This window comes from Roseobacter sp. SK209-2-6, from assembly GCF_000169455.1.
Taxonomy (GTDB): domain Bacteria; phylum Pseudomonadota; class Alphaproteobacteria; order Rhodobacterales; family Rhodobacteraceae; genus Pseudophaeobacter.
Window position 1 is genome coordinate 547432 of sequence record NZ_AAYC01000001.1, and the last position, 102300, is coordinate 649731.

Consider the following 102300-nt stretch of genomic DNA (forward strand, 5'->3'; position numbering starts at 1 on the left):
GCAGGATCCGGGCCTGCCGGGGGATGTGGAAATGGATCTGGGCCAGATGTTCCCGATCAATCCCCAAATCAAAGGTGCTCTGAAATCACTGGAAGGGGTGATGGAGGTGGAGGAGATTTGACGCCGAAGGAGGCGTTGGCAGGTGTCAGCCCGGGCGGGAGCGGAACGCGCCCGCCGTGGGGCGGGCAGGCGCGTGACAATTGCTTGCGCAATTGCCGTGGAAACTCTGCTATTGGAATTACCCCGGCTTTGGTACCGGCATTTTGGCGACCTCTTTGCCCAATTTGATCGCATCCTTGATTTCCTTCTTCAGCGCTTTCCATACGCTTTTCAGGAGTTGTTTTGCCCGCTTGAGAGTGTTCAACACCACTGCAACCTCAGCAATCCAGCGAAAGATGATTTGCAGGACCCCCCGGAAGGTGTCGAGGATCATCAGGGCGCGGTTCAGTATATCCAGTTCACGCCAGATCTCATTCACCCAGCCAAAGACCTTACGCATGGCCTGAACATATTTGCGAATGACGGTTTTGAGGGTTCGCACCAGTTTGGTCTTGTCCGCCTCTTTCTTGATCGTGTTCAGGATGCGTTTGCCCAAGAGAAACATGGTTTTCAGCAATGCCTCTACCCGATCAAACAGATCCAAGAGTTTGGTCGCAGCTTTGACCAGCGTATCCACCGCCTTCTTGCCAACCGTGGCGACGATTTTCTTCACGACCTTGAGGATCTTTTTCAAGAAGTTGCGCAGCGGTGCCAGCAACCCGCGCACCCGTTTCCAGACGGTTTTCAGATAGTAAGTGATCCGCTTGTGCAGAGTTTCAACGTCTTTTGCGACCCGTTTGACGGGATCGTTTTTATCACCGGAGGGGGCCATTGGGGCTGCTCCTTTTCTGGTTCAAATCAATGAAATTGCCCCTGTGGTTAGGGCGAAAAAACTATCCAAGCAGTCTGGGGCAAGGGGTGCAAGCCGATCAAGGGGAAAAAATTCCTGCCTGTAGGTCCCTCGTTGGTACTCTGTAAGCCACCCGCTACCTCATGAAAAAGCCCCGCTCAAAGAGCAGGGCTTTGCAGAGTTTTGGCAGTAGAGAAGGGGCTCAGCCGCGTCCACGATAGGGCGGGACGCCCTGATCCGGGATCCAGACCCCTGCGGGCATCTCGCCGGTTTGCCAGAAGACATCGATCGGGATGCCGCCGCGCGGATACCAGTAACCGCCAATGCGCAGCCACTTGGGCTCCAGGAACTCAGCCAGACGGCGGGCGATGGAGATGGTGCAATCCTCATGGAAGGCGCCGTGATTGCGGAATGAGGTCAGGAAGAGCTTCAGCGATTTGCTTTCCACCAGCCAGTCACCCGGTACATAGTCGATAACCAGATGGGCAAAATCCGGCTGGCCGGTCATCGGGCAGAGCGAGGTGAACTCAGGCGCGGTGAAGCGCACATTATATAGCACATCGCTTTGCGGGTTCTCTACCCGCTCCAGCTCGGCTTCTTCGGGGTTTTGGGGAACGATGGTATCGCCGCCCAACTGTTTCAGATTGCTGTAGATACTGTCGGACATGACGGATCTCCTGTTGAATGCGGGGCGTCAGACGCCGCGTTTGTTGCCCCAGACCAGCACATGCAGCTGCGGCAAGACGCGTGGGGTATACCATTGATCAGCGGTCACTTTTTCGATCAGCCACAACAGGCGATCAGTAGCCTGATTGAGGTCAACCGGCAGCTCCGGGTCCACCTCCGGGTTGCCAGGCTGCAGGTAAAGAGGCAGATCGGGATAGCGCGCCGAAGCCTCCTTGGCCCAGGCATAGTCGGCATCATCAAAAATGACGATCTTCATCACAACCTGTTCACAGGCCTCGGCTGCCTTGAGGCAGGCGTCAAAGGAGGACCAGTCTGTGTCCTCTCCTGACGAGGGCGGTTTCGGGCTGAGTACCAGGGTATCGAGATCTCCAAACCAGGGTTTGGCAATAGATCCTTGGGTTTCGCAGGCAAAACCATAGCCCGCCGCATGACCCAGGCGGATCAACGGGGCGAAATCCTGGATGGCCGGATTGCCGCCCGAGATCGAGACGGTCAGCGGCTTGCCGCCCGAGAGGCGGCAGACCTCGTCAAAGACTTCATCCGCGCTCATCTTGGCCCAGTCATGGCGGTTTTCACTGTCAACCGCATGCAGGCTGTCGCACCAGGAACAGCGGTAGTCGCAGCCACCGGCGCGGACAAAGACCGTAGGCTCTCCGATCAAGGCGCCTTCGCCCTGGATGGTGGGCCCGAAGATTTCAGCGATGCGCAGGGTCATGGGCGGACCTCCGGGCGGTATTCGGCCCAGGTCTTGGGGGTCTCAGAGACCTTGACCGCTGTGACTTCGGGCCAGCGGGCATGGCTCCAGTCATAAAAATGCTTTGCCATGTTTTCCGCCGTCGAAGGCCCCTCAAGCACATCGTTCAGATGCCGGTGGTCGAAGGTGCCGTCGATATAGTCCTTCAGCGGCTTCAGCTCATGATAGTCGCGCACAAAGCCATCCGTGTTCAGCTCTCTGGCGGCGAGTTCGATCATCACGATGTAGTTGTGCCCATGCATCCGCGCGCATTGGTGATCTGCGGGCAGATGGGTCAGCTGATGCGAGGCGGAGAAATGAAACTCCTTGGTAATCCGGAACATCAGGCGCCATCCTTGCCGGCCACGGCGGCTTTCCAGAAATCTGGGTCCTCATAGGTGGTCGGGTCTTCGACGCCCGCCAGATGGAAGGCCTCGCGCCGCTCGACGCAGGTGCCGCAACGGCCGCATTGATGCTCGCCGCCTTTGTAGCAGGACCAGGTCTCGGCAAAGGGGGTGTTGTGCTTGGCGCCCGCCGTCACGATGTCCGCCTTGGAGCGATGCACGAAGGGCGTATAGAGCTGCACATCGGCATAGCCATCCAGGGCTGCGCGCTGCATGGCATCAAAGGCCTCGGTGAACTCCGGCCGGCAATCGGGGTAGATAAAGTGATCACCGCCATGCACGGCGGTGGCTACGGCCTCATCCCCATTGGCGGCTGCAATGCCGTAGGCAATAGTCAGCATGATGGCATTGCGGTTCGGGACCACGGTGACCTTCATGCTTTCTTCTTCGTAGTGCCCGTCCGGCACATCGATATCATCAGTGAGGGCTGAACCCGTCAGCGAAGCCCCGATGGAGCGCATATCGATGATGTCATGGGGCACGCCCAGCCGTTCAGCGGCGGCGGCGGCATAGTCGAGCTCTTTGCGATGCCGCTGGCCATAGTCGAAAGAGACAAGACGGGTCAGCTGATGTTCTTCAGCGACCATATGGGCAAGCGAAACAGAATCCAGCCCGCCTGAGCAGATAACGATAGTCTTCATGGTATAACCCTTGTTTTGATGACCGGGTAGGCTGCGACCGGTTGGGCGCGTCTAGCAGCCTGATGTGATCATCGCAAGGGGTTTGGCCGTATTACGACCAGAGGGCGAGCCGGGGAATTGGCGGCAGAGCTGCGCTCACAACAGAGTGCAGGGGTAGGTTTACCCAGGTGGCTCTAGTAATGCGGTGGGCGCTCATCCGAATAGACATGACCACCGCCCCCGGCCTGGTCACGCTCTGCCTCGCGCTGAACCAGTTTCTGCACCCAGGTGGCCAGGCTGGTGATCTCCTTTTGCTGCTCGGCGACCACATCGCTCAGCTCATCCACGGTTTTGGTCAGATGGGCGATCTTTTCTTCCAGCTCTAGCATCACATTCTCCTTGGGCTGCGCAACGTCATAAGCCCGGAAGCCTTGCCCGTCCATGGGCCTGCGCGTCAGTGTTGGGAAAACGGGCGTTCTTGGGCGTTCCATGCCCCGGCCCAGGCACAACCACCACTGAGGAGGGAAGCAATGGGCGATTTGATCGAGAAGGGACAGTCAGACGATACGCTTGTGCGGCAGGAGACGGCGGATGGGGTGACCACCATCACCATCTGCCGCCCCGCCAGGCGCAATGCGGTGGATCCTGTCACGGCCAAGGCGCTTTATGCGGCTTTCCTGTGTTTTGAAGCAAACAAAGAGGCCCAAGCGGCGGTCCTGACCGGGGAAGGGGGCTTTTTCTGCTCGGGGTTTGATCTGAAGTCGGCGGGCTCCGGCGCCTCGGATGAGTGGCTTGCCGGGCTTGAGATTGAAGCGGATTGGCGCGACCCGGTAACGGATCCACGTCCGGGTCCAATGGGGCCGACGCGCCTGATGCTGTCAAAGCCAGTTATCGCAGCCATTGAAGGACCGGCAGTGGCGGGCGGCATGGAGCTTGCCGCCTGGTGCGACATGCGCGTGATGGCCGAAGATGCACTGGCCGGTGTCTATTGCCGCCGCTGGGGCGTGCCTCTGATCGATGGCGGAACCGTGCGTTTGCCGCAGATCCTGGGGCAGGGCCGTGCCAATGATCTGATCCTGACCGGGCGTAGCCTGCCTGCAGAGGAGGCCTATCGGATCGGCTTTGCCGACCGTTTATGCCCTTCGGGAGAGGCGCTGGAAATGGCCCAGGCCATTGCGCATGAGTTGACGCGCTTCCCGCAGGGGTGCCTGCGGGCAGATCACCTCTCGGCACGTATGCCATCCATGGAGCTCTCCGCAGCGCTGAGACGGGAATGGAGATCTGCCAAGACTTTTATCGCAGAGGGGCGTGCCGGGGCGAAACGTTTTGCGGATGGATTGGGTCGCTCGGGCGATTTCAGCCGCATCTGATATCCCATTCACCTATCCTTCGCCCTATCATTCTCCTGTCATGATTACGGATTAGGCAGCGCCGCATCCGGGTAGGCCCCGGGTGCCGCCAGCTCTTCTGTCGCCTTGCTCATGAGGGCGGCTTGGGCTAGACCGCGCGGCGAGTGAATGACCAAAACCCACCCGTGAGGAGGCCTTTTGATGGCCAAGATCAAGAAACAGCCCCGTCCAAAGGCGATAACGCCCAAAGGATTTCGTGACTATTTCGGCGAAGAGGTGACCCAGCGTTCCGAAATGCTGCGCACCATCGCGGGTGTTTATCATCATTACGGGTTCGAGGCGCTGGAAAGCTCTGCGGTGGAAACCGTTGAGGCGCTGGGCAAGTTCCTGCCCGATGTCGATCGCCCCAATGCAGGCGTCTTTGCCTGGCAGGAAGCGGATGAGCACGACCCCGAAGGCAAGCCGGGTGACTGGATGGCGCTGCGCTATGACCTGACGGCCCCTCTGGCGCGGGTCTATGCCCAGCACCGCAACGAGCTGCCCAGCCCCTATCGGCGCTATGCCATGGGGCCGGTCTGGCGCAACGAAAAGCCGGGGCCGGGCCGGTTCCGCCAGTTCTACCAGTGTGATGCTGATACCGTCGGCACGGCTTCAATGGCAGCGGATGCGGAGATCTGCATGATGCTCAGCGACACGCTGGAGCGCGTCGGCATTCCGCGCGGCGATTATCTGGTGCGGGTCAATAACCGCAAGGTTCTGAACGGCATTCTCGAAGCCATGGGCCTGGCCGAAGATGACCCCAAGCGCGATGACGTTCTGCGCACCATCGATAAGTTCGACAAGGTCGGCGAAGCGGGCGTGCGCGAGCTGCTCACCAAGGGCCGACTGGATGCATCCGGCGCCTATATCGATGGCGTCGGCCTGGGCGATGCGCAGGCAGATCCGGTTCTCGCTTTCTTGACCTCGCGGGCAGATGATGTTGCGGGCACCATGCAGAACCTGCGCGCCGCTGTCGGCGACAGCAAGACCGGCCTCGAAGGCATCGGCGAGCTGGAGCAGATCGGTGAATTGCTTGCCGCAGGCGGCTACGGTCAGGACCAGATCCTGATCGACCCCTCCATCGTGCGCGGACTTGGCTATTACACCGGCCCGGTGTTCGAGGCCGAGCTGACCTTTGAGATCTTTGACGAAAAGGGCCGCAAACGTCAGTTCGGGTCGGTTGCTGGCGGCGGTCGCTATGACGGTCTGGTCAAGCGTTTCACCGGTCAGGAAGTTCCGGCTGTTGGCCTGTCGATTGGTGTGGACCGTCTGCTGGCCGCCCTGCGCGAGAAGGGTCGTCTCGATGCGACCCCAAAGGGCCCCGTTGTGGTGACGGTCATGGACCGGGCGCGTATGGCGGACTACCAGAGCATGGTAGCAGAGCTTCGCAATGCAGGCATCCGGGCGGAGGTTTACCTCGGCAATCCAAAGAATTTCGGCAATCAGCTGAAATACGCAGATAAACGGAACTCTCCGATTGCGGTAATCGAGGGGGGCGACGAGAAAGAGAAGGGCGTCATCCAGATCAAGGATCTGATCCTGGGCGCCAAGATCGCCGAGAGCGCAACACTGGAAGAATGGAAAGAACGCCCTAGCCAGTTTGAAGTGCCCCGTGGTGACCTGATCGCCAAAGTGCGTGAGATCCTTGCCAGCCAGGACGAACCCGATGAGTGACCGCTCCATGACCCTGGCCCGGGCCACCCGGATCCGGATGAACTTTGAAGCCGCAGGCGCCCAGGTGGTGGATCCGCCCTACCTGCAGCCTGCGGGCACCCTGCTGGACCTCTATGGTGAGGATATCCGCGCGCGCGCCTATGTGACCTCTGATGCGGTACGGGGTGAGCAGATGCTGCGCCCGGATTTCACCGTGCCCGTGGTTGAGATGCATATGCGCCACGGTGCCGAGCCCGCCCGTTATACCTATGCAGGCGAAGTTTTTCGTCGACAAGAACAGGACCCGGAGCGTGCCAGCGAGTATTTGCAGGTGGGTTATGAGGTTTTTGACCGCAGCGATTCCGCGGGTGCGGATGCAGAGGTTTTTGCGCTCTTTGCGCTGCAGCTAAGGGGCTTGCCACTGCGGGCTGCAACAGGGGATATCGGGATCCTCATGGCTGCGGTTCAGGGGCTGGAGACAACTGAAGTGCGCAAAGCGGCCCTGATGCGCCACATCTGGCGCCCGCGCCGGTTTCGCGCCCTGCTGGATCGATTTGCCGGACGTACTCCACCACCAGAAAGCCGTCGCAAGCTGTTGGAAACCGAAGGAACTCTGACAGGATCCGCTGTTGAGGTCGGCAAACGCCGTGCCCATGAGATCCAAGCCCGCGTGGATCTTCTGCGTGAGGATGCCAAGGCGCCTCCAATTGCCGAGCATGAGCTTTTGGCGCTGGAAGCCTTGATGATGGTGCGCGAAACCCTGCCTTTTGCCACGGAGCAGCTGCGCGATATCGCGGTGGATCTGCCACAGATCAACCCCGCGCTGGATCGGCTCGACGCCCGCGCGGCAGCGCTGAAAGCTCGTGGTATCGACATCGATAACCTCGATTTTGAGGCCTCTTACGGGCGCACCTCGATGGAATATTACGATGGCTTTGTCTTTGGCTTCTATGCTGAAGCGCGCCCGGACCTGCCGCCGATTGCCAGTGGTGGCCGCTATGACGCCCTGACCCGTCAATTGGGGCAGGGAGCTGAAATCCCTGCGGTCGGAGGTGTGTTGCGTCCGGATCTAATGCTGGAACTCGAGGAGGGCCAGTCATGAGCCTCAAACTTGGGGTGCCCTCCAAAGGGCGCTTGATGGAAAAGACCTTTGACTGGTTCGCCAAACGCGGTGTGACCCTGTCACGCACCGGCTCGGATCGGGAATATGCCGGTGCCATCGAGGGCGTCGAGGGCATGGAGCTGGTGCTGCTCTCTGCCGGTGAAGTGCCGCGTGAACTGGCTGCTGGGCGGATCCATCTGGGGGTGACCGGCACAGATCTGATCCAGGAGAAGTTGCCGCTTTGGGAGCAGCAGCTGGAAGAGTTGCGCCCCTTGGGCTTTGGTCATGCGGATCTTATTTTGGCTGTGCCGCAGTGCTGGGTCGATGTGGATTTGCTGGATGATCTCGATGCGGTGGCCGCCTCTTTCCGGCAGGGCCATGGGCACCGTCTGCGCATTGCGACCAAATACCACCGGTTGGTGCGGGAGTTCCTGACCAATGCCGGAGTTGCGGATTATCAGCTGGTGGACAGCCAGGGAGCGACGGAGGGCACGGTTAAGAATGAAACCGCCGAAATCGTCGCCGATATAACCTCAACCGGGGAGACGCTACGCGCCAATCACCTAAAGCTGTTGAGTGACGGCTTGGTGCTGAGATCCCAGGCCACCCTCTGGCGTAGTCGCGTCGCAAAATACAGTGACGCAGAGAAAGCGGCTCTGAAGCAGCTCCTCGATCTCCTGGGAAGCTGAGCGCCCGCGCGTCAGCGCGGGCCCGGCCCAACCCTGGCTGAGCATCTATGATGCTCCGTGAAGGGGCGGGAGAGCTTCCGCTATCATTCAAATGCACCCAGAGAGACACGTGACGGGGAGGCTCCCGCCCGTCGTCGACCCCTTTGGGTTGCTCCTCCCGTTGGGCCGAGCGCCGGACAAAGTCCGGCGCTGATGCGCCGAAAGTGATGATGGCTAGAGGACGCCAATGTCCGCTAACGCTTGGGAAAGCTCCTCTGGCAAAGCATCCTCTTGTTCGCGACCTGGCGTCAGATCCGGGGGGCTATCTTCCGGTTTGAGGTAGCGCCAGCCTTGAAAGGGGCGTTTGGGGGCGGTAGTCGTGCGGTGAATTTCCGGATCCAAAATGATGGCACAACGGCGAATGCCATCCTCGCCTATGACTTCGTCGAGTCTCAACACTCTTTGACGGCATTGGATCAACCCTTTGATGACCCAGAAGATCGAACCGCCCTGCAGGATTTCATCTTCTCGCTTTGGCCACATGCGCGTCACATGCCGCGGCAATGCTTCAGGCAGTTCCGCGCGCCGCATCTCTTGCCAGGCTATCAGCCCTTCGACGCTCTCTGTTCCAACCGAGAGCTTCACCAAATTGGTATATTTCTGCACAGTTCCCCCAAGAGTGTCGTCTAGAACCGCACCACCATATCGCAGTTTGAGCTGCAAAGTCAGCATGGCTTTGGGGTTCGGGAGGTTCAAATCTCACTAAGGCAATCACGTTTCATGGAGGAAACACCGGTGTGGTTGGGTGCAACTAGACCGTCGTAGCTTATCAAAGGGATCTGAGACCGGTTTTGCCCACAAGATATCCACAGAGTCGCCCCCTGTGCAGTGTCCATATAGTGGCAGGTGGGGTTTTTCCAGCAATATCTTGTGCCTTGCTGGTAATAATTTCTCAAGGATTCGCGATTTTACGCGTTGAGAAATTCCATAAGCCTGTAGTATCGAGGCCGCCACTCTCGACGCCACAGGACTCAAAGGATTCGCCAAATGAGCCGTTTTGCTGCCCCCATCGCCGAACAGATCTGGGATATGAAATACCGCTTCAAACAGGCGGATGGGACGCCGATTGATGTCACTGTCGAAGACAGCTGGCGTCGGATTGCCCGCGACCTTGCCCGCGCAGAGCAAGATCCGGAGGCCTGGGAAGGTAAATTCTATGAGGCTCTGGAAGATTTTAAATATCTGCCAGCAGGTCGGATTACAGCAGGTGCAGGCACCGCACGCCAGGTGACCCTGTTCAATTGCTTTGTCATGGGCACTGTCCCAGACAGCATGGGCGGTATCTTTGACATGCTCAAGGAAGCGGCGTTGACCATGCAGCAGGGCGGCGGCATCGGCTATGACTTCTCCACCATTCGCCCACGCGGGGCAGATGTGAAGGGCGTAGCGGCGGATGCCTCTGGACCTCTTTCCTTTATGGATGTCTGGGATGCTATGTGCCGTACCATCATGTCGGCGGGCAGCCGTCGCGGCGCGATGATGGCGACCATGCGATGTGATCACCCGGACATTGAGCAGTTCATTACCGCCAAATCCGATCCGGCGCGGTTGCGCATGTTCAACATGTCGGTGCTGGTCACAGATGACTTTATGGAAGCGGTGAAGGCGGATGGCTCTTGGGAGCTGCAGTTCGGCGGCAAGGTTTATCACACTGTTGAAGCCCGTGATCTTTGGAACAAGATCATGCAGGCGACCTATGATTTTGCTGAGCCGGGTGTGATCTTCATTGATCGTATCAACAAAGCCAATAACCTAAGCTACGTGGAAGATATCTGCGCCACAAACCCCTGCGGTGAGCAGCCCCTACCGCCCTATGGCGCTTGCCTCCTTGGTTCGATCAACATGGCGCGGCTTGTGTCCAATCCCTTTGAGAAGAACGCCGGATTGAACCAGGAAGCGATGCAGGAACTGGTCGCAACTGCCGTTCGGATGATGGACAATGTTGTTGATGTCTCCAAGTTTCCGCTGGAGGCGCAGGCCCAGGAAGCCCAGAACAAACGCCGGATTGGCCTGGGTGTGACGGGTCTGGCGGATGCGCTTTTGATGCTGGGCCTGGAATATGGCTCCGACGAAGCGGCGCGTCAGACCGATGAGTGGTTGCACGGTATCGCCCGCGCCGCCTATCTGGCTTCGGTGGAATTGGCCAAGGAGAAAGGCGCTTTCCCCCTGTTTGATGCCGATGCCTATCTGGCCTCAGGCAACATGCTGAACATGGATGAAGACGTGCGCGAAGCGATCCGCACCCATGGTATTCGCAACGCGCTGCTGACTTCCATCGCGCCCACCGGCACCATTTCCTTGTATGCAGGGAACGTGTCTTCGGGGATCGAACCGGTCTTTGCCTATGCCTATACCCGCAAGGTACTGCAGAAGGACGGCAGCCGCACCGAGGAGGAAGTGGTCGACTATGCGGTGCAGATGTACCGTGAGAAGTTCGGCGCCGATGCCAAGCTGCCCGGTTTCTTTGTCAACGCCCAGACACTCTCGCCTGCAGCCCACGTCAAAATGCAGGCGGCGGCGCAGAAATGGATCGACTCTTCGATCTCCAAGACCATCAACTGCCCGGAAGACATCTCCTTTGACGATTTCAAAGATGTCTACATGCAGGCCTGGGATCAGGGCTGCAAAGGCTGCACGACCTACCGTCCAAATGATGTGACTGGCTCGGTTCTGACCGTAAGTGAGAACGCTGACACCGCCCCTGGTGAAACCGCACAGGCTCCACATGACAGTGGTTCGGATGCCAATGGCGCCGAGGTCGTCTATATGTCCGAACCGCTGGATCGCCCGCAGAGCCTGGAAGGCCATACCTACAAGCTGAAGTGGCCAGACAGCGAGCACGCGATCTACCTCACCATCAATGACATCATCATCAACGGCCACCGCCGCCCGTTTGAGGTCTTCATCAACTCCAAGAATATGGAGCATTATGCCTGGACTTTGGCGCTGACCCGGATGATCTCAGCGGTGTTCCGTCGCGGCGGTGATGTTTCTTTTGTGGTGGAAGAGCTGAAAGCTGTGTTTGACCCGCGCGGCGGTGCCTGGGTGCAGGGGAAATATATCCCTTCGATCCTGGCGGCGATTGGCGGAGTGATCGAGACCCATATGGTCAAGACCGGCTTCCTGGAAGGCGAGGGCATGGGGCTGAAGTCCGATCCGCAGGCTGAAGTGGTGAACCTCAACGCGCCTCGGGGGAAACCCTGCCCAAGCTGCGGCCAGTATGATCTGCAAATGGTCGAAGGTTGCATGACCTGCCGCAGCTGCGGCCATTCGAAGTGCGGGTAGCAGCATAGGTCTTTGGGTGTTGTTGTGAAAACCAACAACAGTTTGCAATTTGACCAACTTAAGTTGCAATTCTGACCACTAAAGATTTGCCATCGCCCCTATCGGGCGGTGGCAAATACCTTTCTAGGAGTGAAGCAAGACCGATCAGGTGTTTGGCCATTATTTCCGTTCTGACGGTTGCATTTAGTGAAACGGTCCGTCGCCGCCAAGCACCAGGATTTTAGAACGCTGCGGGGCAACTCGCCATTGCGGTCATTGGTTGGAATCCACTTGGCATTTCGACAGCAGAGAATGCAGGACTGCCGTGGTGTATTTCGGGGCGTGACAGCACAACTAACAATCTTGGCATCGAACACCTTGGGGCCTATGGTGATCCCAACAAGCTACCGAAGTGTTGTAAGATATTTGATTTGAAGAGAGTAAGACTGCGTTGAAGCAACGCGGATCGTTGTCGATCTGGTTTGACCCGGAGATGGTCTGGGTGCCGCCGCCGAGCGGCAAGCGTGGGCGCCAGTGCCAGTTCAGCGACGCTGCGATCCAGGCAAGTGCTGTTCGGTATGCCATTGCGACAAACGACCGGCTTCGTGGAGAGCCTTTTGCGGTTGGCCAAGCTGGACTGGGCCGTTGGACTGGGCCGTGCCAGACTACAGCACCCTGTGCCGCCGCCAGAGAACGCTGAACGTGAGCCTTCCGTATCGCGGCGGCACGGGCCCGCTGAACCTGCTCATCGACAGCACCGGCATCAAGGCCGAGAGTGAAGGTGAGTGGAACGCCCGCAAGCATGGCGGGCCGAAACGCCGGATATGGCGCAAGATACAGATAGGGATCGACGAGGAAACACTGGAGGTTCGAGCTGTTGAGGTTACTATCAGCAAGGTTGGCGATGCTCCCATGCTGCCCGAGTTGCTGAACCAAGTCCCGCCCGATCAGAACATTGGCTCAGTCACAGCCGATGGTGCCTATGATACCCTCAAATGCCACGACGCGATTGCCGCCCGTGGCGCTCATGCCGTCATCCCGCCCCGAAAAATGCCAAGCCGTGGAAGCCCACGAGCGCCGGGACCATCGCCAGAAACGCAGCGATCAATGCTTCGCGATACCTGGGCAGTGCCCTGTGGCGACAATGGAGCGTATAGCACCGCCGAAGCCGTGTCGAAACGAAGATGCATTGCGTGAAACTGATGGGGCAGAGCCTCATGGCGAGGGGCTTCAATCGGCAGGTCGCGGAAATCCAGGTCCGCATCGCCGTGCTCAACCGCTACACAGCACTTGGCATTCCCGTCCCCGGCATCGGGCTTCAAGATTGGCCAACGGTGCCCCGATGCAAGATCTGGATGGCGTGGCTCCGATTCTGGAGCACCGTACTCGTCTCGGATCTGGTCTATGAGATTGAGACAGCGGGCGACAAGAGAATCCTAGCCTCCTCTGGCCGTCATCGCCAGGAGCTTTCGACACAACTCGGTCGCTACAACGGGAACGATATTGTAGGCACCTGCCAATCTTCGGAGGGAACGCGCTGAGAGACAACGCTTTCGATCGCTTGCCGACCCACGTATGAGTGCCCGGTTTTCGTGGTGAAACCGATCAGCATCAGTCAACCGTCCACGCCAGGGTCTTCGGCAATTGCGCTTTCTAACGAGCCAAGCTGCTTCGTTGTCGGCCCATCCTTCAGGAGGTCCTGGACATAGGCGCGAACCGCTGAGAGCTCCGAGATTAGGCCACCCAATTCGCGTTGCCAATGCCATCCGTCGTATAACTCGCTGTCGGGAGCGCCGCTGACGGTCAAGTCAACAAAGCGGCGCGCGGCGGAGACGGTGCTGAAGCCGTTCTTTGATGCGCCATTGGTTCGAGCACAATGGGCGACGCGCTGAAACAGCGCGGTTCGCTATCAATTTCCATATCTCGTGGGCAACGTGACATTGCCCCGTCGTCGCCCATCCGCTATCACTCCCGCCAGCGAATTCCCCCATCATGGAGCAGTCACATGGCCGCCTATCAATATGTCTACCACATGCAGGGTGTCTCCAAGACCTACCCCGGTGGCAAGAAGTGCTTTGAAAACATCCACCTCTCCTTTCTGCCCGGCGTGAAGATCGGTGTGGTTGGCGTCAACGGAGCCGGTAAATCCACCCTGATGAAAATCATGGCCGGTCTGGATAAGGACTTCACCGGTGAGGCCTGGGCTGCCGAGGGCGCCAAGGTTGGCTACTTGCCACAGGAGCCGCAGCTGGATGAGAGCCTCTCTGTGCGCGAAAACGTCATGCTGGGCGTGGCGGAAAAGAAAGCCAAGGTCGATCGTTTCAACCAGATCGCGGTGGAGATGGCCGAGAACTACACTGATGAGCTGATGGAGGAGATGACCACCCTTCAGGACGCCATCGATGCTGAGAACCTCTGGGATCTGGACAGCCAGGTCGATGTCTCGATGGAGGCGCTGCGTTGCCCGCCGGATGATGCGCCGATCAAGGACCTCTCAGGTGGTGAGCGTCGCCGTGTAGCGCTGTGCAAACTGCTGCTCGAAGCACCCGACATGCTGCTGCTCGATGAGCCGACCAACCACCTCGATGCAGAAACAATCGCCTGGCTGCAGCAGCACCTGATCGACTACAAGGGCACCATCCTCTGCGTCACCCACGACCGTTACTTCCTGGATGACATCACCGGCTGGATCCTGGAACTCGACCGCGGCCGTGGCATTCCCTATGAGGGCAACTATTCTGCCTGGCTGGAGCAGAAAGCCAAGCGCCTGGAGCAGGAAGCCCGCGAAGACAAATCCAAGCAAAAGACGCTGGAGCGCGAGCTGGAATGGATGCGTCAGGGCCAGAAAGCCCGTCAGGCCAAATCCAAGGCCCGTATCGCTGCCTATAACGAGATGGCTGGCCAGTCCGAACGCGAAAAAGTCGGTCGCGCCCAGATCGTTATCCCCAATGGTCCGCGTCTGGGCTCCAAGGTGATCGAGGTCAGCGGCCTGTCCAAGCACTTTGGCGACAAGCAGCTCATTGAAAACCTGGAATTCTCACTGCCACCGGGTGGCATCGTCGGTGTGATCGGCCCGAACGGCGCCGGTAAATCCACCCTGTTCAAGATGCTGACCGGTCAGGAACAGCCCGATGAGGGCAGTGTGGAATATGGCGATACCGTCAAGCTCTCCTATGTGGATCAGTCTCGCGATGATCTGAACGACAAAGACACCGTCTGGGAGGCAATTTCAGGCGGCGCCGAGATTATCGAACTGGGTGACGCGCAGGTGAACTCCCGGGCCTATTGCTCCTCGTTCAACTTTAAGGGCGGCGACCAGCAAAAGCCGCTGAACCTGCTATCGGGTGGTGAGCGCAACCGTGTCCACATGGCGCGCCTCTTGAAAGAGGGCGGCAATGTGCTGCTGCTCGACGAACCGACCAACGACTTGGACGTCGAGACCCTGCGTGCGCTGGAAGACGCACTGGTGGATTTTGCCGGCTGCGCCGTTGTGATCTCCCACGACCGTTTCTTCCTCGACCGGATCTGTACCCACATGCTGGCCTTTGAAGGCGACGCCCATGTGGAATGGTTCGAAGGCAACTTTGAGGACTACGAGGAAGACAAGAAGCGCCGCCTCGGTGCCGACGCGCTGGAGCCCAAGCGCCTGAAGCACAAGAAGTTTGTGCGGTGACCCAATTAAGGCGGCCATCTGGCCGCCTTTCCTTTTTCTGCTGCTAGCTCCCACGAGCATAAGGTCCTCACCTGACCTTGGGAGGGCGCGAATGCGCCTTCCCCGGGGGAAGGTCAGGCGCGGGCCTGGCGGCCCAGGGGCAAGCCCGCAACCGTCACCTTCCAAAGCAGCCTGCGCTAGCGAGGGGCTCCGCCCGTCTACACTTCAAACAGTCGCCCGGACTGTTTGTCCCTGCGGGAACCAGTGTGAACTCCACGGGGGGAAGGTCAGGCGCGGGCCGGGCCACTGCGTGGCACGTCCCATGGGAAATGCTGCCAATGTTGCGCTTTGAATCGAACTTCTGGTTGCGATGGGCTCCGCCCGTCTACACTTTGCGGCAACGCGGGAAGCGACGTGAACTCCTCCATAGGGCAGGGGGGCTCCGCTTGGTCTGATAAGGTCCAGGGCCTTGCGCGACAGGTGATTGAACTCTCTGCGGGTTTATGTGCATCAAGGCTCCTATGACGTGCCATTTGCCAAATATTCCACGAGGCCTCCGCGTGGGGCTATTGGGGGGATCCTTTGATCCGCCGCACCAGGGGCATGTGGCGATCACCAAAGCAGCGCTGCAGCGTTTTGATCTGGACCAGATCTGGTGGATGATCTCGCCCGGTAACCCGCTAAAGGGCCATGCCCCGGCCAAAATGACCCGTCGCATCAAGGCGGCGCAAGAGATCATGCAGCACCCCAGAGTGCGCATCAGTGATGCTGAACTGCAATTGGGCACGCGCTACACGGCAGAAACACTTGCCGCTTTGACCCATCGCTACCCGGAGGTGCGCTTTACCTGGTTGATGGGTGCGGACAATCTCGCGCATTTCCATCGCTGGAAGGACTGGCAGGATATCATGGAGAGGGTGCCGGTGGGCGTGATCGCACGACCCGGCGACCGGATCGCCGCGCGGCTTTCTCCGGCGGCACGGATCTATCGCGGAGACATGCTGAAGGCAGGGCAGAGCCGCCTCCTTTCAGCAGCCACGGCCCCTGCCTGGTGCTTTATCAACCTTCCTATGGTGGACGAAAGCTCTAGCAGGATCCGGTCGGCCGGAAACTGGCCCTCGCAGGACTAGAGCGGAATTGAGGGGGCAGAGCGCGGGCAGGAGGCGATTGGCCAGAAATCGCGCCAGCCCTGCTGCATTCCTGCCGTGCTTTAGCCAGGGTTGCAGTCAAAAATCCCTGCCAATTCTCGCCTTTGAGGGGAGAATCTGGAGCAGGAGTTCTGTAATGGTGTATGAAACTGTAGAAAAAGCCGAGTTCAAGCGGGTTTGTTTGCCGTTTAGAAGCAATTTTATTAGATACTGACAGACATGATTTCGAGAAGAAACTTTATCGCTTCAGCCCTGGCCACTCTGGCGGCCACCCCTGGTCTGGCCAATGCGCCACGCGTCTCTCTGCGACCCATGGGGCGCAAAGGGATTGCCCTTTCGGTGCCAAGTGGTGGGCTCAAGGCGCTTTTGGCAGAAGCTGGCCTGCGCGGGCAAATAGCCTGTGCGGTTGCCGATGCTGCGAGTGGAAAACTGCTGGAAGCCCACGCTGGAGATATGGAGCTTCCACCGGCCAGTGTCGCCAAGGCTCTGACGGCACTTTATGCCTTGGATGTCTTGGGCGCAGATCACCGCTTTGCAACGCGGTTGCTTACCAGCGGAACCCTCATCGGGGGGGTCCTAAAGGGGGATCTGATCTTGGCAGGGGGCGGGGATCCTATGCTTACCTCTGACCATCTGGCGCAGCTTGCGCGGGCGTTGAAAAATGCCGGTGTGCGCGAAGTCCGTGGCAAGTTTCTGGTCTGGGACGGTGCCCTGGCGGCGGTGCATAGTATCGACCCGGGGCAACCTGACCACGTGGGCTATAGCCCGGCGGTTTCTGGTCTGGCGCTGAACTTCAATCGGGTGCATTTCGAATGGAAACGCGCCGGAAAAGGCTGGGCCGTAAGCATGGATGCGCGGACAGAGAAATACCGCCCAGAGGTCAGCGTGGCGCATATGAAAGTCGCCAACAGAGCGCTGCCGGTTTACACCTATGCAGATCGTGGTGGCGTGGATCGCTGGACTGTCGCCAGCCAGGCCCTGGGCAAGGGCGGATCACGTTGGCTGCCCGTGCGGCGCCCGGCTTTGTATGCGGCGGATGTGTTCCGGACCATGGCGCGCGCCAACGGGATTTCTCTGAAACAGGCTAAACTGGTCAAAGCACTCCCTGACAGCAAAGTGCTGGCGCAGCATTATAGTCCACCGATGGATGTCATGCTGAAAGGTATGCTGAAATACTCTAACAATCTGATGGCAGAGATGATTGGCATGTCGGCAACGGCGGCGCGAACCGGGAAACGCCCCGCCGGATTGAAAGCCTCGGCTATAGAAATGTCGCGCTGGGCAGCGGCTAAATATCAGACCAAGGATATTCGAATGGTCGACCATTCTGGACTTGGCGAAGCCTCACGGGTGACGCCCAAAGCGCTCTTGCCGGTGCTTGTCCGGGCGCATCGTGCTGGTGCCTTGAAACCGCTGCTCAAGAGCTTCCCGTTGCGCGATTCAAAAGGTCGCGTTCTCAAAGGGCATCCGATCAAAGTTGCGGCCAAGACCGGAACCCTGAACTTTGTGTCGGGGCTGGGTGGTTTCATGACCGCAGCGGACGGGCGCGAACTGGCCTTTGCGATTTTCTCGGCAGATAGCAAGGCGCGAGCGCAGATCTCACGCGCGGAACGTGAACGTCCCAAGGGGGCCCGTGGCTGGAACCGACGTGCAAAGCGACTCCAACAGCGACTGATCGAGCGTTGGGGAGTAGTCTATGGCAGCTGACCTGGTAGGGGCAGGCAATTGCCATCTATTGCCTGTTTGGGCAGGTTGATGAGATCCAATCCGGCAATGCATCGCAGGTTGACCGCCCATCCTGAAAAGGGCTGAAAACCTGTAAGCGCTCTTTCTTCCTCGGTTGCCTCTCTGGGGCGGCGGAAAGGTGAAATCCCGCAGATCTGGCAAAAGTAGTCCCTGGCGCTGCCTGTGCCCCATCGATAGGCTGATAGTCTATCCCATGGTGTCAGAAGGCGAAACGCCTGCTGTGGCACACGGAAATTCAGCGCGCCCCTCATCTTGCAGATCGAGCAGTTGCAGATACGGGCGTGATCTATTGCGGCATCAATTTCAAATTTGATCTGGCGGCAATGGCATGCCCCCTCCCAGGTTCGAAAACTGATGTCAGGCAACAGGTCTAAACCATGTGACGGGCGCGCGCACCACGCTCGATCGCTGCGGCATGTAGCCGGTCGATATCCAGCTCATAGCGCATTTCCGCCAGAAACTCGAGTTCGGTTTCAGCAAGCTTGCCATCCGCTGCGGCCACATCACAGGCCAGCGCATAGGCTGTCTCATTCAGACGCTCGGGCAGGTCCTCTCGGATCAGGCCAAAAAGAGCTTCGAGCCCGTCTTCCTGTTCAAACAGGTCAAACACAGTTCGAGAGACACGCTGCACGCGATCGATGTCATAGTCGCCAAAGACCGGCAGCATGTTCACCGCTGACTGGATCTTGACCAGCTCGGCGGTCCGGATGTTCTCGTCGGATGCGGAAACCGCAACCATCAGGGCCACAAGGCAATCCTGCGGAGACATCGTGTGGGGGGCTTGCTCGCTCATTTGGCGTCCTTTTCAATCAGTCCTTGTTTGGAGAGGATAGGTATGACCCAGGACAGGTTCAACTGCCGCTGTGGCTCAAAATGGGAATATCTTTGCCCAGGTTTGATGCTGCTTGGCTACGCGCATTGATTGTGTAGGGTGAACCTATTTGCGGCAACGGAATGCGAGGGGGAGAGATGACCAGAACCGGATCATGCTTCTGCGGGGCGGTGACTTACCGGATTAAAACAGAGGTTTTTGGCGCCCGGTCCTGCCATTGCTCTCGGTGCCGCAAGGCCTTCAGTGCCCAGGCAAGCGCCTATGCACTGGTGCAGCCAGGGAGCTTCAGCTGGGTCAGCGGTGAAGAGTATCTCTCAGTTTTTCCGCCGGAAGGGCCTGCCTCAAAGGCATTTTGCCGGATATGCGGATCAGCCCTGTGCGGGATCTACGAGGGAGAGGTGCACGGGATCACGCTGGGTTGCTTGAATGAAGATGAGGGCATCGAGCTGAAGGCGCATATCTTCACCGGGTCCAAGGCCGCTTGGGAGGATCTGCCAGCGGGTGTCCCGAAGTTCGAAGAGTTTCCGCCAGATCTGCAGCTCATCACCAAGCCCTAGCGGTTTTAACTGCTGCACCCCGGAAGGCAGTTGCAGTTGACTTATGCTGCAGAGGCACAATAGAGAGGCATGCCAGATCGCGCCCGCGTCTCTGGCAATCCCCAAGTCAACAGACGCCGTTGGAGAACAAGATGTCTAATCTGCGCGAAGAAGCTCTGAAGAGCAAAGCCTGGCCGTTTGAAGAAGCCCGTCGGGTCCTCAAACGTTATGCCAAGGGCGCGCCGGAGAAGGGTTATGTTCTGTTCGAGACCGGCTATGGCCCATCCGGCCTGCCGCATATCGGCACCTTCGGTGAGGTTGCTCGCACCACCATGATCAAAACCGCCTTTGAGGTGATCAGCGACATCCCGACCAAGCTGATCTGCTTCTCGGACGATCTGGATGGCATGCGCAAAGTGCCGGGCAATGTGCCCAATGCCGACAGTCTGCAGGAGCATCTGCAAAAGCCACTGACTTCGGTGCCTGATCCCTTTGGCACCCATGAAAGCTTTGGCCACCACAACAACGCCATGCTGCGCCGCTTCCTCGATACCTTTGGTTTTGAGTATGAGTTCTATTCGGCACAGGAGTTCTATCAGTCCGGCCAGTTCGACGAGGTGCTGAAGCGCGCTGTTGAAAAGTACGACGACGTGATGGCGATTATGCTGAAAAGCTTGCGTGAGGAACGCCGCCAGACCTATTCGATCTTCCTGCCGATCCACCCGGAGACCGGCCGCGTTCTCTATGTGCCGATGAAGAAAGTCTGTGCTGAGACCTATACCGTCACCTTCGATGACGAGGACGGCAAGGAATGGACCCTGCCTGTCACCGGCGGCAATGTGAAGCTGCAGTGGAAGCCGGATTTCGGCGCCCGCTGGGCGGCGCTGGGCGTTGACTTTGAGATGTACGGCAAGGACCACTCCACCAATACGCCGATCTATGATGGCATCTGCCGGGTGTTGGGCCACCGCGCGCCGGAGCATTTCACCTATGAGCTGTTCCTGGACGCCAACGGCCAAAAAATCTCAAAAACTTCCGGCAACGGGATTTCGATCGACGAATGGCTGACCTATGCCTCGACCGAGAGCCTCGCGTACTTCATGTACCAGAAGCCCAAGACCGCCAAGCGGATGCATTTCGATGTGATCCCCAAGGCGGTGGATGAATACCACCAGCAGCTGCGCGCCTATCATGGTCAGGACCTGAAGGCACAGCTGAACAACCCGGTGTGGCACATCCACGGCGGCGACGTGCCGCAGTCCGATATGGTGGTGCCCTTCTCGATGCTCTTGAACCTTGCGTCGGCTTCCAGTGCTGAAGACAAGGCCACCATGTGGGGCTTCATCAACAAATACGCCCCTGATGCGACCCCGGAAACCCATCCGGGCATGGATCAGGCCGCAGGTTTTGCGGTTGCCTATTTCAACGACTTCGTGAAGCCGGCCAAGACCTTCCGCCTGCCCACTGATCAGGAACGGGCCGCACTGCAGGATCTGGCGGACGCGCTGAAATCTTCTGAGGCAGCATTAGCGGCCATCGCCAAGAAGAACGACATCGTTGGCAATGATGATCCTCTGCCCGAAGCCAACTTTGCGGATGAGGAATTCCTGCAGTCGGTGGTCTTTGCCATCGGTAAGATCCACGGGTTTGAGCCACTGCGGGCTTGGTTCTCGGCGATCTACGAAGTACTGCTGGGGGCCTCTCAAGGTCCGCGTTTCGGCGGCTTCATCGCGCTTTATGGCGTCGAGGACACCATTGCGCTGATCGACAAGGCACTGGCAGGCGAGTTGGTTTAACTCACACGTTTGAACTGGTTCAAAGGCCTCCCTGACCGTGATGTTAGGGGGGCTTTTTTGTGTGACCCTCCATTTTGCTCTGAAACCCCGGCGCTAGCTCTGCTCTGTTTCTCTTAGGCAGAAGGGGCCTGCCAAGAGGGGCATATGCTCTGGCAGGCTATCCGTTGTTGCGCTCGCAGAGAGCGGTCCACTGGGGAGAGATTAAGCGCGCACCTTTAGAACCCTTGCCCAGAACCGTGCAAGCGCTGCTGGAAAGGGTATTCCATGAACAAGGTCATCACCGCTGGTCTTCAATTGATGCCGCCGGAATTTGAAGGTGGATTGGATGTTTGGGCAAGTGGAGACGGAACGCCGGGGTCGGATACCTATGACAATGCTGCAAATGCAGCGATTGTGACGTCTGATGCGGATTTTGCAGGCTGTCTGGAGCTGCAAAAGACCTCCTCAACGCAGCGGCTTCGCTATATGGGGCAAACGCCACTACTGCCGGGCTGTTACCTGCAAATCAAAGCACGTCTCAAGGCGATGAGCGGGGCTCTCCCTTCGGTTCGGATTGCAGGCTGGGCCGGGAATAGTGGCAATGGACACGTCAGCGGCGTGCCGGAGACTGGCCCCAGCGTCACCCTGACCAGCTATGGTCATGTGGTTGAGGTCACCGCAATCGTCGGAACAGGCACCCGGACCGGGGTGGATATGCCCTGGGGCCGAACGGCAACCTATGGGCATCTTGGGTTGGATCTGACCGGTCCCAATGGTGGGGTGGTCAGGATAGACGATATCGAAATCACCGATATCACCAGCGCTTTCCTGCGCGACATGATGAGCCTGGTGGATGTATCTGATTTTGGTGCCATCGGCGACGATGCCACTGACAACACTGCGGCGTTTGAAGCGGCAGATGCTGCTGCAAGCGGGCGCAGTATCTTGGTGCCAGCTGGGACGTTTTATCTGGATGATACGGTTTCTCTCAGCAATCCGGTGATTTTTGAGGGCAGTGTCCGGATGCCAGTGGACAAGATGCTCTTGCTCACCAAAAGCTTTGACTTCCCCACATATGCAGCTGCATTTGACGACGAGGAACTAGGCTTTCGCAAAGCCTTCCAAGCGCTATTGAACAGCGTCGATCACGAAAGCCTGGACCTGGGAGGGCGTATTATCACGCTGAATGGGCCGGTGGATATGCAAGCGGCGGTGCCGAACCGCAGTTCTTATTCCACAAGGCGTCTCATTCGGAACGGCCAATTTGCCGCCGCTTCGAATTCCGCTTGGGATACCACTACTGTCACCTCCCAGGCGACCTATGATCCATCGGATCCTCACAGGCTGACGAATGTCAGCAACATCGCGAATATTCCAGTTGGAGCTCTGGTCGAAGGCAATGGTGTGGGGCGAGAGGTTTATGTGCGCAGTAAAAACACCGGTGCAGGTGAAATCACACTCAGCGCGCAGATCTATGATGCGGATGGAACGCAGAACTACACCTTCAAGGATTTCAAGTTTCTTCTGGATTTCAGCGGGTTCAGTTCGCTTAGCAAGTTCGGCATTAGCGATGTAGAGTTCCAGTGCAATGGACATTGTAGCGCCCTGAGATTGGCGCCTTCCGGAAAGACCTTCGGTCTGGACCTGTGCTATGTTAGCCGACCAAAGGACCGGGGGATTTCCTCTGCCGGAACCGGTTGCCAGGGGCTTTTGGTGGACAATTGTCAGTTCCTTTCGGCCGAGGATGACCAGAACGTGTCCAACCGAAGCAGCATCGCAATCAACGTCAATGCCAATGACCCAAAGCTGCGCAACAATCGGGCGACACGGTTCTTGCATTTCGCGGTACTGGGCGGATCAAACAACACCGTGGCTGGCAACCATTTTTTCCAGGGTGACACGGTCGCGGGCGGGGTCAGAAGCGCTGGGATTGTTCTGACCTCTACCTATTGCTCCACGACGATTTCCGACAACTATGTCGACAACTGTTTCATCGAGTGGACAAATGAGCATGACGCCACGCCGAATTTCACCACAGGGTTTTCATTCAGCGCCCTGTCCATATCTGACAATGTCTTTCTCTCAGGCGATGTCGCCGCCTGGTTCAGCTACATCGTGATCAAACCCTACGGTACGGGGCATTTCCTGAATGGTGTTTCTGTCTCTGGCAATAAATTCAGATCAATCAACGGGTCGATTGATCGGGCCGAACGTGTGGACACAAGCTTCTCTGATCTGAATTTCTCGCGCTCAAACTCGGTTTTTTTCGAGGGAAATACCTATCATGGGATCACGCAGAAATCAGCAAGTCCTCTTCGAATTGAATATGACCAGTCGACGGCGGCCTCCACCTGGACTGTTGCGACCAATGGCAATCTCCCTTTCGAAGGCTATGCGCGTTCTGTGGATGCTGTGACCGCACAGGGCAGGATCCGAACCTCGGGCGGTAGTACGCGCTACATCATGCCCTATGCTGAGGTCGAAAAAGGTAGCAACAGGGATCAGGTAACCCTTCACTGGGGGGAAGCCGTCCATGGGGAAGTCAAAGTGACCGTAAGGGTCGATGGCTAGCGGGCACTGGAGCTAGATTTGGGCATTGCTTTCGCGCGCAGATGGGGAGGTGACCTCCAGATCCGCGGGTGAAAAGCTGAAAGCACGACCAAATCCACCGTTCAGAAAACCCGATTGCACATCAAAACCGACAAAGAAGAAATCGCCAAACCCGATATAGAGTTTGGCCTTTGGGTGCGTGCTCAGATAGTGCTCCGCCAGCTCTGCGTGTTCTGCGCTAGATCTCGCGATAAATCGTGCATGACATTGAACGGTCAAACGGGGATGAGCCAGGGGATCTCCCTTTTCCTTTGGCTCACCAACCATCAAAGAGGCTGCGGCATTCGCTTTTAGCGCCTGCGCATGCATCGACAGGCTGGAAATCAAACTGATCGGGTGGCCCAAAGGGCAGAGGCCAAAAGCAATTCGCGTGACCAAAGGCAGGCCTTCGGTCTGGATCGTGCCAAGAGCAGCGTAGCGAGCTTCTTGCAGGAGGCCCCGGGCAATTTTGCGGGCTTCTTGATCGCTTGGCCTGACAAGATCACTCATAGCGGGGTCCTTTTTGTTCTGGGATATTTACCGAGAAAATGCGCGGGCTTGATCAAAACCGGTGCCAATAGGCGAACCTCAGGCCAAGACTGCTTTGATTGGTGTCTTTGTATTCCAATCCGACAACCAGTTCCTGTGGAGTCTTTTGGCCAAGCGGCCCCAGTTTCACTCTAAGCGCGGGAATGATCGCATAGCTGAGGTCACCGCCAGGGGCCTTTGCCGTTTCAATCTGTAGCATCGGAGCGTAACGTGTCCGTCGGTTTTGCCCCATGCTGACATCCATTTTCCAAAGCCCGGTTTGGTCTTGGCCCCGCTTTTCGTAAGTGAGATCCAGATTGCCCCAATCGAGCCATCGCAGCTTTGGAAAATTCTTTCCCACCGATAGTTTTACCCGATACATCCCATTCCAGCTGCCCCTGGTATGGCTACCACCTGCGGCCAGTTCAGCCGAAGCGCGAATGCGGTGTGGAGCGCGCAGGAGCGGAATGCGCGCAAAGAGGAGTGCATGCCCAGAGAGATCATGGCTCTGGTGAAGATCGATGCCGATATCCAATTGCGGTGAAAGACCGAACTCGCCATAGAAACTCAGCTCATTTGTCGATCCTGTTGATGTGTTGCGTAGGGTAAGCTGCGTTGAAGTGAACCCTGTACCCGTTGCGCGCTTCCAGGCCCCGGCAAGGGCCAGAGATGGACCCAACATCAGACTGTACGTGGCAATGACCAAAAGAAGGCGTTTCATTGAATGCTTTCTCTCATTGGGTTTGGTTCAACTATAGGTCGCTTAGCAAGGGCATGAAAACCGGAAATAAAACTCTGCTTTTTGTTTGTTTGGCCTTAGGCTGGAATTACTCAGCGAATAGCAAGGGAGAAACCGATGCCGACAATTCAGGATGGATCGGAAATTCAAACCGTCATCACCACATTTGAGATGACGCCAGGCACCTGCCAAGACCTCTTGGATGCTCTGGAAGACGCCTATGCAGAGTTCATATCCAAGCAACCGGGTTTCATCGCCGCTGGGCTGCACGTAAATGATGCTCAGACACGGATCGCAAATTATTCACAATGGCGGCGCCGCGAAGATTTCATGTCCATGCTGCGATCACCGGAAATGCGCGCGCGCAATCGGAAGATCAACGAGCTTTGTCGCAGCTTTGAACCGGTCATGTATGAGGTCGCCGCGACCTTTAGCAGTGGCCAGAGTTAGCGGGGGTTCGAATAGTTCTATTGCGGGCTTTTTGCCTGACCTGGATCAAGGCCCAGTGTTTTGGGGGCGTGCATAGTCTCCTTGTAACCGAACAAAGGAGGCTGTGATATGTATCACAATATTCTCGTTCCGATTTCCTTTGACCCAGAGCGCGATGTGACCGCCCCATTGAAACTGGCACGGGTCTTAGCGGTTCCTGATGCAAAAATTACGCTTTTGCATGTTGTTGAACAGATCCCATCCTATGCGATTTCCTTTATGCCAGAAGAATTCATGAGCGAAGCGCGCACAGCACTTGAAAAGGAGCTCGCAGGTCTGGCGGATACCTTGCCAAATGCTCAGGGGGTTGTGGTCGACGGACATTCTGGGCGCACGATCCTGGATTGGGCGGAGCAGAACAAACCGGATTTGATAATCGTCGCGTCGCATCGTCCAGGTATGCAGGACCTGTTGCTTGGTTCTACCGCCAGCCAAGTTGTACGCCACGCCGCCTGCGCGGTGCATGTGGTTCGCTAGAAACATCTTTTGAGGCTGGGCGTCGCAGTAAAGAGACAGGCCCAAATTGGGCCTGCCGCGCCTTTGTCAGGTTGATTTATCGGGCGCCAATGCCATCACTTTCATGGCGAACCTGAGTATTCCCCCCTCAAGGAAAGCGGAGCGCAGCAGAACCTTAGAAGAGTTCACAGCTTCGGCAATTTTGGCATAGTGTTCACGCTTGTTACTGGGGGAGCGCAGCAGTTTGGTGCGCGCTTTGGAAATTGCTTGCTCAGCTTGGCGTGTTACTTTTGGCACTGCCGAAGGCTTGATTGGTCGATAGGTTTCCAAACCGCGTCGGGAAACGGGTTGTGTTGGGTCTCTGTATTTTGCCACCGCAGCATCCAGTGTACGGGCCACCCCGCTCAGGGCAGTGGCTGCGTCCTTGTAGGCAGGATTGCCCGAGATCTTCTTGGCTGACCTCCCATAGACCGCTCCGAAACAGTCAAATCGATAGACCTTTGGAAGACGCGCACAGCGATCAGTGCCCTGATTCAGGGATCTGACAGCGCTTTTGGTTGTGGAGGCGGAAAGACCACTCACAGAGGCGCTGGCATTTCCGCCGCCGCCACCACCTTCGCCTCCTCCATAGGCTGCAGCAGAGGTGGACAAAAAACAAACGAAGGCTGCGCTTACAACTGATCTACTCATCAAAATCTCCTCTTTGGAGGAAGCGTAACATGCTCTTTCTCCATGACAAGCTTCCTCATGTTTTGAAGCCTTTACAATGGTTGCGGAGTGGCTCTTCTCTCGCGGCTGCCAACTTAATGCCGAGTGCAGAAGGATCCATGTTTCGCAGGCTGCATCAATTCATCAAAATCCGCACCGCGCATTTCCACCAGGGTTTTGTGGTCGCCAGCCTCGAACCAAACCCGGTCCAGCCCACTCATACTGTCATCAATGACTGTTGGCAGCATAAAGGCCGCGCCAATACAGGGCGCAGCTCCTGTGTCGCAATCGTCAAACACTTGATCCAGTTCGTACTCCGGGGCCAGCCCCAGGCGCCGCTGTAGCAGGGATTGCAGTTTGTGCAGGTCAACCTTTTGATCAGAGGGGATCACCGCCAGTAATGGGCCATCTTCCATGTGGATCAGAACCGATTTTGCCAGATGATCCCCGGGGATATGCGCCACCTCAGCGCATTCCGCAGCGGTGGCCGAATAGGGGTGGCGGATCATGTCATAGGGTAGGCCCAGGCTATCGAGATGGTGTTTCAGGCGTGCAGAGATCATCGTAGGGTCCTCCGGCGATGAAGGCGCCCCGACTGCTGCGGCCAGATATACCAGGCGTGGCAACAAAGCCGAGGCGCCTAAGGTCAAGGGCTTCCAGTATGCACCTTCAGGGCTGAGTCTGGCAAGAATGGAGCGTAAACTCCCCGAAAACCAATCGCAGAAGATCAGGCTTTGCCCAATGAGGTCACTGGATTAATGGTATATAGAACGAAACCGATTTCAGGAGTGTATTGATGAAGCCGATGAAAGTGATCCTGGCTGCCGTGGCCCTAACCCTGAGCACATTCCCGCTGCGCGCGGACGAATTGTTGGCTGATTATGTGGCCTTTATCGGACAGGATGATCTTTACAACTCCAAAGGCACGCGGCTGAGCGAGCCTTGGCAGATCCTGCGACAGGATCGGGCCAACTATCACCGTTTTGGTGTTTCCCAGCCCGGGGATGAGTGGGATCCGCTTTTCCAAGACAAAGGCAACCGAGCCATCATGGAGCGCATGGTGCAACATGGTTCGATCGCGCAGGCTGCGGGTCGTAGCATTGTCCAAGGCGGGGTCATGGTGCGGGTAAAGGTCTACGACAATGGATCGCGCGACTACCTGCGTGTCACCGTCACCCGCTAGTTTCTGTGCTTCAGGCGTTTGAGGCGCCAGTAGTAATAGGCCAGAGCAGGGATCTCTCGAAGCCAGGATTTCAGCACCCGATGCCAGGTGGTGCCTGTGGTGCTGGGGCAAGAGACACGAGTCCTAAGCCCCAGATGGCGCGCCGTCAGCAAGGCGCGCCATTTGTGGTAGTGGTCAGTGACGATCACAATGTCAGTGGTTTCCGGGTCTTCTATCAGGGCCTTAGCGTTAGTTAGGTTCTCCAGGGTGCTGTGAGAACGATCCTCGAGCAGGATCGCATCTGTCGGCAGGCCCTCCGCCAGGCAGATTTCACGCATGACTGCGGCTTCGCTAGGCGGATGCTTCCCCAGCCCTCCAGAACAGATCAGCTGCGAGATCTTCCCGGCTTTGAACAATGCTACCCCGTGCAGGGTTCGGCGCCGAAGAGTAGGGGAAGCTTCACCACCTGGCCAGACAGCAGCCCCTAGGATGATGGCTATGGTCATGGTTGGCCCTGCATTCCAAGTCTCATCATTGATCCCAAACTGATCCGCGCCAGACCCACCCTCAGTTCCAAAAACTTTCCTCGTGGAAAAGGTGCTTTGGACCATTGCAGGGTGAGCTAGTGCTGCCTGTTGTTTGTCAAAATACTCAAGAAAACTTCTTCTGGGATTTGCCCCTGTAGGCGCGTGTTCCGGCTTTGCCCGCGGTTGATCGGCCCCTTGACTTGACTGCTGCTTCGCTGGCGGCCTCGACTGCGGATTGCCGTGCCAAGGGATCGTCAGAGATGGCGAGGTCCACTGCTTCCAGGCGCTTGACCTCATCACGTAGGCGCGCGGCTTCTTCGAACTCCAGGTTCTCCGCCGCCTTTCGCATTTCGTCGCGCAGGCCTGCCAGATGTGCTTCCAGATTGGCGCCATGCATCGGTTTGTCCACCGTGGCGGTGACGCGGTTCATATCCACGTCGCCCTCGTAGAGGCCCGCCAAAACATCCTCGACGTTCTTCTTCACGGTCTCGGGTGTGATGCCGTGTTCCAGGTTATAAGCGATCTGCTTTTCGCGGCGGCGGTTGGTCTCACCCAGGGCGCGCTCCATCGAGCCGGTGATCTTGTCGGCATACATGATCACCCGGCCATCGGCGTTACGAGCGGCGCGGCCGATGGTCTGGATCAGCGAGGTTTCCGAGCGCAGGAAGCCCTCTTTGTCGGCATCCAGAATGGCAACCAGACCGCATTCGGGAATATCCAGCCCCTCACGCAGCAGGTTGATGCCGATGAGCACGTCAAAGGCGCCGAGGCGCAAATCACGCAGAATCTCGATCCGCTCCAGCGTGTCGATGTCCGAATGCATATAGCGCACCTTGATGCCTTGTTCGTGGAGGTATTCGGTTAGATCCTCAGCCATGCGCTTGGTCAGGGTGGTCACGAGGGTGCGGAAGCCATCGGCGCTGACCTTGCGGATCTCATCCAAAAGGTCATCGACCTGCATTTTTACCGGCCGGATCTCGACCTCTGGGTCCAAGAGGCCGGTGGGGCGAATGACTTGCTCGGCAAAGACGCCGCCACTCTGGTCCAGCTCCCAGCCAGAAGGTGTTGCCGAGACAAAGACCGATTGCGGGCGCATGGCGTCCCATTCCTCGAACTTCAGCGGGCGGTTGTCCATGCAGGAGGGCAGGCGGAAGCCATGTTCAGCCAAGGTGAATTTACGCCGGTGGTCACCCTTGTACATGCCGCCGATCTGCGGGACGGAGACGTGGCTTTCATCGGCAAAGACAATGGCGTTGTCGGGGATGAACTCAAACAGGGTCGGGGGCGGCTCGCCGGGGGCGCGGCCGGTCAGATAGCGGGAGTAGTTCTCGATCCCGTTGCAATGGCCGGTGGCCTCCAGCATTTCGATGTCAAAATTCGTCCGCTGCTCCAGGCGCTGCGCCTCCAAGAGCTTGCCGTCGCCGACCAGATTGTCCAGCCGCTGCCGCAGCTCCTGCTTGATCGAGACCACGGCCTGGTTCAGCGTCGGCTTGGGGGTCACATAGTGGGAATTCGCATAGATGCGGATTTGCTCGAATGTGCCGGTGCGCTCACCGGTCAGCGGGTCGAATTCGGTGATCGCTTCCAGTTCTTCGCCAAAGAAGGACAACTTCCAGGCGCGGTCTTCGAGGTGGGCCGGGAAGATCTCCAGTGTGTCGCCGCGCACCCGGAAAGAGCCGCGCTGAAAGGCCTGATCGTTGCGCTTGTATTGCTGGGCAACCAGATCAGCCATGATCTGTCGCTGGTCATACATTTCGCCGGCCTTCAGATCCTGTGTCATCGCCGAATAGGTCTCAACCGAGCCAATACCGTAGATGCAGCTGACGGACGCGATGATGATCACGTCATCGCGCTCCAACAGAGCCCGAGTGGCGGAGTGGCGCATCCGGTCGATCTGCTCGTTGATCTGGCTTTCTTTCTCGATATAGGTGTCCGAGCGCGGCACGTATGCCTCGGGCTGGTAGTAGTCGTAGAAGGAGACGAAGTATTCGACCGAGTTCTCCGGAAAGAACCCCTTGAATTCGCCGTATAGCTGCGCCGCCAGGGTCTTATTCGGGGCCAGGATGATGGCTGGGCGCTGAGTTTCTTCGATCACCTTGGCCATGGTAAAGGTCTTGCCGGTGCCGGTGGCGCCCAAAAGCACCTGGTTGCGCTCCCCCTCCAAGACGCCTTGCGACAGTTCTGCAATTGCGGTGGGCTGATCGCCGGCCGGGTCAAAGGTGGTATTCATGACAAAACGCTTGCCGCCTTCCAGCTTGGGCCGGTGCTGCGGCGCGCGCTGGGTCATCTGCGGTTCGGATTTGTCGGAATGGGCGTAGGGCATCTGGCGACTCCGTTGAGGACCGGGGTGATTTTGATCTGTTTTTGTTCTTGTTCAAGAGGCATTCGCGCAGAAATCCATATGGTGGCTGTTGCGGCGCTGCAAAACCCATTGAATACGCGCTATTTGCCGCCTTGTGACGGAGGTATTTTCAGCGCATACAAGGCGTAGTGAGTCACAAGGAGACAGCCATGCGAGCGCGGATCTACCGGCCAGCACGAAATGCCATGACATCCGGTATGGCAAAAACGCGGAAATGGGTTCTGGACTATGCGCCGGCCTCCGCCCGTGAAGTTGATCCGCTGATGGGCTGGACCTCCTCCAAGGACACTCAAAGCCAGGTGCGCTTGCGTTTCGACAGCAAGGAAGCGGCTCTGGATTATGCTCAGGAACATGGAATTGATGCCGAGGTGGTGGATCCAAAACCCCGTGGCGCCAATATCCGCCAAGGTGGATACGGTGAGAATTTCGCCACCAACCGCCGTACTCCCTGGACACATTAAAGGCAGCTAACTGTGGAGATCCGCAGGGTAGATCCGAGTCTGGCCGAATTGCGTCCTCTGATAGAGGGCAATCAAGCATATGGGGCAGGGGCCTCACCTGCAGAAAGTGATCACACCTTTGGTGTTGAGGATCTGCGCCAGCATGACGTGCGTTTCTTTGCCCTATTTGAGGGGGAAACAGCCCTAGGCTGTGGCGCCTACAAAACGCTTCCTGATGGCACAGCAGAGGTCAAATCGGTCTTTGTCGCTGCGGCCGCCCGTGGGCGTGGTTGCGCTGGGCGGCTCATGGAATTCCTGGCGCAAGAGGCAAAGGCAGATGGTTTTCAAGCCTTGGTTCTGGAAACGGGATCCGAGCTTTGCCCTGGATATGAGGCTGCCCGCGCGCTCTATGAGCGGCTGGGGTATTCCTATTGCGATCCAATCTATGGATACAAGAAAGACCCGATGAGCGCCTTTATGCGCCTGGATCTTGAGTAGCTCTCGCCTGGACGAGCTTTGGCCTGGGCTTTGATCCGGATTGGCGGAACGACTTGGGGTGAGCCTCTGGGTTTCCGCCGCAGAATATCCGCTCGCAACTAAATCCCCCGTAGTCCTGAAAACACGAAAGAGCAGGCAGCGCGAAAACGGTCAAAACAGCTGCTCTGTTTGTATGGATTTTGTGGCGACCCCGGAAGGACTCGAACCCTCAGCCTATTGATTAGAAGTCAATTGCTCTATCCAGTTGAGCTACGGGGCCTAACCACATGGCGGTGTCTAGCAGATGGAATTTTCATTGAAAAGTGTGATTTCCATCGTGCCTTCAACTTCCCTTTCAAGTGCGCGGCCTTGTTTGCGGTGGAGGCATCGGCCCGCTGCCAAGTCGGTTCAGGAGGGTAGTCAGGCGGAAGCAGAAAGGGGAGCTCGCAAGCGTTTGATCGAACGCGCCCATTTTGACCATGCTTTAGCCGTGGGCCTGTTGGGTGGGTTGAATGTCGCCATTAGCTATCAGATTTTTGCAGCGAGGGTTCCATCTTCTCTTTCATGACCGCAGTGTCAGAGAGTTGCAGAACAACCAGACCAGGCAGGCGATGCAACACATGCGATTGTCCTTCTGCCAGCAAAGAGGAAGGCAGATCGGGCTTGGCAAGAAGATCAGCGCAGGCCTGAGGTTCATACTCGCAAACAACTATCTTTCGTCCGGTCAGATGCTCCAAGCGGAATTTGACTGCGTGAAAGCTCTGCAATTGTGAGGCTTTGGCAGGTTTCAGCGACCGATAGGTTCCTGTCACCAAAACAGGCTCTGCCCCAGTGCCTATTTCAACCGCCAAGTCACTGCTATAGCGCTGCCAGCTGCCAGAGATATGCCTCTCAACTCCGGCAATGATCAGAATGAAAGCGGAAAGTGCAAAGAGAAGGTTCCCGCCAAGGCGCTTACGACCCTGTTTCTCCAGTTCCAGATAGAGCCAGCCCAAGAAGATCGCATAGTAGGTCCAGATAAATCCACCGGTTCTGAGAGGTAGTTCAATCCCGGTTTTAACCCCCTGGGCAAAGATCATCGCCATGCCGAGGCCAAGGGCGGCCAAACCATAGGCTGCTTTGTGAGGTGCGTTACGGGCAACCAGGAGGATGGCACCGAGGAAGGGCATCCACAGAATGAGGCTGATGGCCGGATTGCCAAAGGCAGCCCCAAGGAGAAACACGTGGAAAAAGTTGCTGACGACGGAGAGGTTGGCCAGGAGCGAGGCAAGATCATGTGCTGGATTGGGAGTACGCCAATCGGCCATGACAATGCCAAAGATCCCATGCTCAAAGTAGTTCAGCAGGTAGATCAGCAGCATTCCCAGAATAAAACTGCCAAGGAACACCCCAAGGAGCGCGGCAAGGTCTTTCCAGGAACGTTGAAAATCACTGCGCGCCAGGCAGAGGGCAAGCAATAGGAACGGGTAGGTCGTATAGGCTGTCAAGGTCACGGGCACAAAAATCACAAGGAGCAACCGGCTGGATTTGCTACTGAGGTTTGCAGAAAGCAGCGCATAGAGTGCGACAAAGAACAGGCCTGGAATAAGGGTGTTGAACCAGAGAGAGATCATGATCTGCGGCACGGCCAAACCGGCGAGTATTGCCACAAAGAGGCGCAACAGCAGCGCGCTTCGTTTCCCCAGGGTAAAATGGGTCAACACGCCTAGGTAAACGGCCCAAAACAGATTGTAGACCAGGAAATTCAACCAGGCTGGGGTAATCACCTCTCGCAGGTGCCAGATGTAGTTCAGCCAACGCCCTTCATTCAGGGTTTTGCTGTAAAAGAGATCGGGGATACCCAGAAGCGCTGGATAGTCGTCATGGCGGATCATCGGATCCGCCAGAAAGGTGGCAGCTGGCAAGAGCAATACCGCAAACACGGCCAGAATGGTTACTGCAAGCGTGCTGCCCTGCCGCGCAGCGGCGGCGGGTTGCCCTGCATCAGCCACGAAGGTCATGCTTGGGCTTTTTGTGCCTGGCGGGCAATAACGGCGGCCCGGCCCTTTGCGATACCCGTCACCATTGCTCGGGGCATCAGCGAGACCACCCCACGGCGCAACCTCCAGCCAAGGCTCCCGGCGAGGGGAACGGGGCTGCCCATTGGGATTTCCGTCTTTAGAATGCTGGGCGGCAGGCCCTCACGCCCTTCTTTGTTCACATAAAGAATGGTATTGTAGCGATACCAGGGCTCGACCTCTGTGCGGTTCTTGAGTGACGGGCGAAGACAGTCGAAAGCGCTATAACCCTGGGCCTCAAAGAGCTCTTGCCAGAAGGACAGGGGCTTTTCGTTGATATGATATTCGCCACCTTGGCCGGAAACAGCCGCAGAAAACAAAACCCGGTTGGAATGGCGTGTAAGGCTGGCGACCAGGGTTGCTGATGCGCTTTCTGGCAGGTGTTCGCCCACTTCAAGGCTTTGGGCAAGATCGAAACAGCGCTTTAGATCAAAGGGTTGAGTGAGGTCTGCCGCATGAAAATCCTGTGGATTGATCGCCAGGCGATTCCGGTCAACGTAGTCCCCGTCAGCCGCAGCCGTATCCTGCACGCCCGCCCTTTGCCATTCGCTCAGCCAGACGCCGCGCCCGCTGCCCAGATCCAGAACGCTCTGGCAGTGCAACTGGGGCTGAAGCAGTGAGATAAGCGTCTGAGCAGAGCTGCGTGCTCCCTGATCAATGTAGTCGTAGAATGCGTTGGAATAAACGTGCTGCATGATTGCTCTCTGCTTTCTTAGGCCGTTGCGTCTGAGTAAACCCAGAGCCGGAAAATGATGAAATTCTGGACCGGCAGGATGACCGCCGCTAGGGCTGCGCTGAACCAGCCGCTCCACCCCAAGTTGGGACCGATTAGGCCGGTCAGGAGGGTCGAGAGGGTGAACCCAAAGCAAATGGTCGCCGTAAAGCGCATCACTTGACTGATTTCCGCCAGGGGTTGGCGAAAGGTAAAAAGGGTTTGGCCGACATATTGCACACAGATTGCTGAGGTGAAGGCGATGCCATTGGCCGACAGCTCCCCCAATCCCCACATTTGCAAGAGTGCAAAGGTGGTTACATAGTAAAAGGCCACCCCTCCGCCAACCAAGGCAAAGCGCATAAGTCGCCCAATCTCACCAGGAGAGGTCATGCGCGTCTCCGGCTGGTTGCCGGGCGTAGATCCCGCAGTTTGTGCGGATCAGCCTCTGGCGGCGGGCTCACGACCCCCGGCAGAGTTTCCTGTGACAGAAAGTAAAGCGGCCGCTGTTTCGCTTCCATGTATAGCCTGCCAATATACTCCCCCATGATGCCTAGCGTCAGCAGCTGCACGCCCGAGAAGAACGACATTGCCAGTACCACCGAGGCCCAACCGGGGGCGGTGCTAAACATGATCAAGGAGCCAAATACATAGATCGCCATCAAGGCGGTTACCGCGAGGCTCAGGAAGGAGAGACGTGTCGCAATCTTGAGGGGCTTTGTTGAAAACCCGGTCAGTGCATCCGTCGCAAACCGTAGCATCGCGCGCAGGGGATACTTGGTTTCGCCTGCGATACGGGGATCTCGATTATACTCAATCGCGACCTGGCGATATCCAGCCCAGGCAAACATCCCACGGATGAAGCGGCTGCGTTCCGGCATGGCCAGAACCGCATCCAGGGCTTGACGGCTCACGAGTCGGAAATCACCGGTATCTTTTGGGATCGGAACATCCGACATAGCGTTCAAAAAGCGATAGAACCCCCAGGCTGACACCTTCTTGAACAGGGTCTCACCATCCCGCTTGGCCCGGCGGCCATAAACCACGTCAAAATTCTGATCCATGATCTTCATCATGTCAGGCAGGAGTTCCGGCGGGTCCTGTAGATCCGCGTCCAGCATAAAGATCCGTTCACCTTTGGCGGCCTCCAGCCCTGCGGTCAGGGCAACTTGGTGACCGCGATTGGCGGATAGTCTGAGGCCCCGAACCATGGGGTTCAAGGTATGCGCGTCTTCAATTGCTTCCCATGTTGAATCAGAAGAGCCATCATCGACAAGAATGATCTCGGCAGAGTTTTTCCAAGGCTCGACCGCTGCAGTGAGACGCTCGACCATCAATGGAATGGCCTCTTCTTCGTTATAGCAAGGTATGACTACCGATAGTTGCATTTGGTCGCCTGTCTTTCAAAACTCTGATCAATCTCTGGCCGCTCTTTCGCCGAGCTTGACCTGCAGTTGACCCTTTGATTTCGGCGATTCTTGGGCGAGGATGTGGTTTCTTAACACCTTTTAACCTTTCTCGACGGCTTTCCTAGATAGTCGAGAGCCAAGGGAGGGGAGGTGTTTATGGCTTTGTTTCAGTGTGTTATAACTCAGAAGGCGGTCGCGATCTTAGGGGGGCCGCAACTGCGCCCTCAGATATAGTTCAGGAGGCTTTTTGCACGTTTAAGGCCGGACCACCGGACCAATTGGCCCCCGTTTTGAAATGAGAAACCAGCCGAGACAGGGTTTCTGCATCGTTGTTCAGCATTTTGCTGGCGGCTGTGGTCTCTTCCACCATTGCGGCATTCCGCTGCGTGACACTGTCCAAATGGGTAACACCGGTGTTGATTTCATTCAGGCCATTGGATTGCTCGGCTGCACTCTCCGCAATGTTGGAAACCATCTGCGAAATCTCTCCGATCCGGTTCACGATTTTCTCCAATGCATGCCCGGTGTCGCCGACCAGGGTCACTCCACTGGCTACCTGTCGCGAGGAATCTCCAATGAGGGTCTTGATCTCTAACGCTGCATCCGAAGAACGTTGGGCTAGGGCACGGACCTCTGAGGCAACAACTGCAAACCCCTTGCCGGTCTCCCCCGCTCTTGCGGCTTCGACGCCGGCGTTCAGCGCCAACAAATTGGTCTGGAACGCAATGTCGTCAATCACACCAATGATATGGTTGATTTGGTCTGATGACTCTTCGATGCCAGTCATGGCCTCAACCGCACGTTTGACAATCGCTCCGCTGTCTTCGGCCTCCGATTTTGCCTCAAGCATTGTTTCTTCAACTCCGCGCGCCGTTGTCGCCGTTGATTGTACGCTGCTGGTGAGCTCATCCATAGCCGCCGCAGTCTCTTCCAAGGTTGCTGCTTGGCTGCTGGTCCGTTCAGACAAGTCTTCCGAGCCGCGGTTGATCGCTTCACTTCCGCGCGAGATGCTCTCTGCGGTGCCAACCACGTCTAGAACCGTCTTTCTAAGGGTTTCCTGAGTTTGGTTGAAATGCTTGCGCAGAATGTCATGGTCGCCGGGAAAGGTCACTGTCAGTGGGCGCGAGAAATCACCATCTGCCAGGTCTTTTAGGCCGCGGCTCAGATGCGTGACCACAAGTTCTTGCTCTTGCTGGGATTCCTCACGCCTTTCATTGGCCTCTCGCGCGCGCAGCAGATCGGATTTCATACGCAATAGAGTCTGCGCGATCAGGCCAATCTCATCGCCACGCTCTGCGGCTTCGACTTTTACATCATATCGGCCAGAGGCGATGGATTCCATTCGAAGACAGATCTGTTCAATCGGACGGGTGAGTGTCCCCGCAAAGATCCAGCCCACAACAGAGAAGAGAACCGCCGCGCCCAAGCCGATAAAGGCCATGATCTTCTGTTGCTTTTCTGCGGGTGCCAGAATTTCTTCTCTGGAGATTTCCGCGACGACTGCCCAGCGGAAGATGCCGAACTTGACGGAGGAGGACGCGGCAACGACCGGGGTGCCTTCCATATCTTCGGTTTCGACAAAATGTCCACCATCACTAACGAAGGCCGCTTCGATCTGAGGCAGGGATGGCATTTGTTGCAGGACTTCCTGTTTGCCTCCTACGCGCGATGCGGTGCGCGCCTTGCGATCAGAGCCCACGAGGTAAACATTGAGCGATTCAAAGGCTGAGTTCTCTGTATTGATGATGCTGGAGATATGATCGAGTGGAAACTGAAGCGCCAGGATGCCAACAATCTCTCCTTTGGCATTGGGTACCGGGGTAGCTGCAAAGCCAGCGGGAGCATCGCTACTGGGTGCATATGGCGAGATTTCCGAGTATAGGACACTTCCGGAGGCCTCTTGCAGAGCCGACCTGAAGGCCTCGCCGAGGCCAGAGTCCGCATAGGTTCCATCTTGCAGATTTGTTCCATAGTCGAGCTCTTTGAAGACACTATAGATGATGTTGCCTTGTAGATCGATGAGGAAGGCGTCGTAGTAGCCGAGATTATCAATGACCGAGATAAAGCCAGGGTGGAATTCCGCATGAGCACTATTATAGGCATTGTCCCCGGGTGCGCGCATTAATAGGTGCTTTTCACCGATGGCTTCGGGATTGTCCTCAATATAGTTTCTGCGCAGCGTAGCCCCAACATCTCCCGGAGTTTCGGCCCAAGCCTGTTCGAACTTTTTGATTGCATCAGACGTGGAGGCCATCGCCGCCAAAGTAACAATGCTTGCGTTGACCCCTTCGAGATACCGTTTCAGCGCATGGCTTCGTTCGCTCGTGATCGCATCGAGGAAGACCTCAGTCTCTTCTTCGACGCTATTTCTGTAATAGAGCGTGCTAACAGCCGTCATGAGTAGGGCCAGAACAATAGCCGTGCCAACAACAAGCAAAGGCAGCTTTTGCGCCAATTTCATGGATCCGATGACTTTCACGTTGTGTTCCTCAGCGTTCGCAATCTGGTTTAGGTCAAGTGAGCTAGGCCCCGTGCATGGACCCTTGATGATGGATTTCAACTTTTGAAAGATTTCTCTTGCCTTAACTCGCGCTCTTCTTTGCGATGATTTTTCGAAAGCTAGGTACAGCTGCTGATTGCATTGGAGCTGCGGCCGAGTAAGCAGAGCGCTTTTTTGCGCGAGATGAGAGCTGTTTAGAAAGATGAAGAAGACCTTGCCCGCTGTTGCGATCGAAATGGGGCAGATAGGGGCAAGGACCGCCTGTTCTGGCAAAAGAGCCTTAGATCAGGGTGAGGTGAGGGGGAGGAACAACGAGAATTGTGACTGATTCTGGTCACAATTGCGGGAGAATGCGATGAGCTTCGGCCTCAAACTCATGAAAATTTCCTTTCAATGCGCCTTCCAGCCATCCTCAGGCCTCAAAAAATACACGAATTTACAGGTGTTTGAAAAAAAATGTCGGAATAACCTTAAGGATTTGTGGCCTTTCCCCCCGTTTTTAGAGCATTCTTGGGTATCAATAACCGGGGGGTTAGTGGATTGTTAACTACGTCACATTCTGTTCATCATTTCGTCAATCAAGAGCAAGATTGGGCCCCATTCCAGCCGCACGCCTGAACAACGATGCAAGCGTGGGAAATTGGAGTGGAAGATGAAACGACTACTTGCTGCAGCCGCGGCATGTCTGTTGACAGGCATGCCCGGTGGCGCAAGGGCGGAAGAGCCGCGTTCAAATGTTCGGTCGCTACCTGGGTGGGAAGCGGTTGGACGTTTGAATATCTCCGGACGCAATATGTGTACGGGATCCTTGATTGCGCCAAATCTTGTTTTGACCGCGGCCCATTGCCTGTTTGATCCGGCATCCGGACGTGCGGTTGATCCGACGACAATAAAATTCGAAGCGGGCCTGGTGGGGCGCCGCGCTAAGGCTGCACGCCAGGTTTCCAAGGCGGTTGTGCACCCAGGGTATGAGTTCCGACGATCCGGAAACTCGCAACTTGGCAGCGACATCGCGGTGCTGAAACTGGCAAGACCGATCAGTTCCAGCCAAATCCAACCGCTGGCGATGGCATGGAATGCGGCGCGAGGGGATAGCGTGGGTGTGCTGTCCTACAATTACAACCATGCCACACGTCCGAACTTGGAGCGTAGCTGTCAGGTTCTGGCCAAGCAAAGAACGACATTGGTTACGTCTTGTCGAGTCGACTACGGTGCTTCCGGTGCGCCAATTCTGGAAGTTGTACCGGGTCGCGTGCCTAGATTGGTTTCGGTGATTTCGTCGAAAGCAGCCATGGGGAACAGGCGTGTTTCGATTGGAACCGCTTTGGATTCCTCGCTGTGGCGGCTGATGCAAATCGCCGGGTGAGAAAACGTAGAATTGGCAACGCCCACTCCTGTCGGCGTTTTCCCGACCGTCCCTTGCTAGAATGGCAGGGACGGTTTCTATAGTTAAATCCAGCCTCATGGTTCCCGGAAGGCCTCGCGGGATTTGTAGAGCGGTTTCAGCAGATAATTCAGAACGGTTTTGGAGCCGGTTTGCAATTCGGCTGTTGCGCGCATCCCTGGGCGCACTTCGATATTTTGCTGGCGTTCGGTAAGGCTACCGCGATCAACGCGAACGGTTACTTTGTAATAGGGTTCGGCGCGGGGGTTGCGCTCATCTTCAAAAGTATCTGCAGAGACAAAGTCTACCTTACCCATCAAAGAGCCATAGATGGTGTAATCATAGGCCGAGAGTTTGATCGTGGCATCCTGCCCGCGTTGTACGCTGGCAATATCCTTGGGGTTGACCCGCGCTTCCACAAAGAGCTCTTCGCCCATGGGAATGATCTCAAAGATCTCTTCACCGGGGCGAATGACGCCACCAATAGTGGTGACCGCTAGGCTATTGACGATGCCGGACATGGGGGAGGTGATCACGGTACGATGCAACTGGTCCAGCGCAAGATGCTGATCCTGACGCAAAGAAGCCAGTTCCCGCAGCGTCTCCGAATACTCCTCGGCCAGTTCAAGTTCGGTCTGGGTTCCGATTTCGTTATATTTGGCCTGCGCGTCTGTAGCAGCCTTCTGAGCGCGGTTCACCTCTATCAGTGCAACAATGTTCTGTTTGTAGAGGCTTTGCATATTCGCCAGCTCATCATTCAGCTGGTCCAGAATTTTCCGGGCGCTGTCACGACGGCTGGTGAAATCACTTTGGCGGGCAGAAAGCAGCGCGCGTTCTGAGGCCAGGATTTCAGAGGAGCGAGCGGCCAGTTCTGGGGAGACCTCAAACTTGTAGGCGCCATCCATTTCGGCTTCGAGGCGGAATTGCTTGATTTCCAAAGCGTCGATCTGGTCCTGCAGCTCATCCGCAGCGGTGCGAAACTTGGTATCCTGGAGCTTTGCAAGAACTTGACCGGCTTCGACCTCGTCACCCTGGCGCACATAAAGCTCTGCCAGAATACCCCCTTCAAGGTTCTGAACGATCTGCGCCCGAGAGGAGGAAACAACTTCACCCTCGCCGCGCACGATCTCATCCACCGAAGCAAAAGCCGCCCAGCCCAGGAAGATCAGCAGGGCTGCTCCGACCAGATAGATGATGCGGCTGGCGCCACGGGCGCTTTCGGCGAGGTCGTAATGCGCGGCTGAAGCTGTCATTCGCCTTCTCCTGCTGCAAGATGGGCCAGGACTTTGTCGCGTGGGCCATCAACAACCATGCGACCATCCTGGAGGATCAGGGTCCGGTTGGTCAGCGACAGGATAGGCATCCTATGGGTGGCAATAACCGCTGTGCGGCCTTGCAGCCAGGTTTCCAAGCGGCTCACCAGTGTGCGTTCCAGCGTCTGATCCAGTGCTGCCGTGGGCTCATCCAGAAGCACCACCGAGGGGTTCTGGAGCCAGAGCCGGGCCCAGCCAATGGATTGACGCTGGCCGATGGACAAGCCGCCGCCGCCGTCGCCAATGTCCAGATCCAGCCCTTTGTGATGGCCACGCACATAGGCGCCAAGACCGGCAAAATCCAACGCGGACATCAGGCGGCCGTCATCACGCTCCAACTGGTTCAGGTTAAGGTTATCGCGCAGGGAGCCAGCAAAAAGGCGCACATCCTGGCTGAGGTAACCGATATTGCGGCGCAGATCTCGAGGGTCGATCTGGCTCATATCAGTGCCATCGACCATGATGCGACCGCTGTCCGGTGCATAGAGACCAGAGAGGAGTTTGAGCAGTGTGGACTTGCCCGAGCCATTGACGCCCAGCACCGCAACCCGCTGGCCGGGTGTCACAGCGACACCTGGGACGTCCAGCGTTGGTGCCGCATCATCTTCATAGCGAAAGACCACTTCGCGCAGTTCAAAGCGACCCTGCAGCTGCTCACGGCGCAGATAGCTGCGCTCGGCTTCCATCTCCTGTGGGGATTTGGCGATGGCCTCTAGCCCTTCCAGGGCGCCCTTCACGTTGCTCCAGCGCGCCAGCGTGGCGGCAAATTGGGTGAGCGGGGCCAGTGTCCGGCTGGTCAGAATACCTGTGGCGATGATGGTGCCGACGGTGAAGTCACCGGCAAAGACCATTAGCGTGCCCAGGACAACTGCGGTGATATAGGTTGCCTGCTGTACCCCCTGGGACCAGAAGGTCAGGGCGCTGGAAAGACGGCGTTGCTCTGTCGAGGAATGGGAGGAGAGCGTATTCAGCTCATCCCACATCCGCATGACCCGATCTTCGCCGCGCTGTGTCTTCACTGTGTCCAGCTCGGTGATCACCTCATGCAAAAGACGACCAGCCTTCGCATTGGCGCCCTGGGTTTGACGCGTCAGTGCGATCATCTTGCGTTGCAGGAAATAGGCAGGCAGCAGCATCAATATACCGCCAACGACAATGACCCAAACGATCGGACCCGCGATCGAAGCGACCAGCAGCAAGAAGACCGCAATGAAGGGAATGTCCGCTAGGGTGGAGATGGTGGAGGAAGTAAAGAACTCCCGCACAGCGCCGAAATCCCGCATGGCCGCAAAGAGGCCGGAGGGGGGCAGGGGCTTCTTGTCCGAGCGCATACCGATGAGGCGACGCATCAGATTGTGTTGGACTGAGAGCTCGATCTGACGTCCGGCGGCATCGGTCAGGCGCGCACGCGCCACCTTTAGCAACACCTCCAGCATGATTGCGAGAAAGGCGCCAACGGCCAAGACCCAGAGTGTGGCGTGGGATTGGTGGGGAACTACTCGATCATAGACCTGGAGCGAAAAGAGAGCCACGGAAACGGCAAGAATATTGGCCACGAGCGAGCCCAGCATGATCTCGCCCACCTGACGGCGGTACTTTGGGAACTCGCCCCAAAACCAGTGATCGCTGTCGATTTGTGGCGTGTGCCGCGCCGCCATCTGCTTTAGCGAAGGGCGCGCGGTGATCAATTCGCCGGCATAAAAGGGCTGAAACTCTGCCAGGGGCACCTCTGCCCGATTTCCTGGGCAAGTGGTATCATAGACCATGATCCGGTCCACGTCCTGCCCCAGAACCAGAACGCATTGGCCGCCTTTCATCAGTGCCAGTGCAGGCCAGTCGCTGGCGGAAAACTCTGCCTGCTTTTGCAGTTTCACCTGCAAACCTGTGGAGGAGAGCGCCTGTGCAAGGCTGTTGGGGGAGGTGTCGCCAGGATTGTTGTTCCACATATAGGTGGCAATATCGCCACTCTGGGTGTCTGTACCTTTAAGCGAGGCAAGGGTTGAGATGAGCGTGGCACGATGCTGAATGCGTGCCGAAGCGCCCTCAATCAGAGAGCCAACCTCTCGTCCTTCGCCTTCGATCTGGACGGCTTTGGAGGGGGCATCGATGATTTGCGCGCTCGAAGTGGGCGTGGTGATCTCAGACGCACTGTTGCTGCTCAGGGTCCTATCCGTCGCGGGGGCGGGTGTAGGAACCGCGCGCAGACTTGGACGAGCGGTCTTCTTCTTGGCAAGCGGGCGGCTTCCGGGGGGGCGGCTGGCGGTTGTGTCGGTCAAATCTTGTCCCCATCGGCTAGCAGCCCCATGTCGCGCGCCAACTCCAGCTGGGTCAGCACAACTTCGTATTTCGCATCAATATGATCCTGTTTGCGGCGCACCAGTTCTTCATAGATTGAAACCACATCCATGACCGGGCGTTGTCCCGCTTCGAACTGCGCCTTGAACAATCGATAGGTCTCCTGGCTGGTCCGGGCGAGGGATGCGGTCTCTCCGACCTGGCGCTGGAAGGAGGCGAGACGCTGGATTTTGCGAGAGTAATCTCGCCTTGCGTCTTCCTCCGCTTCTCCGACCTGTCGGCGCGCGGCTTCTTTGGTAGCTTCGATAGCGCGGAGTGCCGCAGGTGTTCCAAAGCCCAGAGGTTCCGCCATGTTCAGTGTCAGGCCCGCGCCGGATCCATCGTTGGTGACGGATCCCGCGGCCGCGATCTGCGGCAAGAGGCCCGCGCGACTGATCTTGGCCTCGGCCACATTGCGATTGGCCATGGACTGCGTTTGCACGATCGATAGGTACTGGGCCTCTTGTGGCGGGGTGCCGAGATCCAGCTTGCCAGGCTGAGAGGTAAAGTCCTGGCCCGTCATGGCGCGCAGTTCCGCGCGCGCGGTTGCGGCTGCATCCTGCGCGGTCATCCGGGCATTGCGCATGCCATTGATCTTACTGTCGACCACGTTGAGGTCGGATTGATCCGAAAGGCCACCTTCGACCCGGCCACTGACGATGCGGCGGAATTCCTGCATCTGTTTGAGCGCGCGTGAACTGTAGGCGGCTTTCTCTTCGCCTCGCAGACCAGTGACATAGAGCCCAACAGCCGCTTCAACCCTCTCATTCATATCAATGGAGAGGTTGACGGCGGCGACTTCAACATCGGCGGCGGCAAAATCGCGTTCGGCCTTGCGTCGTCCATTGTCAAACAAAACCTGTTCGATCAACAGCCCCGCGACGAGGTCACCCAGATCGGTCAAGCTCACTGAGGGGCCGATGCTGGGAAGCCAGTTTTTTGATTTGGCCTCTGCACGCAGTTTGGCGCTGATCAGTTCCGCCTCTGCCGCTCGTGCCGAAGCCGCAACTGCGGCCTGGCCAACTTCGTCAAAAATACTGCCTTCTTCCAGAAGGGAGCGGCGGTCCATCAGCGCTGAGATAACGGGAGAGGCATTTTCGACATCTGGCTGTGAAAAATTGCTGACCCGGCGTGTGACTCCGGTCTCGCTGCTGGAGGTGCTGTTCAGAAACGGCACGCTGTCTGTGCAGGCCGAAAGGCCGCACAGAAGTGCTATTGCGCCTATGGGTCGTGCCAAATGCATACTGCCCCCTCGCCTTGTTTTTCAGGCTTGTGGTTGGGCCGGGCCGCGCCAAATAGGGCAGTCCAGCCGACTGATCATGATCAGATGATGACGTTGACGTCTTGATCAACAACCAGAGTCGTGCCGTCGTCGCCAACGGTATAGACATTGTATGTCTGCCCATCGACGCTGCGGGTGCCGGTGTGGGATGCACCTGTGACAGTCAGCGTGTCGTCATTGTCGCCGCCGTGGATTGTCAGGGTGTCCGAGTTGTTCGACAGGGCCCGAATATCCGCTTCGGTTAAGGTCAGAGAGACATTTGCAGCATAACCGAGGTCGATTTCATCAATATTGAAGCCGCTGAGACCTGCATGATCCAGAGTTCCGGCATTGGTGGCGTCATCTTCCAGAACCAAGAGCATGCTGGAGTTGTTGCCCGCATCATCTGTGCCGGTGATCACCAGATCAGTTCCATCCGGGATGGGGGTGTCGAAATCAATTTCGGTTATCCCGCTATCCTCAGCAACGGTCGCGGATGGGGTGCCAACGCTGCCGTCGCCTTCGAGCGTGCCGACTGTATAGCTGTCATCGACACCATCGATGCCAATCTCGCGCACGTCACCGCTGGAGATCGTGATCGAGTCCAGAGAAGGTGTCTCGTAAGTCGTATCGACGTCAAAACTCTCGCTGATGGTGCTGGAGTTACCAACGGGGTCCGTCGCAACAATGGTTGCATCCGCGGTGTATTCTCCTTCGGGCAGGTCGGAGGCGTCAAAGGTTGCGCTCCAATTGCCGCTGGCATCGACCGTTGCGGTTTTGGCTACACCCTCAACAGTAACGATTACGGTTGAGCCAGGCTCAACAGTGCCCTGGAGGGTGACACCGGATGTCAGTTCTTCCAGGTTCACATGGTCGTCTGCAGTTTGGTTGGCCTCAGCGGTGAAGGGCGATACTTCGGTATCGATTTCAAGGCTATGGCTCACGGTGCTGGTGTTGCCAGCAGCGTCAGTCGCAGTGACCAAAATTGCGGAATCGTAGCTGCCTTCTGGAATGTCAGCAGCGTCAAAAGTAACCCGCCAGTTGCCCAGAGCATCTACTGTGGCAGTCGCGGTCTCTGCGCCAAGTGCCACCTCCACGGTGGAGCCGGGCTCAACCGTGCCTGTCAAGGTAACGCCGTCAGCTCTTTCGCTGGCAGAGACGATGTTATCGCCTTCGATTGCCGAACTATCGAGTGTTAGCGGGTCAACCTCGGTATCGAGCGCCACGGTATCTGAGACGCTGGCAGTATTGCCGGCGGAATCGGTGATGGACGCTGTAATATCCAAGGAGCTGGTGCCCTCGGGGATGTCGGCGGCATCAAAGGTCGTGCTCCAATTGCCGGAGGCATCTGCCACTGCAAGGCTGGATGCACCGCCAAGTGTTACGGTCACCGTCATGCCTGGTGTAGCCGTGCCGCTGATTTCAACACCGTCCGCGCGCTCTACAGCGTTGATTACGTCATCGATTTCGATGGGATCGGGAGAGAGGGCAACAGTACCGGCAACGGTATCGATCTGCAGAGCCGTCGAGGTTGTGGCGGTGTTGCCAGCTGTATCGGTCGCAGTGACATTGACGGTGGTATTATATTCACCAGCACTGAGCGAGCCCGCTTCATAGGTCACTTCCCAGCGGCCATCAGACCCTGCGGTCGTGGTGCGCGTTACACCTTCGACTTCCACCACAACAGTGGCACCAGCTTCGGCGCTACCGGTCAGGGTCACGCCAGCGGTTGCTTCTGCACCGGAGACGATATTGTCGCCCCCCGCAAGACCACTGTCGATCGCTACATTGGTTTCGGTGTCGATCTGGATCGTATGGCTTTCGGTTGAGCTGTTGCCAGCCGCATCTGTCGAAGTCACTTCGATCGTGCTGTCATAGGTCCCGGCAGCAATTTCCGAGGCCTCGTAGTCGATGGACCAGCTGCCATCATCCGCTACCGTGGTTGTTCGGGTAATGCCTTGGAAAGAAACGGAGATTGATGCACCAGCTTCACCTGTTCCGGTGAGGGTCACCCCATCGGAGGCTTCGGACAGATTAATCGTGTCGTCGCCTTCAACCGTTGAAATGCCGATGGCTGGCGCAATGGTATCTACCACCAGAACTTCGGTGTAGCTGTTGCTGTTGCCAAAACTATCAGTGGTCGTGATGGCGATATCGGTTTCATATTCGCCAGTGGCAATCGCACCGGAGTCGAATGTGACTGACCAGGTACCATCATCCGCCACCGTTGTGGTCTGAGTGGTGCCAGAGATGACAACGCTGACAGAAGCCCCAGCTTCACCAGTGCCGCTGATGACTGTCCCAGAGGAATGTCCGTCGCCATTCACCAGATCGCCAGTCGATTGCGTTCCGCTGGTAACTTCCAGATCAGGTGGGGTTGTGTCGATCACAACCGAAGGCCCATCCAAATCAGTAGCGGTGCCATCAGGATCGGTCACGGTAACGCTTGTATCATAGCTGCCATCGGCGGGCAGATCGGTGACAGGGAAAGTGACTTCCCAAGTTCCGTCATCGCCTACGGTGCCGGTTCCTGTTGTGCCACCAAGGTCGATCACCACAGTGCCGCCAGGGGTGCCGGTTCCGGTGATCGTCACGGGGTCGGTGGTTGAGCCGCCAACAGGGTGGGTCGCATCCGGGTCATCAACAGTAGGCGTGATCGAACCGCCAGTGCCGCCGCCACCAGTGCCACCGCCGCCGCCAGTGCCGCCACTGCCATCTCCCCCGCCGCCGCTGCCAGCAATTACCGCAGCGCCAGCAAGACCTGCTGCGGCGCCAGCTGCACCCAGCCCACCAAGCGCGGGGGCCACCAGAGGCGCGATAACCGGTTCAATTCGATCTACGTCGAGGAAAACCATCTCATCGTAGGCGCTCCATTTGCCGGAGAGATCAAGAGGCTCGTAGCTTGCAAAGAGAACCCCCTCGGCTTTGTCCTCCAGAACAACCTCAACAAAGTTGCCTTCTTCACTCAGGAACAGGTTTTTGCCACCGGGCGTGCCTTGACTGAAGTAGTTTTGCAGAACGAGGATCTGACCATCTGCAAGAACTAGATGCAGATCACTGCCGCGCCGGACATAGCTGTCGATATCCGAGGCGCTGAGGTTCAGCGAGATATCTTTCGCATGGGACGTATTAAGGAGAGAGGGGGAGCCCTCAGGGAAAGTGCTTTGATGTGTCGTTCCCGACAAATCGCGGGTGATAAATCTAACAATACTCATTTTTGCCGCTCACTTCTAAACCGCACAAAGAAGCTGCACTCCTTTGCGGTGGTTTGATGCCTGTTCTATTTGCCCAACGGCCGTTCTTTGCGGCCACATTGTGGGTATAATGCGTCGAATTTGAATCAAATGTCTACCCCGACGCGATCAGGCCTGTGGATGAATTGCATCGCATAGTGTCTTGTTTGCCGCAGGTTTTCCACAGGACCCCCTTTCTGCCCGGTCTGCCATATTTTGCTAACGAAGGGTTAACGGTGGCCATCTTTCGGAGTGGAAGTATGGCAAAATTTTGGCAGCCCCTACCGATGCAGGCCTGTGTTTTGCTTGGATACATGCTTTGGGGCGCATCCTGAGCGCTGCCTGCTCCAACAGGTTGAACGGGGAATTCTGCACCAAGTTAGGCGACAGCACCGGCATGCACAGATCTAAGGCCATGGATACGTAAAATGGAGGGCCATGATCGCAAAGAAACCTCAGCCCATCACATTCATTTTAAGGTGCTGTGAGAAAAATTTTAGTCGAACTGCATGGCAATTAATTAAAAATACACCAGTTCTACATAGTATGAATGACGAAAATAGTGTAAACTATCAGAAAAATGATCGGCGCCTGAACACTAGGAATGCCGGGACAGATCCGCCTCTGAAGAGCGGAAACCGGTTGCCAGCGTAATGGCGTCGAAGAGCAGAATTCAAGAACCAAATACCAACGCGGACATCTTTATTGGCCCACGTACTGGGCGCTCTCTGTCTGTGCGCGTTGTCTTACCGCCAGGAGGATGGGCGTAACAAACCAGGAGGCTAGACCCCAATGAAAGACATTGCCGAGATTTTTGTAGAGCAGTACGGTCAGGCGCGCGAGCAGGAGATGTCCCTGCAGGACTATCTCATTGCCTGTCGAGATGATCCGAGCATGTACGCGAATGTCGCGGAACGTATGCTCAAGGCAATCGGTGAAGAAGAGCTCATTGATACCTCCAAGGACGCCCGATTGGGGCCGATCTTTCAGAATAGGACGGTCAAACGCTACAGTGCCTTCAAAGACTTCTATGGTATGGAAGATACGATTGAACGTATCGTGGGCTACTTCCGCCATGCCGCCCAGGGTTTGGAAGAACGCAAGCAGATCCTCTATCTTTTAGGACCGGTAGGCGGCGGTAAATCCTCTCTGGCCGAGCAGCTAAAGCGCCTCATCGAAGATCAGCCGATTTATGTTCTCAAGGCAGGGGATCAGCTCTCTCCGATCTTTGAGAGCCCACTTGGTCTGTTTGATCCAGATAAAATGGGCAAGATCCTGGAAGAGGAATATGGCATTGCCCGCCATCGTCTGCCGGGCCTTATGTCGCCATGGGCGGTCCAGCGCCTGGATGAATTTGACGGAGACATCAGCAAATTCAATGTTGTACGGCTCTATCCCTCCCGCCTGCGTCGCACTGGTGTCGCCAAGGTGGAGCCCGGAGATGAGAACAATCAGGATATCTCGACCCTGGTAGGTAAGGTTGACATTCGCCAGCTGGAGCATTTCAGCCAGGATAACCCGGATGCCTATTCTTTCTCTGGCGGGTTGAACCGCGCAAATCAGGGCATCTTGGAATTTGTCGAGATGTTTAAAGCACCGATCAAGATGTTGCATCCGCTGCTGACGGCAACCCAAGAAGGCAATTACATGGGGACCGAGAGCTTTGGTGCTATCCCCTTCAACGGTCTGGTCCTAGCGCATTCCAATGAAAGTGAATGGCAGGCCTTCAAGAACAATAAGAACAACGAGGCCTTTATCGACCGGGTTTCCATCGTCAAAGTGCCCTATTGCCTGCGTGTCAGCGATGAGGCACAGATCTATGACAAGCTTATCCAGCATTCAGAGCTGGCAGAGGCGCCATGCGCTCCGGAAACTCTGAAAGTGCTGAGCCGTTTCTCGGTTCTGACCCGGCTCAAACCGCATGAAAACTCAAACCTCTATTCCAAAATGCGGGTCTATGACGGTGAAAGCCTGAAAGACACGGATCCAAAGGCCAAAACAGTCCAAGAATATCAGGATCGCGCTGGCGTGGACGAGGGTATGAACGGGATCTCCACCCGCTTTGCCTTTAAGGTTCTGTCCTCGACCTTCAACTTTGATACCGAAGAGGTCGCCGCAGATCCCGTGCACCTGATGTATGTGCTGGAGCAGATGATCAAGCGTGAGCAGTTCCCGGCTGAGACCGAGGCCAAGTACCTTGAGTTCATCAAGTCGGATCTGGCACCACGCTATGAGGAATTCATCGGCAATGAAATCCAGAAAGCCTATCTGGAGAGCTATACGGAATATGGCCAGAACGTCTTTGACCGTTATATCTCTTATGCGGATGCTTGGATCGAAGAGCAGGACTATAAGGATCCGGATACCGGCCAGCTTTATGATCGTGAAGTACTGGATGCGGAGCTTTCGAAAATCGAAAAGCCTGTTGGCATCGCCAACCCCAAGGATTTCCGCAACGAGGTGGTCAAATTTGCGCTGCGGCATCGGGCCAATACTGGTTCGAACCCGGCCTGGAATTCGTATGAAAAGCTGCGCGATGTGATCGAAAAGCATATGTTCAGTCAGGTCGAAGAGCTGCTTCCGGTGATTTCCTTTGGGTCCAAGAAGGACAGCAAAACGGAAAGTAAACACCAAGAGTTTGTCGAGCGTATGCGCAGTCATGGCTACACAGACCGTCAAGTCCGCCGTCTGGTGGAATGGTACATGCGGGTCAACAAGGCCGGGTAACAAGAGGCGCTGAACAAGATGCATCAATTCATCGACAGGCGCTCCAACCCAAAGGGTAAAAGTCATGGGAACCGGCAACGGTTCCTGCGACGTGCCCGGGAAAATATCAAGGAGCGCGTTGACCGGTCGGTGCGGGACAAATCTATCCAGGATGGTGATGGAGTTCCCGCCGACGGAGAAAAAGTTACAATCCCGTCCAAGGGATTGAAAGAGCCAAGGTTTTTCCATGGCTCCAAAGGTGGAAATCGCCAATATGTGCTGCCGGGAAACAAGGATTTTGTTGTCGGCGATACCATCCCGAAACCGCAGGGCGGTGCCGGGCAGGGCGGCAAACAGGCTTCGGAAGAGGGGGATGGCGAGGATGAGTTTTCCTTTACCCTAACCCGCGATGAATACCTTGAGATCCTGTTTGACGGGCTGGAGCTGCCGGATCTGGTGGAAAAAAGTATGGTCGAGACAGAGACCATCGGAACCCGCCGCGCAGGCCTCACGACCGCGGGCACGCCCAATAACCTCAACCTGGTGCGCACCATGCGCAATTCCTTGGGCCGTCGTATCGCGTTACGCCGTCCTTCGGCGCAGGAGGAGGCGGAGCTGGAAGCAAAAGTCGCAGAGCTGGAAGCGCTGGACAAACGTACAAAGAAGCAGGAAGAACAGCTGGAAGAGCTGCGTAAGAAACTGGATCTGTTGCACCGTAAACGCAAGGTGGTTGGCTATATCGATCCGCTAGATCTGCGGTATGATACCTTTGTACCCGAGAAGATCCGCAACTCTCGTGCGGTTGTCTTCTGCCTGATGGATGTCTCCGGCTCGATGCAGGAACGGGAAAAGGATCTGGGTAAGCGGTTCTTCCTCTTGCTACATCTCTTCCTGTCGCGCTGCTACGAGCACACGGAACTGGTCTTTATCCGCCACACCCACCACGCGCAGGAGGTGGACGAAGAGACTTTCTTCTACGCCCGTGAAACCGGCGGTACCATAGTGTCCACTGCGCTGGACAAGATGAAAGAAGTCATCGATGAGCGCTATCCACCGGATGAGTGGAACATCTATGGGGCGCAGGCCTCAGATGGGGAGAATTTTGGCAATGACTCGGCACGTTGCCGAGACCTCTTGCTGAATGATTTGCTGCCGGTCTGCCAATACTACGCCTATATGGAAATCGTCGAAGAAAGTGCCGAGACGCTGCTCTCAAACCCCGAAGAGGGTGAAGATCTTTGGCAGAACTACCGTCAGGTAAAAGAGCAGGCGCCGCATTTTGAAATGCAGCGGGTCTCACATCCGGCGCATATCTACCCGATCTTCAGGGAATTCTTCCTGCCACGGGTAAAGGGAGGGCAGAATGCTTGATGCAAAACCAGGTACACCCCTGTTGTATGATGGTCCCGAGTGGACATTCCCTCTGCTTGAGAAGGCTCGGGATGCAATAGAGCAAATCGCTCTCGAAGATCTGGGGTTGAATGTCTACCAGAACCAGATTGAGATCATCTCGGCTGAGCAGATGCTGGATGCCTATTCCTGCGTCGGCCTGCCGCTGATGTATCAACACTGGTCCTTTGGTAAGCATTTTGCGCGGGACGAGGCGCTCTACCGCACCGGTCGTCAGGGTCTCGCCTATGAGATCGTGATCAACTCAAACCCCTGCATCAGCTACAACATGGAAGAAAACACCATGTCGATGCAGACATTGGTGATGGCGCATGCGGCCTTTGGGCATAATCACTTCTTCAAGAACAACTATCTGTTTTTGCAATGGACTGATGCGGATGGCATCCATGACTATCTGGCCTTTGCCAAAAACTACATCTCGGCCTGCGAGGAGCGATATGGGCTTGATGCGGTTGAGGAAATTCTAGATGCGGCCCATGCCCTGCAGACCCAGGGAGTCTTTCGCTATGGTCGACCGCCAAAGCCCACCACCGAAGAGCTGATGGCGATGCAAAAAGTGAGGGACGGCTATGAAAGCAGCCGCAGCCTGTTGGATATCTGGACCGATGCGACTCTGGGACGGGACAAGGACGCAGAGCGTTCGGAAGAACCCTATAGCCAGCGCCGCAAGCAGATGAACCTGCCGCAGGAGAATATCCTTTATTTTCTGGAGAAGCACAGCCCGGTGCTGGAGCCCTGGCAAAAGGAAATCCTGCGTATCGTCAGGGTCCTGGCGCAGTATTTCTACCCGCAGAAACAGACCAAGGTCATGAATGAGGGCTGCGCGACCTTTGTGCATTACTACATCATCAACAAGCTGTTTGAGCAGGGGCGGATAACCGAAGGCTCTTATATGGAGATGATGCATAGCCACACCAATGTGGTCCTGCAGCCGGAATATGATGATCCGCGTTATTCAGGCATCAACCCCTATGCGCTGGGCTTTGCCATGATGATGGATATCAAGCGTATCTGCGAAGAGCCCACTGATGAGGACCGAGAATGGTTCCCGGATATTGCGGGCCATGAGGATTGGCGTGCGGTTTTGCGAGATGCCTGGGCCAACTATCGGGATGAGAGCTTTATCCAGCAGTATCTCTCGCCAAATCTGATGCGCAAGTTCAAGCTTTTTGCCCTGACGGATAATGCCAACCAGAAAGACATGGTTGTAAGTCAGATCCATAATCGGGCTGGCTATAAGGCGATCCGCCGTGCCCTGGCACATCAGTATGACCTGGCCTATCTGGAGCCGGATATTCAGGTCAGCGATGCGGATCTGCGTGGTGATCGCAAACTGATCCTCACCCATACGGTTCGTGACGGGATCCACCTGGAAGAAGAGAACCGGGAGGAGGTCCTAAAACACTTGCGCCGCCTCTGGGGCTATGAGGTGGTTCTGGATGCGGTAGAGGTTTCAGCAGAAAGCTAGGCCTGACCTTTATCAGGGGGAAATTCCTGATGTAGGTCATCGATGATAAATTCATGGGCATGGTTGGAAGGAGTTCCGGCCATGCCCTCTTTTTTATGGGCCAGTAGATGGGGATGGTCCGCTGGTAGATCCGGATGGCTATGTCCGCGGACTTCCGAATCATGACTGGGCCATGCCCGTATCGCATAGATCAACCCAAGCGTGGCAACCCCGGTCAAAACCAGAAGGGACGGGACCATACCAAGGTGGCTCATGCTCCATCCTGCCAGTGGATAGGTGATCAACCAGCATCCATGGGACAGGGTGAACTGTGCTGCAAAAACCGCTGGGCGGTCCTCTGCGCGGGCGGAACGCTTTAGCAGGCGACCTGAGGGGGTGAGGATGGTGGAATAGCCAAGACCAGAGAGGAACCATCCCAACAATACTGCCGCTAACGACGCCCCTGAGACCCAGGAGGAAACAGAAACACCCAGTTGTGCGGAGATGGCAATTGCGGCCCCGGCGAGCATCACGGGGCGATCAGAAAAAAGTTCTAGCAGTTTTGGCAGGGTAAAGGCTGCGAGCATGGAACCGCCGCCAAAGCAGGCCAGCGCCAAGGCGACCATGTCCTCGCTTTGGCCAAGCTCCGCCCGCAAAATGACCACGGTATTGATGATCACGATGGAGCTGATTGCCGCCGCCACGGCAGACAGTCCCAGCAACCCGCGCAGGCGGGGAGTTTTCAGATAGATCCGGATGCCCAATGTGGTCCGGTCATAAAACCCAAGCCGTTTGCTGGGTTTGGGAGAGGGAAGCGCAACGGAGACCACCAGGAGGGCAGAGGCGACAAAGCCAAATGCAGTGCCAAAAAACAGGGAATCTGCGGCAACTAGTGTGAGGAGGATCGCCGCCAGTGTCGGTGACAGCAGACTTTCGATATCAAAGGCTAGTCGCGAAAGGGACAGGGCCTTGGTGTAGTCCTCTTCCTTCGGCAACAAATCCGGAATTGTGGCCTGAAACGCAGGCGTGAACCCGGCAGAGGAAGCCTGCATCAGGAAGATCAATACGTAGATTTGCCAGATCTCGGTGACAAAGGGCAGGGCCAGCGCCACCAGGGCACGGATCACGTCCAGGGTGACCAGCCAAGTTCGACGCGGGTATTGCGTCGCAAGGGCCGCCGCGATCGGAGCGATAGTGACATAGCTGACCATCTTGATGGTCAGGGCGATGCCTAGAACCAGGGCCGCATCCGCTCCCGCTAGATCATAGGCAATAAGACCCAGTGCCACAGTTGCCAGCCCAGTGCCGGTAATAGCGATGATCTGGGCCGCAAACATATGGCGAAACGCCCGGTTTCTGAGGATCGCAAACATGTCTCAGAGGTACCTCGCAATATCTTTGAAAGCTTGGGTGTTGCGCGGCTGCTCCGCCTGGTTGCCTTCAAGACAATGGTCAATATGATCGAGGATCAACTCACGCTTGGCATTGGTTATGGCCTTCTCAACCGCGTGCATTTGCTGCGCGATTTCGGAACATGGCCGCCCTTCGTCAATCATGCTGATGACACGTTTCAAATGGCCATTTGCCCGCTTTAAGCGAGCAGAAATGCGCGGATGGGACTGGTGTGCGTGAGAAGCTGACATAGTCTATGTATCCCCCGGGGGAGGATATTTTCAACCCGGTTTCCGACGGAGCTTAGCCTGATTGACACCCAAGTGGTGAAATTGGATACAATATTCGCATGATGCCCTGCGAAGGGCGAGGGTTGAGCAAAGGGAAGATCGGATGACTGGGTGTCTAAAAGAGTACCAAGAATTGGTCGCAGCGCTGCAGGTTGATGGGCTGGCATTGGTTCCCGGCCCCAATTTCACCCGCGCGCTTGGGCATAGCTTTATGAGCCATGAACGCCCTTTTGTTGTAGTCATACCTGCAAATGGCGCACCCGCTGCCATTGTTCCCAATCTGGAATTGGGTTCCTGGCAGTTGGTTGGTTTTGAAGGTGCCGTGTTTGATTGGCGGGATCAGGATGGGTATGGACAGGCCTTTGCGGATCTGGCCCGGCACCTGCCCCTGAAGCGCATCGCGGTTGAGGGGCAGGTGATGCGGGTCTTTGTGCATCACGCGTTCAAACAGGCACTGCCGGAGTTGGAGATCCTGGACGCGGAGCGAGAGATCTCTGGCCTGCGTATGATCAAAACGGCAGCCGATATCGCTGCGATGGAGGCGGCGATCACTATTTCAGAGCGTGCGTTGCACGCGGTTCTGAGGCAGGTTGAGATTGGTCAGACCGAAAAACAGATTGAGGCGGCTCTTATCCAGGCGCTCTTTGCCGAAGGGGCGGATGATCTGGCCTTTTCGCCCATCGTGGCCGCAGGGGATAACTCAGCGCGGCCCCATGCCCATGCGCGCAGCGACTACCAGATCCAGGATGGCGATGCGCTGCTCTTTGATTTTGGTGCTAGAAAAAACGGTTTTTGCGCCGATATAACCCGCACGGTCTTTGTTGGCAGCGTCAGCGAGGAGGGGCGCGCGGTTTATGAAACTGTGCTGCGTGCCAATCAGGCCGGGCTGGACATCACCCGTGCAGGCGTAACCGCGCATGAGATTGACGATGCGGTAACCGGCGTACTGGAGGCCTCGCCCTTTGCGGATCGCATCAAGACCAAAACTGGCCACGGGTTGGGGCGCGAGGTGCATGAAGCCCCCTATGTGATGCGCGGAAATCATCAGGTCTTACCAGCCGGAACCGTCTATACCAATGAGCCAGGCCTCTATGCCCTGGACAAATTCGGTGTGCGTATCGAAGATGACATTTTGATCACCGAAGAGGGGTATCGCAGCCTCACGCAGTTTCCAAAAGAGCTGATGATCGTGGGATAGCCTACTCCCGGCAAGGCGGTTGGTTGCAACGGAAAGGCGCGGACCAATTCGGCCGCGCCTTCCTAATTCTTGTCAGATTGGAGTGGGCTAGAGCCTCGTCAAAGTAAACTGAAACGCTTGCGAGGAAGTGCAAGGGTGGCGGCTGACCTTGGGAAGGTGCAGAGCGCCTTCCCGCGGGGAAGGTCAGGCGCTGCCCGGCCCATGAGCCGGGCCGGACTTCAAACGCAAATCGTTTTAGGTATTCAGCACTTGGCTTAGAATTCCACCACTGCGCGGATGGATTTGCCCTCGTGCATCAGGTGGAAGCCTTCGTTGATCTCGTCCAGGGTCAGCTTGTGGGTGATCATCGGGTCGATCTCGATCTTGCCGTCCATGTACCAATCAACAATTTTCGGCACGTCGGTGCGGCCCGAAGCGCCACCAAAGGCGGTGCCGCGCCAGGAACGGCCGGTGACCAGCTGGAAGGGGCGGGTGGAGATCTCGGCACCTGCTGGCGCCACACCGATGATGATGCTCTCCCCCCAGCCCTTGTGCGCGCATTCCAGCGCAGTGCGCATGACGTTGACGTTGCCGGTGGCGTCAAAGGTGTAATCCGCGCCGCCGCCGGTCAGCTCAACCAGATGGGCGACCAGATCGCCCTCAACCTCTGCGGGGTTCACAAAATGGGTCATGCCGAAATGGGTCGCCATTTCCACTTTGCCAGGGTTTAGGTCGACACCAACGATCTGGTCGGCACCAGCCAGTTTCAGGCCCTGGATCACGTTGAGGCCAATGCCGCCCAGACCAAAGACCACAGCGGTGGAACCGATCTCCACCTTGGCGGTGTTGATCACCGCACCAATGCCGGTGGTGACGCCGCAACCGATGTAGCAGATCTTGTCAAATGGCGCGTCCTTGCGCACCTTGGCCAACGCGATTTCCGGTACCACCGTGTGGTTGGCGAAGGTTGAGCAGCCCATGTAGTGATGAATTGGCGTGCCATCCAGCATGGAGAAACGGGTGGAACCGTCGGGCAAGAGGCCCTGGCCCTGCGTCGAACGGATCGACTGGCAGAGGTTGGTTTTGGGGTTGAGGCAGTATTCGCACTCACGGCACTCGGGCGTGTAGAGCGGGATCACGTGATCGCCCACTTCCAGGCTGGTTACGCCCTCGCCCACTTCGACCACTACACCTGCGCCCTCGTGGCCCAGGATCGCCGGGAAGATGCCCTCTGGATCATCGCCAGAACGGGTAAACTCATCGGTGTGGCACAGGCCTGTTGCCTTGATTTCCACCAGAACCTCGCCCGCTTTTGGGCCTTCGAGGTTCACTTCCATCACTTCGAGCGGTTTGCCCGGAGCAACGGCTACGGCTGCACGTGTGCGCATCATATTCGCGGTCCTTCGTCCTGTTGTCAGAGAGGCTGCTCCTGGGCAGCGCATCTCCTGAAATTCTTGTCCCGCCCGGTTTCCAGCGACCAGAAGTGGCTGAAAATCAAATACCCGGGTCCGGGCCTGCCTAGCGTTACATTCGCCAAACTCATGAGGCAAGCCTTGCCTTTTTACCTTCCTTTTTACTCTTTTTGTTGCAGGCGACAAAAGCGACGTAAAATGGCGCGTTCCGGCCAATTGACCTGAAACAAAGCCAAAGGAGTTAGGCAGAGCCTATCCATTGTTTCGAAAAAACTTTTGCAAGAAAGCGAAAAAGAACGCCTTGACCTTCCCCTCACTGGAAGCCCCATATCCGGTGAAGGCAAGGATGACTTCTGGGAAATGCGTAGTGGAACAGCATCAAATAACATTGCAAGTGACTGGGTTAAACTGTGCGGGTTGCGCAGGCCGCGCCGAGCGAGCGCTGGCTGCAGTCGAAGGCGTGCAGAGCGCCTCTGTGAACCTCGCAAATGCGCGGGCTGTGGTAGAAGCCCCTTCAGATCTTCCGGTGTCAAAAATGACGGAGGCATTGGCTCAGGCTGGCTACCCCGCAGCGATCACCAGTCTGACCCTGAACATAGAGGGGCTGAGCTGTGCCTCTTGTGTGGGCCGTGCTGAGGCCGCATTGCAAGCGGTGCCCGGTGTTGTCTCTGCCGAAGTCAACCTGGCTTCGGAACGGGCAGAGATCCACTATTTGACCGGAGCAGCAAGGGGCGCGGATTTTGTTGCGGCAGGTGCTGCTGCGGGATACCCGGCTATACTGCACGGGCATGAAGCGGATGCGGCAGAGCAGGCCAGTCAACGTAAGGCGGATGAAATCCAAGCGCTCAAACGGCAAGTGCTGATTGCCGGTTTGCTCACACTGCCGGTGTTTGTGATCGAGATGGGAGGGCATATGGTGCCCGTCTTGCACCATTGGGTCATGGCCAATATCGGCCAGCAGAGCAGCTATCTTTTTCAGTTTGCCCTGACCACACTGGTTCTGGCCTGGCCGGGGCGGCAATTCTATCAAAAGGGCTTTCCAGCCCTGCTGCGCGGTGCCCCGGATATGAATGCTCTCGTCGCGCTGGGCACTTCGGCAGCCTATGGGTTCTCACTGGTCTCGACCTTTGCGCCCAACATGCTGCCAGCGGGCACGGCCAATGTCTATTACGAGGCCGCCGTCGTCATCGTGGTGCTGATCCTGACCGGGCGCCTCTTGGAAGCACGCGCCAAAGGCCGCACCGGTGCTGCAATCCGCAAGCTGGCGGGGCTGCGGCCCAAAACGGCCTGGCTTTTGCGCGGGGAGGAAGCGGTTGAAACCGCGGTGGATCAGATCATTGCCGGGGATCTGTTGCGGGTGCGCCCGGGAGAGCGGATCGCGGTGGACGGAGTGGTCCTTTCCGGCTCGTCCTATGTGGATGAAAGCATGCTCAGCGGTGAGCCCATTCCCGTTGCCAAGGAAAAAGGTGCGGAAGTCTCTGCCGGGACGGTGAATGGCGCCGGAGTGCTGGAATTCCGCGCCACTCGTGTCGGCCATGAGACCGCCTTGGCACAGATCATCCAGATGGTGGAGCAGGCCCAGGGAGCCAAGCTGCCTGTGCAGGGGCTGGTGGACCGGATCACGCTCTGGTTCGTTCCGGCAGTGATGGCGGTGGCCGCGCTAACCGTCGTGTCCTGGCTGGTGCTGGGGCCCGCGCCTGCACTGCCTTTGGCGCTGGTCGCTGGGGTTGCGGTCCTGATCATTGCCTGCCCCTGCGCTATGGGTCTGGCCACGCCAACTTCGATCATGGTCGGGATTGGACGGGCCGCGCAGATGGGCGTTTTGTTCCGCAAGGGGGACGCGTTGCAGCGCCTGCAAGAGGTCAAGGTGGTGGCACTCGACAAGACTGGGACCCTAACACAGGGGCATCCGGCTTTGACGGGTTTCCAGGCGGCAGCGGGTTTTGAACGCGAGGCGGTCTTGCGCCTGGTTGGCGCAGCGGAGGCGCAATCGGAGCATCCCATTGCCCGCGCTTTGGTTGCCGCGGCGGGCAGGAACCTGCCCCAGGCCGAGAACGTCGAAGCCATCCCAGGCTTTGGCGTGCGGGCCAGCGTTGAGGGGCAGGAGGTTCTGATTGGCGCGGCCCGGTTGATGCGCCGTGAGCAGGTCGAATTTGCAGAGCTGGAACAACAGGGCAAAGACTGGGCCGAGAACGGCGAAACCCCGTTCTACGTGGCCATCAACGGCGAGGCAGCGGCCGCGCTTGCGGTTGCCGACCCCTTGAAACCCGGAACGCCTGAAGCCATCCGACTGCTGCAATCTCAGGGGTTGAAGGTCGCCATGATCACCGGAGATGCACAGGGAACGGCTGAGGCCATTGCGACACGTCTTGGCATCGACGCAGTGCGCGCAGAATGCCTGCCGGGCGACAAGGTTACGGCGATCAACAGTCTGCGGGCGGAATTCGGACCGCTGGGTTTTGTCGGCGACGGGTTGAACGATGCCCCGGCTTTGGCGGCGGCAGAGACCGGCATTGCTATAGGAACGGGCACCGATGTGGCAATCGAGGCCGCTGATGTGGTGCTGGTTTCGGGTGACTTGCGCGGTGTGTTGAACGCGCTCACAGTTAGCCGTGCCACCATGCGTAATATCCGCCAGAACCTCGGATGGGCCTTTGGCTACAATGTGCTACTGATCCCGGTGGCGGCTGGTTTGCTTTACCCCTTTGGTGGACCTCTTTTGTCGCCTGCATTGGCGGCGGGGGCCATGGCGCTCTCCAGTGTTTTTGTCCTCTCTAATGCTTTGCGCTTGCACCGGCTAAAAGCGCTCATACATGATGAGGGGAAGGTAGCCGCGCCTTCGGTTCTGGCTCCTGGCGCGGCAGAGTAAGAGGTTTTGCATGAATATCGGTGATGTTGCGGCCCGCTCAGGGCTGCCAGCCAAGACAATCCGCTACTATGAGGACATCGGCCTCATCAAACCGCACCGCAGCGAGAACGGCTATCGCTGCTTTGCGGAGACTGATTTGCACAAGCTGGCCTTTCTGGGCCGTGCGCGGGCGCTGGGTTTCACCATCGAAGATTGCCGCATGCTGATGGCGCTCTATGAGGACAACAGCCGTGCCAGTGCAGATGTGAAAAAACTAGCAAACGAGCACCTTTGCAAGATCGAAGCCAAGATCGCGGATCTGCAGGCTATGCGCGATACCTTGACCGAGCTGGTCAAATGCTGCGCCGGCGACGACCGGCCGGACTGCCCGATCCTGAAGGATCTGTCTGGTGAGGCGATGGCTGATACGCCGGAAAGCGGCGGCGCTTAGCCCCGAAGTTCCAATCCCAGCAAGCCGGGCAGTTGTGCCATGGCGGTAAATGGCTGGGCGCCGAACAGACGGCCCGGCGGGAGGGCACTGGCGGCCGTATAGGCAAAGCAACCCATACCCGCCGCCTGTGCCGCCTCTACCCCGCTGGGGCTGTCTTCCACCACCAGACAGTGTTCTGGCGCTGCACCATGAAACTCTGCCGCATGCAGAAACACATCCGGTGCTGGTTTGCTGCGACCAACCTCGTAGGCAGAATGGATGCGACCCTCAAAGAAGGGCAATAGCCCTGTGCAGGACAGGGTGATTTCGATCTTGTCCCGCAGCCCGTTGGATGCGACGCAGATGGGAATGCCGCTGCTGGTCAGCGCATGCAACACCTCTGCAATGCCGTCAACGGCCACGCAATCGCGCTCCAGCTCGACCATGGCCTCGGAATAAAAGGCTTCGGGCCAATCCGCCGGTATCGGGAGCGCTTGCGAGAGCAGATAGGTTTCCACATCGGTTTTGCTTTTGCCAATGAAAGCAGCGCAGCACTCCGTATGTGTCAGGCTGGCGCCAGCCTTGATCAGGTGCCGGTGCAAGACCCGCAGAAAAATCGGCTCTGAATCTACCAGAACACCGTCGCAATCGAAGATGACCAAAGCGGGCTTGCCTGCTAAAAATGCCAAAACTCAATTCCCTTGCCTGAAACAGATCGGCACTTTAGCGCGCATAGGTTGCAAGGCAAAGGGTGTCAGATCAGGCCGGACGCAGCTCTAGGATCTGTCGGGCCTCCTGCCAAGTGGCGACGGGTCGCTCGTATTTCTCGCAGAGCTCTACAGCGCGTTGGACGAGAGCGGCATTGGAGGGGGCAAGGGTCTCCCTATCCAGGCGCAGGTTATCTTCCAACCCGGTGCGGGTATGTCCGCCTGCGGCGATGGCCCATTCGTTGACCTGCAATTGCCCGGCACCAATGCCCGCGCCGCACCATTCGGCCTCTGGTGCCAGTCGCTTTACCGTCTGGATGTAGAAATCAAATGTCTCTCGATCCACTGGCATGGCGTTCTTCACTCCCATGACAAACTGCACGTAGAGCTTGCCGGGAATGGCGCCCTTGCGGTTCAGCTTCACCGCCTGGTGGATATGGGAGAGGTCAAAAGCCTCGATCTCGGGCTTGACCTCATATTGCCGCATTTCCGAGGCCAGCCAATCCACAAGATCCGGCGGGTTCTCATAGACGCGGGTTGGGAAATTGTTGGAGCCCACCGAGAGCGAGGCCATATCGGGGCGCAGAGGTAGCATTCCGCCACGCGCCTTGCCCGCACCTGAGCGGCCGCCGGTGGAGAGCTGAATGATCATGCCGGGGCAATGTTCCTGCAGCCCCTCCATCAAGCGGGCAAAACGCTCAGGGTCCGAAGTCGGCGTGCCGTCCTCCTCACGCACATGGCAATGGGCGATGGCGGCGCCAGCCTCAAAGGCGGCCTGGGTGCTTTCGATTTGTTCAGTGACCGTGATGGGCACTGACGGGTTATGCGCCTTCTGCGGCACGGATCCGGTGATGGCAACGCAGATGATGCAGGGTTTGCCCTGAGCTTCAGTTGTCATGTCTCTGAACTCCCTAGATGTCGAAGAAGACGGTTTCATCTTCGCCCTGCAGACGGATGTCAAAACGGTAGAGCAACTGGCCCTCTTGGTCGCTGCGTTTTGCGATCAGGGTCGCGCGGCGGCGTTCCCACTCAACGAGGTTGATCACCGGGTCCTTGGCATTGGCCGCGGCCTCATCATCGAAGTAGATCCGGGTATTGAGGCCGGTATTGATACCGCGTGCCACAATCCAGAGGTTGATATGCGGGGCCATCATCTGCCCATTGCGGCCCATGACGGGACCGGGTTTGATGGTATCAAAGCCCCATTCGCCTGTCTCAAAATCGGTGATGACACGACCCCAGCCACGAAACCCCTCTTCGGTCTCGCCGGGATGCTCGCGGTGGGCGTAAATCCCTGCCGCATTGGCCTGCCAGGCCTCCAGCAATACGTCCTTGACTGGTGAGCCGGTGCCGTCGATGACCAGACCCTCGACACGGATGCGCTCCCCCTTGGCATTAGGACCTGCGATTTCCTGTCCCAGCTCTTGCTCGTAGATCTGAAACCCCGCGGCGCCAGGGGCGAGGCCGATATGCACATAGGGGCCTGCGGTCTGAGAGGGGGTTTCCTTGAGGTAGTTGAGATCCTGCTGCATCAGTTTCCCTCCAGCCGGTTTTCAAACAGGGTTGAGCGCCGCCCGCGCAGCACGATGTCGAATTTATATGCGATTGTATCCAGCGGAATGGTGGCATTCATATCCAGACGCGCAATGAGCTGATCCACCGCAGCCGGATCGGGAATAGTATTCACGATCGGGCAACGGGCGATGAGGGGGTCGCCTTCAAAATAAAGTTGGGTGATCAGGCGCTGGGCAAAGCCGGTGCCAAAGACAGAGACATGGATATGGGCCGGACGCCAGTCATTGACCCAGTTGCGCCAAGGATAGGCGCCGGGTTTCACGGTGCGAAAGTAGTAATATCCCTCTGCATTGGTCATGGTCCGCCCGCAGCCGCCAAAATTGGGATCCAGTGCGCCCAGATAGCTGTCTTTCTTATGCCGGTAGCGGCCTGAAGCATTGGCCTGCCAGATCTCGACAAGTGTCTCCGGTACCGGACGGGCGTTTTCGTCCAGCACCCGGCCATGGACGATGATGCGCTCTCCAATCGGGCTTTGCCCGGCAGCGGCAAAATTGCTCAGGAGGTCATTGTCGGTTGGGTTCAGATCATTGTGCCCAAAGGTCGGACCGGTGATCTCGCTGGCGGTATTCTCCAGGCTGATCAAGGGAAACTGAGGGGAACGGGTCACCGAGGTTTTGTAATCCTTGGCATAAGCAGGCGGATGCCAGCGCCGGTCGCGCTGATAGAACTCTGCCTGCTGTAAAGGCCTGTCTTGCATCTCTGGGTGTCCTTTTCTGTGCTGCTGCGCGAATGCTCAGGTCTGGTCAGCGGAGGTCTCCGCCTCCATCTCAGCATAGGTCTGTTTGGCTAGTTTCAGGGCGTGATTGGCGCGGGGAACCCCGGCGTAGATTGCCACATGCTGAAAGGCCTCTATCACATCCTGTTTGCTGGCGCCGGTCCGTGCGGTGGCGCGGATATGCATTGGAATCTCGCTGAAATTCCCAAGGGCCGCCAAAAGAGCCAGGGTCAGCATGGAGCGTTCACGCGGTGCAATGCCATCGGAGGCCCAGACCGTGCCCCAGGCGCCTTCGGTGATCAGGGATTGAAAGGCGGTATCAATATCAGTCTTGGCGTCCTCGGCGCGATCAACATGCGCATCGCCCAAGGTGGCGCGTCGGACGGACATTCCTATGTCAAAACGATTTTCTGTCATGCCCTATTCCTAGCCACTGTTCCTTGTCACTGTCCCGCGTGTTCTGGGTGATGGAACTGTTGCATATCAAAAATGCACTGTATAATGCGAAAATATGGATAAATGCATGGCAAAAATGATATGAGATTGTCTGCTCAGCTCAAGCTGCGTCACCTGGAGGTCTTTGTTGAGGTGGCGCGCCAGAACAGTGTGACCCTGGCGGCTGAGGCGCTGGGGATGACCCAGCCTGCCGCAACTAGGGCCTTGCGAGAGCTGGAAACCGTCTGTGGCAAACCCCTGGTGGAGCGCGATGGCCGGGGTATTCGGCTCTCTGCCTATGGGGAGATGTTCCGGGATCACGCTGGGCGAAGTCTGGCGCTGGCCCGTGATGGCGTTTCTTTGCTGCAAGGGCTGGAAGCGGAAGAGGGGACAAGGCTGGCAATCGGTGCTCTGCCAACGGTCGCGGCCAATCTGGTGCCTGACGCTGTGGCGCAGATCAACGCCGAAGGTTCGCGCAGCCGCATTGGCGTGGTGTCCGGCGACAACAGATACCTTCTGGATCAGCTGCGGCGCGGGCATCTGGACTTGGTTGTCGGGCGCCTGCCTGCACCGGAACAGATGGCGGGGGTTGAGTTTCAGACGCTATTCCATGAGAGCGTCGCTGTTGTGGTATCCAACACACATCCGCTCGCATCTGAGGTGGAGCTTTCACCGGATACCTTTGAGAATTTCCCGGTTCTGATGCCTACCGAGGGGTCTATCATCCGTCCTTTGGTTGAAGGCATGTTCCTGGAGCAAGGGATAATCGCACCCAAATTCCCTCTCGAGACGGTTTCATCTGAATTTGGACGCCGGTTCGTCTATCAGCATCAGGCCATCTGGATCATCAGCCAGGGTGTCGTCCAAGAGGATCTGGAGCAAGGCCGCATGGTTCGCTTGCCCATTCAAACCTCTGGGACATCTGGCCCGGTCGGGATTTGTCTGCGAAGAGAGCATCAGCTCTCGCCGGCTGCGACACGTTTTAGTTCTGTTTTACGGGAGCTGAGCAAAAACCGGTTTCTGGTCTGAAACAGGTCAGGAACGCAGGCTCGCCAGGGCCATGCTGGTCACATCGCGTGCGATTGTATCGAGGAACTCCTGCGATGCCCCGCGTTCGGGGCGGAACCAAAAAACCGGTGAGTTGAGAATCAGCATCAGGCCTGCCACGGCGACAGTCAGATTGCGATCTTCAATAGAGCCCTCGCTGATTCCACGGGCGATTTGCTCTCGAAAAAGCAGCTCATAAGCCCGCTGTCCCTGTCGGACACGATCCTGCAGGTCCTTTTCCACATCTGTAACCGCCTTGGCACGCGCGCCTGTGTAAGTCTGCAGAATCACCTTGTGGTAGGCAAGACTGTTCAGGACCGTATAGACATGAGTACGGCTCATGTTGGTTAAACACGCCAGGGCCGGGAGTGCGGCGTCGACAACAGGTTCGACGGCAGAATGGGTGAAGCTAGCTGCGCGAAGTTGAACCGCCGCGAGCAGGGCACCCTTTGAGGGGAAATGATGGTAAATCCGACCTTTAGTAGATCCAAGCCGGGCGGCAATATCATCGATTGAAGCTGCTTCCGCCCCTAGCGACATAAAACACTCCGCCGCTGCGTCGAGGATTTCACGTTTTGAAGAGCTAAGGGGTTCGAGCATCGTTGCGCCAAGGAAGAAAAAGGATCTTTGAGCTGGTAGCAGGCTTCCCACCTAGGGCGCAATCTCCGCATGATGTGAGGGTCAGAACCTGTGGCAAAGCACAGACAGCCGAGGGGATTCGGGTGTCGAAATCTTCGCTTGTGGGTTGATCGCAAGCAACACCAGAGACCGCATTGAGAAGAAACTTCTACAAGACGATTGAAAGTAGCCTAGGCGTGAAAAGGCCTAAAAAACAGGCTGTATTTACCGTTCTGACGCTGGGTCGCTGCAATTGACAGGTCAAAAACATACTCTTTAGTCTGTTTTGCAGAGGCTGGGGAAATGCGCACTGGAGAAGGTGCCTGACGTTTTCGTGAACAGCACAAAAGGCCTGCTTGGCGCAGGCTTGTATTCCGCTCCCAAGAGGGCGGGGGGAGGACAATTTGGAAGTATTGCAGCTCTTGGTCAGCGGGCTTGCGAATGGCTGTGTCTACGGCTTGATCGCGCTTGGCTTTGTTCTGATCTACAAGGCCACAGAGGCGGTGAATTTCGCCCAGGGTGACTTCATGATGCTTGGCGCCTTTGTGGCGCTTGGACTCACAAATGCGCAATATCTAGATTTGCCATTTTGGATCGCCGCACCCTTGACGATTTCGATCATGGCGGTGTTCGGGTATCTGCTGGATCTCTTTGTGCTTCGTCATCTTTTTGGGCAGAGTCAAACGGCTGTGGTCATTCTGACGATAGCTATGGGGTTTGTCCTGCGCTTTATCGCCGGCCTGATCTGGGGGCATGAGCCGCAGACATTGGAAAGCCCGCTGGCGCTTGGGGATTTGCAGTTTGGCGGCGTGGTGCTGGGCATGGCGGATGTGGCGGTCATCGTGGTGACCTTCCTGCTGACCTGGTCGCTTTACCAGTTCTTTCAAAAAACCAAACTGGGTTTGGCGATGCAGGCAGCCAGCCAGAACCAGATGGCGGCCTATTTCATGGGGATCCCTGTAAAACGTGTGCAGGGGCTGATCTGGGGCTTGTCCGGGGCAACTGCAGCCGTTGCGGGGATACTTTTTGCCTCCAAAGGGGCGATTGATCCAAACGCAGGACTTCTGGGGATTAAGGCCTTTGCGGCGGCAGTGATTGGCGGCTTTGGTTCCTTGCCTGGTGCATTGGCCGGGGGGCTGATCGTTGGCGTCATCGAACCCTTTGCAGCCCGCTATTTTGCTGCTGGGTATTCGCAGATCGCTCCCTATGCGCTTTTGCTGGCGGTGCTGGTTTTCCGCCCGCATGGGCTGTTCAGCCAAGTGCGCGTAAAGAAGGTCTGATCAGATGCGGATCCATTTCAAAACCTCTTACGAACACGATATCCGACTGTTTCAGGACCGCTGGACCTTGGGTGTCTATGCTGCGCTTCTGGCTTTGGCTTTTGCGTTGCCCTACTTGATTGATGAGTTTTACCTTGGCGAAGTCACCAATGTACTGATCTGGGCGATTGCCGGTCTTGGTTTGATGTTGCTTACCGGTCAGACCGGCCAGGCCAGCCTGGGGCACGCGGCCTTTCTGGCGGTGGGCTGCTATACCAATACGATCCTGATTGAACAGGGTTTGCCCTTTGTCATTGCTTTCCCGCTTGCCGGGGTCATCACCGGTGTAATCGGAACGATAGTCGCCATTCCTGCACTTCGTCTGCATGGGATTTACCTGGCGATTGCCACCATTGCTCTGTCGATCCTGGCGGATGACATCATTGTTTTGATGGAGCCCTGGACCGGTGGGGTTTCCGGCAAGTTCCCGGAAATGATAACTATTTTCGGGTTCGAGATCGAACGTTGGACCATGCCATCGCGGTTCTACTATCTGGTTCTGGTCGTCACTATTTGCTGCACATTGTTCTACCGCAATCTGCTGCGTTCCCCCTTGGGGCGTGCCTTTGCGGCGGTGCGCGATAGTGAGGTCTCTGCCACTGCGATGGGCGTGCATATCGCGCGTACTAAGGCAACCGCCTTTGGGCTTTCCTGCATGATCACCGGCTGGGCCGGGGCCCTGATGGGCTACTATGCCGGCACCTTCAACAACGAGACCTTCTCGATCGTGATCTCCATCACCTTGTTGATGATGATTGTTATTGGCGGCTTAGGATCGATCCATGGTGCCTTTTTCGGGGCCGTAGTTGTCGCCTTCCTGCCGCAGGCGCTTTCGATCCTGAAGGATGGACTGGTTGGCGGTGGGGTTGCCATTCCAGGGCTGGAGACCGGGGTCTTTGGTATGATCCTGATCCTGTTCATCCTGTTTGAGCCCATGGGTATCTACGGGCGTTGGCTCAAGATCCGCATCTGGCTGGAGCTCTTCCCCTTTGCCCGCAAAGACATGTTCCGTCGCCAGAAATCCTATCTGAAAACGGAGCGCCTGAGATGAGCCTTTTGGAAATCAACAATGCCACGCTCAAATTCGGCGGTGTGGTCGCGGTGAATGATCTGAGCTTTTCGGTGGAGGAAGGCGAAGTCTATGCGATCGTCGGGCCCAATGGAGCCGGAAAGTCCACGGTCTTCAATCTGATCTCTCGCTTTTATGAACCCTTCGCTGGCAAGTTTACTTTTGATGGTCAGAACCTGTTGGATCGCGAACCGGATGAAGTTGCGGATCTGGGCATTGCCCGGACCTTCCAGAATATCGAACTCTTTGATCATGCGACCGTGCTGCAGAACCTACTGGTCGGCCGGCACCGGCACCGCAAGACCACACTTCTAGAGGAGATGTTCTTTGCCCCACGTGTGCGGCGGGAAGAGCACCGTCACAGGGAGGCTGTGGAGGAGGTCATCGATTTCCTTGATCTGCAGCCTTACCGCAACAAGATGATCGCAGGGTTGCCTTATGGGGTGCGCAAAGTGGTGGAGCTGGGGCGTGCTCTTGCCTCTGGCCCGCGCCTGCTGCTCCTGGATGAGCCGGCTTCAGGCCTCTCGGTGGAGGAAACCCAGGACATGCGCTGGTGGATTGATGACATCCGCAAGCAGATGGGCATCACCGTTTTGATGGTGGAACACGATATGGGTCTGGTCTCTGGTGTTTCTGACCGGGTTCTGGCCTTGGCCGATGGCGCAAAACTGGCCGAAGGCACACCCGCAGAGGTGCAATCCAATCCGGCGGTGATCGAGGCCTATCTGGGAGCGGGGGCGGCGTGATGGGGGAAGCTTTGCTGGAAATCAACAACCTGGAGAGCTTCTATGGCCCGATCATGGCGATCCGAGGGGTGTCATTGAAAGTTGACAAGGGGCAGATCGTAGCCGTGCTGGGGGCCAATGGCGCCGGTAAGTCCACATTGCTCAAGACCATTTCCGGGATCATGGATCCCGAAAAGGGCGAGGTGCTCTTCGATGGTCAACCGATCCAGGGGCACGAACCGCACAAGATTGTGGAGCAGGGCATCGTGCATGTGCCAGAGGGGCGTGAGGTGTTTCCACTTCTCACCGTGGATGAGAACCTTAGCCTTGGCGCCTATACGCGCGGTGACAGGGCAGAGATTGAGCGGGATCGGGAAATGGTCTTTGACTATTTTCCAATTCTGGCGGAACGTCGTGGTCAAGAAGCTGGGACGCTTTCGGGTGGACAGCAGCAGATGCTGGCCATTGGCCGCGGGCTGATGCTGCGGCCAAAGATCATGTTGCTGGATGAGCCGAGCCTGGGCCTGTCTCCTCTGCTGGTGCAAGAAATCTTTGCTATTCTACGTCGCCTGAACAGCGAAGAGCATGTGACCATGATGCTGGTTGAACAGAACGCGCGCATTGCGCTGGAGCTCGCCGACATTGGCTATGTGATGGAGATCGGGCGCATCGTGATGGATGGTTCAGCGGATCGCCTGATGGAAAGCGAGGATATCAAATCCTTCTACTTGGGGCATCAGGAAGAAGGTCAGCGCGGCGAAAAACGCTGGAAACGCAAGAAGACCTGGCGCTAGGGGGATTGAAATGAACATGCAGACTTCAGTCACGGGGACACCCTCACAGATAGAAATCAATGGCGTCTCCTTTAATGCCGATCCTGGCCAACGCCCCATTCTGGTGGACGGTTGCGATACCATTCCAAAACTGTTCGAGACCCGTTGCAAAACCCTGGGCGTCCGGACGGCGCACCGGGAAAAGGACATGGGGATCTGGAAGAGCTACTCTTGGTCGGATTACTGGGACCATGCCAAGTGGATCGGGCTGGGCCTCCTCTCTCTGGGTTTGAAACGCGGCGAGGTTATCTCGATCCTTAGCGAAGACAGGCGTGAGTGGCTTTACACGGATATGGGGGTGCAGGGGGCAGGCGGCATCGCCTCGGGTGTCTATACTACCGACTCCGCCGCGCAATTGGCCTATCTGGTCAATGACAGCGACAGCCGCTTCCTGTTTGTTGAAAACGATGAGCAGCTCGACAAATATCTGGAAATTGCGGATCAGGTTCCCGGCCTTGCCAAGGTCATCATCTATGAGCGTGATGGGCTGCATGACCTGGAACATGATGCCTGTTTATTCCTGGATGAGCTCTACGATCTGGGTCGCGCCTATGAGGCGCAGCATCCGGGCAGCTTTGAAGCGGAGATCGCGAAATCCCGACCTGAGGATACTGCGCTTTTGATCTATACCTCTGGCACCACTGGTATGCCCAAGGGCGCGATGCTGGGGCATGAGAACGTGCTGGCCTCTATGGAGTCCGGGGCCCGCGCCCTGGAAGTGAGCCGTGAAGATGAGCAACTATGCTTTTTGCCGCTCTGCCACATTCTGGAACGCAATGTCTCGGTCTATTTCCCGCTTGGCGCCGCTAGTACGGTGAATTTTGCTGAAAGCCCCGAGACGGTTTTTGACAACATGCAGGAAGTCTCACCCGCGACTTTCTTTGCGGTGCCGCGCGTTTGGGAGAAAATCTACTCGCGGGTGCTTGTCCTGGCACAGGAAGCAACGCCGCTGGGGCGCTGGGCTTTCCATCAGGCGATCAAGGCGGGCGCAGCACGCGCCGACTATGTGATGACCGGAAGAGAGGCCCCCAGTGGTGTGTCTGCACGATATGCCTTTTGGGACTTTGCTGTCTTGCGCAACCTGCGGCGGATGCTGGGCATGGATAAGATGCGCCGGGGTGGCACCGGTGCGGCGCCCATCTCACCAGAGCTGTTGAAATGGTACTGGTCTATCGGTGTGCCCCTGATCGAAGGCTATGGAATGACCGAGAATGCGGGCATTTCCACCATCAACACGCTTGAGAAAAACAGCCCCGGCACAGTTGGGCGACCGGTTCCTGGCGTTCAGCTCAGGATCTCGGAGGAGGGAGAGATTCAAACTCTGGGCCTGAACAATTTTCAGGGCTACTGGCGTAACAATGAGAAGACCGCCGAGACCTTTACCGCCGACGGCTGGTTGCGGACAGGGGATGTTGGCCGCGTTGATGAAAACGGGGATTTGACAATTACTGGTCGTATTAAAGATATAATTATTACAGCCGGAGGAAAAAATATTACCCCAGCGGAAATAGAAAGCCGCCTAAAATTTAGTCACTATATTGCCGATGCAGTTATTATTGGAGATCGGCGCAAGTATTTGACCTGTCTGATCATGATTGACCAGGAAAATGTGGAAAAGTTTGCACAAGACAGGAAGATACCCTTTAGTGATTTTGCGTCTCTTTGTGCTGCTCCGGAAGTTGTTGAACAAATTCGGCAAGAGGTCGAAGCGGTGAACAAGGATTTCGCCCGCGTTGAGCAAATCAAGGACTTCCGCCTGATCAATGTTCTTTTGACAGCAGAAGACGACGAGCTCACCGCGACTATGAAACTGAAACGCAGCTTCGTGGAGAAGAAACACAAGGCATTGATCGAAGAGATGTACTGACGGTGCCCTTGGCGCACCGCAAAGGAACTTAGGGAGGAAAACTATGAAAAAACTGACATCCATTGCCGTGGCTGGGGCTTTTGCTCTGGCTTCGGGCACGACAGCTTGGGCAGAGACGCAAGGCGTTAGCGATAGTGAAGTGGTTTTTGGGTCGGTAAATGACCTGAGCGGGATCTTCGCTGCGGTTGGCGTACCCGCCGTGAACGGCGCAAATATGCGGTTCGAGGAAGCCAATGCTGCGGGTGGCGTGCATGGCCGCCAGCTCCGCTTTGTTGTGGAAGACAATGGCTATCAGATCCCACGTGCGATGCAGGGCTATAACAAGCTGCTCAATCGTGACAAAGTCTTTGCGATGCTGCTGTCTTTAGGCACCCCGATGAATATCGCCGGGTTCAAGCTGCTCGATCCGAAAGGCATTCCTAACGTGGGCCCTCTGACCGCCGCACGGCAGATGCTGCAGGACCCGGTTGAGAACAAGTTCATTGGATTCTCAAGCTACTATGATCAGGTGCATGCGGGTGTCACCTATCTTGCGGGTGAGTTTGGCGCCAAAGAAGTTTGCTCTATGTATATCCCTTCTGATTTTGGTAAGGAAATTCAAGAGGGTACGGCGGAAACGGCAAGGGAGCTGGGACTGTCTTTTGCTGCTGAAACCACCCATAAGCCGGATGAGTTGGATTTTGTGGGATCCTTGACCAAACTCAAAGCAGCCGGCTGTGATGTGGTGACCATGGCTCTGGGCGTTCGCCAGGGCATTACCGTGGTCGGAACCGCCAAGAAGATTGGCTGGACGGATGTGAAGTTTCTGAACACCTCCGCAGGCTTCTTGGACGTGGTTGCCGCTGTGCCTGGTGGTGTCACCGAAGGTCTCTATGCGGCTGCCGGTTGGGTCGACCTTGTGGCCCGTGCTGAGGACCCGGTTCCGGCCAAATTTATGGCGGACTATGAGGCCAAGTTTGGTCACCCGGCCAGTGGATTTGCGATGCTGGGATATTCGGCTGCAGATACAGTGGTGCGAGCGCTGGAGGCAGCGGGTCAAGATCTGACACATGAGAGCTTTATCAAAGGCATGGAAAGCTTGAACTACTTCGACGATCTTACCGACTCAAAGGTTACCTATGGCCCGGATGATCATCGCGGCGCGGATGACATTGTTATCTCTGTGGTTGAGAACGGAAAATGGAAAGTTCTGAGCCGTCAATAAGCCCTGGGGAGGGGCTTCTCGCTAGGCCCCAACCTCACAACTGACACATTCGGCCCGGCTCTCGTCCAGAGTGCCGGGTTCTTTGTTCTAGCAGCCAGAGGGAAGAAGGCTATCTGGCAAGGATAGTAGCGCATGGCTGCGCGACCATTTTGTCCTCATCAAGTGAAGGGCAAAATGAGGTGAGACCCTGCAAAGTGCGTCACGTGGGCGACCAATCTGTCTATCGCGTGTCTCTGCTGCGGTACTTCTGCATTGCGTGGTTCAGGAAAAACGGGTCTATAAGCTTGAGTCTTTGGTTGTGGTGTGCGCTTCTTGCTATTCCTTAACTTGTAAAGCAATGAAAAATAGTCTAGATGCGTCACACATGGGGATTTGCGATCCGGTTGCGGATCTACCTCTTTGTTATTGTTGCAACTCCCTCGATGGTTGCAAAACATTTAGACAAGTCATCGAAGTAATCGATTGATGCCATTTTGAGTGTGAATGATTTTTTTTATTTACAAGTTTGCTTTGTATTGTTGTAATTTGACTGTGGGGTGATTGTATTAGGAATGTATTATGAGTACCTTGCTTAGAATTCGAAAATTTGGTGCCTTTCTGGTTGCCTCTCCGAGCGGTGAGACAATTCCTCTGGGAGCGAAACATCAAGCTCTGTTGGCCTTGTTGTCTACCGCTGAATCGGGTGTGAGAACTCGCGCTTTCTTGGAGCAGACACTGTGGAGTTTGGCACAGCCCGAGCAGGCTAAGGCAAGCTTGAGAACAGCCCTTTCGACCCTTCGCCGACATCTAGGCCCCGAAGCTGCGCGCTTGATTGATGCCAACCGCGAAAGAGTGACGCTGGATCTGCAGCGCATATCCTTTGAGGAAAACGTGCGCGGTCTGGAATTCATGGAGGGGTTCGAACTCCCCTATGAGGCAAACTTTGGAAAGTGGCTTAAGCAGACACGCGAGGAACTATCTTCGAGCCCTGTGGTTGAGACTTTTCAGGACTTTCGCCCAAGGTCAGCCCCTCTTCTGCCGCTGATCGCGGTTCTCCCTTTTGTGCAGATCGCTCCTGGAGAAGATACCTCTCCCCTAGGATCCTTGATCTCCGAAGAGCTGTCGCGTTGCCTTGCACGCAGTCAAGCCTTCACAGTGACCTCTTATCTGGCCTCGCGCCAGTTTGATCTGGCAAGGGTGCGGCCATCTGAGGTTTCTGCCGTCGCAGGCGTCAAATTCTTGGTTTCCGGATCAGTACGGGCCAATGGGCAGCAAATGTCAGCAGAAATAGAGCTGCACGATGCTGAGCGAGAGCAGGTGATCTGGTCGCGTCACTTCGAAGGGGCCTTGTCAGATCTGATGCTCGGTAAAAGTGCGGCGCTGGAACAAGCGACGCGTCAAATAGGTCAGACCTTGGTAGGTGATGCCGTTAGGGTTTCCGGGTTTAAACCGCTATCCAGTTTGGAAGGGCATACCTTACTGATGGCGGCTATTTCCATGATGCAGGAAATGACGCCTGATCGCTTTGGTCGTGCGCGTGAGATTCTAAATGTCCTCTTGGATCGGGATCCCAAACATCCTTTGGTCCTCACCTGGCTTGGCTTCTGGCATGTGTTCCGTGTGCAAAAAGGCTTCTCGAGTGATCGGCAGTTGGATGCTCAATTGGCAACTCAACTCGCCAGTAGTGCCTTGACTGCGGACCCTTCCTTTTCTTTGGCGCTCACCCTGAAGGGGGCCATTGCAAGCCACCTGCTGTTCCACTTTGATTTGGCACAAGAATCCTATGATCTCGCCCTAAAAGACAACCCGAATGAAGCCCTGGCGATACTGTTAAAAGGAGCGACCAGTGCGTATCAGGATCATCCTATCGAGGCTGTGAAGCTGACTGATGCAGCGCGAAAGCTCACGCCTCTGGGTCCACAACGCTACTATTTTGACTCTGTCGCGGCTTTTGCCAATCTCTCAGCGCAGAACTATGAAAGGGCGATTGAACTCGCGGATAGCTCTCTGCAGATACATTCAAATTATCCCGGGAGCCTGCGCACCAAGGCTATCGCACTGCAACTCAGCGGGAGAGAGGGCGAAGCCAAGGCGGTGGTGAAGGATTTGATCGCAAGCAGTCCAGATTTCAATATCACTCAATACAATCGCAACCATCCAGCCGCAGGTACTCCAGCGGGCGGGGAATGGGCTCATGCGCTCAAACAGGCCGGTGTGCCAGACTAAGGTTTCGATCTGTAAAACCGCGAATGGTGCGCAGCTCTAGTGACCTGAGGGAGAGGTACCAAAACAGAAACCCTTTGTGCACTCAGGGTAAGGGGTATTGGGTTTGTCGCTAACTCAAAGCGCAGGTGCGACCCCTGGGTTTCTATCTCTTTGACGAGACACATGTTGCTTTGTTATGCTGGTCACGCTCACTTTCCCGCGCCGGGGTGTCGCAAGTTCCGTCTTTTACCATGTTTGGCAAGACCTTTGGTTTTGCTTGCATGTCCTTGCATGATGGCTTTGGCTGCAGCGGACTAGGGAAAGAAGGAAATCCGAGATGAAGGCTGTAACTTACCGGCGCTTTGGTGCGGCAGATGATGTGTTGCAAATTGAGGAAGTTGCTCTACCAGAGCCAAGAACCGGAGAAGTCCGGGTGGATTTGGCCTTTTCCGGGATCAATCCATCGGATGTAAAGATGCGCACCAGAGGGCAGCCTGGTCTGAGTGGATTTCCCTGGGACTACATCATTCCGCACAGCGACGGTTCCGGAGTGATTACAGCAGTGGGGGGCGGGGTTCCAAAAGAACGGATCGGTCAGAGAGTTTGGCTGTGGAATGGGCAGTTTCGCCGTTCCTGCGGTACAGCGGCTGAGCAGATTGCCCTACCTGCGTCTCAAGCCGTCCCCTTGCCCGAGAGCGTCAGCCTTGAAGAGGGCGCCGTGTTGGGGATTCCTGGTTTAACGGCTTGCTTTGCCGTCTTTGGAAACGGCCCCGTTGCGGGAAAAACCATTTTGGTGCAGGGCGGCGCAGGCACTGTTGGAATGTTGGCGGTGCAATTGGCCAAGTGGGGCGGGGCACAGGTCATTGCGACCTGTAGCGCGGCCCATTTTGATCGGGTCAAGGATGCAGGGGCAGGAGCCGTTTTGGACTATTCTGACCCAAATCTTGCCGACAAAATTCTGCAGGCCAATGCGGGACAGAAAATCGATCAGATCATTGAGGTCGAGTTTGGCGCCAACCTCGCAGTGGATGCCGAAGTCGTTGCGGAAAACGGCCGAATAGTTGCCTATGGTTCAGCAAAAGAAATGCAGCCGGAATTTCCCTTCCTGCCGCTCCTTTTTAAGGCCGTCACGGTCGAGATCATCCTTGTTTATCTCTTGACCGAAACGCAACGCTCCAATGCCATTGCCAAGCTGCACGAAGCCCTGGAAGCAAAGGCTGTGACTGTCGAAATCGAGAAAATTTACGACTTTTCAGATGCTTGCGATGCTCACATGGCTGTGGAAACAGGTAATAGAGAAGGTGCTGTTCTGCTGCGGATCTAAGCCAGAGCGGGGTGTGAGATCAAATTTGGCGCTGCTTCGAGGGGGCGGAAAAAAAATGTTCCCAAATTGTAAGAAACCCCCTTGCGCCCCCCTCAAACTCCCACTAGAACGCGGCTCACCGATGGGGTGTGGCCAAGTGGTAAGGCAACAGTTTTTGGTACTGAAGATCGTAGGTTCGAATCCTACCACCCCAGCCACTTCTCATGAAAAGACGAAGAAAAAGAGAGCTTTCGCGGGCTCATTTTAGGAAATGTGTCTCAGTCAATCGAAATTGTGACACTGTGTGTAGTACAATCCGTTGCGCACAATGCGCGCTAGCGCTCCGACTCCTACCATAAGAAACCAAAACACTGCGTCGGCCTTTACCTCATGCGATGTGGGCGGGCCTTCTATTTCCGCAAACGCCTTTCCAGGAGGCTATCAAGCTCATTTCTCTGTATTTCCCCGCGTACTGACCTCCCGCTCGGCACCGTGAAACGAGCCGCCAGGCTTCTCACGGTCTATGAACGAACGGAGAAAGAAATCGTGGACGCCTCTAACTCGCCGGATGTGAACCCTGCGGGAACCAAGGGCAGAGGAGGGCAGGCTCCCTCACCCTTGGAGTAAATAGAAGGCGGGTTTTTAGATTTGTCCACATAGTTGCCTTTGTCGTAGCAGGAGAAGCTGCTGCCAATGGGAGTGTTCAATCCTCAGGTGGTGCGTCTTTTCCCGACGAGCAGCATCTGCTCTAGGGAAGGGGCTTTCTCATCAGGCAGATTGTCCTTGTGAACGACAAACAAATACAGGCTGGTGAAGTAGAGGCTTTTTGCAAAGACCGTCGCTGCAGCTATGAAGCCGGAAAGGGTAAAGCTGAGCGCGAGGACACTAAGTGAAGGCAGTGTGTTTACTGTGATCTCACCAAACTGGGCCTGAAATCCGTGAGGAAGGTTGTCAGCAAAAAGGTAACCAAAAGCGCCACCGCCAAAAAGGCCAACTACAACGCTGCCTGCGAATATGGACTGTGCCACGCCGCCTGCCAGGTCAATACCGATAACGCCCACTAGGGCCTCTGGGACATGGCTGCGCAGCTCTTTCAGGCGTGTGACCAGCGTTTTGATACCGGCTTTTTCAACGACAATTGCGGAAATCCCGAAGTTCGATACCAGATCCCAAACCTCTGCGACAACGAAGACCACGATCGCAATTAGAAATCCCAGAAACCCCTCTTGTTTGCTATCCGATGCTCGCCGAACCAAGACCGAGATTAAGCCGATGAACAGCAGGGAAAACAGGTTGCCGAACAGGGTCTTTGCAATCCCGATACTGCTGACCTGACCACTGATCAGTACATCCCGTGTCATTTGGCTCATCGCTGCCTGCAGGAAAATCTGGACAAGAATTTCGAAGGGCAAATACGCCAGAAAGACAAGCATCAAAGGAAAGGCCTGATCCCAATTCTGGGTCACAAAACCAAGGTAAAGCAGATAGAGGGCCAAAAGCCCCCGACCGGCTTTCAGGACAAAGAGGATCAGGAACGGAAGGAAAACTCGGACATCTGATCCCAGGACAGAGAGCGATGCCCGGATCATTTCGCCAATACGGCCTGTTTTCGCCCCAAACAGGGCGAGCATTTGAGGTATAAATTGCATGTTTCAGCCTATTCGACAGAGAGGGAGCGGGTGGCCACAATGCGGTCCGCCTCAGCATAGAAAAAGCGCAGCTCATATTGACCCGGTTCGTCAGGCGCGGTGAGGCGAATGAAATGGCTGTCCGTTGCAGCATAACCACTCAAATGTGGGAGTGGGTCGTCAGGTTTGGCCAGCGCGATATAGTCACTTGGATTGGGGACAAGGCCTGTCCAAAGAACGCCAAACTCTACTCCGGCTGAGACCGAGGCCGGAGCCTTCAATTTTAGCTTTGGATCTGACAAAGAAATTGGGGTACGGGCCAGTACTGTCCAGGGATCTGTTGTGGCTATGTATACAATTTCATAGTCCCCTGGATGAGAGGGCATACGCAGGGATTGTTGCGCGGCACCGATGGTTTCGAAATAGAAACTGGTGGCCGGAAAGCCCTCTGCTTTGGGTGCGATGCCGACAAAGTCTTTTTCTGATCCGCGACCTTGCCAGTTGACCAACACAGAGCTTCCGGTAGTGCCAGAGGCGGGGGCGCTGATGGAGGCCACCATTGGGGTTACTTCAAGCGGTTGTCTGGCTAAAACTTCGCCGGTTTCTGCCTGTACATATACAAGATCATAGGGGCCCTCTTGCGGCGGCACAGGAAGAGGAGCTGGATTGCCGTGATCAATACCGATCCGAGACGAAAAGGCGCCTACGTCAGCATTCGGAGCAAGGGTGCCGATCCAGTCTCCGGCTTCGCCTGGACCTTGCCATGCGATTTCTATCACCTGGCCAGCCCGGGCTTTGGCGGGACCAGTTAGGGTTGCTTTGGCCGCAGCAGCCTCTGGACCTGTAGCCGCTTTGGTCACATGGCTAAGCGCCGCAGACAACCCCTCTGCGCCCTTGGCATCCAGATAGACCCCACCTGTGTTTTCAGCCAGGCATTGCAATTGCGCTCGCGCGGCGTCATCGGCGATGCCGAAGCCGATCGCATGCAAGGTGAAATCAACACCAGCGGCTTCCAGCTCCGCCCCGATGGCACAGGGATCACGTCCACAGGTTTCCTCACCATCGGAAATCAGAATGACGGTTGCTTTCTCTTCGCTGAGGTGCAGGCCTTCGGCGGCCTGTATCACTGCAGCAGAGAGAGGCGTCTTTCCTTTTGGAGTGATCGCATCAACCGCTTTGGAAATTGCTTCTCGGGTACCCGCAGCAGGGGCAATCAATTGCTCAATATCGCTGCAATCTCCCTTTTGCCGGTGCCCATAGGCCATGAGGCCGACTTCTTGATTTGGTGACAGGTCCACCAACAGTTTCTGCAAGACCTGTTGGGCTATGGTTATCTTGGCGACTCCTTCAATTTGTCCCCACATTGACCCTGAGGCATCAAGCACAAAGGTGCTGCGTGTCGTTTCGTTGGCGGCAAGGGGGGCGGAAACTCCTGCCAACAAAGTGGCAATCATCAGTTTTTTCAGCATTGTTTCAGTCTCCTACCCGGATCCAGTTCCCGGTCGAGATCGCCGCGCAATGGTCTGTTTTGAAAACTGCGATAGCTTCTGGTGGCAGGGCAACATGCATCTCGGAGCGATGTGAGATCCGATCCGGACTGTTCACGGTCAAGGTCCACTGCAGATAGGAACGTTTTCCGCCATAGGCCGGTGATTGCGCAAAAACATGCTCCATCGCACGGGTTTCCCAGTTGCCAGGTGCTGTTGCTTTCCATTGTGATGCATAGGCGTTCATTTGCAGCTGGTCTGGATGGAAGGGGGAGGCAAAGGTCAGGCGCTGCGGCGTTGTTGCCTCTGCGGGCAATGCCACCATATTGGCGGGCATGCTTTGGGTCATGATTGCCGGGCAACCTTCAAAGGTGACCGGCGTTGCTTCCAGTTTCCAGAGGCCCGATTTTGGCTGTACGCCAGTATCAATGGAAACCACCTGATCGCCGGTTGGAGTAAGATCAAGCGCGATTGGCAGATCGTTAGGTGCACAGTGATCTGGTCCAATGTAGTGAAAACTATCCACTCCTAGACCGAGGACGACCTGCGCCGCATCCAGATCCTGGCGGGGCACCCAATAGCCATCCCCTTCATATGTCACCAAGAGATGATCAGCACTCGGCGCAGACCCATAGTCGCGGTGTCTCAAGGTGGCCTCATCGGCGTCAGGCACGATGTATTCGGCGGTACCCTTGTCAGAAAAGCGGATGGTCGCAGGCAAGCATTCAGCAGCGGATAGCGTCGCGGGCAACAGGAGTAACCCTGCACTGAAGACAAAAAATAGGCGCATGAGTATCCGAAGTCCTTCCAATCACTTTCAAATCTTTTGAGATCTGCCTTACCGGCTTTGCTCTTACGCCTCATGACCAGTTTTGGTTATATGCGGTGAGAAAACTGAGATGCCATGACAGGGGTGCGATGAAGGAGCAGGATGATTTCACCTCGCTAGTTGGTTCAATCTATGCGACGGCGGTGGACCCCAGCGGCTTTGCCGAACTGCTGGCCCTGGCGGATTCGCGCCTGGCTGAAGATAGCAGCAGACGCAGGTTTGAGGCTCTGCTCAGTGATTTCGAAGACCATGTGCTCAGGGCTGAAGCGTTGCTTGCCGCTCTCCCTGAGGCCGGGCAACAAGCGCACGACGGCGCTGAACATTGCCCCAGGTTCCGTATAAATCGACAGGGGCGCATTTTTGCACCCAACCTCTTGGCATGTGAACTCCTGGGGCTGGTTGAGGGTCAGTCGTTGGACAGGCTTGAACTCTCTGCCGACACGCTAGGGGCGGTTCAGCGTTTCTCGCGCGGGCAAAGTCAGCACGCCCCTGTGCTCCGGTTGATGCGCAGAGATACCGGCAAACCTATCCTGCTGCGGTGTGAGGCGCTGGAAGATGGAGAGGGGGTACAATGTCTTGCAGTTGACATTCCCTGGCACGCGGGCGCTGAGATGGCAATGCGGGCTCTCTATGGGCTTACACCTTCGGAGAATGCTGTGCTTGGGCTGCTGGTCGAAGGGCACAGCCCGCAAGAAGCCGCCCATTTGCGGGGCCGTTCAGTTGAGACCATTCGACAGCAAATCAAAGCGATCTTCGTCAAAACTCACACCTCAGGGTTACAGGACTTGCTGCATCTGGGGCGGGTGGTCAGTGTGTCCAGCCCACAGCTGGATCGCGCGACCGCAGTCGCAGGACAGACCAGTGAACTGCGCCTCCCCGATGGGCGAGTGCTGAGCTATCGCCAAATCGGTGACCCGTCGGGACGCCCGGTGATCTTTTTGCACGGCTGCCTGGGTGGCAACCAGTTGCCCCGCGCAGCCGAGGTGGAGCTGTACCGGCTTGGTCTGCGCTGGATCGCACCGGCACGCCCCTGGCATGGGGGGTCTTGCGGCTGGCCGGGGCTGCTATCGCACCCGGAAAACTATGGCGAGGATCTCGCGGCCTTGGCGGATCATCTTGACCTCAATGAAGTGACCCTGGTGGGCTATGATGCGGGGGCAATTCTCGCTTGTTGCGCCGGGGAGAAACTCGGGTCGCGCTTACATAAGACATTTGCCTTAGCGATCACCCCGCCAATGTGCAGCCTGCGCGATTTTGCTGCCGCACCAACACAACAGAGGATCCTTGCGCTCGCTGCACGAACCTCACTGCCTTTGCTGCGCTATTTGTCCATTCTGGGGGATCGCAAACTGCGCCTCGAGGGGCAGAGCGCCTTTGCACAGACCGTATTTCGGGACGCCCCAGCGGATCTGGAAGCCTGTCGTGACCCAGAAGTGCTTGAGTTGATGTGGCAGGGGCATTTTTTCCATGTTGGCGCGGGAAACGACAGTTTTATCAACGATTGTCGTTTGATTGCCTCCGAATGGCGCCCCCGTGTCACAGAACATCCTGCCCCGTTGGTCTTCTTACACGGGAGAGAGGATCGAATTGTGCCTTTGCCGCGCGCGCGCAGCTTTGCTGAGGAGCTGAAGGCCAATTTGATCGTCGTGAAAGGAGCCGGGCACAGTCTGCCGTTCAGCCATTGGCAAGCCGTTCTGGCGGCGCTGTACCCATAGTTCTGTCCGCAAATGATACGCTGATTGCCGCTGTCTGGCAGGTCTGGTGGGAGGTGACGGCACTGCAGCTCATGCGCCAGGGAAGGCAGGGTAATTCCCTCTGCACGGATCTTCGTGGCCAGTCTGTCGAGGCCTGTTATCTTCTACTCCTCTTGCGCCTTACTCTTTTGGGGCTAGGCAATGCCGCCTCGAGCCGTCATTCAGGTCGAGTGTTTTGGGAAGCTAAGGAGAGACCGGGTGCTACGCATTTTAATTCTTGCAGCTCTGATCTGGTGGGGCGGAAAGTTCCTGCGGTTTTCGCGACTGCTTCGGCTGAGTGTCGTAGGATTGCTCTACTGCGTGGTGCTTCTTTTGCATCTCACCTTGCCCCCGCTACATGGGCTCCGGCAATCTACAGGGGGATCGGTCGAACCCTGGCTCCTTCTGGGCGGATTTGGCCTCTTGGCTCTTGGGTACTGGCGTATTATCTCAATGCTACGGACGCGCGCGCAACCCAAGGAACCGCCCATGTCAGACGCTGCACCAACCTTTTCAGGAACCGAGCTGGAACGATATGCGCGTCATATCGTGCTGCGGGAACTTGGTGGTCCTGGGCAAAAGCGATTAAAGCAGGCCAAGGTCCTGGTAATCGGAGCAGGTGGCCTGGGCGCCCCTGCCTTGCAATATCTTGCCGCTGCCGGGGTGGGCACAATTGGTGTCATCGATGATGACATCGTTGAAAATGCCAATTTGCAGCGCCAGGTCATCCATCGAGACAAAGATATCGGCACCCCAAAGGTATTCTCGGCACAGGCCGCGATGGAGGCGCAAAACCCCTATGTCATCGTACGCCCCTATCACCGACGTTTGGATGCGGAAATCGCTACGGAGCTTTTCTCTGAATATGATCTCATTCTAGATGGCACCGATAATTTTGATACTCGCTATCTGGTAAACAGAACTGCGGTGGCGTTGGGCAAGCCATTGATTTCCGGTGCACTGTCTCAATGGGAGGGGCAGCTCAGCCTTTTCCATCCGAAACAGGGCGGGCCCTGCTATCAATGTATCTTCCCAGAAGCTCCTGCAATGGGGTTGGCGCCTTCCTGTTCTGAGGCGGGGGTTATCGGGCCTTTGCCCGGTGTGGTTGGATCGATGATGGCAGTTGAGGCAATAAAACACATCACGGGTGCGGGGATGGTCCTGCGGGATGAGCTGCTGATCTATGATGCGCTCTATGGAGAAAGCCGGAAAATCCGACTTTCTCGAAACGAAGAGTGCCCGATCTGTAACGCCACCTAAAAGCGCTTGAAACTCCTTCTTTGGCTCTGATCTCATCAGTGTCGCGACCGGTTCGATGACTTGCCCGATTGCGACGCTTTGGCTTTGCCGTTAGCCTTGGCCACAAAGGAGTTTTTCATGTCAAACCTGCTTCTCTCTCAATGGGATACCCGTTTTGAAATCGCACCATTCGACCGCATCTCGGATGAGGATTTTTCCCCGGCCCTGGATGTGGCCTTGGAACAGCACAAAATCCAGATCGATGCGATTGCCAGTAATCCGGAGCCTGCAAGTTTCTCCAATGTGATTGAGGCGCTGGAAACCCCGTGTCGGGAATTGGAGCAGGTGCTTGGGGTCTTTTTCACCGTTGCAGGTGCGGACAGCAACCCAAAGCGAGAAGAGCTGCAACGGGAGTTCTCACCAAAACTGGCAGCGCATTTTTCCGAAATCACAGCCAACAAGGCCCTCTATGCGCGTGTCAAATCCGTTTGGGATCAACGTGAAGAGCTGGCTCTGAGCGATGAGCAGCAGCGCGTGCTACTGTTGACGCATCGTGGGTTCGTCCGCGGAGGTGCCGCGCTGGAAGGTGACGAAGACCAGCGCATGCAGGAAATCAAAGGCCAACTGGCCACTCTGGGCACCCGCTTTACGCAGAACCTTCTGGCTTCTGAGCGTGACTGGTTCATGGAGCTGGCCGAAGTCGATCTGGAAGGGCTGCCCGGTTTTGTGGTGGAAGCCGCAAAGGCGGCTGGCGCTGAAAAAGGGGTCGATGGCCCGGTTGTGACCCTCTCGCGCTCTCTGATTACGCCATTTTTGCAATTCTCAACCCGTCGGGATCTGCGCGAAATCGCTTTCAGGGCCTGGGCGGCGCGCGGCGAAGGGGAGGGGGAAGCCGACAACAGAGGCATCGCTGCCGAGATCCTGAAACTGCGCCAGGAACGGGCAGAACTGTTGGGGTATAGCAGTTTTGCCGACTACAAGCTGGAAACCGAGATGGCCAAAACGCCCGATGCGGTGCGCGGCCTTTTGATGGATGTCTGGGAGCCGGCCAAGGCACAAGCAGAAGCGGATGCCAAAGTGCTGACAGAGATGATGCGCGAGGATGGCATCAATGGCTCTTTGGAGCCCTGGGACTGGCGCTACTATGCGGAGAAGCGACGTAAGGCTGAACATGACCTGGATGAGGCAGAGCTGAAACCTTATTTGCAGCTCGACCGAATGATCCAGGCGAGCTTTGATTGCGCAACCCGGTTGTTCGGTATGACCTTTGCACCCTTGGATGTCCCGCTTTATCATCCAGATTGTCGCGCCTGGGAGGTGACCCGTGACGGGCAGCATTTGGCCGTCTTTATTGGAGATTACTTTGCGCGCGGTTCCAAACGCTCTGGAGCCTGGTGCTCTGCAATGCGCCAGCAGGCGAAATTTCCGGCGATCCAGACCCCAGTGGTGATCAATGTCTGCAACTTCGCCAAAGGCGATCCTGCACTCCTCTCTTGGGATGATGCACGCACCCTGTTCCATGAATTTGGCCATGCCCTGCATCAGATGCTTTCGAATGTGACCTATGAAAGCATCTCCGGCACGTCAGTGGCGCGCGATTTCGTCGAACTGCCCAGCCAACTTTATGAGCATTGGTTGGAGGTGCCGGAAGTTCTGCAGAAATTTGCCACCCATGCGGAAACTGATGAGGCAATGCCTGAGGACATGTTGAAAAAGGTGCTGGGTGCCGCGAATTTCGACATGGGCTTCCAGACTGTGGAATATGTGTCTTCCGCGCTCGTGGATCTGGCCTTTCACGAAGGGGCGGCTCCAGAAGATGTCATGGCCAAGCAGAATGAGGTATTGGCGGGTATCGGAATGCCTGAAGCAATCACCATGCGCCACGCTTCTCCTCAATTCGCGCATGTTTTCTCGGGAGATGGCTATTCCTCCGGCTATTACAGTTACATGTGGTCCGAAGTGATGGATGCAGATGCTTTTGCCTCTTTCGAGGAGGCCGGAGGCGCTTTTGACGCGGATCGGGCTAAAGCGCTGGAGGAGCATATCCTGTCAACCGGAGGCTCTGTTGATCCGGCGGATCTATACACGGCTTTTCGTGGGCGACTGCCCGGTGTTGAGGCCCTGCTCAAGGGCAGGGGCCTTGCGGCCAAATAGGGGCGGTGTTTGCTTGGCTCTGCCCCTGATGAAAGGGGCAGGGCGCGTTGAAAAGGGGAGGGTGCTAGGGCAGCTTCCCCATGTTTCTGTTTTAATATCCCAATTGTCGGTCTACTTGATGGAGGAAGGGTTCACCCGCTTCGCCTCGTCGGAGGTTTTCGGCAATAACTTCGGCTGCTGTGCTGGCGCGGGTTTCAGCCGCGATATGCGGAGTAACCGTGACATTTGGATGCCCCCAATAGGGATGATCTTGGGGCAGGGGTTCGACTCGGAAGACATCAAGCGTAGCATGTCCGATCTGTCCTGTTTCCAGCGCGGCAAGAAGCGCATCATCGTCGACCAATGGTCCGCGGCCTGGATTGATGATCCGCGCACCCTTGGGCAGCATTGCCAGAGTTTCGGCATCCAGGGTGTTCTCCGTGGCGGCGGTGTCAGGCAACAAAAGGATCACAATTTCCGCAGTTCTTAGGGCCTCTTTCAACCCGTCCTCTCCGTGCAGGCAGTTGATATTGGGGATGTCTTTTGCGGATCGTGACCAGCCGGTGACTGGAAAACCCAGGCCCACAAGTGCCTGCGCACAGGCAGTTCCCAGGGCGCCCAGGCCAAGCATGGTGATCGGGCGTTCCCGGGCCAGTGGAGGGACAATGGGGTTCCAGCGATCCTGTTCAGCGAGGCTGCGGTCGATATCCAGGTGATAGCGCAAAACATGGCCGGTCACCCATTCCACCATTCCAGCCGTTAATCCGGGATCGACCATACGGCATAGCGGCATGGTGAGTGTGCTATTGCCCGTGATCTTTTCGACCCCGGCCCAAAGGCTGAGTACAGCCTTGCAGCGGCTATGATGGGAAAAATCTTGTAGATCCGAATTGGGCGCATAGACAACATAGTCGACCTCGCTCGGCGCATGATCCAGGCGCAGGTCCACCTCTAGCCCGGCGTTTTGAAAGGCTGTTCTGAGTGGGGCTTCATAGCTGGCCCAACGCTCGGGCAGGGCAGCAAATTGCACGTTGATCATATAGCAAAGACTCCTTCCATATCAGCGAACCCTTTGATTTCGATGGGGTTGCCCGCGGGATCATGAAAGAACATGGTGCATTGCTCGCCTGGCTCCCCGGCGAAGCGGGTGGTTGGGGCGATGGTGAAGGCAATGCCCTCATCTTGCAAGCGCTCTGCGAGGCTGCGCCAGGCTTCGAGAGGTAAGATCACCCCAAGATGCGGCATTGGCACCAGATGCTCCCCGACTTTGCCCGTTTTGGATGTTGCAAAGATGGGGCCAAGGTGCAGGCTGATCTGGTGGCCAAAGAAGTTGAAATCAATCCAGGTCTCGGTGCTACGGCCCTCCTTGCAGCCTAAGAGGCCGCCATAAAAGGCCCGTGCTTTGTCCAAATCGTCAACGTGGTAGGCCAGATGGAAAATGCTTGTAGTCATTCGCGCGTTCCTTGCATTCGGTTTGGTTCCTTAGAGTGTGCATTGGGGGTTTACCGTCTTTGCGGAAGAATAGGTTAGCTAATTCCTCTTTCTTCAAACATAAGGGAAACTATGGATATACGATTTGTTGAAAGTTTGGTCGCGGTTGTGGAGGTCGGTTCCTTGGCGGCGGCTGCTCGACAACAAAACCTTACAGCGGCAGCGATTTCCCAACGTGTTGCTGCACTCGAAGCCGAACTTCATGTCGCGCTCTTGCTGCGAGAGGGAAGGCGGGTGGTCCCGACCCCGGATTGTGAGGCTTTGCTGCCGGATTTCAATCGGATGCTTCGCATACGAGCTGGGTTGAAACAGCGGTTGATGCAGGGGCGGTTGAAAGGGACATTCCGGTTGGGCGCGATTTCCACAGCGATAGGTGACTATGCGCCTGGCTTGGTCGAAGTGCTGAGGGCGGAGGCGCCGGAGGTGGAGCTGTCTCTCATGCCTGGGTCCTCTTCCGAGATTTTTCACAAATTCGAAAGTGAGGCCTTGGATGCCGCACTGATCGTTGAACCTCCATTTGTCCTGCCTAAATCGATGGTGTTCGAGGTGGTGGGGCGGCAGCCTTTGGGCTTGCTGACGCCGAAAGAGCCCGGGCAGGACTTGCCCTATATTGTCTATGGGCGCGAGGCCTGGGGTGGGTCAGCATGTTGGGCAGCACTTGAGCGGCTGGAAACTGCCCCCAGGATCCTGTGTGAGATGGATGCGCTGGAGACCATTGCGCAAATGGTGGGGGATGGGCTGGGGCAAGCCCTGCTTCCAAGATGGGAGGGTTTGTTACGACATTTCCCCCAAACCTGCTTTGCGCCGATTGATGCATCCGCGCGAAACGTTGGTTTGCTCAGCTGGCGGCGCGATAGAGATCGCCCGGTCATGGAGTTGCTGCGGCAGGGACTCGGTTTGGCCCAGGGGGTGACGCCGTCCTAGCGGGGCCGGTGGATATTGGCGCTTTGGACCAGACCAAAGGCCGCCAACAGGACGAGCATCGCAGAACCGCCGTATGAAACCAGCGGCAGCGGCACGCCCACAACCGGGGCTAAGCCCATGACCATCGACATGTTTACCGCAAAAAACAGGAAAAAGGTGATCGCAACCCCAAGCGTGACCAGTGAGGCAAAACGGTCTTTGGTTGCAAATGCCGTGGCAACACAGAACACGATGATCAGCACATAAATTGAGAGAAGGGTAAAGCCGCCGATAAAGCCAAACTCTTCTGCCAATGTTGTAAAGATAAAATCGGTGTGTTTTTCAGGCAGAAAGTTCAGCCGCGATTGGGTGCCTTGCATATAGCCCCGGCCAGACCATCCGCCAGACCCCAGCGCGATCTTGGATTGGGTGATGTGATAGCCAGCGCCAAGCGGGTCTTGCGAGGGGTCCAGAAAGGTGTCGATACGCCGATACTGGTAGTTTTTCAGCAATTGCCAATCGGTGCCTCGGCTCTGAAACACGGCGCTGACAAGGGCAACGGCAGAAGCGATGACGGCGGCAAAGTAGCTCCAATGCACCCCCGCCAGGAACATCACCCCACCACCTGCAGCCATCAGCAAAATGGATGTTCCCAAATCGGGTTGCCGCAGAACCAGGAAGGTGGGCAGGAGGATCATCAAGACTGGCAAGAACACCCAAACCGGCTTTGAAATGCGCTCTGCTGGCAGCCAGTCATAATAGGCTGCGAGAAGCATAACCAAGGTTATTTTGGTAAGTTCGGACGGCTGAAGCCGCATGAAACCCAGATCAATCCAGCGCTGCGCCCCCATGCCGACAGAGCCAAAGAACTCAACCGCGATGAGCAAAAGCAAGGATAGGAAAAAGGCCAAAGCAGAGATATTTCGCCAGAACCAGGTCGGCACCATGGCGACGATGAGCATCGCCGCAATCCCCAGCAAAAAGCGTTTGAACTGGGGTTCTGCCCAGGGGCTGAATGATCCGCCTGCAACGGAATAGAGCATCAGGAAGCCAACGCCAGCAGCGGTGACCAGCAACAATGTCAGAGGCCAGTTCAGATAGAGGATTTTGCGCAGACCCGAAGGCGTCGTCTTAGCGTGATACTCTAGATAGCTCATGCTCGATCACTGCTCCGGCCTTGCTGTGGTCGGATACGCTCCCGCTCCAGGCGCTCTTGCTGAGCCTTGATGCGACTGCGATCGCCTTTGGGGTAGGCCGCAAGAGGCGGTGTGCCATTATAGAGTGCTTGCAACATTACATCGCGCGCAATCGGGGCCGCAGCCTTAGAGCCGCCTCCACCGTGTTCAACAACCACGGCTACCGCGTAGCGCGGATTGTCATAGGGGGCGTAGCAGACGTAAAGCGCATGGTCACGTCTTTCCCAGGGCAGATCTTCGTTGCGAATAACACCCGCAGCGCGTTCCGCAGCGGTGATGTTACGGACCTGACTGGTTCCGCTCTTGCCAGCCATCCGCATGTCTTCGGCAATGATGCGCGCCCGATAGCCCGTGCCGCGTCGGTCATTGCTGACCGAATACATCCCGCGCCGGACCATACGCAAATTGTTTTCACCCAGACCCAAAGAGAGACCTTCGCCGCTTTCCTGTTCGATCCCGTCAATGGATTTGACCAGTCGCGGGGTTATGCTGCGGCCGGTTGCAATTCTGGCGGTCATCACGGCCAGTTGGAGCGGAGAGGCCAGCATAAAGCCCTGTCCGATTGAGACATTTACGGTATCACCAACCAACCAGTCCTGCCCGTGAACACGCGATTTCCAATCCCGATTGGGAGCCAACCCACGGGCGACCGCTGACATAGGTAGGTCGTGGCGGATGCCAAGCCCCAGACGGTTGGCCATGGCAGAAATCTTGTCGATACCCACCTTAATGGCCAGATCATAGTAATAGACATCGCAGGATTGTTTCAGCGAGGTATTGAGGTCGACATGCCCATGGCCTGCGCGCTTCCAGCAGTGGAAGCGACGCCCTGAAACTTCCAAATGGCCGGGGCACCACACAGTATCCTCAGGCCCGATCAGCCCCTCTTCCAAAGCGGCAAGGGCGGCGACCATTTTAAAAGTTGATCCGGGCGGGTAGGTGCCCTGGACGGACTTGTTTGCCAGCGGACGATAAGGGTCCTCGGTTAGCAACCGGTAGTCAGCAACCGAGATTCCACGGACAAAGAGATTTGGGTCAAAGCTGGGTGCGGAGGCGATGGCGCGAAGATCACCGTTCTTGCAATCCACGATAACAGCTGCGGCGCTCTCCCTGCCGAGGCGGGCCTGAACGTAATTCTGCAGCTCAGCATCCAGTGTCAGCTGCATATCCGTGCCGGCTTGCCCCTCTTTCCGGCTTAGCTCACGCATGACGCGGCCTGTTGCGTTGACTTCAACCCGTTTGGTGCCAGCGGAGCCTCTCAGGCTGTCTTCGCGTTTGGCTTCGAACCCAACTTTACCAATCTGAAAACGCGGGATCCGCAAAATGGGATCCGGCGTTTCCAATTTGCCGAGGTCATAGTCCGAGACCGGACCAACATAGCCGACGACATGGGCAAAATCACCAAGTTGCGGGTAGACACGTGTCAGGCCCACCTCCGTGGTGATACCGGGCAGGGCAGGGGCATTCACCGCAACTTTGGAGATTTCCTCCCAGCTCAGCTGATCCGCAAGTGTGATCGGCAGGAAAGGTGGTGAGCGGCGCATCTCTGCCAAGGCGCGCTCGATATCTTCGGGGTCCAAAGAAATCAGCTGGGATAGTTTTTCGATGACTTCACCGATGTCGCCCGCGTCTTCCGGAACAACAGTGACCCTGTATGAGGGCGAGTTATGCGCCAATGAGAAGCCGTTGCGGTCAAAAATCTCTCCGCGTGCCGGGGGAAGCAACCTGATGTTGATGCGATTTTCTTCGGCCAAAAGCCGGAACTGATCGGCCTGATCCACTTGCAAGTAACGCATCCGGGCGGCAAGTCCGCCTGCAAAGACCAATTGAATTCCACCCAAAAGCAAAGCACGCCGGGACATGCTGCGGTGTGTGGTTTCAACTTCTTTGGGATTGCGTTTCATGCGCGGGCTCCCAGGGCATCTGCTTCTGCAGGGGATAGCTTGCGCACGCCCAGCAGGTTTTGGCTAAACAGAGCCGCCAAAGGATAGGCCATTACAGTGGCAAGCATTTCGATAATAGAGAGGCCGAAGGGCGCCTGCTCCACCGCAAGCACGAATAAGACGAACCTATTTGCTAGGACTATTGCCGCGATAACAACCGCAGCGGCCAGCCACTCTGCCAAGAATGTGGCTTCGCGATGTGGTTGTGCCCGCGTTTTAAGGAACTCACATCCAATCAGAACCAAGAGCGCCATTAGACCAGGTGGTCGGTGGAACAGAAAATCCATGATCACAAAGGTACCGGCAAGCAGCAGAGCAGGAACATAGTCGGGGCGGCGCACAGACCAAGCAAGCGCCAGCACCAGAATGAGATCTGGAGGCGCCCAGCTGCGCGGGTTTGTTTCCAGCGGGAGCAGGCGGAAGAAGACAACAGCCAAGGCAAGGCCGGCAAAGCTGCATCGCATAAGATGGACCTTGGCTGGTGTAACATCAGCCATTGTCAGCGCTTTCCACAGTTGCTGCATTGGGCAGAGAGGGTGTTGGTTCAAAATCTGACGGGCGGAGTTTCGGGGTGGCGCTGCCCGGTGCCGGAACGATCAACCCACCTGGATCACGGATCGCGCGGGTGCCCTGTCGACGCAACACGCGCAGGAATTCCAGACGTTGATAGTCGGCGGAGAGACGCACGCGAAGCCGTCCACTCCGGTCTTCGGTCATTTGCCCTACCAAGAGGCCAGGAGGGAACACATCCCCATCGCCAGAGGTAATCACCCTGTCGCCAGGGCGGACGAGGTCCGGGTTTTCCAAGAAAGTAATCAGTGGGGCTGCACTGTTGTCCCCGGTGATGAGGGCGGTCTGGCCTGAGGGCTGGATGGTGACAGGAACCGCGCTGGCGGCATCCGTCAGCAATACAACGCGCGAAGTGTCCCGCCCGGTCCCTGAGATCCTACCAACCAGGCCGATACCATCCATTGTGGCCCACCCGTCGCGAATACCGTCCCGGGAACCAACATTCAGCAAGACCGACTGACGAAACGGCGAGCCGCTATCGGCCATGACCACTCCCGTTATATAGGAAAGCTGCGGATCCAGGCGCACATTGTTCAGGTCCAACAAACGCGCGTTCTCTTGCTCCAGCTGGAGGGCAGCCTCTTTCCAGGCGCGCATCTGGCGCAACTCAGAGCGCAGCTCGCGGTTTTGCTCGGCCAGGCGCTGATAGCTTTGAAAATCGCGGAACAGATTGATAGTGCCGGTTACCGGAACCATGGCCCATTCCATATTGGGGACGACACGATCGATCAATTGCGCTCGAAACCGCTCTACCCTTGGGCTGTCGATCCGCCAGAGCAGAAACAGCGCCAATAGGCACAAACAAAGCAACCCCAGCAGCAAACGGCGCAGTGGGGTTGTATAGTCTTCACGCTGGGAACGGTCTTTGGCCAAAGGGCTCCTTTCCCCTTTTGTCTGGTCTTAGACGCCGCAGCGGCCGCTTCAGCTGAGATTAGCTGTCGTAGTCGATCGCATGGCGCAGCTGTTTTTCGTATTCTAGCGCTTTACCTGTTCCAAGTGCCACGCAGTTCAAGCTTTCATCAGCGATAGAGACTGCCAATCCGGTCTGTTCCCTCAGGGCCAGATCCAGATCACCAAGAAGCGCACCACCGCCGGTCAGCATGACGCCGCGATCCACGATATCGGCGGCCAGATCTGGGGGGGTGGTTTCCAAAGCGGTCATCACCGCTTCGCAGATCTGCTGCACAGGCTCTGCCAATGCCTCGGCCACCTGAGCCTGGGAGATTTCGATCTCTTTAGGCACCCCGTTCAGCAGGTCACGTCCGCGGATCTGCATGGACTGGCCGCGGCCATCGTCTGGCATGCGGGCGGTGCCGATAGAGGTCTTGATCCGCTCAGCAGTGGCTTCCCCGATCAAAAGGTTCTGCTGGCGACGCAGATAAGCAATGATGGATTCGTCCATCCGGTCGCCACCCACGCGCACCGAGCGCGCATAAACGATGTCGCCCAACGACAATACCGCAACCTCGGTGGTACCACCACCGATGTCGACGACCATGTTGCCTGTCGGATCGGTGATTGGCATGCCTGCACCAATGGCCGCTGCAATCGGTTCTGCAATCAATCCAGCGCGTCGGGCACCCGCGGAGAGAACGGATTGACGGATTGCACGTTTTTCCACCGGCGTTGCACCGTGGGGGACGCAGACGATGATCTTTGGCTTTGAGAAAGTCGACCGCTTGTGCACCTTGCGGATGAAGTGCTTGATCATTTCTTCGGCGGTATCAAAGTCGGCAATAACCCCTTCGCGCATTGGGCGGATGGCTTCGATCGAGCCAGGGGTGCGGCCCAGCATAAGCTTTGCATCTTCGCCAACGGCCAGGACCTTTTTCACCCCATCTTTGACGTGATAAGCCACCACAGAGGGTTCAGACAGGATAACACCGCGCCCTTTGACGTAGACCAGTGTATTTGCGGTGCCGAGGTCAATGGCCATATCCGAGGTGAACAAACCGCCGAGATTTCCGAAAATCGCCATGTAAGAGGGGTCCTGTTGAACTGTAGCTGAAGGGAGCGACTCTGATCCTGTCGCAATCCAAGGTCTTATAACAGTGCAGAGGCACCGTGAAAGGGCGTTTTATCTTTAACTAGCGTCTTTTCGCCGGTCTTTGATCACTTTCCCAATGAGGCTTGTCTTTGCGCAGGGGTGCCTTTTTCCAAAAAACAGATTCGCGGGCTGTACCCGCTGCAGGATCAGAGGTTTCGTGAGCCTCGAAAAGCGGTTAGAGGAAGCAGATGCTCTCTTATCAACACATATATCATGCCGGGAACCTGGCCGACGTTCAAAAGCACGCGCTTTTGGCTTGGGTATTGTCCTATCTGACCCGCAAGGAAAAACCTGTTAGCTACATCGAGACGCATGCAGGGCGTGGTCTTTATGATCTGAAGGCGCCGGAGGCGGTGAAAACCGGAGAGGCCGCCGCAGGCATTGACCGCGTTCTGCGCGCAGAGATCTTTCCTGACGGTCACCCACTGCTTGCAGCGTTGGAGGCCAGTCGGCAGATGCATGGTGCCGCAGCCTATCCGGGGTCGCCTCTTGTAGCGGCGTCGCTTCTGCGTCCCACTGACAGCCTGCATCTTGCAGAGCTGCATCCCAAAGAACATGAGGGCCTAAAGGAGGCGCTGCCCAGAGGACGGGCCAAGCTATACCAGCAAGACGGGTTTGAGTTGGCGCAATCCCTGACACCTCCGATGCCGCGTCGTGGTATGATGCTGATTGATCCCAGCTATGAGATCAAATCCGACTATGGGCGCATTCCAGGCATTATTTCCACGCTTCACCGGAAATGGAACGTCGGGATCATCGCTCTGTGGTATCCGATCCTGACCGATGGCAGCCATCGCGCGATGCTCAATGCGCTGATGCGGCAAGATCTGCCAGGCGCAATCCGCCATGAGGTCAACTTTCCACCTGCGCGGGAGGGCCATCGAATGGTGGGCTCTGGCATGTTTGTAGTTAATGCGCCCTATGGGATGGATGAAGAATGCAAGAGGTTGGACCGGGTGTTCGCAGCGCTCAAGTAAAGGTTCTCCCTAAAATCTTGGCCAACCGATGAGCATGAACCAGGGCTCTGTAGAATAGCTGCGCATTTCAAAGAAAAAGCCCCGAACCTCTCAGTTCGGGGCTTTTCGTTTTGCTGGTTGAGCCAGTCCTAGGCGAGATCTTTGTAAGAAATTTCGCGGGTGTCGACCCCTTCGCCGACCTTGCCACGGCGTACGATCAAACGGTTCAGCGCGTTCACATAGGCCTTGGCTGAGGCAACAACAGTATCCGTATTTGCGCTTTCACCGGTTGCAATGACACCATCCTCTTCCAGGCGGACAGAAACGGTCGCCTGGGCATCTGTGCCCTCGGTTACTGCGTGCACCTGATAGAGCTGCAGGCGCGCAGTGTTCGGGTGGATCTTGCGGATCGCCTTAAAGGTCGCATCCACAGGGCCATCGCCTTCGGAGGTGGCGCTGACATCTTTGCCGTCAACTTCCATCTCGAGGGTGCTTTCAGCAGGCCCACCGGTGCCGCAAACTACTTTCATGGAAACGATTTGCAGGTAGTCGTTTTCGGCATCTTCGCCAGACCGCATCAGCGCGATGAGATCATCGTCAAAGACTTCTTTCTTGCGATCCGCCAGCTCTTTGAAACGAACAAAGACGTCCTTGAGTTGGTTATCGCCAACCTCAAAACCCAAGTGTTCCAACTTGTCGCGCAGGGCTGCACGGCCAGAGTGCTTGCCAAGGGGCAACGAGGTGCCGGAGAGACCCACATCCTCTGGGCGCATGATCTCAAAGTTCTCGCGGTTTTTCAGCATGCCATCCTGGTGGATACCGCTTTCATGGGCAAAGGCGTTTTTGCCCACGATAGCCTTGTTAGGTTGCACCACAAAGCCGGAGACAGTCGAGACGCGACGCGAGATATGCATGATCTTGGTTGCATCAATGCCGGTGCTCCAAGGCATGATGTCATTGCGTGTCTTCAGCGCCATCACCACCTCTTCAAGTGCTGTATTGCCCGCGCGCTCGCCCAGGCCGTTGATGGTGCATTCGATTTGGCGGGCGCCGCCAGCAACGGCTGCCAGGGCATTGGCGGTCGCCATGCCAAGATCGTTGTGACAATGGGTGGCAAAGATCACTTCATCCGCACCGGGAACCGTTTCGATCAGGCGCTTGATCAGATCCGCGCTCTCTGCCGGGGCAGTGTAGCCCACGGTATCAGGGATATTGATGGTAGTGGCACCCGCCTTGATCGCGATCTCGATCACGCGACAGAGGTAATCCCATTCGGTGCGGGTGGCATCCATTGGTGACCATTGCACATTGTCCACCAGATTACGGGCATGGGTGACTGTCTCGTGGATCTTGTCCGCCATCTCATCCATGGTGAGGTTCGGAATGGCGCGATGCAGTGGCGAGGTGCCGATAAAGGTATGGATGCGGGGCTGAGCGGCCTTGCGAACCGCTTCGGCGCAGCGATCGATGTCCTTGAAGTTGGCGCGAGCGAGGCCGCAGATCACCGAGTTCTTCGAGCGTTCTGCAATCTCGGACACCGCACGGAAATCGCCTTCGGAGGCGATTGGAAAACCGGCCTCGATGATGTCCACGCCCATTTCATCCAGAAGCCCGGCAATCTCCAGCTTCTCGTCATGAGTCATGGTGGCGCCGGGGCTTTGCTCGCCATCGCGCAGAGTGGTGTCGAAGATCAATACGCGATCTTTTTCAGTCAAATTGGTCATGCTGGTAGCTTTCTATTCTGTCCTAAGTCCATTTTCTGGCGCGCTTGCAAACCCTCTGAGCGGACGCGCCAAAGAATGGCACGCTCAGAGGCAGCTTAGGAGCAGTAGGGCACGCAGAGACAGCCCGCGGGTCGCGGAGTCGGTCACAAGGATATCTGCGTTCAAAGTCATGGGGGATTTATACAGCGCCCAAAAGGAATGGGAAGAGGGAAATTTTGCGAAACGCAAAGCGGGCACGCGGCCAAGTCATCCTCTGCCTAAATTCCTTGTGGCAGCGTCTAGTAATGTGGCGGGGTAACGGCCCAGACGAGGACGGTTCGCTTGGGGCCGGGATTGTGATAGCGATGTGGCCGTTCAGAGGAAAACTGAATTGTATCTCCTGCTTGCAGCAAGACGGTTATGTCATCGACGGTGACTTCCAGCTGCCCCTCAGCGATGTACCCTGCTTCCTCACCCTTGTGTGAGTATAGCTCCGCACCGGAACCTGCGCCGGGTTCAAAGGTTGTCAGCACCATTTCCAATTGACCCGAGAGGGATGGGCTGAGCAATTCGTCGCGCAGGCCGGATGCAAAGCGCAAAGAGCGCCGCTGCCCTGCACGGACGACAAGGCCAGCTTCAGGGCCTTCTTGATCCTCTGGTCCCGGGAAAAACCAATTGATGCCGACCCCCAGTGCTTTGCCAATGACGTTCAGGGCCCGAATGGAGGGATCCGCATCCTGGCGCTCCAATTGGCTGAGATAGCCAATAGAGAGACCTGTTTCCGCAGCCAGCTGTTTCAGTGTCAGGTGCTTGGCTTTGCGCAACTCACGCATTCGCGCGCCGATGATGGGTTGCGTTTCCCGTTTTTTTTGGTCGTCCATTTCCCTTGACTCATCTTAATTTGGGGTGAAAAATTATTATAATGAATCATATCGTATCTGAAAATTCAGATAAAGGGTGGAGGGGTTGGGGCCTATGTTTCGCACAAAGTTTTTTCAGGCCTATGGGTTTTGGCACTGGGGGGAGGGGCTGCAGACCGTTCTGTTTACCTGGTACATGACCTTTCATGCAGGAATGTCCGCCAGCGAAATTGGGTTTTATCAGGCATTGGTCCTGTCTCCGTTTCTATTGTTCACGGTTGCAGGTGGGGCGCTGACCGACCGGATCGGTGCCGGGCGTTGTTATCTTTGGTCAACATTGGGGTTTGCCGGAGTCCTTGCGGGCTATGGGCTGATGGATCACGCCTTTGGCGTATTGCCCTGGGCGTTTTTTGCCTATTGTCTGCTGGCAGGGATCACCAGCGCCGTTTCGAACCCCGCCATTGATACCTTTATCCCGGCGGCATCCCCACGCTCTGTTCAGGCCAATGCGCTCCTTGCCGCAACTGCCCATAACGTGGCCAAGCTGGCGGGCACTCTGACAGGTCTTGCTTTGCCCTGGCTACTGGCTTTGGGTGGTTTTGGCTTGAATGCGCTTTTGATGGTGATGAGTGTGGCCCTACTCTCGCTGCATCTACGCATGTTGGCGGCTCAACACGTGGGGCCAGAAAAGGGCCAAGCCATGAGGCCTGCTCCTGTGTTCAGCCGCCTGCGTGCGCATTACCGGGACTGCGCAGAAAACACTGATATTCTGTTGTCCAGCGCGATGCTCGGATTGCTGGTTGTGCCGGCGGGCTATATCCTCTGGCCGTTGCTATTGCGTGAGCGTTTCCCAGAGTTTGGAGGCATGCTTGCTCTTCTCTATATCTTTGCCTGGCTGGGGGCGATCGGGGTGACCGGGCTTGCGGGGCGATACGCGGCGCGGTTGCAATGGCCAGGCCGTTTGGCACTATTTGTCTGGCTCGGTTGGGCTATTGTTCTCGCACTTCTGAGCCAAGTTCAGAGTTTTTGGCAGATGTGTCTTCTCACTGGCGTGCTAGGCAGCGTCAAGATTGGCAAGGCGCTGGTCTACGGGCGTTACCTGTACAACAGTCCAAGTGAGAGCCGTGGGGTTCTGATCGCAATGGACCAGACTGCCTTTTGGGGGCTCGCGACCTTTGGGACTTTCCTGATGGGGCTGGCGGCGGAACAACTGGGCGTTACCACCTCCATTTTACTGATCTCCTGCCTGGTTGTTCTGTTCGTTCTGTTACTTGCTGCGCGCCGAAACCTAGCCGGAATAAGGCCGGTCTAGGATCTGGTTCAGTAAAAGAGGAAAGTTGGTGCAAAAGGCGGGGCGCAAAATCAAAAGGTCAGTTGTTTGTGACCAGGGCACCGTTTTCCCATTCACCTTCCGTTTTCTGACCCGTTGCATATTTCAAGGTGCCGGGCCCTTGGCGCTTTCCGTTTACAAAGCTGCCTTCGTAGGTGTCGCCGTTGGCATAGGTTGCAACGCCTTTGCCCGTAATCTTGCCATTGTTCCATTGCCCTTCGTAGACAAAGCCACCAGGCATGGTGATCTTGCCCAGACCGTGGCGCTGGTTCTCGGCAAATGCCCCTGCATAGACAGAGCCATCAGGATATGTGACCTCAGCGGTGCCATGGCGCTGATCATCCTCCCAGCCGCCCTCGTAGCGGTAGCCACTTGCGTCAGTCATGATGCCCTGACCGTGGTTTCGAGCATTTTTGAAACCGCCTGTATAGGTGATGCCGTTGGCATAAACGGCGGTGCCTTTGCCTTCGATGACGCCGGCAATCCACTCACCCTCATAGGTGGAGCCATCCGGGTACATGATTTTGCCGTGACCATGGGCTAGGTCATCTTGGAATTGGCCTTCATATTTGGAACCATCGGGATAGGTTGCACGACCTTGCCCCTGTATTTGCCCGGCCAGCCAATTGCCCTCATAGACATAGCCGTCGGTTTTGGAGAAAATGCCGTGGCCGTGGCGTAAATCGTCTTGGAAATTACCGCGATAAGTATCGCCATTGGCATGCTGTTGCACCCCTTCGCCCTGGCGGCGGCCTTGGTCCAGAGGGCCGGTGTAGACATCTCCATTGGGTTGGGTCAGCGTGCCAGTTCCATGCATTTGGTTTGCAGACCAGGTCCCCTCATACCTTAGGCCATCCTGCATTTCCAAGGTGCCACTGCCGTGCAGCTGGCCATCCAGGATCTCACCTTCGTAGAGGGCGCCGTCAGGATAGGTGATCCGGGCTGAGCCTTCTTTTCGTCCTTCGATCCAGTCCCCATTATATTCATACCCGCCGGGGTTCTGCATCACGCCTTTGCCATGACGTTGCCCGTTTACAAAGCCACCTTCATAACGGACGCCGCTGGCATAGACGGCCACGCCATTGCCGTTGATGATGCCGTCTTTCCATTCACCCTCATAGGTACCGCCATCGGAAAGCGTGATCTTGCCGATGCCTTCGGGCTTACCTTTGGAAAACTCACCTTCATAGACGCTGCCATTGGGGAAGCGCGCGGTGCCATGGCCACGAATCTCGCCATCTACCCATTGGCCCGAATACTCATACCCATTTGGCAGTTTGTAGGTGCCTGTCCCATGTTGCAGCCCGCCGCGAAAGGTGCCCTCATAGACGCCTCCGATCTCATCTTGGCTGGTAATAATAGCATCCTCTTGCGCCCAAGATGGGGAGGCTGCCATGAATATGGAAATCACTGCAAATGCGGTGCTGAATCGGGTCATGTAAACCTCTGTCTGCCCCTGAACCAGCCAAAGGCCGGTGGAGGATGTTGCTTCTGCCAATGGGTTATTTGCTTGGAAACTAAGCGAGGGGCGGGCTTGCCGCAATGTCTTTTGATCCTCGGCCCTTTTCCTTGGCTGTTGATCTGATACACGACAGGAGAACAATTTTGCAAAGGGCTTGTCTGAAATGGCAGATCGTTTCCGTATTTCTTTGGCACAGTTGAATCCAACAGTAGGCGATCTTGATGGCAATGCCGCCAAGGCGCGTCAGGCCTGGACAGAGGGACGTAAAGCTAAAGCGGATCTGGTGGCGCTGCCAGAAATGTTTCTGACAGGCTACAATGCGCAGGATCTGGTGATGAAGCCGGTCTTTCATCTGGCTGCGATGGCTAAGGCGGAAGAATTGGCGAAAGACTGCGCCGATGGGCCAGCTTTGGCCATCGGCTGCCCCTGGGTGGAAGATGGCAAGCTGTACAATGCCTACCTGATCCTGAAAGACGGAAAGATCGCTTCGCGATGCCTAAAACATCACCTGCCCAATGAAACGGTTTTTGATGAGGTGCGCATTTTTGATGCAGGACCTTTGGGCGGCCCCTATGCGGTTGGAAATACGCGGATTGGCTCCCCGATCTGCGAGGATGGTTGGCACGAGGATGTCGCGGAAACACTGGAAGAAACCGGGGCCGAATTTCTGCTGATCCCCAATGGATCCCCCTATTTCCGCAACAAGATGGAAGTGCGCCAGAACCACATGGTGGCCCGCGCAGTTGAGACGGGTCTGCCGGTTATCTACCTCAATATGGTCGGCGGGCAGGATGATCAGGTCTTTGACGGGGGCAGTTTTGTACTGAACCCGAATGGTGCCCTGGCGCTGCAGATGCCGGTTTTTGACGAGTGTATGACTCAGCTGGATCTAGAGCGCGCCCCGGAGGGCTGGCGCGCTATCGAAGGCGAGAAAGCGCATCTGCCTGATGAGTGGGAGCAGGACTATCGGGTGATGGTCGAAGCTCTGCGCGACTACCTGCGCAAAAGTGGTTTTCAAAAAGTTCTGTTGGGTCTCTCGGGTGGGGTGGATTCCGCCATTGTTGCGGCCATCGCAGTGGATGCCATTGGAGCTGAGAACGTGCGCTGCGTTATGCTGCCCTCCGAATATACCAGCCGGGAATCCCTGGATGACGCCGAAGCAGTGGCAGAGGCGCTGGGCGTTCACTACGACTATGTACCGATCACGGAGGGGCGCGCTGCGATCACCAATACACTGGCACCGCTCTTTGAGGGGCGTGATGCGGATCTGACAGAGGAAAATATCCAGTCTCGCCTGCGTGGACTGTTGTTGATGGCGATGTCGAACAAATTTGGTGAAATGCTGCTGACCACGGGCAACAAATCCGAAGTCGCTGTCGGATATGCCACAATCTATGGCGATATGAACGGTGGTTATAACCCGATCAAAGATCTCTACAAGACCCGGGTGTTTGAGACCTGCCGCTGGCGCAATGACAATCATCGCCCCTGGATGATGGGGCCAGCAGGTGAGGTCATTCGCCCCAATGTAATTGATAAACCTCCATCAGCTGAACTACGGGATGATCAGAAAGACAGCGATAGCCTACCGGATTACCCCGAGTTGGATGCCATTCTGGAGATTTTGGTCGACCAAGATGGATCGATTGCGGATTGTGTTGCGGCAGGGTTTGAGGCTGAAACCGCCAAGCGCGTCGAGCATCTGGTTTACATCAGCGAATATAAACGCTTTCAGTCCGCCCCCGGTGCGCGCTTGACCCCTCGGGCCTTTTGGCTTGATCGAAGATACCCAATTGTCAATCGATTTCGGGATCAAAACTAGTCAAAACTCAGCACCTGGCAATTGCGCGGGTTAGTGCCGGGGTCCTCTATCTGGTTAAAACAAAAGGCGAAAACCCCCTCGTTTTGCTTGCTTGACTGTCTGGCTGCGTCCGAATAACCACATCTTTGATACAGGAAACCCTGTGGCGATTTTGCCTACTGGACCGGGCAAAGTCTGCACGGCATAGAGCCTCCTATGCCTGGACCTAAGCTGCCCCATTTCCAAGCCGATCTAGCCCTGCCCAAACGCGCCGATGTGGTTGTTGTTGGGGGAGGTATTGTTGGTGCTTCTACCGCACTGGAGCTCGCAGAACGTGGGCACTCGGTGCTGCTTTGTGAAAAGGGGCAGATCGCAGGTGAGCAGAGCTCTCGCAACTGGGGCTGGGTTCGCATCTCCCAAAGAGATCCGCGTGAGATCC

General features: G+C 56.7%; 89 protein-coding genes, 2 tRNA genes and 1 pseudogene (1 of these 92 only partly in view). 44 read left to right on the plus strand and 48 right to left on the minus strand.

Annotation, left to right across the window (positions count from 1 at the left end; translation table 11 throughout):
• On the plus strand, positions 1-121 hold the final stretch of the coding sequence (gene dnaE / locus RSK20926_RS02715) for a DNA polymerase III subunit alpha (protein ID WP_008204227.1). 3392 nt of this gene lie to the left of the window's left edge; the window shows 121 of its 3513 coding nt (coding positions 3393-3513); its start codon lies beyond the left edge, outside the window; the stop codon is at positions 119-121.
• A 117-nt stretch (positions 122-238) separates the two neighbouring features.
• Here dnaE and RSK20926_RS02720 read toward each other — a convergent pair whose 3' ends face one another.
• The 6 genes from RSK20926_RS02720 to RSK20926_RS02745 form a co-directional block, all read right to left on the minus strand.
• Complete coding sequence (locus RSK20926_RS02720) at positions 239-871, minus strand: hypothetical protein (RefSeq protein WP_008204228.1); 633 nt, start codon at positions 869-871, stop codon at positions 239-241.
• Positions 872-1091: 220 nt separating this feature from the next.
• Positions 1092-1556 carry a preQ(1) synthase gene (gene queF / locus RSK20926_RS02725; protein WP_008204229.1) on the minus strand — a complete coding sequence of 155 codons (465 nt, stop codon included), beginning with the start codon at positions 1554-1556 and terminating at the stop codon, positions 1092-1094.
• 27 nt (positions 1557-1583) lie between these two features.
• On the minus strand, positions 1584-2291 hold the full coding sequence (gene queE / locus RSK20926_RS02730; RefSeq protein ID WP_008204230.1) for a 7-carboxy-7-deazaguanine synthase QueE: 708 nt from the start codon (positions 2289-2291) through the stop codon (positions 1584-1586).
• The gene (queD, locus tag RSK20926_RS02735) at positions 2288-2653 is read right to left on the minus strand and encodes a 6-carboxytetrahydropterin synthase QueD (RefSeq protein ID WP_008204231.1); all 366 of its coding nucleotides are present in this window, start codon (positions 2651-2653) and stop codon (positions 2288-2290) included. The genes queE and queD overlap by 4 nt, the downstream gene beginning before the upstream one ends.
• Positions 2653-3354, minus strand: coding sequence for a 7-cyano-7-deazaguanine synthase QueC (gene queC / locus RSK20926_RS02740; RefSeq protein ID WP_037253349.1), 702 nt, complete (start codon positions 3352-3354; stop codon positions 2653-2655). Before queC ends, queD begins: the two co-directional genes overlap by 1 nt.
• 173 nt (positions 3355-3527) lie before the next feature.
• Positions 3528-3776 (minus strand): SlyX family protein, encoded by a 249-nt coding sequence (locus tag RSK20926_RS02745; protein ID WP_008204235.1) that lies wholly within the window; start codon positions 3774-3776, stop codon positions 3528-3530.
• An 87-nt stretch (positions 3777-3863) separates the two neighbouring features.
• Between RSK20926_RS02745 and RSK20926_RS02750 the strand changes: the two genes are divergently transcribed.
• The 4 genes from RSK20926_RS02750 to hisG all read left to right on the plus strand — a co-directional run bounded on the left by RSK20926_RS02750 (position 3864) and on the right by hisG (position 8165).
• The gene (locus RSK20926_RS02750) at positions 3864-4703 is read left to right on the plus strand and encodes a crotonase/enoyl-CoA hydratase family protein (protein WP_008204236.1); all 840 of its coding nucleotides are present in this window, start codon (positions 3864-3866) and stop codon (positions 4701-4703) included.
• Positions 4704-4883: 180 nt separating this feature from the next.
• A complete protein-coding gene (gene hisS, locus RSK20926_RS02755; RefSeq protein WP_008204238.1) occupies positions 4884-6395 on the plus strand; it encodes a histidine--tRNA ligase in 1512 nt (503 codons plus the stop codon).
• Positions 6388-7476: an ATP phosphoribosyltransferase regulatory subunit gene (locus RSK20926_RS02760; RefSeq protein ID WP_008204239.1), complete on the plus strand. Its 1089-nt coding sequence runs from the start codon at positions 6388-6390 to the stop codon at positions 7474-7476. Before hisS ends, RSK20926_RS02760 begins: the two co-directional genes overlap by 8 nt.
• On the plus strand, positions 7473-8165 hold the full coding sequence (gene hisG, locus RSK20926_RS02765) for an ATP phosphoribosyltransferase (RefSeq protein ID WP_008204240.1): 693 nt from the start codon (positions 7473-7475) through the stop codon (positions 8163-8165). The genes RSK20926_RS02760 and hisG overlap by 4 nt, the downstream gene beginning before the upstream one ends.
• A gap of 213 nt (positions 8166-8378) precedes the next feature.
• Here hisG and RSK20926_RS02770 read toward each other — a convergent pair whose 3' ends face one another.
• Positions 8379-8810, minus strand: coding sequence for a DUF1489 family protein (locus tag RSK20926_RS02770; protein WP_037253586.1), 432 nt, complete (start codon positions 8808-8810; stop codon positions 8379-8381).
• Positions 8811-9191: 381 nt separating this feature from the next.
• Here RSK20926_RS02770 and RSK20926_RS02775 point away from each other — a divergent pair, with 381 nt between their 5' ends.
• From RSK20926_RS02775 to RSK20926_RS23460, 3 genes and pseudogenes are all read left to right on the plus strand, one after another.
• Entirely contained in the window at positions 9192-11489 is a 2298-nt protein-coding gene (locus RSK20926_RS02775; RefSeq protein ID WP_008204242.1) for an adenosylcobalamin-dependent ribonucleoside-diphosphate reductase, read from the plus strand.
• A 472-nt stretch (positions 11490-11961) separates the two neighbouring features.
• Positions 11962-12247 (plus strand): annotated as a pseudogene (locus RSK20926_RS23455) (transposase).
• Positions 12171-12665, plus strand: a complete 495-nt coding sequence (locus RSK20926_RS23460) for a transposase (RefSeq protein ID WP_442852513.1) — start codon at positions 12171-12173, stop codon at positions 12663-12665. Before RSK20926_RS23455 ends, RSK20926_RS23460 begins: the two are co-directional and overlap by 77 nt.
• A gap of 418 nt (positions 12666-13083) precedes the next feature.
• Here RSK20926_RS23460 and RSK20926_RS22975 read toward each other — a convergent pair whose 3' ends face one another.
• On the minus strand, positions 13084-13275 hold the full coding sequence (locus RSK20926_RS22975) for a hypothetical protein (RefSeq protein WP_008204246.1): 192 nt from the start codon (positions 13273-13275) through the stop codon (positions 13084-13086).
• Between the two features lie 198 nt (positions 13276-13473).
• Here RSK20926_RS22975 and ettA point away from each other — a divergent pair, with 198 nt between their 5' ends.
• The 3 genes from ettA to dacB all read left to right on the plus strand — a co-directional run bounded on the left by ettA (position 13474) and on the right by dacB (position 17975).
• The gene (ettA, locus tag RSK20926_RS02795) at positions 13474-15141 is read left to right on the plus strand and encodes an energy-dependent translational throttle protein EttA (protein ID WP_008204247.1); all 1668 of its coding nucleotides are present in this window, start codon (positions 13474-13476) and stop codon (positions 15139-15141) included.
• Positions 15142-15641: 500 nt separating this feature from the next.
• A complete protein-coding gene (locus RSK20926_RS02800) occupies positions 15642-16250 on the plus strand; it encodes a nicotinate-nucleotide adenylyltransferase (RefSeq protein ID WP_050773025.1) in 609 nt (202 codons plus the stop codon).
• 237 nt (positions 16251-16487) lie between these two features.
• Positions 16488-17975 (plus strand): D-alanyl-D-alanine carboxypeptidase/D-alanyl-D-alanine endopeptidase, encoded by a 1488-nt coding sequence (gene dacB, locus RSK20926_RS02805; RefSeq protein ID WP_008204250.1) that lies wholly within the window; start codon positions 16488-16490, stop codon positions 17973-17975.
• Here the strand turns inward: dacB and RSK20926_RS23465 are convergent.
• Both RSK20926_RS23465 and RSK20926_RS02815 read right to left on the minus strand, forming a co-directional pair.
• Entirely contained in the window at positions 17963-18379 is a 417-nt protein-coding gene (locus RSK20926_RS23465) for a GFA family protein (RefSeq protein WP_008204251.1), read from the minus strand. The genes dacB and RSK20926_RS23465 overlap by 13 nt on opposite strands.
• Positions 18380-18384: 5 nt before the next feature.
• The gene (locus tag RSK20926_RS02815; RefSeq protein WP_037253353.1) at positions 18385-18807 is read right to left on the minus strand and encodes a tellurite resistance TerB family protein; all 423 of its coding nucleotides are present in this window, start codon (positions 18805-18807) and stop codon (positions 18385-18387) included.
• Positions 18808-18983: 176 nt separating this feature from the next.
• On the opposite strand from RSK20926_RS02815, the gene RSK20926_RS02820 reads away from it, so the two are divergent.
• The 3 genes from RSK20926_RS02820 to RSK20926_RS02830 all read left to right on the plus strand — a co-directional run bounded on the left by RSK20926_RS02820 (position 18984) and on the right by RSK20926_RS02830 (position 23728).
• Positions 18984-19403 (plus strand): GFA family protein, encoded by a 420-nt coding sequence (locus RSK20926_RS02820; RefSeq protein ID WP_008204253.1) that lies wholly within the window; start codon positions 18984-18986, stop codon positions 19401-19403.
• Between the two features lie 131 nt (positions 19404-19534).
• Positions 19535-21178 (plus strand): lysine--tRNA ligase, encoded by a 1644-nt coding sequence (locus tag RSK20926_RS02825; RefSeq protein ID WP_008204255.1) that lies wholly within the window; start codon positions 19535-19537, stop codon positions 21176-21178.
• A gap of 264 nt (positions 21179-21442) precedes the next feature.
• The gene (locus RSK20926_RS02830) at positions 21443-23728 is read left to right on the plus strand and encodes a glycosyl hydrolase family 28-related protein (RefSeq protein WP_008204257.1); all 2286 of its coding nucleotides are present in this window, start codon (positions 21443-21445) and stop codon (positions 23726-23728) included.
• 12 nt (positions 23729-23740) lie between these two features.
• On the opposite strand, the gene RSK20926_RS02835 is transcribed toward RSK20926_RS02830, so the two are convergent.
• On the minus strand, positions 23741-24256 hold the full coding sequence (locus tag RSK20926_RS02835) for a pyridoxamine 5'-phosphate oxidase family protein (RefSeq protein ID WP_008204259.1): 516 nt from the start codon (positions 24254-24256) through the stop codon (positions 23741-23743).
• Positions 24257-24308: 52 nt separating this feature from the next.
• Positions 24309-24956, minus strand: a complete 648-nt coding sequence (locus RSK20926_RS02840) for a hypothetical protein (RefSeq protein WP_232281833.1) — start codon at positions 24954-24956, stop codon at positions 24309-24311.
• A 174-nt stretch (positions 24957-25130) separates the two neighbouring features.
• On the opposite strand from RSK20926_RS02840, the gene RSK20926_RS02845 reads away from it, so the two are divergent.
• Together RSK20926_RS02845 and RSK20926_RS02850 are read left to right on the plus strand one after the other, a co-directional pair.
• A complete protein-coding gene (locus RSK20926_RS02845; protein WP_008204261.1) occupies positions 25131-25463 on the plus strand; it encodes an antibiotic biosynthesis monooxygenase family protein in 333 nt (110 codons plus the stop codon).
• Between the two features lie 108 nt (positions 25464-25571).
• Positions 25572-25979, plus strand: a complete 408-nt coding sequence (locus RSK20926_RS02850) for a universal stress protein (protein WP_008204262.1) — start codon at positions 25572-25574, stop codon at positions 25977-25979.
• Positions 25980-26045: 66 nt separating this feature from the next.
• On the opposite strand, the gene RSK20926_RS02855 is transcribed toward RSK20926_RS02850, so the two are convergent.
• Together RSK20926_RS02855 and RSK20926_RS02860 are read right to left on the minus strand one after the other, a co-directional pair.
• The gene (locus RSK20926_RS02855) at positions 26046-26648 is read right to left on the minus strand and encodes a hypothetical protein (protein ID WP_157133019.1); all 603 of its coding nucleotides are present in this window, start codon (positions 26646-26648) and stop codon (positions 26046-26048) included.
• 113 nt (positions 26649-26761) lie between these two features.
• Positions 26762-27229, minus strand: coding sequence for an aminoacyl-tRNA deacylase (locus tag RSK20926_RS02860; protein WP_008204264.1), 468 nt, complete (start codon positions 27227-27229; stop codon positions 26762-26764).
• A gap of 233 nt (positions 27230-27462) precedes the next feature.
• Between RSK20926_RS02860 and RSK20926_RS02865 the strand changes: the two genes are divergently transcribed.
• Positions 27463-27849, plus strand: a complete 387-nt coding sequence (locus tag RSK20926_RS02865; protein ID WP_008204266.1) for a hypothetical protein — start codon at positions 27463-27465, stop codon at positions 27847-27849.
• Here RSK20926_RS02865 and RSK20926_RS02870 read toward each other — a convergent pair.
• Both RSK20926_RS02870 and uvrB read right to left on the minus strand, forming a co-directional pair.
• A complete protein-coding gene (locus RSK20926_RS02870; protein WP_008204268.1) occupies positions 27846-28439 on the minus strand; it encodes a YdcF family protein in 594 nt (197 codons plus the stop codon). The two genes, RSK20926_RS02865 and RSK20926_RS02870, sit on opposite strands and share 4 nt — an antisense overlap.
• A gap of 40 nt (positions 28440-28479) precedes the next feature.
• Positions 28480-30678, minus strand: a complete 2199-nt coding sequence (gene uvrB, locus RSK20926_RS02875; RefSeq protein WP_008204269.1) for an excinuclease ABC subunit UvrB — start codon at positions 30676-30678, stop codon at positions 28480-28482.
• 188 nt (positions 30679-30866) lie between these two features.
• Here uvrB and RSK20926_RS02880 point away from each other — a divergent pair, with 188 nt between their 5' ends.
• Entirely contained in the window at positions 30867-31178 is a 312-nt protein-coding gene (locus RSK20926_RS02880; protein WP_008204271.1) for an ETC complex I subunit, read from the plus strand.
• A 48-nt stretch (positions 31179-31226) separates the two neighbouring features.
• Complete coding sequence (locus tag RSK20926_RS02885) at positions 31227-31655, plus strand: GNAT family N-acetyltransferase (protein WP_232281834.1); 429 nt, start codon at positions 31227-31229, stop codon at positions 31653-31655.
• A gap of 182 nt (positions 31656-31837) precedes the next feature.
• Here RSK20926_RS02885 and RSK20926_RS02890 read toward each other — a convergent pair.
• The 6 genes from RSK20926_RS02890 to RSK20926_RS02915 all read right to left on the minus strand — a co-directional run bounded on the left by RSK20926_RS02890 (position 31838) and on the right by RSK20926_RS02915 (position 38291).
• Positions 31838-31914: transfer RNA gene (locus tag RSK20926_RS02890), tRNA-Arg, on the minus strand.
• A 241-nt stretch (positions 31915-32155) separates the two neighbouring features.
• Positions 32156-33634, minus strand: coding sequence for a hypothetical protein (locus tag RSK20926_RS02895; RefSeq protein ID WP_008204274.1), 1479 nt, complete (start codon positions 33632-33634; stop codon positions 32156-32158).
• Positions 33631-34386 (minus strand): methyltransferase domain-containing protein, encoded by a 756-nt coding sequence (locus RSK20926_RS02900; protein ID WP_008204275.1) that lies wholly within the window; start codon positions 34384-34386, stop codon positions 33631-33633. Before RSK20926_RS02900 ends, RSK20926_RS02895 begins: the two co-directional genes overlap by 4 nt.
• A 17-nt stretch (positions 34387-34403) precedes the next feature.
• Positions 34404-34796 (minus strand): GtrA family protein, encoded by a 393-nt coding sequence (locus RSK20926_RS02905; protein ID WP_008204276.1) that lies wholly within the window; start codon positions 34794-34796, stop codon positions 34404-34406.
• Complete coding sequence (locus RSK20926_RS02910) at positions 34793-35791, minus strand: glycosyltransferase family 2 protein (protein WP_008204277.1); 999 nt, start codon at positions 35789-35791, stop codon at positions 34793-34795. The genes RSK20926_RS02905 and RSK20926_RS02910 overlap by 4 nt, the downstream gene beginning before the upstream one ends.
• A gap of 256 nt (positions 35792-36047) precedes the next feature.
• Positions 36048-38291 carry a methyl-accepting chemotaxis protein gene (locus RSK20926_RS02915; RefSeq protein WP_157133020.1) on the minus strand — a complete coding sequence of 748 codons (2244 nt, stop codon included), beginning with the start codon at positions 38289-38291 and terminating at the stop codon, positions 36048-36050.
• Between the two features lie 673 nt (positions 38292-38964).
• On the opposite strand from RSK20926_RS02915, the gene RSK20926_RS02920 reads away from it, so the two are divergent.
• The gene (locus RSK20926_RS02920; RefSeq protein ID WP_037253356.1) at positions 38965-39678 is read left to right on the plus strand and encodes a trypsin-like serine peptidase; all 714 of its coding nucleotides are present in this window, start codon (positions 38965-38967) and stop codon (positions 39676-39678) included.
• A 95-nt stretch (positions 39679-39773) separates the two neighbouring features.
• Here RSK20926_RS02920 and RSK20926_RS02925 read toward each other — a convergent pair whose 3' ends face one another.
• The 4 genes from RSK20926_RS02925 to RSK20926_RS02940 form a co-directional block, all read right to left on the minus strand.
• Positions 39774-40949 (minus strand): HlyD family type I secretion periplasmic adaptor subunit, encoded by a 1176-nt coding sequence (locus tag RSK20926_RS02925; RefSeq protein WP_008204281.1) that lies wholly within the window; start codon positions 40947-40949, stop codon positions 39774-39776.
• A complete protein-coding gene (locus RSK20926_RS02930; RefSeq protein WP_232281840.1) occupies positions 40946-43090 on the minus strand; it encodes an ATP-binding cassette domain-containing protein in 2145 nt (714 codons plus the stop codon). Before RSK20926_RS02930 ends, RSK20926_RS02925 begins: the two co-directional genes overlap by 4 nt.
• A gap of 191 nt (positions 43091-43281) precedes the next feature.
• Positions 43282-44586, minus strand: a complete 1305-nt coding sequence (locus tag RSK20926_RS02935; protein ID WP_037253358.1) for a TolC family protein — start codon at positions 44584-44586, stop codon at positions 43282-43284.
• Positions 44587-44666: 80 nt separating this feature from the next.
• Positions 44667-47819 (minus strand): Ig-like domain-containing protein, encoded by a 3153-nt coding sequence (locus tag RSK20926_RS02940; RefSeq protein ID WP_008204285.1) that lies wholly within the window; start codon positions 47817-47819, stop codon positions 44667-44669.
• 810 nt (positions 47820-48629) lie between these two features.
• Between RSK20926_RS02940 and RSK20926_RS02945 the strand changes: the two genes are divergently transcribed.
• The 3 genes from RSK20926_RS02945 to RSK20926_RS02955 are packed head-to-tail and all read left to right on the plus strand — an operon-like array spanning position 48630 to position 53421.
• Complete coding sequence (locus RSK20926_RS02945; RefSeq protein WP_008204286.1) at positions 48630-50564, plus strand: PrkA family serine protein kinase; 1935 nt, start codon at positions 48630-48632, stop codon at positions 50562-50564.
• 18 nt (positions 50565-50582) lie between these two features.
• A complete protein-coding gene (locus RSK20926_RS02950; protein WP_008204287.1) occupies positions 50583-51914 on the plus strand; it encodes a YeaH/YhbH family protein in 1332 nt (443 codons plus the stop codon).
• A complete protein-coding gene (locus RSK20926_RS02955; protein WP_008204288.1) occupies positions 51907-53421 on the plus strand; it encodes a SpoVR family protein in 1515 nt (504 codons plus the stop codon). Before RSK20926_RS02950 ends, RSK20926_RS02955 begins: the two co-directional genes overlap by 8 nt.
• On the opposite strand, the gene RSK20926_RS02960 is transcribed toward RSK20926_RS02955, so the two are convergent.
• The gene (locus RSK20926_RS02960) at positions 53418-54773 is read right to left on the minus strand and encodes an MFS transporter (RefSeq protein WP_037253361.1); all 1356 of its coding nucleotides are present in this window, start codon (positions 54771-54773) and stop codon (positions 53418-53420) included. The two genes, RSK20926_RS02955 and RSK20926_RS02960, sit on opposite strands and share 4 nt — an antisense overlap.
• Before the next feature lie 3 nt (positions 54774-54776).
• On the minus strand, positions 54777-55043 hold the full coding sequence (locus RSK20926_RS22345) for a metal-sensing transcriptional repressor (protein ID WP_083805715.1): 267 nt from the start codon (positions 55041-55043) through the stop codon (positions 54777-54779).
• A gap of 142 nt (positions 55044-55185) precedes the next feature.
• Between RSK20926_RS22345 and RSK20926_RS02970 the strand changes: the two genes are divergently transcribed.
• Positions 55186-56280, plus strand: coding sequence for a M24 family metallopeptidase (locus RSK20926_RS02970; protein ID WP_008204291.1), 1095 nt, complete (start codon positions 55186-55188; stop codon positions 56278-56280).
• A 254-nt stretch (positions 56281-56534) separates the two neighbouring features.
• Here the strand turns inward: RSK20926_RS02970 and RSK20926_RS02975 are convergent, their stop codons facing one another.
• Positions 56535-57647: an S-(hydroxymethyl)glutathione dehydrogenase/class III alcohol dehydrogenase gene (locus RSK20926_RS02975; protein ID WP_008204292.1), complete on the minus strand. Its 1113-nt coding sequence runs from the start codon at positions 57645-57647 to the stop codon at positions 56535-56537.
• A 370-nt stretch (positions 57648-58017) separates the two neighbouring features.
• On the opposite strand from RSK20926_RS02975, the gene RSK20926_RS02980 reads away from it, so the two are divergent.
• Both RSK20926_RS02980 and cueR read left to right on the plus strand, forming a co-directional pair.
• The gene (locus tag RSK20926_RS02980; protein ID WP_037253604.1) at positions 58018-60540 is read left to right on the plus strand and encodes a heavy metal translocating P-type ATPase; all 2523 of its coding nucleotides are present in this window, start codon (positions 58018-58020) and stop codon (positions 60538-60540) included.
• A gap of 10 nt (positions 60541-60550) precedes the next feature.
• A complete protein-coding gene (gene cueR / locus RSK20926_RS02985) occupies positions 60551-60970 on the plus strand; it encodes a Cu(I)-responsive transcriptional regulator (RefSeq protein ID WP_008204295.1) in 420 nt (139 codons plus the stop codon).
• Here the strand turns inward: cueR and RSK20926_RS02990 are convergent.
• From RSK20926_RS02990 to pcaC, 5 genes are all read right to left on the minus strand, one after another.
• Positions 60967-61638 carry an HAD family hydrolase gene (locus tag RSK20926_RS02990; RefSeq protein ID WP_085979692.1) on the minus strand — a complete coding sequence of 224 codons (672 nt, stop codon included), beginning with the start codon at positions 61636-61638 and terminating at the stop codon, positions 60967-60969. The genes cueR and RSK20926_RS02990 overlap by 4 nt on opposite strands.
• A gap of 70 nt (positions 61639-61708) precedes the next feature.
• Positions 61709-62554, minus strand: a complete 846-nt coding sequence (locus RSK20926_RS02995; protein WP_008204297.1) for a 3-keto-5-aminohexanoate cleavage protein — start codon at positions 62552-62554, stop codon at positions 61709-61711.
• Positions 62555-62567: 13 nt separating this feature from the next.
• A complete protein-coding gene (gene pcaG, locus RSK20926_RS03000) occupies positions 62568-63188 on the minus strand; it encodes a protocatechuate 3,4-dioxygenase subunit alpha (RefSeq protein WP_008204298.1) in 621 nt (206 codons plus the stop codon).
• On the minus strand, positions 63188-63928 hold the full coding sequence (pcaH, locus tag RSK20926_RS03005) for a protocatechuate 3,4-dioxygenase subunit beta (RefSeq protein WP_008204299.1): 741 nt from the start codon (positions 63926-63928) through the stop codon (positions 63188-63190). Before pcaH ends, pcaG begins: the two co-directional genes overlap by 1 nt.
• A gap of 36 nt (positions 63929-63964) precedes the next feature.
• Positions 63965-64363 (minus strand): 4-carboxymuconolactone decarboxylase, encoded by a 399-nt coding sequence (pcaC, locus tag RSK20926_RS03010; protein WP_037253367.1) that lies wholly within the window; start codon positions 64361-64363, stop codon positions 63965-63967.
• Between the two features lie 120 nt (positions 64364-64483).
• Here pcaC and pcaQ point away from each other — a divergent pair, with 120 nt between their 5' ends.
• On the plus strand, positions 64484-65410 hold the full coding sequence (gene pcaQ, locus RSK20926_RS03015; protein ID WP_050773031.1) for a pca operon transcription factor PcaQ: 927 nt from the start codon (positions 64484-64486) through the stop codon (positions 65408-65410).
• Positions 65411-65416: 6 nt separating this feature from the next.
• On the opposite strand, the gene RSK20926_RS03020 is transcribed toward pcaQ, so the two are convergent.
• Positions 65417-66028: a TetR/AcrR family transcriptional regulator gene (locus RSK20926_RS03020; RefSeq protein ID WP_008204303.1), complete on the minus strand. Its 612-nt coding sequence runs from the start codon at positions 66026-66028 to the stop codon at positions 65417-65419.
• A gap of 422 nt (positions 66029-66450) precedes the next feature.
• Here RSK20926_RS03020 and RSK20926_RS03025 point away from each other — a divergent pair, with 422 nt between their 5' ends.
• The 9 genes from RSK20926_RS03025 to RSK20926_RS03065 all read left to right on the plus strand — a co-directional run bounded on the left by RSK20926_RS03025 (position 66451) and on the right by RSK20926_RS03065 (position 76768).
• Positions 66451-67326, plus strand: a complete 876-nt coding sequence (locus tag RSK20926_RS03025; protein ID WP_037253370.1) for a branched-chain amino acid ABC transporter permease — start codon at positions 66451-66453, stop codon at positions 67324-67326.
• A 4-nt stretch (positions 67327-67330) separates the two neighbouring features.
• Positions 67331-68416 (plus strand): branched-chain amino acid ABC transporter permease, encoded by a 1086-nt coding sequence (locus tag RSK20926_RS03030; RefSeq protein ID WP_008204306.1) that lies wholly within the window; start codon positions 67331-67333, stop codon positions 68414-68416.
• Complete coding sequence (locus RSK20926_RS03035) at positions 68413-69180, plus strand: ABC transporter ATP-binding protein (RefSeq protein ID WP_008204307.1); 768 nt, start codon at positions 68413-68415, stop codon at positions 69178-69180. Before RSK20926_RS03030 ends, RSK20926_RS03035 begins: the two co-directional genes overlap by 4 nt.
• Positions 69180-69953 carry an ABC transporter ATP-binding protein gene (locus RSK20926_RS03040; protein ID WP_008204308.1) on the plus strand — a complete coding sequence of 258 codons (774 nt, stop codon included), beginning with the start codon at positions 69180-69182 and terminating at the stop codon, positions 69951-69953. The genes RSK20926_RS03035 and RSK20926_RS03040 overlap by 1 nt, the downstream gene beginning before the upstream one ends.
• Before the next feature lie 10 nt (positions 69954-69963).
• Positions 69964-71859, plus strand: a complete 1896-nt coding sequence (locus tag RSK20926_RS03045; protein WP_008204309.1) for an AMP-dependent synthetase/ligase — start codon at positions 69964-69966, stop codon at positions 71857-71859.
• A gap of 43 nt (positions 71860-71902) precedes the next feature.
• Positions 71903-73063, plus strand: a complete 1161-nt coding sequence (locus RSK20926_RS03050) for an ABC transporter substrate-binding protein (RefSeq protein WP_008204310.1) — start codon at positions 71903-71905, stop codon at positions 73061-73063.
• Between the two features lie 1254 nt (positions 73064-74317).
• Positions 74318-75268 carry a tetratricopeptide repeat protein gene (locus tag RSK20926_RS23115; protein ID WP_232281835.1) on the plus strand — a complete coding sequence of 317 codons (951 nt, stop codon included), beginning with the start codon at positions 74318-74320 and terminating at the stop codon, positions 75266-75268.
• 316 nt (positions 75269-75584) lie between these two features.
• Entirely contained in the window at positions 75585-76571 is a 987-nt protein-coding gene (locus RSK20926_RS03060; protein WP_008204312.1) for an NADPH:quinone reductase, read from the plus strand.
• A 122-nt stretch (positions 76572-76693) separates the two neighbouring features.
• A tRNA-Gln gene (locus RSK20926_RS03065) sits at positions 76694-76768 on the plus strand.
• Between the two features lie 492 nt (positions 76769-77260).
• Here RSK20926_RS03065 and RSK20926_RS03070 read toward each other — a convergent pair.
• The 3 genes from RSK20926_RS03070 to RSK20926_RS03080 form a co-directional block, all read right to left on the minus strand.
• Positions 77261-78139 carry a hypothetical protein gene (locus tag RSK20926_RS03070; protein WP_232281836.1) on the minus strand — a complete coding sequence of 293 codons (879 nt, stop codon included), beginning with the start codon at positions 78137-78139 and terminating at the stop codon, positions 77261-77263.
• Positions 78140-78207: 68 nt separating this feature from the next.
• Positions 78208-79647, minus strand: coding sequence for a VWA domain-containing protein (locus RSK20926_RS03075; RefSeq protein WP_008204315.1), 1440 nt, complete (start codon positions 79645-79647; stop codon positions 78208-78210).
• A gap of 4 nt (positions 79648-79651) precedes the next feature.
• Positions 79652-80455, minus strand: a complete 804-nt coding sequence (locus tag RSK20926_RS03080) for a hypothetical protein (protein WP_008204316.1) — start codon at positions 80453-80455, stop codon at positions 79652-79654.
• 128 nt (positions 80456-80583) lie between these two features.
• Between RSK20926_RS03080 and RSK20926_RS03085 the strand changes: the two genes are divergently transcribed.
• The 3 genes from RSK20926_RS03085 to RSK20926_RS03095 all read left to right on the plus strand — a co-directional run bounded on the left by RSK20926_RS03085 (position 80584) and on the right by RSK20926_RS03095 (position 85620).
• Positions 80584-82209: an alpha/beta hydrolase gene (locus RSK20926_RS03085; RefSeq protein WP_008204317.1), complete on the plus strand. Its 1626-nt coding sequence runs from the start codon at positions 80584-80586 to the stop codon at positions 82207-82209.
• 237 nt (positions 82210-82446) lie between these two features.
• Positions 82447-83487 (plus strand): HesA/MoeB/ThiF family protein, encoded by a 1041-nt coding sequence (locus tag RSK20926_RS03090; RefSeq protein WP_037253374.1) that lies wholly within the window; start codon positions 82447-82449, stop codon positions 83485-83487.
• Between the two features lie 117 nt (positions 83488-83604).
• A complete protein-coding gene (locus RSK20926_RS03095; protein ID WP_008204319.1) occupies positions 83605-85620 on the plus strand; it encodes a M3 family metallopeptidase in 2016 nt (671 codons plus the stop codon).
• 91 nt (positions 85621-85711) lie between these two features.
• Here RSK20926_RS03095 and RSK20926_RS03100 read toward each other — a convergent pair whose 3' ends face one another.
• Positions 85712-86638: a 2-hydroxyacid dehydrogenase gene (locus tag RSK20926_RS03100; protein ID WP_008204320.1), complete on the minus strand. Its 927-nt coding sequence runs from the start codon at positions 86636-86638 to the stop codon at positions 85712-85714.
• Positions 86635-87051: a VOC family protein gene (locus tag RSK20926_RS03105; RefSeq protein ID WP_008204321.1), complete on the minus strand. Its 417-nt coding sequence runs from the start codon at positions 87049-87051 to the stop codon at positions 86635-86637. The genes RSK20926_RS03100 and RSK20926_RS03105 overlap by 4 nt, the downstream gene beginning before the upstream one ends.
• A 111-nt stretch (positions 87052-87162) precedes the next feature.
• On the opposite strand from RSK20926_RS03105, the gene RSK20926_RS03110 reads away from it, so the two are divergent.
• A complete protein-coding gene (locus RSK20926_RS03110) occupies positions 87163-88014 on the plus strand; it encodes a LysR family transcriptional regulator (RefSeq protein ID WP_008204322.1) in 852 nt (283 codons plus the stop codon).
• Here RSK20926_RS03110 and rodA read toward each other — a convergent pair.
• The 5 genes from rodA to RSK20926_RS03135 are packed head-to-tail and all read right to left on the minus strand — an operon-like array spanning position 88011 to position 93680.
• Positions 88011-89150, minus strand: a complete 1140-nt coding sequence (rodA, locus tag RSK20926_RS03115; RefSeq protein WP_008204323.1) for a rod shape-determining protein RodA — start codon at positions 89148-89150, stop codon at positions 88011-88013. The genes RSK20926_RS03110 and rodA overlap by 4 nt on opposite strands.
• Positions 89147-91093, minus strand: coding sequence for a penicillin-binding protein 2 (gene mrdA / locus RSK20926_RS03120; protein ID WP_008204324.1), 1947 nt, complete (start codon positions 91091-91093; stop codon positions 89147-89149). Before mrdA ends, rodA begins: the two co-directional genes overlap by 4 nt.
• Entirely contained in the window at positions 91090-91629 is a 540-nt protein-coding gene (locus RSK20926_RS03125; RefSeq protein WP_037253377.1) for a hypothetical protein, read from the minus strand. The genes mrdA and RSK20926_RS03125 overlap by 4 nt, the downstream gene beginning before the upstream one ends.
• The gene (gene mreC / locus RSK20926_RS03130; RefSeq protein ID WP_008204326.1) at positions 91622-92575 is read right to left on the minus strand and encodes a rod shape-determining protein MreC; all 954 of its coding nucleotides are present in this window, start codon (positions 92573-92575) and stop codon (positions 91622-91624) included. Before mreC ends, RSK20926_RS03125 begins: the two co-directional genes overlap by 8 nt.
• 58 nt (positions 92576-92633) lie before the next feature.
• On the minus strand, positions 92634-93680 hold the full coding sequence (locus RSK20926_RS03135; RefSeq protein ID WP_008204327.1) for a rod shape-determining protein: 1047 nt from the start codon (positions 93678-93680) through the stop codon (positions 92634-92636).
• A gap of 257 nt (positions 93681-93937) precedes the next feature.
• Here RSK20926_RS03135 and RSK20926_RS03140 point away from each other — a divergent pair, with 257 nt between their 5' ends.
• The gene (locus tag RSK20926_RS03140) at positions 93938-94726 is read left to right on the plus strand and encodes a 23S rRNA (adenine(2030)-N(6))-methyltransferase RlmJ (RefSeq protein ID WP_008204328.1); all 789 of its coding nucleotides are present in this window, start codon (positions 93938-93940) and stop codon (positions 94724-94726) included.
• A 128-nt stretch (positions 94727-94854) separates the two neighbouring features.
• Here the strand turns inward: RSK20926_RS03140 and RSK20926_RS03145 are convergent, their stop codons facing one another.
• Together RSK20926_RS03145 and RSK20926_RS03155 are read right to left on the minus strand one after the other, a co-directional pair.
• Positions 94855-96429, minus strand: a complete 1575-nt coding sequence (locus tag RSK20926_RS03145; RefSeq protein WP_008204330.1) for a 2-isopropylmalate synthase — start codon at positions 96427-96429, stop codon at positions 94855-94857.
• A 278-nt stretch (positions 96430-96707) separates the two neighbouring features.
• The gene (locus RSK20926_RS03155) at positions 96708-97289 is read right to left on the minus strand and encodes a helix-turn-helix domain-containing protein (protein WP_008204331.1); all 582 of its coding nucleotides are present in this window, start codon (positions 97287-97289) and stop codon (positions 96708-96710) included.
• Between the two features lie 94 nt (positions 97290-97383).
• Between RSK20926_RS03155 and RSK20926_RS03160 the strand changes: the two genes are divergently transcribed.
• On the plus strand, positions 97384-98580 hold the full coding sequence (locus tag RSK20926_RS03160) for an MFS transporter (protein ID WP_008204332.1): 1197 nt from the start codon (positions 97384-97386) through the stop codon (positions 98578-98580).
• Between the two features lie 58 nt (positions 98581-98638).
• Here RSK20926_RS03160 and RSK20926_RS03165 read toward each other — a convergent pair whose 3' ends face one another.
• Positions 98639-100036, minus strand: coding sequence for a 2-isopropylmalate synthase (locus RSK20926_RS03165; RefSeq protein ID WP_037253606.1), 1398 nt, complete (start codon positions 100034-100036; stop codon positions 98639-98641).
• Between the two features lie 187 nt (positions 100037-100223).
• Between RSK20926_RS03165 and RSK20926_RS03170 the strand changes: the two genes are divergently transcribed.
• Both RSK20926_RS03170 and RSK20926_RS03175 read left to right on the plus strand, forming a co-directional pair.
• Entirely contained in the window at positions 100224-101882 is a 1659-nt protein-coding gene (locus RSK20926_RS03170) for an NAD+ synthase (RefSeq protein ID WP_008204334.1), read from the plus strand.
• Between the two features lie 195 nt (positions 101883-102077).
• Positions 102078-102300, plus strand: a 223-nt coding sequence (locus tag RSK20926_RS03175) for an FAD-dependent oxidoreductase (RefSeq protein ID WP_008204335.1), incomplete at its 3' end; no start/stop codon positions are given.

What these genes read in the sequence shown, in the direction of transcription:
- RSK20926_RS03040 (WP_008204308.1), top strand. Translation starts at nt 69,180, where the DNA reads ATGGGGGAAGCTTTGCTGGAAATCAACAACCTGGAGAGCTTCTATGGC.
- pcaQ (WP_050773031.1), top strand. Translation starts at nt 64,484, where the DNA reads ATGAGATTGTCTGCTCAGCTCAAGCTGCGTCACCTGGAGGTCTTTGTT.
- RSK20926_RS03155 (WP_008204331.1), bottom strand. Translation starts at nt 97,289, where the DNA reads ATGGACGACCAAAAAAAACGGGAAACGCAACCCATCATCGGCGCGCGA.
- RSK20926_RS02870 (WP_008204268.1), bottom strand. Translation starts at nt 28,439, where the DNA reads ATGGTCCAAAGCACCTTTTCCACGAGGAAAGTTTTTGGAACTGAGGGT.
- RSK20926_RS02860 (WP_008204264.1), bottom strand. Translation starts at nt 27,229, where the DNA reads ATGATCTCTGCACGCCTGAAACACCATCTCGATAGCCTGGGCCTACCC.
- RSK20926_RS02925 (WP_008204281.1), bottom strand. Translation starts at nt 40,949, where the DNA reads ATGACAGCTTCAGCCGCGCATTACGACCTCGCCGAAAGCGCCCGTGGC.
- RSK20926_RS23115 (WP_232281835.1), top strand. Translation starts at nt 74,318, where the DNA reads ATGTCAGCAGAAATAGAGCTGCACGATGCTGAGCGAGAGCAGGTGATC.
- RSK20926_RS03030 (WP_008204306.1), top strand. Translation starts at nt 67,331, where the DNA reads ATGCGGATCCATTTCAAAACCTCTTACGAACACGATATCCGACTGTTT.
- pcaG (WP_008204298.1), bottom strand. Translation starts at nt 63,188, where the DNA reads ATGCAGCAGGATCTCAACTACCTCAAGGAAACCCCCTCTCAGACCGCA.
- queD (WP_008204231.1), bottom strand. Translation starts at nt 2,653, where the DNA reads ATGTTCCGGATTACCAAGGAGTTTCATTTCTCCGCCTCGCATCAGCTG.
- RSK20926_RS03110 (WP_008204322.1), top strand. Translation starts at nt 87,163, where the DNA reads ATGGATATACGATTTGTTGAAAGTTTGGTCGCGGTTGTGGAGGTCGGT.
- RSK20926_RS02975 (WP_008204292.1), bottom strand. Translation starts at nt 57,647, where the DNA reads ATGCGCACACGTGCAGCCGTAGCCGTTGCTCCGGGCAAACCGCTCGAA.
- RSK20926_RS03080 (WP_008204316.1), bottom strand. Translation starts at nt 80,455, where the DNA reads ATGCGCCTATTTTTTGTCTTCAGTGCAGGGTTACTCCTGTTGCCCGCG.
- RSK20926_RS03145 (WP_008204330.1), bottom strand. Translation starts at nt 96,429, where the DNA reads ATGACCAATTTGACTGAAAAAGATCGCGTATTGATCTTCGACACCACT.
- RSK20926_RS02995 (WP_008204297.1), bottom strand. Translation starts at nt 62,554, where the DNA reads ATGACAACTGAAGCTCAGGGCAAACCCTGCATCATCTGCGTTGCCATC.
- queE (WP_008204230.1), bottom strand. Translation starts at nt 2,291, where the DNA reads ATGACCCTGCGCATCGCTGAAATCTTCGGGCCCACCATCCAGGGCGAA.
- RSK20926_RS03140 (WP_008204328.1), top strand. Translation starts at nt 93,938, where the DNA reads ATGCTCTCTTATCAACACATATATCATGCCGGGAACCTGGCCGACGTT.
- RSK20926_RS03135 (WP_008204327.1), bottom strand. Translation starts at nt 93,680, where the DNA reads ATGGCGATTTTCGGAAATCTCGGCGGTTTGTTCACCTCGGATATGGCC.
- RSK20926_RS03105 (WP_008204321.1), bottom strand. Translation starts at nt 87,051, where the DNA reads ATGACTACAAGCATTTTCCATCTGGCCTACCACGTTGACGATTTGGAC.
- RSK20926_RS02895 (WP_008204274.1), bottom strand. Translation starts at nt 33,634, where the DNA reads ATGACCTTCGTGGCTGATGCAGGGCAACCCGCCGCCGCTGCGCGGCAG.
- RSK20926_RS02940 (WP_008204285.1), bottom strand. Translation starts at nt 47,819, where the DNA reads ATGAGTATTGTTAGATTTATCACCCGCGATTTGTCGGGAACGACACAT.
- RSK20926_RS02970 (WP_008204291.1), top strand. Translation starts at nt 55,186, where the DNA reads ATGACTGGGTGTCTAAAAGAGTACCAAGAATTGGTCGCAGCGCTGCAG.
- RSK20926_RS02840 (WP_232281833.1), bottom strand. Translation starts at nt 24,956, where the DNA reads ATGTTGGGTCCATCTCTGGCCCTTGCCGGGGCCTGGAAGCGCGCAACG.
- RSK20926_RS02750 (WP_008204236.1), top strand. Translation starts at nt 3,864, where the DNA reads ATGGGCGATTTGATCGAGAAGGGACAGTCAGACGATACGCTTGTGCGG.
- RSK20926_RS02900 (WP_008204275.1), bottom strand. Translation starts at nt 34,386, where the DNA reads ATGCAGCACGTTTATTCCAACGCATTCTACGACTACATTGATCAGGGA.
- RSK20926_RS03020 (WP_008204303.1), bottom strand. Translation starts at nt 66,028, where the DNA reads ATGCTCGAACCCCTTAGCTCTTCAAAACGTGAAATCCTCGACGCAGCG.
- RSK20926_RS03050 (WP_008204310.1), top strand. Translation starts at nt 71,903, where the DNA reads ATGAAAAAACTGACATCCATTGCCGTGGCTGGGGCTTTTGCTCTGGCT.
- RSK20926_RS03060 (WP_008204312.1), top strand. Translation starts at nt 75,585, where the DNA reads ATGAAGGCTGTAACTTACCGGCGCTTTGGTGCGGCAGATGATGTGTTG.
- RSK20926_RS02865 (WP_008204266.1), top strand. Translation starts at nt 27,463, where the DNA reads ATGAAGCCGATGAAAGTGATCCTGGCTGCCGTGGCCCTAACCCTGAGC.
- RSK20926_RS03075 (WP_008204315.1), bottom strand. Translation starts at nt 79,647, where the DNA reads ATGCTGAAAAAACTGATGATTGCCACTTTGTTGGCAGGAGTTTCCGCC.
- RSK20926_RS03035 (WP_008204307.1), top strand. Translation starts at nt 68,413, where the DNA reads ATGAGCCTTTTGGAAATCAACAATGCCACGCTCAAATTCGGCGGTGTG.
- RSK20926_RS03170 (WP_008204334.1), top strand. Translation starts at nt 100,224, where the DNA reads ATGGCAGATCGTTTCCGTATTTCTTTGGCACAGTTGAATCCAACAGTA.
- RSK20926_RS03085 (WP_008204317.1), top strand. Translation starts at nt 80,584, where the DNA reads ATGAAGGAGCAGGATGATTTCACCTCGCTAGTTGGTTCAATCTATGCG.
- uvrB (WP_008204269.1), bottom strand. Translation starts at nt 30,678, where the DNA reads ATGCCCTACGCCCATTCCGACAAATCCGAACCGCAGATGACCCAGCGC.
- RSK20926_RS02945 (WP_008204286.1), top strand. Translation starts at nt 48,630, where the DNA reads ATGAAAGACATTGCCGAGATTTTTGTAGAGCAGTACGGTCAGGCGCGC.
- RSK20926_RS03165 (WP_037253606.1), bottom strand. Translation starts at nt 100,036, where the DNA reads ATGACCCGATTCAGCACCGCATTTGCAGTGATTTCCATATTCATGGCA.
- RSK20926_RS02920 (WP_037253356.1), top strand. Translation starts at nt 38,965, where the DNA reads ATGAAACGACTACTTGCTGCAGCCGCGGCATGTCTGTTGACAGGCATG.
- RSK20926_RS03160 (WP_008204332.1), top strand. Translation starts at nt 97,384, where the DNA reads ATGTTTCGCACAAAGTTTTTTCAGGCCTATGGGTTTTGGCACTGGGGG.
- pcaH (WP_008204299.1), bottom strand. Translation starts at nt 63,928, where the DNA reads ATGCAAGACAGGCCTTTACAGCAGGCAGAGTTCTATCAGCGCGACCGG.
- RSK20926_RS02905 (WP_008204276.1), bottom strand. Translation starts at nt 34,796, where the DNA reads ATGACCTCTCCTGGTGAGATTGGGCGACTTATGCGCTTTGCCTTGGTT.
- RSK20926_RS02835 (WP_008204259.1), bottom strand. Translation starts at nt 24,256, where the DNA reads ATGAGTGATCTTGTCAGGCCAAGCGATCAAGAAGCCCGCAAAATTGCC.
- RSK20926_RS02800 (WP_050773025.1), top strand. Translation starts at nt 15,642, where the DNA reads ATGACGTGCCATTTGCCAAATATTCCACGAGGCCTCCGCGTGGGGCTA.
- hisS (WP_008204238.1), top strand. Translation starts at nt 4,884, where the DNA reads ATGGCCAAGATCAAGAAACAGCCCCGTCCAAAGGCGATAACGCCCAAA.
- queF (WP_008204229.1), bottom strand. Translation starts at nt 1,556, where the DNA reads ATGTCCGACAGTATCTACAGCAATCTGAAACAGTTGGGCGGCGATACC.
- RSK20926_RS02775 (WP_008204242.1), top strand. Translation starts at nt 9,192, where the DNA reads ATGAGCCGTTTTGCTGCCCCCATCGCCGAACAGATCTGGGATATGAAA.
- RSK20926_RS02820 (WP_008204253.1), top strand. Translation starts at nt 18,984, where the DNA reads ATGACCAGAACCGGATCATGCTTCTGCGGGGCGGTGACTTACCGGATT.
- RSK20926_RS03125 (WP_037253377.1), bottom strand. Translation starts at nt 91,629, where the DNA reads ATGGCTGATGTTACACCAGCCAAGGTCCATCTTATGCGATGCAGCTTT.
- RSK20926_RS02980 (WP_037253604.1), top strand. Translation starts at nt 58,018, where the DNA reads ATGACTTCTGGGAAATGCGTAGTGGAACAGCATCAAATAACATTGCAA.
- RSK20926_RS22345 (WP_083805715.1), bottom strand. Translation starts at nt 55,043, where the DNA reads ATGTCAGCTTCTCACGCACACCAGTCCCATCCGCGCATTTCTGCTCGC.
- hisG (WP_008204240.1), top strand. Translation starts at nt 7,473, where the DNA reads ATGAGCCTCAAACTTGGGGTGCCCTCCAAAGGGCGCTTGATGGAAAAG.
- RSK20926_RS02745 (WP_008204235.1), bottom strand. Translation starts at nt 3,776, where the DNA reads ATGGACGGGCAAGGCTTCCGGGCTTATGACGTTGCGCAGCCCAAGGAG.
- RSK20926_RS02955 (WP_008204288.1), top strand. Translation starts at nt 51,907, where the DNA reads ATGCTTGATGCAAAACCAGGTACACCCCTGTTGTATGATGGTCCCGAG.
- RSK20926_RS02825 (WP_008204255.1), top strand. Translation starts at nt 19,535, where the DNA reads ATGTCTAATCTGCGCGAAGAAGCTCTGAAGAGCAAAGCCTGGCCGTTT.
- RSK20926_RS02935 (WP_037253358.1), bottom strand. Translation starts at nt 44,586, where the DNA reads ATGCATTTGGCACGACCCATAGGCGCAATAGCACTTCTGTGCGGCCTT.
- RSK20926_RS02815 (WP_037253353.1), bottom strand. Translation starts at nt 18,807, where the DNA reads ATGAGCGAGCAAGCCCCCCACACGATGTCTCCGCAGGATTGCCTTGTG.
- RSK20926_RS03070 (WP_232281836.1), bottom strand. Translation starts at nt 78,139, where the DNA reads ATGATCCGGGCATCGCTCTCTGTCCTGGGATCAGATGTCCGAGTTTTC.
- RSK20926_RS02845 (WP_008204261.1), top strand. Translation starts at nt 25,131, where the DNA reads ATGCCGACAATTCAGGATGGATCGGAAATTCAAACCGTCATCACCACA.
- cueR (WP_008204295.1), top strand. Translation starts at nt 60,551, where the DNA reads ATGAATATCGGTGATGTTGCGGCCCGCTCAGGGCTGCCAGCCAAGACA.
- pcaC (WP_037253367.1), bottom strand. Translation starts at nt 64,363, where the DNA reads ATGACAGAAAATCGTTTTGACATAGGAATGTCCGTCCGACGCGCCACC.
- RSK20926_RS03100 (WP_008204320.1), bottom strand. Translation starts at nt 86,638, where the DNA reads ATGATCAACGTGCAATTTGCTGCCCTGCCCGAGCGTTGGGCCAGCTAT.
- RSK20926_RS02850 (WP_008204262.1), top strand. Translation starts at nt 25,572, where the DNA reads ATGTATCACAATATTCTCGTTCCGATTTCCTTTGACCCAGAGCGCGAT.
- RSK20926_RS02910 (WP_008204277.1), bottom strand. Translation starts at nt 35,791, where the DNA reads ATGCAACTATCGGTAGTCATACCTTGCTATAACGAAGAAGAGGCCATT.
- RSK20926_RS02960 (WP_037253361.1), bottom strand. Translation starts at nt 54,773, where the DNA reads ATGTTTGCGATCCTCAGAAACCGGGCGTTTCGCCATATGTTTGCGGCC.
- rodA (WP_008204323.1), bottom strand. Translation starts at nt 89,150, where the DNA reads ATGAGCTATCTAGAGTATCACGCTAAGACGACGCCTTCGGGTCTGCGC.
- RSK20926_RS03095 (WP_008204319.1), top strand. Translation starts at nt 83,605, where the DNA reads ATGTCAAACCTGCTTCTCTCTCAATGGGATACCCGTTTTGAAATCGCA.
- RSK20926_RS02855 (WP_157133019.1), bottom strand. Translation starts at nt 26,648, where the DNA reads ATGAGTAGATCAGTTGTAAGCGCAGCCTTCGTTTGTTTTTTGTCCACC.
- RSK20926_RS02830 (WP_008204257.1), top strand. Translation starts at nt 21,443, where the DNA reads ATGAACAAGGTCATCACCGCTGGTCTTCAATTGATGCCGCCGGAATTT.
- RSK20926_RS02950 (WP_008204287.1), top strand. Translation starts at nt 50,583, where the DNA reads ATGCATCAATTCATCGACAGGCGCTCCAACCCAAAGGGTAAAAGTCAT.
- RSK20926_RS02880 (WP_008204271.1), top strand. Translation starts at nt 30,867, where the DNA reads ATGCGAGCGCGGATCTACCGGCCAGCACGAAATGCCATGACATCCGGT.
- ettA (WP_008204247.1), top strand. Translation starts at nt 13,474, where the DNA reads ATGGCCGCCTATCAATATGTCTACCACATGCAGGGTGTCTCCAAGACC.
- RSK20926_RS03045 (WP_008204309.1), top strand. Translation starts at nt 69,964, where the DNA reads ATGAACATGCAGACTTCAGTCACGGGGACACCCTCACAGATAGAAATC.
- mrdA (WP_008204324.1), bottom strand. Translation starts at nt 91,093, where the DNA reads ATGAAACGCAATCCCAAAGAAGTTGAAACCACACACCGCAGCATGTCC.
- dacB (WP_008204250.1), top strand. Translation starts at nt 16,488, where the DNA reads ATGATTTCGAGAAGAAACTTTATCGCTTCAGCCCTGGCCACTCTGGCG.
- RSK20926_RS02720 (WP_008204228.1), bottom strand. Translation starts at nt 871, where the DNA reads ATGGCCCCCTCCGGTGATAAAAACGATCCCGTCAAACGGGTCGCAAAA.
- RSK20926_RS02760 (WP_008204239.1), top strand. Translation starts at nt 6,388, where the DNA reads ATGAGTGACCGCTCCATGACCCTGGCCCGGGCCACCCGGATCCGGATG.
- queC (WP_037253349.1), bottom strand. Translation starts at nt 3,354, where the DNA reads ATGAAGACTATCGTTATCTGCTCAGGCGGGCTGGATTCTGTTTCGCTT.